General features: G+C 37.0%; 99 protein-coding genes (1 of these 99 running past the window's edge). 39 read left to right on the forward strand and 60 right to left on the reverse strand.

Translation table 11 applies throughout. The features are described from left to right. The 8 genes from J0M15_05295 to J0M15_05330 all read left to right on the forward strand — a co-directional run. The coding region (locus J0M15_05295; protein MBN8536445.1) for a transposase at positions 1-287 on the forward strand (287 nt) is incomplete at its 5' end. A gap of 466 nt (positions 288-753) precedes the next feature. Next, on the forward strand, positions 754-2430 hold the full coding sequence (locus tag J0M15_05300; protein ID MBN8536446.1) for a hypothetical protein: 1677 nt from the start codon (positions 754-756) through the stop codon (positions 2428-2430). Between the two features lie 1071 nt (positions 2431-3501). Continuing rightward, positions 3502-3948, forward strand: coding sequence for a hypothetical protein (locus J0M15_05305; protein ID MBN8536447.1), 447 nt, complete (start codon positions 3502-3504; stop codon positions 3946-3948). An 852-nt stretch (positions 3949-4800) separates the two neighbouring features. After that, a complete protein-coding gene (locus tag J0M15_05310; protein MBN8536448.1) occupies positions 4801-5214 on the forward strand; it encodes a hypothetical protein in 414 nt (137 codons plus the stop codon). Between the two features lie 6 nt (positions 5215-5220). Beyond that, entirely contained in the window at positions 5221-5748 is a 528-nt protein-coding gene (locus J0M15_05315) for a hypothetical protein (protein ID MBN8536449.1), read from the forward strand. Positions 5749-6344: 596 nt separating this feature from the next. Beyond that, positions 6345-7211, forward strand: coding sequence for a hypothetical protein (locus tag J0M15_05320; protein ID MBN8536450.1), 867 nt, complete (start codon positions 6345-6347; stop codon positions 7209-7211). Between the two features lie 7 nt (positions 7212-7218). Beyond that, entirely contained in the window at positions 7219-8091 is an 873-nt protein-coding gene (locus J0M15_05325; protein ID MBN8536451.1) for a TIGR02147 family protein, read from the forward strand. After that, complete coding sequence (locus tag J0M15_05330) at positions 8081-8926, forward strand: hypothetical protein (protein MBN8536452.1); 846 nt, start codon at positions 8081-8083, stop codon at positions 8924-8926. Before J0M15_05325 ends, J0M15_05330 begins: the two co-directional genes overlap by 11 nt. A gap of 59 nt (positions 8927-8985) precedes the next feature. Here J0M15_05330 and J0M15_05335 read toward each other — a convergent pair whose 3' ends face one another. Then, complete coding sequence (locus J0M15_05335) at positions 8986-9411, reverse strand: hypothetical protein (protein MBN8536453.1); 426 nt, start codon at positions 9409-9411, stop codon at positions 8986-8988. Positions 9412-9543: 132 nt separating this feature from the next. Here J0M15_05335 and J0M15_05340 point away from each other — a divergent pair, with 132 nt between their 5' ends. Then, the gene (locus tag J0M15_05340) at positions 9544-10389 is read left to right on the forward strand and encodes a LysR family transcriptional regulator (protein MBN8536454.1); all 846 of its coding nucleotides are present in this window, start codon (positions 9544-9546) and stop codon (positions 10387-10389) included. A 114-nt stretch (positions 10390-10503) separates the two neighbouring features. Here J0M15_05340 and J0M15_05345 read toward each other — a convergent pair whose 3' ends face one another. The 8 genes from J0M15_05345 to J0M15_05380 form a co-directional block, all read right to left on the reverse strand. Next, on the reverse strand, positions 10504-11184 hold the full coding sequence (locus J0M15_05345; protein MBN8536455.1) for a response regulator: 681 nt from the start codon (positions 11182-11184) through the stop codon (positions 10504-10506). Further along, entirely contained in the window at positions 11177-13879 is a 2703-nt protein-coding gene (locus J0M15_05350) for a sensor histidine kinase KdpD (GenBank protein ID MBN8536456.1), read from the reverse strand. Before J0M15_05350 ends, J0M15_05345 begins: the two co-directional genes overlap by 8 nt. 19 nt (positions 13880-13898) lie before the next feature. Continuing rightward, positions 13899-14489: a potassium-transporting ATPase subunit KdpC gene (gene kdpC / locus J0M15_05355; protein ID MBN8536457.1), complete on the reverse strand. Its 591-nt coding sequence runs from the start codon at positions 14487-14489 to the stop codon at positions 13899-13901. 16 nt (positions 14490-14505) lie between these two features. Next, on the reverse strand, positions 14506-16593 hold the full coding sequence (kdpB, locus tag J0M15_05360) for a potassium-transporting ATPase subunit KdpB (protein ID MBN8536458.1): 2088 nt from the start codon (positions 16591-16593) through the stop codon (positions 14506-14508). Between the two features lie 10 nt (positions 16594-16603). Continuing rightward, positions 16604-18295, reverse strand: coding sequence for a potassium-transporting ATPase subunit KdpA (gene kdpA / locus J0M15_05365; protein MBN8536459.1), 1692 nt, complete (start codon positions 18293-18295; stop codon positions 16604-16606). A gap of 7 nt (positions 18296-18302) precedes the next feature. After that, a complete protein-coding gene (gene kdpF, locus J0M15_05370; protein ID MBN8536460.1) occupies positions 18303-18410 on the reverse strand; it encodes a K(+)-transporting ATPase subunit F in 108 nt (35 codons plus the stop codon). Between the two features lie 174 nt (positions 18411-18584). Beyond that, positions 18585-19337 (reverse strand): hypothetical protein, encoded by a 753-nt coding sequence (locus tag J0M15_05375; protein ID MBN8536461.1) that lies wholly within the window; start codon positions 19335-19337, stop codon positions 18585-18587. Between the two features lie 43 nt (positions 19338-19380). Beyond that, positions 19381-20295: a hypothetical protein gene (locus J0M15_05380; protein ID MBN8536462.1), complete on the reverse strand. Its 915-nt coding sequence runs from the start codon at positions 20293-20295 to the stop codon at positions 19381-19383. A 258-nt stretch (positions 20296-20553) separates the two neighbouring features. Between J0M15_05380 and J0M15_05385 the strand changes: the two genes are divergently transcribed. The 3 genes from J0M15_05385 to J0M15_05395 all read left to right on the forward strand — a co-directional run bounded on the left by J0M15_05385 (position 20554) and on the right by J0M15_05395 (position 24364). Then, positions 20554-21003 (forward strand): hypothetical protein, encoded by a 450-nt coding sequence (locus tag J0M15_05385; protein ID MBN8536463.1) that lies wholly within the window; start codon positions 20554-20556, stop codon positions 21001-21003. A 216-nt stretch (positions 21004-21219) separates the two neighbouring features. Next, complete coding sequence (locus tag J0M15_05390; GenBank protein ID MBN8536464.1) at positions 21220-22596, forward strand: hypothetical protein; 1377 nt, start codon at positions 21220-21222, stop codon at positions 22594-22596. Between the two features lie 4 nt (positions 22597-22600). After that, positions 22601-24364 (forward strand): DUF285 domain-containing protein, encoded by a 1764-nt coding sequence (locus tag J0M15_05395; protein MBN8536465.1) that lies wholly within the window; start codon positions 22601-22603, stop codon positions 24362-24364. 126 nt (positions 24365-24490) lie between these two features. Here J0M15_05395 and J0M15_05400 read toward each other — a convergent pair whose 3' ends face one another. Both J0M15_05400 and J0M15_05405 read right to left on the reverse strand, forming a co-directional pair. Further along, a complete protein-coding gene (locus J0M15_05400; GenBank protein ID MBN8536466.1) occupies positions 24491-25039 on the reverse strand; it encodes a hypothetical protein in 549 nt (182 codons plus the stop codon). After that, complete coding sequence (locus tag J0M15_05405) at positions 25011-27824, reverse strand: hypothetical protein (GenBank protein ID MBN8536467.1); 2814 nt, start codon at positions 27822-27824, stop codon at positions 25011-25013. Before J0M15_05405 ends, J0M15_05400 begins: the two co-directional genes overlap by 29 nt. Before the next feature lie 55 nt (positions 27825-27879). Here J0M15_05405 and J0M15_05410 point away from each other — a divergent pair, with 55 nt between their 5' ends. Next, positions 27880-28053, forward strand: a complete 174-nt coding sequence (locus J0M15_05410; GenBank protein ID MBN8536468.1) for a hypothetical protein — start codon at positions 27880-27882, stop codon at positions 28051-28053. On the opposite strand, the gene J0M15_05415 is transcribed toward J0M15_05410, so the two are convergent. Together J0M15_05415 and J0M15_05420 are read right to left on the reverse strand one after the other, a co-directional pair. Continuing rightward, complete coding sequence (locus J0M15_05415; GenBank protein MBN8536469.1) at positions 28034-29476, reverse strand: FAD-binding protein; 1443 nt, start codon at positions 29474-29476, stop codon at positions 28034-28036. The two genes, J0M15_05410 and J0M15_05415, sit on opposite strands and share 20 nt — an antisense overlap. A gap of 23 nt (positions 29477-29499) precedes the next feature. Beyond that, positions 29500-30105 carry a TauD/TfdA family dioxygenase gene (locus J0M15_05420; protein MBN8536470.1) on the reverse strand — a complete coding sequence of 202 codons (606 nt, stop codon included), beginning with the start codon at positions 30103-30105 and terminating at the stop codon, positions 29500-29502. Positions 30106-30133: 28 nt separating this feature from the next. On the opposite strand from J0M15_05420, the gene J0M15_05425 reads away from it, so the two are divergent. From J0M15_05425 to J0M15_05455, 7 genes are all read left to right on the forward strand, one after another. After that, entirely contained in the window at positions 30134-30661 is a 528-nt protein-coding gene (locus J0M15_05425; GenBank protein MBN8536471.1) for a LysR family transcriptional regulator substrate-binding protein, read from the forward strand. A 90-nt stretch (positions 30662-30751) separates the two neighbouring features. Next, the gene (locus tag J0M15_05430) at positions 30752-32185 is read left to right on the forward strand and encodes a radical SAM protein (GenBank protein ID MBN8536472.1); all 1434 of its coding nucleotides are present in this window, start codon (positions 30752-30754) and stop codon (positions 32183-32185) included. Then, entirely contained in the window at positions 32182-33528 is a 1347-nt protein-coding gene (locus J0M15_05435) for a B12-binding domain-containing radical SAM protein (GenBank protein MBN8536473.1), read from the forward strand. The genes J0M15_05430 and J0M15_05435 overlap by 4 nt, the downstream gene beginning before the upstream one ends. Before the next feature lie 7 nt (positions 33529-33535). After that, complete coding sequence (locus J0M15_05440) at positions 33536-34471, forward strand: Rieske 2Fe-2S domain-containing protein (protein ID MBN8536474.1); 936 nt, start codon at positions 33536-33538, stop codon at positions 34469-34471. After that, positions 34464-35300: a fatty acid desaturase gene (locus J0M15_05445; GenBank protein ID MBN8536475.1), complete on the forward strand. Its 837-nt coding sequence runs from the start codon at positions 34464-34466 to the stop codon at positions 35298-35300. Before J0M15_05440 ends, J0M15_05445 begins: the two co-directional genes overlap by 8 nt. Further along, positions 35293-36846, forward strand: coding sequence for a GH3 auxin-responsive promoter family protein (locus J0M15_05450; protein ID MBN8536476.1), 1554 nt, complete (start codon positions 35293-35295; stop codon positions 36844-36846). The genes J0M15_05445 and J0M15_05450 overlap by 8 nt, the downstream gene beginning before the upstream one ends. Then, complete coding sequence (locus J0M15_05455) at positions 36827-37717, forward strand: sulfite exporter TauE/SafE family protein (protein MBN8536477.1); 891 nt, start codon at positions 36827-36829, stop codon at positions 37715-37717. Before J0M15_05450 ends, J0M15_05455 begins: the two co-directional genes overlap by 20 nt. 4 nt (positions 37718-37721) lie before the next feature. Here J0M15_05455 and J0M15_05460 read toward each other — a convergent pair whose 3' ends face one another. From J0M15_05460 to J0M15_05480, 5 genes are read right to left on the reverse strand one after another with little or no spacing between them, the layout of a single operon-like run. Beyond that, positions 37722-38876: a hypothetical protein gene (locus J0M15_05460; GenBank protein MBN8536478.1), complete on the reverse strand. Its 1155-nt coding sequence runs from the start codon at positions 38874-38876 to the stop codon at positions 37722-37724. Continuing rightward, positions 38867-39925 carry an aromatic ring-hydroxylating dioxygenase subunit alpha gene (locus J0M15_05465; protein MBN8536479.1) on the reverse strand — a complete coding sequence of 353 codons (1059 nt, stop codon included), beginning with the start codon at positions 39923-39925 and terminating at the stop codon, positions 38867-38869. Before J0M15_05465 ends, J0M15_05460 begins: the two co-directional genes overlap by 10 nt. A 10-nt stretch (positions 39926-39935) precedes the next feature. Then, positions 39936-42716 (reverse strand): VCBS repeat-containing protein, encoded by a 2781-nt coding sequence (locus J0M15_05470; protein ID MBN8536480.1) that lies wholly within the window; start codon positions 42714-42716, stop codon positions 39936-39938. Next, positions 42704-43417: a hypothetical protein gene (locus tag J0M15_05475; protein MBN8536481.1), complete on the reverse strand. Its 714-nt coding sequence runs from the start codon at positions 43415-43417 to the stop codon at positions 42704-42706. The genes J0M15_05470 and J0M15_05475 overlap by 13 nt, the downstream gene beginning before the upstream one ends. Continuing rightward, positions 43407-44087, reverse strand: a complete 681-nt coding sequence (locus J0M15_05480) for a hypothetical protein (GenBank protein ID MBN8536482.1) — start codon at positions 44085-44087, stop codon at positions 43407-43409. Before J0M15_05480 ends, J0M15_05475 begins: the two co-directional genes overlap by 11 nt. Before the next feature lie 149 nt (positions 44088-44236). On the opposite strand from J0M15_05480, the gene J0M15_05485 reads away from it, so the two are divergent. After that, a complete protein-coding gene (locus J0M15_05485; GenBank protein MBN8536483.1) occupies positions 44237-45895 on the forward strand; it encodes a hypothetical protein in 1659 nt (552 codons plus the stop codon). Here J0M15_05485 and J0M15_05490 read toward each other — a convergent pair whose 3' ends face one another. Both J0M15_05490 and J0M15_05495 read right to left on the reverse strand, forming a co-directional pair. Continuing rightward, complete coding sequence (locus J0M15_05490; GenBank protein ID MBN8536484.1) at positions 45896-48070, reverse strand: hypothetical protein; 2175 nt, start codon at positions 48068-48070, stop codon at positions 45896-45898. Positions 48071-48158: 88 nt separating this feature from the next. Next, complete coding sequence (locus tag J0M15_05495) at positions 48159-49340, reverse strand: MFS transporter (GenBank protein ID MBN8536485.1); 1182 nt, start codon at positions 49338-49340, stop codon at positions 48159-48161. A gap of 134 nt (positions 49341-49474) precedes the next feature. Here J0M15_05495 and J0M15_05500 point away from each other — a divergent pair, with 134 nt between their 5' ends. Beyond that, entirely contained in the window at positions 49475-50377 is a 903-nt protein-coding gene (locus J0M15_05500; GenBank protein MBN8536486.1) for a sterol desaturase family protein, read from the forward strand. 235 nt (positions 50378-50612) lie between these two features. On the opposite strand, the gene J0M15_05505 is transcribed toward J0M15_05500, so the two are convergent. Both J0M15_05505 and J0M15_05510 read right to left on the reverse strand, forming a co-directional pair. Next, entirely contained in the window at positions 50613-51941 is a 1329-nt protein-coding gene (locus J0M15_05505; GenBank protein ID MBN8536487.1) for a hypothetical protein, read from the reverse strand. A gap of 38 nt (positions 51942-51979) precedes the next feature. Next, positions 51980-52153: a hypothetical protein gene (locus J0M15_05510; protein ID MBN8536488.1), complete on the reverse strand. Its 174-nt coding sequence runs from the start codon at positions 52151-52153 to the stop codon at positions 51980-51982. Positions 52154-52400: 247 nt separating this feature from the next. Between J0M15_05510 and J0M15_05515 the strand changes: the two genes are divergently transcribed. Continuing rightward, a complete protein-coding gene (locus tag J0M15_05515) occupies positions 52401-54485 on the forward strand; it encodes a hypothetical protein (protein ID MBN8536489.1) in 2085 nt (694 codons plus the stop codon). Positions 54486-54588: 103 nt separating this feature from the next. Here J0M15_05515 and J0M15_05520 read toward each other — a convergent pair whose 3' ends face one another. Next, the gene (locus tag J0M15_05520) at positions 54589-58371 is read right to left on the reverse strand and encodes a DNA topoisomerase 3 (protein ID MBN8536490.1); all 3783 of its coding nucleotides are present in this window, start codon (positions 58369-58371) and stop codon (positions 54589-54591) included. A gap of 200 nt (positions 58372-58571) precedes the next feature. Here J0M15_05520 and J0M15_05525 point away from each other — a divergent pair, with 200 nt between their 5' ends. Next, a complete protein-coding gene (locus J0M15_05525; protein ID MBN8536491.1) occupies positions 58572-59603 on the forward strand; it encodes a hypothetical protein in 1032 nt (343 codons plus the stop codon). 118 nt (positions 59604-59721) lie between these two features. Here the strand turns inward: J0M15_05525 and J0M15_05530 are convergent, their stop codons facing one another. Both J0M15_05530 and J0M15_05535 read right to left on the reverse strand, forming a co-directional pair. After that, complete coding sequence (locus tag J0M15_05530; protein ID MBN8536492.1) at positions 59722-61374, reverse strand: MCP four helix bundle domain-containing protein; 1653 nt, start codon at positions 61372-61374, stop codon at positions 59722-59724. Between the two features lie 181 nt (positions 61375-61555). Then, positions 61556-61891 carry a hypothetical protein gene (locus J0M15_05535; protein MBN8536493.1) on the reverse strand — a complete coding sequence of 112 codons (336 nt, stop codon included), beginning with the start codon at positions 61889-61891 and terminating at the stop codon, positions 61556-61558. 310 nt (positions 61892-62201) lie between these two features. Here J0M15_05535 and J0M15_05540 point away from each other — a divergent pair, with 310 nt between their 5' ends. Both J0M15_05540 and J0M15_05545 read left to right on the forward strand, forming a co-directional pair. Further along, complete coding sequence (locus J0M15_05540; GenBank protein ID MBN8536494.1) at positions 62202-63056, forward strand: hypothetical protein; 855 nt, start codon at positions 62202-62204, stop codon at positions 63054-63056. 167 nt (positions 63057-63223) lie between these two features. Beyond that, positions 63224-65062, forward strand: coding sequence for a potassium transporter Kup (locus tag J0M15_05545; protein MBN8536495.1), 1839 nt, complete (start codon positions 63224-63226; stop codon positions 65060-65062). Between the two features lie 38 nt (positions 65063-65100). Here the strand turns inward: J0M15_05545 and J0M15_05550 are convergent, their stop codons facing one another. From J0M15_05550 to J0M15_05560, 3 genes are read right to left on the reverse strand one after another with little or no spacing between them, the layout of a single operon-like run. Next, positions 65101-65670: a methyltransferase domain-containing protein gene (locus J0M15_05550; protein MBN8536496.1), complete on the reverse strand. Its 570-nt coding sequence runs from the start codon at positions 65668-65670 to the stop codon at positions 65101-65103. 3 nt (positions 65671-65673) lie between these two features. Further along, on the reverse strand, positions 65674-66861 hold the full coding sequence (locus J0M15_05555; protein ID MBN8536497.1) for a hypothetical protein: 1188 nt from the start codon (positions 66859-66861) through the stop codon (positions 65674-65676). A 43-nt stretch (positions 66862-66904) separates the two neighbouring features. Further along, positions 66905-67903 carry a hypothetical protein gene (locus tag J0M15_05560; GenBank protein ID MBN8536498.1) on the reverse strand — a complete coding sequence of 333 codons (999 nt, stop codon included), beginning with the start codon at positions 67901-67903 and terminating at the stop codon, positions 66905-66907. A 166-nt stretch (positions 67904-68069) separates the two neighbouring features. Between J0M15_05560 and J0M15_05565 the strand changes: the two genes are divergently transcribed. Continuing rightward, on the forward strand, positions 68070-69245 hold the full coding sequence (locus tag J0M15_05565; GenBank protein ID MBN8536499.1) for a thiolase family protein: 1176 nt from the start codon (positions 68070-68072) through the stop codon (positions 69243-69245). Here the strand turns inward: J0M15_05565 and J0M15_05570 are convergent. From J0M15_05570 to J0M15_05595, 6 genes are all read right to left on the reverse strand, one after another. Beyond that, positions 69186-69965 carry a 1-acyl-sn-glycerol-3-phosphate acyltransferase gene (locus tag J0M15_05570; protein ID MBN8536500.1) on the reverse strand — a complete coding sequence of 260 codons (780 nt, stop codon included), beginning with the start codon at positions 69963-69965 and terminating at the stop codon, positions 69186-69188. The genes J0M15_05565 and J0M15_05570 overlap by 60 nt on opposite strands. A gap of 7 nt (positions 69966-69972) precedes the next feature. Beyond that, positions 69973-71073 carry a TIGR04552 family protein gene (locus tag J0M15_05575; protein MBN8536501.1) on the reverse strand — a complete coding sequence of 367 codons (1101 nt, stop codon included), beginning with the start codon at positions 71071-71073 and terminating at the stop codon, positions 69973-69975. 101 nt (positions 71074-71174) lie between these two features. Further along, positions 71175-71855, reverse strand: coding sequence for a hypothetical protein (locus J0M15_05580; GenBank protein MBN8536502.1), 681 nt, complete (start codon positions 71853-71855; stop codon positions 71175-71177). A gap of 232 nt (positions 71856-72087) precedes the next feature. Beyond that, positions 72088-72624, reverse strand: coding sequence for a DUF1003 domain-containing protein (locus J0M15_05585; protein ID MBN8536503.1), 537 nt, complete (start codon positions 72622-72624; stop codon positions 72088-72090). Between the two features lie 13 nt (positions 72625-72637). Then, positions 72638-73963, reverse strand: coding sequence for a hypothetical protein (locus J0M15_05590; protein ID MBN8536504.1), 1326 nt, complete (start codon positions 73961-73963; stop codon positions 72638-72640). Next, entirely contained in the window at positions 73951-74961 is a 1011-nt protein-coding gene (locus J0M15_05595) for a glycosyltransferase family 9 protein (protein ID MBN8536505.1), read from the reverse strand. Before J0M15_05595 ends, J0M15_05590 begins: the two co-directional genes overlap by 13 nt. Before the next feature lie 33 nt (positions 74962-74994). On the opposite strand from J0M15_05595, the gene J0M15_05600 reads away from it, so the two are divergent. Both J0M15_05600 and J0M15_05605 read left to right on the forward strand, forming a co-directional pair. Next, positions 74995-76125, forward strand: coding sequence for an MFS transporter (locus J0M15_05600; protein ID MBN8536506.1), 1131 nt, complete (start codon positions 74995-74997; stop codon positions 76123-76125). Then, positions 76118-77209 (forward strand): hypothetical protein, encoded by a 1092-nt coding sequence (locus J0M15_05605; protein MBN8536507.1) that lies wholly within the window; start codon positions 76118-76120, stop codon positions 77207-77209. Before J0M15_05600 ends, J0M15_05605 begins: the two co-directional genes overlap by 8 nt. 32 nt (positions 77210-77241) lie before the next feature. Here the strand turns inward: J0M15_05605 and J0M15_05610 are convergent, their stop codons facing one another. From J0M15_05610 to J0M15_05620, 3 genes are all read right to left on the reverse strand, one after another. Continuing rightward, complete coding sequence (locus J0M15_05610) at positions 77242-77958, reverse strand: hypothetical protein (protein MBN8536508.1); 717 nt, start codon at positions 77956-77958, stop codon at positions 77242-77244. Between the two features lie 75 nt (positions 77959-78033). Next, positions 78034-78186: a hypothetical protein gene (locus J0M15_05615; GenBank protein MBN8536509.1), complete on the reverse strand. Its 153-nt coding sequence runs from the start codon at positions 78184-78186 to the stop codon at positions 78034-78036. Between the two features lie 170 nt (positions 78187-78356). Then, positions 78357-78818 (reverse strand): hypothetical protein, encoded by a 462-nt coding sequence (locus J0M15_05620; GenBank protein MBN8536510.1) that lies wholly within the window; start codon positions 78816-78818, stop codon positions 78357-78359. A gap of 190 nt (positions 78819-79008) precedes the next feature. Here J0M15_05620 and J0M15_05625 point away from each other — a divergent pair, with 190 nt between their 5' ends. After that, positions 79009-79596, forward strand: coding sequence for a TetR/AcrR family transcriptional regulator (locus J0M15_05625; GenBank protein ID MBN8536511.1), 588 nt, complete (start codon positions 79009-79011; stop codon positions 79594-79596). Here the strand turns inward: J0M15_05625 and J0M15_05630 are convergent, their stop codons facing one another. The 4 genes from J0M15_05630 to J0M15_05645 form a co-directional block, all read right to left on the reverse strand. Next, the gene (locus J0M15_05630; protein MBN8536512.1) at positions 79597-80349 is read right to left on the reverse strand and encodes a hypothetical protein; all 753 of its coding nucleotides are present in this window, start codon (positions 80347-80349) and stop codon (positions 79597-79599) included. A gap of 231 nt (positions 80350-80580) precedes the next feature. Then, positions 80581-80739 carry a hypothetical protein gene (locus J0M15_05635; GenBank protein ID MBN8536513.1) on the reverse strand — a complete coding sequence of 53 codons (159 nt, stop codon included), beginning with the start codon at positions 80737-80739 and terminating at the stop codon, positions 80581-80583. Continuing rightward, positions 80729-81241, reverse strand: coding sequence for a hypothetical protein (locus tag J0M15_05640; GenBank protein ID MBN8536514.1), 513 nt, complete (start codon positions 81239-81241; stop codon positions 80729-80731). Before J0M15_05640 ends, J0M15_05635 begins: the two co-directional genes overlap by 11 nt. 261 nt (positions 81242-81502) lie before the next feature. Further along, positions 81503-82519: a hypothetical protein gene (locus J0M15_05645; protein ID MBN8536515.1), complete on the reverse strand. Its 1017-nt coding sequence runs from the start codon at positions 82517-82519 to the stop codon at positions 81503-81505. 256 nt (positions 82520-82775) lie between these two features. On the opposite strand from J0M15_05645, the gene J0M15_05650 reads away from it, so the two are divergent. Further along, a complete protein-coding gene (locus J0M15_05650) occupies positions 82776-84383 on the forward strand; it encodes a hypothetical protein (protein MBN8536516.1) in 1608 nt (535 codons plus the stop codon). A 39-nt stretch (positions 84384-84422) separates the two neighbouring features. Here the strand turns inward: J0M15_05650 and J0M15_05655 are convergent, their stop codons facing one another. Then, entirely contained in the window at positions 84423-85505 is a 1083-nt protein-coding gene (locus J0M15_05655) for a S1/P1 nuclease (protein MBN8536517.1), read from the reverse strand. Between the two features lie 148 nt (positions 85506-85653). Beyond that, the gene (locus tag J0M15_05660) at positions 85654-85878 is read right to left on the reverse strand and encodes a hypothetical protein (protein MBN8536518.1); all 225 of its coding nucleotides are present in this window, start codon (positions 85876-85878) and stop codon (positions 85654-85656) included. Positions 85879-86027: 149 nt separating this feature from the next. Here J0M15_05660 and J0M15_05665 point away from each other — a divergent pair, with 149 nt between their 5' ends. Beyond that, entirely contained in the window at positions 86028-87200 is a 1173-nt protein-coding gene (locus J0M15_05665) for a hypothetical protein (GenBank protein ID MBN8536519.1), read from the forward strand. Next, positions 87187-90468, forward strand: coding sequence for a hypothetical protein (locus J0M15_05670; protein ID MBN8536520.1), 3282 nt, complete (start codon positions 87187-87189; stop codon positions 90466-90468). The genes J0M15_05665 and J0M15_05670 overlap by 14 nt, the downstream gene beginning before the upstream one ends. A gap of 86 nt (positions 90469-90554) precedes the next feature. Here the strand turns inward: J0M15_05670 and J0M15_05675 are convergent, their stop codons facing one another. The 3 genes from J0M15_05675 to pyrF form a co-directional block, all read right to left on the reverse strand. Further along, positions 90555-91640, reverse strand: a complete 1086-nt coding sequence (locus J0M15_05675) for a glycosyltransferase family 9 protein (protein MBN8536521.1) — start codon at positions 91638-91640, stop codon at positions 90555-90557. A 109-nt stretch (positions 91641-91749) separates the two neighbouring features. Next, entirely contained in the window at positions 91750-92958 is a 1209-nt protein-coding gene (locus tag J0M15_05680; protein MBN8536522.1) for a glycosyltransferase family 9 protein, read from the reverse strand. A gap of 29 nt (positions 92959-92987) precedes the next feature. After that, a complete protein-coding gene (gene pyrF, locus J0M15_05685) occupies positions 92988-93806 on the reverse strand; it encodes an orotidine-5'-phosphate decarboxylase (protein MBN8536523.1) in 819 nt (272 codons plus the stop codon). Between the two features lie 52 nt (positions 93807-93858). Between pyrF and J0M15_05690 the strand changes: the two genes are divergently transcribed. Beyond that, the gene (locus tag J0M15_05690) at positions 93859-95343 is read left to right on the forward strand and encodes an NAD-binding protein (GenBank protein MBN8536524.1); all 1485 of its coding nucleotides are present in this window, start codon (positions 93859-93861) and stop codon (positions 95341-95343) included. Between the two features lie 27 nt (positions 95344-95370). On the opposite strand, the gene trxA is transcribed toward J0M15_05690, so the two are convergent. Both trxA and J0M15_05700 read right to left on the reverse strand, forming a co-directional pair. Then, positions 95371-95697 (reverse strand): thioredoxin, encoded by a 327-nt coding sequence (trxA, locus tag J0M15_05695; protein ID MBN8536525.1) that lies wholly within the window; start codon positions 95695-95697, stop codon positions 95371-95373. 54 nt (positions 95698-95751) lie between these two features. Further along, positions 95752-96678: a hypothetical protein gene (locus J0M15_05700; protein MBN8536526.1), complete on the reverse strand. Its 927-nt coding sequence runs from the start codon at positions 96676-96678 to the stop codon at positions 95752-95754. A gap of 91 nt (positions 96679-96769) precedes the next feature. Here J0M15_05700 and lptF point away from each other — a divergent pair, with 91 nt between their 5' ends. Continuing rightward, the gene (gene lptF, locus J0M15_05705) at positions 96770-97873 is read left to right on the forward strand and encodes an LPS export ABC transporter permease LptF (GenBank protein ID MBN8536527.1); all 1104 of its coding nucleotides are present in this window, start codon (positions 96770-96772) and stop codon (positions 97871-97873) included. Between the two features lie 169 nt (positions 97874-98042). Here the strand turns inward: lptF and J0M15_05710 are convergent, their stop codons facing one another. The 3 genes from J0M15_05710 to J0M15_05720 form a co-directional block, all read right to left on the reverse strand. Continuing rightward, positions 98043-98891: a DNA-protecting protein DprA gene (locus J0M15_05710; GenBank protein ID MBN8536528.1), complete on the reverse strand. Its 849-nt coding sequence runs from the start codon at positions 98889-98891 to the stop codon at positions 98043-98045. Between the two features lie 117 nt (positions 98892-99008). After that, on the reverse strand, positions 99009-100556 hold the full coding sequence (locus J0M15_05715; GenBank protein ID MBN8536529.1) for a LysM peptidoglycan-binding domain-containing protein: 1548 nt from the start codon (positions 100554-100556) through the stop codon (positions 99009-99011). Further along, positions 100556-101062: a tetratricopeptide repeat protein gene (locus J0M15_05720; protein ID MBN8536530.1), complete on the reverse strand. Its 507-nt coding sequence runs from the start codon at positions 101060-101062 to the stop codon at positions 100556-100558. The genes J0M15_05715 and J0M15_05720 overlap by 1 nt, the downstream gene beginning before the upstream one ends. A 260-nt stretch (positions 101063-101322) precedes the next feature. On the opposite strand from J0M15_05720, the gene J0M15_05725 reads away from it, so the two are divergent. After that, complete coding sequence (locus J0M15_05725) at positions 101323-102243, forward strand: ComEC/Rec2 family competence protein (GenBank protein MBN8536531.1); 921 nt, start codon at positions 101323-101325, stop codon at positions 102241-102243. 243 nt (positions 102244-102486) lie between these two features. Here J0M15_05725 and ald read toward each other — a convergent pair whose 3' ends face one another. Continuing rightward, a complete protein-coding gene (ald, locus tag J0M15_05730; protein MBN8536532.1) occupies positions 102487-103599 on the reverse strand; it encodes an alanine dehydrogenase in 1113 nt (370 codons plus the stop codon). Positions 103600-103614: 15 nt separating this feature from the next. Beyond that, positions 103615-103767 (reverse strand): hypothetical protein, encoded by a 153-nt coding sequence (locus J0M15_05735; protein ID MBN8536533.1) that lies wholly within the window; start codon positions 103765-103767, stop codon positions 103615-103617. 119 nt (positions 103768-103886) lie between these two features. Between J0M15_05735 and J0M15_05740 the strand changes: the two genes are divergently transcribed. After that, entirely contained in the window at positions 103887-104846 is a 960-nt protein-coding gene (locus tag J0M15_05740; GenBank protein ID MBN8536534.1) for an aldo/keto reductase, read from the forward strand. A gap of 28 nt (positions 104847-104874) precedes the next feature. Here the strand turns inward: J0M15_05740 and J0M15_05745 are convergent, their stop codons facing one another. Beyond that, positions 104875-106368, reverse strand: coding sequence for a hypothetical protein (locus J0M15_05745; protein ID MBN8536535.1), 1494 nt, complete (start codon positions 106366-106368; stop codon positions 104875-104877). Between the two features lie 221 nt (positions 106369-106589). Here J0M15_05745 and J0M15_05750 point away from each other — a divergent pair, with 221 nt between their 5' ends. Continuing rightward, positions 106590-107705 carry a competence/damage-inducible protein A gene (locus J0M15_05750; GenBank protein MBN8536536.1) on the forward strand — a complete coding sequence of 372 codons (1116 nt, stop codon included), beginning with the start codon at positions 106590-106592 and terminating at the stop codon, positions 107703-107705. Positions 107706-107752: 47 nt separating this feature from the next. On the opposite strand, the gene J0M15_05755 is transcribed toward J0M15_05750, so the two are convergent. From J0M15_05755 to ruvC, 4 genes are read right to left on the reverse strand one after another with little or no spacing between them, the layout of a single operon-like run. After that, positions 107753-108655, reverse strand: a complete 903-nt coding sequence (locus tag J0M15_05755; GenBank protein ID MBN8536537.1) for a UDP-3-O-acyl-N-acetylglucosamine deacetylase — start codon at positions 108653-108655, stop codon at positions 107753-107755. A gap of 2 nt (positions 108656-108657) precedes the next feature. After that, positions 108658-109644: a Holliday junction branch migration DNA helicase RuvB gene (gene ruvB / locus J0M15_05760; protein MBN8536538.1), complete on the reverse strand. Its 987-nt coding sequence runs from the start codon at positions 109642-109644 to the stop codon at positions 108658-108660. Positions 109645-109672: 28 nt separating this feature from the next. After that, the gene (gene ruvA / locus J0M15_05765; protein MBN8536539.1) at positions 109673-110254 is read right to left on the reverse strand and encodes a Holliday junction branch migration protein RuvA; all 582 of its coding nucleotides are present in this window, start codon (positions 110252-110254) and stop codon (positions 109673-109675) included. Next, complete coding sequence (ruvC, locus tag J0M15_05770) at positions 110251-110751, reverse strand: crossover junction endodeoxyribonuclease RuvC (protein MBN8536540.1); 501 nt, start codon at positions 110749-110751, stop codon at positions 110251-110253. Before ruvC ends, ruvA begins: the two co-directional genes overlap by 4 nt. Before the next feature lie 81 nt (positions 110752-110832). Between ruvC and J0M15_05775 the strand changes: the two genes are divergently transcribed. Continuing rightward, positions 110833-111675, forward strand: a complete 843-nt coding sequence (locus J0M15_05775) for a hypothetical protein (protein ID MBN8536541.1) — start codon at positions 110833-110835, stop codon at positions 111673-111675. Between the two features lie 26 nt (positions 111676-111701). On the opposite strand, the gene J0M15_05780 is transcribed toward J0M15_05775, so the two are convergent. Further along, complete coding sequence (locus J0M15_05780) at positions 111702-114539, reverse strand: BamA/TamA family outer membrane protein (protein MBN8536542.1); 2838 nt, start codon at positions 114537-114539, stop codon at positions 111702-111704. After that, positions 114536-115343 carry the 3' portion of a translocation/assembly module TamB domain-containing protein gene (locus tag J0M15_05785; protein ID MBN8536543.1) on the reverse strand. Its footprint extends 3149 nt past the window's final position, so 808 of the gene's 3957 nt are visible here — the last part of the coding sequence; the start codon falls outside the window, past its right edge; the stop codon is at positions 114536-114538. Before J0M15_05785 ends, J0M15_05780 begins: the two co-directional genes overlap by 4 nt.

Here is a 115343-nt window from a genome sequence, read left to right on the forward strand (position 1 = left end):
TTAACGATATTGATCATACAAAAACAAAAGCAGCCCACCCACAAACAAATGGAATATGTGAGAGATTTCATAAAACAATTTTAAATGAATTTTATCAAATAGCTTTTAGAAAAAAAATATTCAATACAATTGAAGAATTACAGGAAGATCTAGATCAGTGGCTCAGAGAATACAATGAAAGGAGGACTCATCAGGGAAAAAATTGCAATGGCAAAACGCCAATGGAAACTTTTCTTGACGGATTAAGAATAGCAAGAGAAAAAACCATCAATCAAAACTTAAACTGACAGTACAGATTTTTTTAAAAAAGTTAAAAATAAATTGATGAACAAAAGGGCAACTGTCAGATTAAATCCCAACTTCTACAAGCCATTTGGAGTCGATTACAATCGGCATATTTTATGATCCCATTTAAAATAAATGGATATCATGAATTATTAAAAATAATTTTAATCCTCCAGAAGACCTATAAGAGTAATTTATACAACAAAATTTAGTGTCATAATAAATGACGTCAGGTGTGACTTTTTGCCTGAATAAACTGGTCCACAAAAAACTAAAAAAAGTGATTTTAAAATCTAAAAACCAAGTCAAAATTTTAAGTATTTTCATAGTTTTAACTCTGACCGGGAACTGCTGTAAAGAATCTATTGATAACTAATTGGTTACAATCTTGCTTAAAGTACTAATATGATATCAATTCAATTTAAACATTCTTTATATTTAATATTATCTAGCTTCATATGCAGCTGTATGCCAATTTTTGCTCTGGCTAATAATGTTTCATGTAACCAGCATTATTTTCCAAACGACTCTGTTATTTATACGACAGTCAAAGATCAAGTGTTGAGTTCAAGTATATTTAAAATTGGTGATAAAACCTTTAATGGATATCAAACGGCAAATTCTTCATCCTTAGTTGATAACCTAAAAAAGAGAGCTTTTGAATATCAGCTTTATACAGTCATTTTCAAATCCTTGAATTTGGATTTTTCTCAAGAATGTAGAATTTTAACAAATAAGGATAGGACCCATCAAAGACTTTACATTAAAGAAAATGAATCATCAAAGAAGTATAGCCCTGATGATGATGAAGTTGAAAGCGATTCAGCATTGAGAAAAGCGTTAATTGCTGCAAAAGTTATTAAATTATTTTTAAATGATACATATAATAGTGATTTGAGTGTCTCAAAAGAAGATAAAAAATATACTGTAGTTTCATATTCAATAAATATAGAAGATAAAACTTTCAATCAGGAATTTAACTTAAATCAATTTTTGGGAAAGCTAGATCCATACGAACTAGGTATTGATAGCTTACTTCATGCTCGAAAAGTTTTAGCTGAGTTACCATTTGCCCAAATTAAAAATTTAATACATGTTTTGGGTTTACCCAATTCCATATTAGCAGGATTGAAAAAAAGACAAATTTCATTAATAAATGCATTGGACGCTGAAATCGAAATTTTATTTGGTGACAGTAGTGCTAATCTGAAGAAAATAAAATATTCTAACCGTCAATTGCAAAACAAAAAAAATGCCAGAATAATTCTCCGGCTTCGTAAATCTTTAAAAGAACGTCTTGAAAAAGATTTTAAAACGCATACAGACTTTGAAAGTTTTGATGAATATAAAAAGTATGTCATGCAATTTCCAGAGTATAGAGAAATAATTGAAAATTTTCAAAAAAATGCCCTACTTAAGCTTTCAAGGCATAATATCCGCAGAACTTCAATTTTAAAAAATGGATTTAAAAATATTTTTGAAACAGGAACTAGTTCTATTCTTGATTCGAATCAATATAAAGATATCAGAGTTGCATTTGAAGCTGGAAGTTTAGGATTTAGTCAATCAACATATGAATCATTAATTTCTCCGGAAATACGTCCTAAGTCTGCTTATGTAAAAAATCGTAATACTTTAATTTTTTTTGAAACACGGTATGGAAATGATCACTACTTATTTGATATTAATGAACTTTTAACTAAGTCTGAAAACACTTTGGTTACATTTACTTTAGGAGACTCCTTAGATCATAGCCATATATGGTATAGCCGGCCCTTACTTGCAGAAGATTTTCCATATTTAGCGGCTCCATTTATTCATGATTATCAGAAAAAACTAAATTCCAGTGAATTTGCTGTTATAGATTATAGAATGAAAATTCCAGGAAGCCAGCTGCCTGCCGTTTTACCCGAGTTTTTAGGTAATTTGGATAAAAGATTACGTGTGCAAATTAGAAATGATTATGGCGGCCTAGAACCAACGGGTCCTAGTGTTGATTATATTGAATCACAAGTGTTTGGGCACTTAGGTATCGATTCTGCAAAAAAAATCGCTATTCCCGAGAACGAAGCTCCCACACAACAATTAAATGAATTATATAGTCATCTTGGGATTGAAATTATAAAATACAAAAAAGGTGAATAAAAACTAAACTCATGTTCTTTATAAATTTAATCTTCACATCGCGAATACATTTTATCGGCCTCATCAGGAAAAGTGCTGATCTTTTTCTTTAATACTTCTAAATCCATAATATACCTCCTTGTATTGTTGTGAAATCAATTTACTAGATTTAGATTACTTTTAAAATGTGAGAAGGTTTGTTGATGTACCCGCCTTTTATTTAAAAAAACGCATTATGTTTTTGAAATTTCTGTTAAAAAATTTCGTGGTCCAACTTTGGCACCGTAACCACTAGACATTTTTTACGACGACAACAAAATGATATTAGATAGAACAGGGCTTATGCAAAAAAATTGTAACTTCTTTTATCCAAATGCCTGCCCTGGACGTTATAGAAGGAGGTGCAAAAATGAGTTCGTCAGGTATCCCGCTAAATCCTTTGCCGTGATCCACGGCAAAATAGATCAGTCATTTAAACTTTCACAATCTAGCTTGAAGCTTGCGGACTTTTTTTGATGGCTTCTGCTTATTGGAGAGGGATAAGACAGATGATCTTCAATTTGAATTTATGGGCTTTAACTCAGATGACGAAATGAGAAACTTTGCTTCAAGGTTCGCAGAAGCACTTCATCACGAAGCGACTAGCGAATTTAAAGTGAGGCTCGTGATTGAAAAACGTAAGAACGCCGTTTGTGCTTCCTGCCGAATTGCTTCTTAAAGAAGGGAGGGTTTTATAAATTTAGATGGCGCAAGAATTTATAATGAGGGAGTCAGGTTTGGCCACGACAATGAAGAAAAAATTCGGCACATCGTAAGCGACGTGAACTCCGTCTTTCCAATTTCAGAAGTTAGCATGAGATTCGTTAAGACCGGTCATGATTACGAGGGCTTACTTTGGGGCAAGGGAAATGCAGGTTAAGTTTCAGGCGGAATTTATGGAACTGAAATCAAAAAAGACTTTGGATAGTACAAAGAAGATTTCACATCCACGTGTGAAACTAGGACAGCGAAATTTCAGAATATCAGCTGTCGACACAGGGATGACTTAATTAAATTATTACCCGCATTAGCGGTACTGGAGAGGAGGACAAAATGTTTACTGAATCAATTCAACAAATACAACAAACATATTTTAAAGCCGATACGACTCACTTCAATCATAACAGCGAAACGATTCATGATATTTTTCAGCGCTGCCTGAACAATAGTCATCACTCTAGTTCTCCCAAGATTGAAGTAACGTGTTTTCTCGTTCCGTTTGGTGGAGTTTTCGCCGGTCGATCATACAAATTTAAGCTCGAATCTAACTCAAAGGAATACACACTGGACCTGAATAAAACCCATGAAGGTGTTGCAAAAAAAATTGAATGGGAAGAAGTCACCGTCAAAGGTTGGCTGGCTTTGGTTAAAGAGCTTTCTCGGTCTGGAAAATTTCATTTGATTGCAACGGCAAAGGGATCTTCGCTTGCAAGATTCGGTGATGCAGGAATTACGGAGGATGAAAATCTTTGGATAAGACCACTCAATGTGCTTCTTTAAACAGAGCGGGATGCCGTTATAGAAGAAGCCAATGAAGAATTGGGCGGAATTGATGTTCTTATAAACAATGCTGGCTATTGTCTGCGTGGAGTTGTTGAGCAAGTCAACGAAACTGAAAGACTCAAGCAGATAGGAGAATCTCTCCATCGACGCCAGAAAAAATTGCTAGAAAAATCATTAGGGTCATTAACAGTAAAAACCCACCGTTGCAGGTTACTGTGACTGTGGATTCCTACTTCTTTGGTCTAATCAGAAAGCTGTTATCTAGAAAGCTCTATCACGAAATTATGTATTGCTCATTACCCAAGGTTTTTCGTTGGGGTGAAGATGAGCACTACTTTATGGATACGGAATATGAGCGACGTGAACCTGAAAAAGAGCTAACTGAGCAGAAGTTTCCCTTGCCAGATCCGAACTCAATTAGGAGGCCGTCTAAATCGGAGAGGTCAGGTAAGAACGATTTAACTATTTTGAATGGTATGGGGTCGTTTCACAGCAATAAAGGCGCCTAGCAAACTTTAGCCATAAAATGCTACTTTATCTGGAGAACTAGAATATCTCCTGTGCGGGTAAAAATCTCAGAAAGACCTACCGAATGGATCCTGTTTTTTAACCTCACTGTATGATGTGGCTAGATTCAGTGCGAACATTTACAGTTGTTAAACTCATAGGATTTGTAAAATTCTTTGACATTTCAAAAATAGATTCATAAAAACAAGACTTTATCTAAATTTTCTGATTTAATTTTGCCTTAACAAATAGTTTATTTTTCTTGGTTGCCTCTAGCTTGGAGTTGGCTCAGTGTTTTTATTGGCTTAGCTTTTGTATCGTGTATCGATTACAGGGGGTTTCATGAACTACAATCTTATTCGATCTTTTTTAATCCTATTTGCCACGGCAAATCTATTTCATCAAGCGAAGGCGGCTGGTACCATCTTTGATGCATCAAGTGTCGACTATGGAGCAAAAAAAAATTTGTATTTCCTATCTGGACGCCTACAATTTCTTAAACATAGTAAAACTCTCGTCACGATAGAATCAAAAAATCAGGAGGAGCTCACATGGCAAAAAAAGTCTCTCGCCAATTGCACTCAGTTGGCAATCACTATAGCCCAATTAAACAGGAAAAGTAGTCCCAAAGAGCCCTACGAAGCGGGAATTTCTGCTAGCGTGATCACTAAAAAAACCGGATTCGGTTATTTCAATTGCACCGTGGTTAAATCCCTCAAACCAGTCGGGAAAATAGTTGGAAAAGGAAAGAGCTAAGATTTTATGAGAATACTTTTTATACTTTTTTCTATTTCGACTCTATTAATTGTCTCCCTAACGGGTAAAAAAGAAAAAAATAGAAATAATAAAGAGGTAATCCAAACTAAAATAAAACAATCTACCATGCCTTTTCAAGAAAAAGGCATGGGGATTGCCAGCGACCTCCATATAAAAGATTCCCATACAAGTGAAGCTCATCAAAAAGGTAAAGGTTATCTAAAAACTATACCTCCTAAGACTTTACCCTTGTCTGCTGCTCAAACGCCTTCGACAAATACTGTTACAACCTCTACGACTGAAGGAAATAATCACCTTGATTACGAGTATTCAGAACTAATTGGAAATAGGCTTGATGAAATCATTAAAAGACAAAACTCTGATGATGATCCAGAGTCTATACAAAATCAACTTGATTTCCTCGTTTATCAATGTTCTTCCTATGAAGAGCGGTTAGGATATCAGGAAAAAATAGATAAAATTTCTGAAGATATTGAATATTTAGATTCAAAGGATTCATTTACCTATGAATAATTTTTAGGTAAAAAATTATTTAAGGGCTAGTGAGGATAAAAGCTATTTCGGCTTACCTTCCTAAGTATTCCCCGGCGGGTCCTTGCTCCTGAATTAACAAGCAATTAAAATAATGGAACTTCGTAGCTGGTTTGATGAGATATCAAATCAACATGTAGACGATTCAAATAACGCAGAGCAAACGTCAAGACTGTTGCTGTTAGATTTGAATTTTTTTCCAATTCAGAAAAACTCATAATAGTTTTTCCGATGAATGAAGGTTGAAAATATAAACAAATGTCTCAAAAATAGAAATCAATCACAACTCAAGCCAAAATTCTTAAAAAAAATCGACATAGTAGTGTTAACTAATTTAAATATAAAACTTACTTTATCATTTTAATACTCATATAACATATTAATTATATTAGGTATTAGTAGGTTATATAAATATCTTTGTTCACAAATGTTAATTTTATATTAAATTTTTGAAGTATTTGGCATTCTGTACTTGGATCTAAATTAGAGGAACAAGAGGATGTGTTCAAAGTTTAGAACAGGGACTTCTCGAGAGTTAGAAATTAAACTTTAAAAATGCGAAAGCAAAGGAAAATTTTATGAATAACAAAAATATATTATTAAAAAAATTAACATTAACTACGGCAGGCATTGCACTCACTTTAAGTCAAATTGGCTGTAACAAAAAAGCAGAAACAGCAGCGGCTTCGGTTTCAACTTCCTTTAACATGACGGCTTCTAATAAAGCGGCAACGGTTGCCATGAAGCCTTCACTACTTAATTTGTTAGTTCCAAAAGCTTTGGCTTTAGTTCCAGCAAATATAACTGATTCATCAGGACTAAGTATGGCTCTAACTAAATCATGGGTTGTTATTAAAGAAGTTGAGTTTAAAACTTCCGAAACTACTTCTTCTGAAGAGTCATCAAGTTCAGAAGTTTCATTCAAAGGGCCATACTATGTTGATCTATTATCAAACGCTCCTCCAGCGTTAGATGTTAAAACAATACCAGCAACGCCTTTTCAGAGAATAAAAATGAAACTAGAAAAAACTGGAACGACCCTACCTAGTGGCGCGCCAAACGAATTAGCTTCAAATAGTATCTTTATCGCCGGGACAATTGGCTCCGGAGGATCTGCTGTTAGTTTTACTTTTGCTTCTGACGATGGTAGCGAATACCAAATCAGCGGCCCCAAAGCAGTGACTCCAAAAGAGGGAACGCAAATATTGGTTGAGATCAACTTTTCCAATATTTTTAAACAAATCAACATGTCCACAGTCACAAATGGAGAAGCTATTAGTTCCAGCAACAGACACGCAGGCACACATCTTTGTGATAACATAGACACAAGTGCAAATGATATTTATACTTGTATCAGAAAAGGATTAGAAAAGCATGCCGACGTAGGTGAAGACTCTGACAAAAGCGGAGACTTAGAATCTGATGAATCAGGAGTAAAACGGTAGTACGATAATGGGTAAAAATCAATTAACACAACCTACGCTTAAATCCACTCCCAACGTCTTCGAATTCGAAGACGTTGGGTCTTTTCTAAAAGAATGGTTACTTCATATTAAAACACAATACAAACTAAGCCTTCGTGATATCACCAAAGAGTCAGAGCTGTCCGTTGGCTACCTTTCCATGGTGTTAAATGGAAAGCGACGACTCAGTGAAAAAGCTCTACAAAAATTACTTATCCATCTTAAATTAAATCCTACAGAAAGAAAATTTTTAACACTACTTCATACCGTTGGCGAAACTGAATCCGCACTTCTTCGCGTAGAAGCCTTAAGTGAAATGGCAAAAATTGCTTCTTTTAAAAAATCAAATCAAAAAGAATTTGATACCCATAGGTATTTAACTAAATGGTTTTTTGTCGCCATCAGAGAAATGGTTTTGCTTCCTGATTTTTGCAATGATCCGATATGGATACAAGAACGACTACGCGGACGCATCAGCTTAAAAGAAGCTGCCGAGGCGATGGAATTTCTAGAGGAAAGAAAATTAATCGTTAAAGATCAGAATGGAAAATATGTATTACCGTCCGTCGACTTAAGTTGTAAAGAAGGCGTTTACAAAATAAGCTTAGGCGAATTTCACAGGCAAGTTCTTGAAATGGCTCACCGATCAATACATGAAGTTCCAAGAGACAAAAGATATATCCTGGGACGAACTGTTGCTATATCTAAAAAAGAATTTTTAAAAGCTAAAGAAATTTTCGATGAAGCTTTAAAACAAATTGAACAATTAGGAAAAACTTCTGATAACAATCAAGAAGTCTATCATTTTGAATTAGTAACATTCCCAATGACTGAAAAAAAGGAAGATGACAATGAAAAATAATTTCAACTTAATACTACTCGCCCTTATCTCAATACTGATTTCTTGTGCCAAAAAAGATCCCGGAACATCTACGGGAAATCCCTTAGTTAATCTTTCCATGACTTCATCTAATAGCGTTGCAACAGTTGCAACCAATTTCTATAATAAGTTATTTTCACTATTGATCCCAACAACACAAGCTAAACTTCCACCTAGCCTGATGTCAGACAGCCAAGCCAATTCCATCACAATAAGTAGCTTCTGGGTCTCACTTGGCGAAATCGAATTAAAAGCCAATGAAGCTGCAGAGGCTAGTGAATCTGAAAACGCAGAAACATCATTTGCAGGACCCTACAATATCGATATGCTAAGCGATACTCCTTCAAACTTTACAACAGGCCGCATCCCCTTATCTTCATTTAGACGCTTAAAGTATAAATTTAAAAAAATACTTTCACTACCAGACTCTGCCCCAACAGGTGCTTTAAATAAGGCTGTCTATATATCAGGTTCTGTCAATGGAAAACCTTTTATATTTTCTTCAAGTTCTGAAATAGAAATGTCAATTGCTGGATCTAATGCTGTCGTGGCTGAAGATTCAACAACAATATTGATTCAAGTGCAAATTGCTAATTTAATTAGAAAGATTAATTTTTCAGCTGTTACTGCTGTTACAACTACTGATATTAATGAAGGTAATCGCCTAACAAGTGGCACGGTTATCTGTCCACAGATAGATACCTCTTTAACTGATGTCTATAACTGTGTATTAAAAGGACTTTCAACAGAAGCTAATCTTGGCAAGGATGTAAACAAAGATGGCTCCCTTGATAACGATGAGCCATCAGTTAAATAATCGTCTCTGAATTTTCTTGGGTTTGGTAACTCAGACTCTTGTTCCGATCCTAAAGCGTTTCAAGGACGATTAATTGTAAATTGAAAGTTTTGACCAAAGTTTGAGTAGTAGCCCCCTTTGGAATTTTCAATATAAATTTCAAATTGACCCGAAAAATTACGTCCCAAAGGAATTGTCGATAGATATCCCGCTCGAGCCTCACTAAGTATGCTTCTACCAATTTCATGGCCGTTAGCTATTGCGATAGCCCATAGCGAACCGTAAGATCCGTGTCCGAGATTGATCTGGGCATTGCCTGGGATCATGATACTAACATAGACCCCTTGATAATCCTCGAAGTAGCTTGCGCAAACCTCTTTGAAACAATCAATTTTAGGATATTTTGGGACTGACACCGCTGCGCGAGCCATAGGACCCGCCAACATAAACATTCCCATAACAAGAACTGATAATAATTTCTTTGAAGACACCATATTTTCTGACATTTTGAACTCCTTTTTTTTCTTTTTGAAATATCTAACAGCATTTAAGATTTCATAATATTACTTTTATTATTCGATATATTAATGTAAATATTAATATATTAAAGCTTAACCCTTCCAGATGGAAATGCCGGAATGAATTTTAAACTGATTTCTTACTTTATAGATATTGCCCAAAAAAAAAGTTTTAGCGAAGCCTCTCTTCGCAACCATATCAGTCTTCCGGCCATGAGCCAGGCCATCAAAAGGTTGGAACAAGACCTTGGATTCCCATTATTCCAGCATGGAAAAAATAAATTTGCGCTTTCTCCAGAAGGGGAAATTTTTTTACCCCAGGCCGATCAAATCCTCAAATCCTGGAAGGAGATTAAGAAAATAAATTCGAAGTCGCCAAAATCGACCGAAAATCAGGAAATTATTTCATTAGCGGCGCCCTCAAGTCTCTATAGCTCAATTTTTATTGAAGAATTGAGCCGACTCTGTGTTGCGCAAGAGTTTCAACTCCGATTGTTTACTGGGAACAGCCGAGAGATTAGACATCTTCTAGAGTCCCGTACCTGTGATTTTGCAATCTGTCTTGATGATCCCTTCCTGAAAAATTTTACCTCCCAGTCGCTCTACAAGGGGTATTTTGGGCTTTTTCAAAGCCTTAATTACAGTAAGGGAGAGGCTTTGATTGTTGGTGATTTTGGACTTGAAGTGAAAAATCTGATGGCTTTCTATCAAATGAAATTCAAGAGACCCTTACCTATAGTTGCAGAAGTAGCGAGCTGGGATTTAATAGCCCAACTTGTCGAGCTAAAAACGGGGCAGGGGCTTTTACCCGATTTTCATAAGATCACACGAAGCAAAAACGTCATCCAGGTCTTAAAAAAATACCCGCAGACAAGTTATGAGATTAAAATTTACGCCCATTCCAACAGTTCAAATAGGCTCTTTAACTTTCTTGCCGACAAATTTAAAAATCGCCTGGTGAAATAACTTGAATGGGATTGGCTCGTCTAAATAAGGATTTCAAGGCGTAAGTATAGATGACATTGTTGCAAAAACAAAATTGGACTTGGGATAGGCCCTGGTTGATGAAGTCATCAAACCTCAAATAAGTCGGTAGCCAACACCAGGCTCGGTCAAAAGGTGTTTTGGTTCAGAAGGATTTTTTTCTATCTTTTTTCTCAGTTGATTAACGTAAATCCGCAAGTAGTGGCTCTGGTCCTCGGCAAGACTGCCCCAAATTTGTTTCAATAACTGGGTTTGTGGAACAACTTTACCATGATCCCTGACAAGTCTGGAAAGAACTTCGTATTCTGTTGCCGTCAATTTTATTTCTTTGCCAGATACAATTACTTTTTTTTGTGACAAATCAACTTCTAAATCATCCGAGATGAAAATTGGAGTTGCCTCTATCAATCCAATATTTCTAAGTGCTACGCGGACACGAGCAAGCAGCTCCTTGGCCCCAAATGGCTTTGTTAGGTAGTCATCTGCCCCGGCATCGAGAAGTTGAACTTTAACTTGCTCTCCATCCATCACCGTCAAAATAATTATTGGGACTCTCGTCCATTTTCTCAAAGTCTTTAGCACTTCTAGACCATTCATGTCTGGCAACCCTAAATCAAGAAGCACAAGATGAGGATGAAACTCAGATACCTTTTCCATACCTGACTTGCCGTCAACAGCCTCAGCTATTTTATACCCATTTCCCTCAAGACTCATCTTGACGATGTTTCGAATCGCCTGTTCATCATCAATCAGAAGAATACGAACATCATTACTCATTTGCAGATTCTCCTGGGATTTTCGGCTGAGCCTCCAGAGGCAATTCGACGATAAAACAAGCCCCGTGCGGATTCACATTATGAATACTGACGCGGCCTTTGTGTAACTCAATAATGCTTTTCACTATTGAAAGTCCCAAACCTGTTCCACCTGTGGGACTTCCTGGAACACGATAAAATTTATCAAAAACTTTATCCATTGATTCTTCCGGAATACCAGGCCCCTGATCTTCAATTTCTAATACAAAATGTGAGTCAGCACGTCTCTGAGTGATTTTAATTTGTGTTCCTGTCGGAGAATACATTGCTGCGTTTAGAATTATATTTGAGAGGGCATGTTCCATAAGTCTATAGTCCATCTTTACCAAATGAATTTCATCAATGAAATTTATTTGAATCTTATGTTGGGATAGTGACTTTTCAAGTTTTTTTAATACGACACTCAGCAGATCGCTGAAGTCATGCCACTCTAATTTCAAAGACAATACTCCCGAATTAAGTCGGCTCATATCCAAAAGATTTTCAATAACTCGGTTTAAACGGTCACCTGCCTCATTTAATCCTAAAGCAATCTCTTTTACATATCTATTTCCACCTGTAAGCTCATCACTTTCTAATGCCGATGCAGCACCTAAAATGGCAGTGAGTGGCGTTCTCATTTCATGAGAAATGGAGCTTAGCAAGGTCTGATGAAGTTCTTCAGAATCCTTCAAACGTTGAGTTTCAGCAAAACGTTTTGTCAAAAAGTGTTTTTCAATTGAAGCCCCAAGCTGTCGAACAATAGAAAGAAGAAGGCTCTCCTTCTCAAGATCAAGTTTCCGAGCTTTCTTTGTTGGTTGAAACACAAAAACTCCGACAGTTTCAGAAGTTCCCTTAAGAGGAACAAATAACGCGCGTGACTGTGCAAGAGTGTCAGTAGACCAGCCAGCAGATTTCTTATTTTCAAAGCACCACTGAGCAACAGCCTGATCTTTTTCGTTGAGTCTAACAGAATAAGATTTTGCCTCTTCAAACTCAAGTTTACCCTGACTCGATTTCAAAACAACTCCACATGAAGCATCTAGCAAAGCGCCAACTCTCTTAGTAACTTTACTTAAAAAATCTGATTTCTCTGTCGCATTTGCTATGTCTTTAAGGACCTCATAAAGAACATTAGTTCGTTCCTCACGCTCGCGCATCACTTTCTCATGAAAACGAATTCGATTGGTCAAAAATCCAGTGATCAAAGCGACGACAAAGAACGCAATACACATTAAAAAATCTTCAGTATTGTTAATTGCGAATGTCATCTTTGGTTGTATAAAAAAATAGTCCCAAATAAGAGTGCTCATGCTTGCCGCAAATACCACAGCTCCGATAGAGCCAAACATTCCAACAATAATTGTCGCCAAAAGAAAGATAAAGCCAACTGCTCTATATCCAATGTAACCATCTAGAGCTGCACCCAAAAAACTAACTCCAACAATTGAACAAAAAGTGTTCCAATATTTTACAATACCCGTTTTTGATCGATAATAGGAGAGTTCATCGATGAGACTTGGTTTAATTAACGAGACTCCCTCTTGTCTAATAATATGTACATCAACTTCAAGACTTTCGCGAACAAGTCTCTCTAAAAGATTTCCCCTTTCAATAACATCCCGAAACCATCTACGGGTTGGTCGACCTACAATAACCTGAGTCACATTTTTAACTCTACAAATTCTTCGCACCGCTGAAGGTACGTCCACCTCCGTGGTGGTGATCACTTCTGCCTTAAGTTCTCGTGCAAGATTGAGGTTTTTTACCAGTTGGGCTTGATCGGTATCATTTAATGAAATTCCAGTATCGACATGCAATGCGATCCAAGGCGCCTCAAGATTATAGGATAGCCGCCGAGTTGCACGGATCAGTTTTTCAGAATAAGGGCTATGGCTAACCGCCGCCAGCAACCTTTCATTTGTCTGCCATGGGCTTCCTTCAGCTCTGACACTGACAAATCTCTGTAAATCCTGATCAACACGCTCTGCCGTCATTCTTAGGGCAATTTCACGAAGTGCTGTTAGCTTGTCTTCTTTAAAAAAGTTCTGCGCCGCTCGATCCGCTTTATCGCCAAGATAGACTTTTCCCTCTTTCAATCTCTTGAGAAGTTCAGTCGGTGCAATGTCCACAAGTTCAACTTGACTGGCGCGTTCCAAAATACTGTCTGGCACTGTTTCGCGAATGGGAATACCCGTAATGGCTTCGACTGAGTCTTTGCGACTTTCAAGATGTTGAACATTGAAAGCGGTGAATACATCAATGTGAGCATCCAGGATTTCTAAGACGTCTTGATATCTCTTTTCATGTCGAGATCCAGGAGCGTTAGAATGTGCCAACTCATCAACAACAACAAGCTCAGGTCGCCTACGAAGAATTTCTTCAAGATCCATTTCTTCGAGAGTAGCACCACGATATTTGACTTTCTTTTTCTGAATAACAGGAAGACCCTCTGTAAGAGCCACTGTCTCAGATCTTCCGTGCGTCTCAACAATCCCTACGACGACGTCAGCTCCCTCTTTTAATTTTTGATGGGCTGCCCGAAGCATGGCACAGGTTTTTCCTACGCCTGCCGACATGCCCAAAAAAATTCGGAGCTTTCCTTGTTTTTGTTTTTTTTCTTCCTCTTCCATGGCACTCAAGAGCGCATCTGGATCAGGTCGGTTATCAGAATTCAATTGAATCTCCTATTGCATACTATTTTGTCTTCAGCGGCGCTGACTCAATGCCTTGAGCCGTATCAAGGGCCATATTGAGGACGAGAACATTCACCCTCGCCTCCCCAAGAATTCCGAACTGTCGACCTTCGCTTGCTTGTTCTATGAGGCTTTGTACTTTCTCATTCGTGATATTCCTTGCTTTTGCCACCCGTTGTAATTGGTACTGTGCGGCCGCTGGACTTATATGAGGGTCCAAACCGCTGCCTGAGGCAAAAAGTAAGTCGTGCGGAGGCTCCACCGTTTGTTCTGGATGAGCTGCCTTCAGTTTGGTTTTCCTCTCATCAACGATTTTCTTTAAATCGGCACTTGCCAGTCCAAGATTTGATCCACCTGATGGAAGCGGATTGTAGTCAACTGCCGATGGTCTTGACCAAAAATACTCAGATTTCTCAAACTTCTGAGCAATCAATCGAGATCCAACGACTTGACCACCTCGAGTTAAAAAATCTCCGCTTGCTTGGCGTTGAAATATGGCTTGAGAAATTCCCGTCATGACAAAGGGGTAAAGAAAACCAAGTAAAACTATCATAAACAGTTTAAATCGAATTGCAGGCATTACATATTTCATAAAAACTCCCTTTGGTCTAAACCAAACCAATAGACGTGATTAGGATATCAATCAGCTTAATTCCAATAAATGGAATGATAATGCCGCCAATACCGTAAATTAATAAATTTCTTCTCAGAACTGCCGATGATCCTTCTGCAAGATAAGGTACCCCTTTAAGAGCCAGTGGAATCAATGCCACAATGACAAGTGCATTAAAAATAACTGCGCTTAAAATTGCACTTTGTGGAGACACTAGCCGCATGACGTTCAACACAGCCAATGGCCCTTCTTTTGTTCCCTGAATAATATAAAGTGTACTAAAAAGGGCCGGAAGAATCGCAAAATACTTAGCCACATCATTGGCAATACTAAATGTAGTCAGTGAACCCCTGGTCATTAAAAGCTGTTTGCCAATTTCAACAATTTCAATCAGCTTCGTAGGGTTGCTATCAAGATCCACCATATTTCCTGCCTCACGTGCGGCCTGCGTTCCCGAATTCATTGCCACACCGACATCAGCTTGGGCTAATGCAGGGGCATCGTTGGTACCATCACCGGTCATCGCGACGAGATGACCCATGGCCTGCTCATCCCGAATGCGCTTCAATTTTGTTTCAGGAGTTGCTTGCGCCATGAAATCATCGACACCAGCCTCAGCAGCAATAGCAGCGGCGGTTAGAGCATTATCACCCGTAATCATAACAGTCCTAATTCCCATTTTCCTGAGCTCAGAAAAGCGCTCTTTAATCCCACCTTTCACGATGTCCTTCAGTTGCACAACACCAAGAATCTCCTTGCCATCTGCAACAACCAAAGGAGTCCCTCCTTTTTTGGCAACTCCATCAATAATTCCATCCAAATCTTGAGGAATGCTTCCTCCAAGACCTCTTACATATTCCTTTACAGCGTCACCTGCGCCTTTGCGAATATTTCTTCTTCCTGCTAAGTTTTGAAAATCAATTCCACTCATTCGTGTGTTAGCAGAAAATGGAATGAATTGGGCCTGAGCAGGCTGAACACCTTCAGCCCTTATGGAAAACTTTTCTTTTGCTAGAACTACAATAGATCGTCCCTCTGCTGTTTCATCTGCAAGAGACGCCAGTTGAGAAGCCTCAGCAAGCCTTTCCTGCGTTACACCCTTTACAGAAAGAAAGGCCGTTGCCATGCGATTTCCCAAAGTAATTGTCCCGGTTTTATCTAGTAAAAGAACATCAATATCTCCGGCAGCTTCAACCGCACGACCGCTTGTTGCAATAACATTTCTTCGGATAAGCCGATCCATTCCGCTAATACCGATGGCACTTAATAATCCTCCAATTGTTGTCGGAATAAGGCAAACTAAAAGAGCAATCAGGACAGGCACCGTAACGATGGCACCTAAATCTTGGCCTGCCGCTGAAGCACTGTAGTCGGCAATTGGCTTCAAAGTCATCACTGCAAGCACAAATATAATTGTGAGTCCTGCTAGCACGATACTTAGGGCAATCTCATTCGGAGTTTTTTGCCTTTTAGCCCCCTCAACCAATGTAATCATTCGATCTAAAAAGCTGTGTCCAGGTTCTGCGGTAATACGAATGAGGATTCGGTCGCTAATAACTCGCGTTCCGCCCGTGACAGCACTGCGATCACCACCGGATTCACGAATAACAGGAGCTGACTCTCCAGTGATAGCTGATTCATCAACACTGGCAATCCCCTCGATGACTTCGCCATCCCCTGGAACAATATCTCCTGCCTCACAAACAACCACCATACCCTTCTTTATGTCAGCGGCACTGATTCTCGATTCTGTTTTGCCTTTCATGAGCCGAGCCACCGTTTGAGTTCGAGTTTTCTTCAAACTTTCTGCCTGGGCTTTACCTCGCCCTTCAGCGATGGCCTCAGCAAAATTGGCAAAAAGGACCGTAAACCAAAGCCAAATCGAAATTTGAAATTCAAAAAATTTCGATCCAAGACCCATGTTGAAAATAACATAGACCGTTGTCATGATGGCTCCGATAAGCGTGACAAACATGACAGGATTTTTCATTTGTATTCGTGGGTCCAACTTTAAAAATGATTCCTTTAAAGCTGACACAACAAGTTTTGTGTCGAACAATGGGTTTTGATTAACTTCTGACATATATCACCTCTTAAAAAGTTTGACCCTTGATCATCATAAGATGCTCAACGATGGGTCCTAATGAAAGACTAGGCAAGAAAGTCAATGCTCCTACTATAAGAATCACTCCCACCAATAAAACTGCAAACGGACCTGAATCTGTTTCAAAAGTACCAGATGTTGGAGGTGAATATTTCTTTTGTGCCAGACTTCCTGCAACTGCAAGTATTGGGACGATGATTGCAAAGCGACCAATAAACATCGCAACGGCCAACATCAAATTATAGTACAAAGTATTTGCATTCAAACCTGCAAAGGCACTTCCGTTATTCGCTGCCGCTGAAGTAAAGGCATAAAGCATTTCAGAAAAACCATGAGGCCCTTTATTCGCAAGACTTGAAAGTGCTGCTGGAGATAAAGCAGAAATTGCAGTTCCAATTAGAATTGAAGCACATGGAGCCAAAATCGCGAGAATGACCATCATCATTTCATTCGCCTCAATCTTTTTACCCATGTATTCGGGAGTTCTTCCAACCATCAATCCGGCTATAAACACGGTCAGCAAGACAAAAAGAAGCATTCCGTAAAGACCTGCTCCAACACCACCGAAAATGATTTCACCAAGCATCATGTTGACCATGGCAATAGCACCTGACAGTGGCGAAAGAGATGAGTGCATCGCATTCACGGCGCCGCAAGAAGCAGAAGTCGTGATTGCAGAGAAAAAGACACTGTTGAATACGCCGAATCGTGTTTCTTTCCCTTCCATAATACCAGCTTGGTTGAAAACAGGATTCAATGTAAATTCTGATGCTAAAGAAAATGCCGTAAATGTGATAAACATTGCCAGCATTGTTCCAAAAATAACCCGGCCATGCTTTCGAGACTTGGTCATTATTCCGTAGGTATATGTTAGTGCCCCACCAATTGAAAAGATGGAAAGCATTTGCAAAAAATTAGATAGCGGCGTCCAATTTTCAAAAGGATGTGCAGCATTTGCATTAAAAAATCCACCGCCGTTAGTTCCAAGCATTTTTATAGCCACTTGCGAAGCTACTGGTCCCAAGGCAATTGTCTGCTTCAAGCCCTCAAGGGTCATAACATCAACATAAGCTGCAAAAGTTTGGACTATACCTTGACCAACCAAGATAAGAGTCAAGATTACACAAATTGGTAAAAGAATATAGACAATGGCCCGTGTGGTATCAACCCAAAAATTTCCAATGGTCGCTGACGACCTTCGAACTATTCCACGGGTCAAGGCGATGGCGATGGCAATGCCACAGGCTGCACTTAAGAAGTTCTGAACAGCAAGAGCCGCCATTTGCGTTAAATAACTCATTGTCACTTCACCAGAATATCCTTGCCAGTTTGTGTTAGTGATAAAACTTACAGAAGTATTCAAAGCCGAGTGCCAAGAAACATTTGGCAGAGCTTGCGGATTAAGAGGTAACCAGGCCTGTGTCATTTGGAAGGCCATCAGAACTAAAATTCCAACCAGATGGAAAATCATAAAGGCCGCAGCATACGCCCTCCAGCTCATCTCTTCAGATGGATCAATTCCCGAAGTCCTATAAGTCAGATTTTCCAACCACCACAAAGGTTTGTGCAGCCAAGTTTTTTCTCCCTGAAACACCTTGGCCATAAATCGACCCAAGGGAGGAGTGATTGCTATGAGTAAAGCAACATAGATAATAAACTGTATGTAATCGTTGATTCCCATATCAACCTCAAAACTTTTCTGGGTTAAACAAGGCGTAAATTAAGTAAACCAGAACGGTGCATCCAATCACCCCTGCGACGACAAAATCCATAGATTCCTCCAATTTTACTTTCAATCATTTCAAACTAACTCTGACCGGCGTAAAAAAGATGTAAAAATCTCGACTTGATTCAATGCCCCGACTCTGTGAAAGAACAAGGTCTAGGCCTTGACTTAAAATGAGTACAAGATTGTCATTTTTTCGCAGAAAATATTTCAAAAGGAGTGAGGGTCACTCCCTTTGCCGAAGTTAAGGCTTTTTAGGACCAATAGGAGGATTTAAAATCATCGTCATTTTTGCGGGATCAAAGTCATTGAAGTTCAAAGTAAGCTCGCCATTCTTAAAGCTCGTAGGTCCGTTTTTACGAGTGACCGTAATGAGCGTTAATTTGGATTTTTGAATCAATACCTCGTTCAAATCATTAGTGAGCCAGCCTTTCAAGCTCTTAAGATCTTCAAGAGCAGATGCTGAAATATCCTCGTCACTAAAAGTCAGTTGAAGGTTAAACTTAACGGCAGTCTCAGAAATGGCAACTTTCAAAAGGAAAGCCTCATTAGCAAGAAGTTCCCGCTGGAGGAATTCTAGACCCGCATCAGCCACAGGAGCTTGAAGAAATAACACCTTAGACCCATAAACGAAGCGGGTTTCACGTGAATTGAACTGTAAAATTGAAACTTTCAATTTTTTAAGAATCTCAATAAAGGAATCCTTTGTAACCAATCCCATAGAATTTTTCAATGCTTCAAGCGAAGAAGGATTTTTTGGCATATCAACCACAACGGCATTCAAAGTGAATCCTTTCTCTGCGATGGTCCCGGAAATAGAGCTAGCAATGGGATCAAAACTAAGTTCTTGAGACTCAACAGACAAGGATTTCAATTTTTCTTTAATCTCCGTCGAGCTGGCTGAAAAATTTATTAGAATCGTGTTGTTGCTAAGATTGAAATCCCAGCGCTTACCGATGATGACAGTCGTAAATTTGCCAAGGTGAGTTTTGATCAATACATGGAAAGCTTCGGTCTAATTTTTTTCGTGAGCGGCTCGGCTAAAATTGTAATTTCAAACATTTATCGGGGTCTTCAACTGATTTTATAATTTTGTCAATAAGCACAGTGCTATTTTCAAGGTAAGCGTCGTCATTTTTAGATTTAATTAGTTCTTGAGTATTTAATGTTATTTTTATTTTTGCCTTTGGGCATGATTCCAGTTTTATTTCATAAACAACTGCATCCAAATCGATACGTAGATGCTTGCCAAAAATTATGATATCCTTTCGATTCATTACTAGTTTTAAATAATTATATATCGCTTTGTCCGATGGCAGTATGGTAACCAAAGAGTTTTCTAAAGTGTACAACTGCAATTCAATTTTAAAACCATCGAATTTAAGTTTTTGCCAAAGTTGACCTAAGTTCTTACCATAAAATATTTCTGCTTGTGATAGCTCTTCGGAAGTAAGCCCAGTATAGGGCCTTAAAAAGTTCCATCCGTATCCCCATCTGAATGAGTTTGGTAAAAAATTGACACCACCCATCTGAACACCAAAAAAATAAGTTTGAGCCACAGTGGCAGAAATATCATTGTTGAATGTTGAATTTAATTTACTTTGAATACAAGCTTTTAGCTGCACATCTGATTTATCCTTTTCATCTTTAGAGCCACCAAGCCAGTAGGCAACATCATGTTCAACACAACACTCGGTAAAATCAACTTCGAAAAATGAATTTGGGCTTAAGCTACAGCCATCAGATGTAAAAGGACGAAGAATCGGCTTGCTAATCGGGACTGTATCTTTACCGACCACCATGCCAAATAGCGCATTTGTTCTTTTAAACTGTGCAGATAGATTTGAACGTATATTCAGATTATACATTTCAGAAACTTTGGCACAAAAAACGTCACTACAAAACAATATTGCAATTAAATATAAATTGGTTTGTCTTAAAGAAAAAAGTCTCACAATTACTCCATTAAGTTTAATTAATTTCAAAAATGGGACCAAGATGTTTCAAATGGAAAAAACTAAACAAAAACACCTCTCAGAATCAATAATTTTGAATCTGAATATTCGGCCATGTCTTTTTTTCTGTACAAAATCTATCCACTACAAAAATTTCAAGTTTTACTTTATGATATCTGGGAATTAACGACCTCGTTTCTAAGTGTTAACCTGGGAAATTAATCCCAGCGCCTTTTTTGTTGAGAATAAGGACAGTTTATGACCAATCGTTTTCTAAAAATTATTATATCGTCACTTGTAGTTTCCATGTTTGCTTTTTCACAATCAGATAGGATTAAATATGAGTTTTGTTACTTTCAAAATAAAGTTACTTTTAAAAATAAAGTGAAGTCGACTCTGATATTAGATTTTTCAAATCATACCTTAGAATTTAGTTCTCCGTCGGCAATAAATGCTACTGATGTTTTTATGTACAATGTTAGATCTACACGAATACCAGTTTCCAGAGGAGCAATCTCTTTTCAAGGATCCAATTTCTTTAGCGGGCCACTTGAAAATAATGTAAATTCAGTTGTTCGTTATGAAGGTTCTGGTGGCATTAGATCGACTTACTATTTGATTACTTATTATAATGGAGATACCGGCCTCTATATCTATGATCTTGGTGCAGCTTCTTTTGTTGGAAGGGCTTCATCGTGCTATAATTAACTTCTACTCAGCGATGCCGAAGAAAATAAAGGTGCGGAATCTCAAAACGCAGACTTGTTGAAAAATCTATTGATGAATTAGCGATCACACCTAAACTAGATTTCTTGAAATGAGAAAAATGTCTCAAATTATTTTCCAAAATTTGACTTATTGGCCTGCTCCATGCCATCATTAGTTAGTATTATTTTATACTTGAATTGATGTTGGAGTCTAATTTTGAGGCGATTATACTTTGTAAATTACAAGATTGGCCAAACTCTAGTTGGTACACTTGTAGCTGCCGGAGTTGCAGCCGTGGTTATGGGTTTAATTATCGATGCTTTGATTCAACAAAATGTTTCTCAAAAATTTCTATCTCAGAAATTGGAAATGAATGACCTGACCGCAAATTTGTTAGCCACATTTTTGAAAGCCAACAATTGCTCTTGTCAGTTTAAAAATGATGTGAACGTAAATCCAAATTTTGAGAATTACTCAAGATTAGCGTTTGATTCGACTCAGCCGCCCAGGAGCCAGAAGATTTCCGTTAGAACCCTTTATTCTGGATGTAAAAGTGGGGCCTTTGTACCACCAATATTGGCCAAAGATGGCGAACTTATTCCAGGCTCATCTTTTAGTTTACTTGTTGATAAAGTTGAATTGGCGGAATTGGAACAAGTAGGGGCCTTACCTGATGAGTGGCAAGGACAGTGGCGTATCAGCTTTCAGACTGGGAGAAATGCACTTATCAGATCAGTCAAGCCAATTAGAGTGACCCAAAAAGTCAAACTTGACTTAACTGTTCCTGAAGCGGCAAGAATTCTTGGTTGCACTGGAATTTCAACAGGAACGGGAACTCCTGGGTTTTTAGCTAAATGGAGTCTGGTTCCTGGGATTTTGGATACCAGTGGAATATTTGAAGATTCAGTTTCTGGAAGAGTTGGAATAAAGACAAATGACATGATACCGACAAAGCTTCTTGGAATCGGTGGAAATTTTGCTGAGACAATAGGAATGGAACGTGGAGTATTCGGCACAGGTAGTGGTAAGAATTTTACCATCTCGGGTGGAGGTGCAGAGGCAGGTTTTCTTGATGGGGATGGAGGCAACCTTATCTTAGCCTCAGGAATAGCAACAGGTACTGGATCTTCAAGCATTCACTTTCAAACAGCCTCTTCAGGAGTTTCTGGTGGAGGTGACCGTGTACCTTCGACTAAAATGACCTTGCTTGGCAACGGGAATGTTGGAATTGGAACAGTGACTCCCGGAACAGGTTCAAAGCTGACTGTTGCTGGCCAAATCTCAGCAAAATCCTATTCCGGCGCAGCTGGAGCTATTAATTGGGCCAATGGAAATGCACAATCAACTAGTTTTGATTGTTCAACACCACTGACCTTTGAGAATCTCAGGGATGGAGGCTCTTATACCCTTGCTGTAACAAGTAATAACACCCTTCGCTGCGACTTTGCCACGGCAGTTACCGGTGATGATTCTGCGACTGTTGGTTACAGGTTTCAACCAGCAAATGGGGTTCGCCCAGTTAATACTCACACGATTTACTCTTTTCAACGAATTAACGATCAAGTCTATGTTTCATGGATGGTTGGTTTCTAATATTATGAACAAAAAAGTTTTTTCCTTTTTGATTTCAACTACTATTTTGGCGCTCGGAATCCTTTTTATGAGCTCAAAAGCCCATGCCTTCCGCACAACTATTGGCTTTTGGAAATCATCTCAGGCTACAAGTATGATTATGTCTTGGAATACCGCGAATATAACTTTAGGATCATCTCTAGCTAACCAAGTGAACCTCCCTTTAATTTTGGGCCCGATTTATAATTTTACTGTAGATTGGGGTGATGGTAACACAAATGTCATCAACATATGGAGTGACCCGAATCGGGTTCATACCTATGCAGCTCCTGGCATCTACACAATCAAACTGACAGGCCGCTTTGATCGCCTAATGTTCAATGGCGGTGGCGATCGCAATAAAATATTAAATGTTACCGCCTGGGGAAATAACGTTTGGACTTCAATGACACGTATGTTTAGAGGTTGTGAAAATTTGGTTATTTTGGCCGCCGATTCACCGAAATTGTCTTCTGTGACGGACATGTCATTTATGTTTAGTGATACCCTCTCAGCCACACAAAATATTAGTGCGTGGAATACATCGACTGTGACGAATATGTCTTATATGTTTTCGAATGCTACGGCATTCAATCAAGATATTAGCGCGTGGAATACATCAGCAGTGACGACTATGTCATATATGTTTCAAGGAGCTCATGCGTTCAACCAACCCATCGGTACATGGAATACCTCATCAGTTACAGTTATGTCGTATATGTTCGCCGACGCAACAGTTTTCAATCACGATATTAGCGCGTGGAATACATCAGCAGTGACAACTATGAAATATATGTTTTCGGACGCAACGGCATTCAATCAACCCATTGGCATATGGAATACGTCAGCAGTCACGGATATGTCGGCTATGTTTTTCGGCGCAAGAGTTTTCAATCAACCCATCGGTTCGTGGAATACGGCAGCAGTAAGGGATATGTCATACATGTTTTCAAATACCAACGTGTTTAATCAACCCATCGGTTGGTGGAATACGGCAGCAGTTACGAACATGGCACATATGTTTGCAGCTGCCAAATCATTTAACCAACCCATCGGTGCCTGGATTACGTCAGCAGTTACGAATATGTCATACATGTTTCAACATGCTCTTGTGTTTAACCAACCCATCGGAGCCTGGAATACGGCAGCAGTTACGGATATGTCATTCATGTTTCAACAAGCCTTCGTGTTTAATCAACCCAACGGTGCCTGGAATACATCAGCAGTTAGGAACATGGCACATATGTTTCGAGAGACCAACGCCTTCAATCAGCCCATTGGAGCCTGGAATACGGCAGCAGTTACGAATATGTCATCCATGTTTCAAAAAGCTAATGTGTTTAATCAACCAATTGGCACCTGGAATACGTCAGCAGTTAGGAATATGTCATTCATGTTTGACCAGGCCCGTTTCTTCAATCAACCAATTGGCCCTTGGAACACGGCAGCTGTCACCGACTTGTCATTCATGTTTCAACAAGCCTTCTCGTTTAACCAACCAATTGGTACCTGTAACACGTCGGCAGTAACGAAAATGGAATCTATGTTTATTTTTGCCAGTGTCTTCAACCAACCCATCGGGGCATGGAATACGGAAGCAGTCACGAATATGACCCGTATGTTTCAATCAGCTAGCACATTCAATCAAGATTTAAGTGGGTGGAATGTAACTGCAGTCGGGACAAACTATGTTGATTACAGGTTATTAGCGACTGCTTGGATTTTACCTAAACCAATAGGCTTTCCATAATGATGCAATGACAGGAGGTTGCTATCGATCATCCGTGTTGCAAATTCTGAATAAGCGGTACTTGAGAATCCGCCGATACTTTATCAACCTACGAAGCGCCTTTCAAGCGACTCTTGGGGTGACCAATCAGTACAGCCTGAGATCATCAAACGTCGTTCCAGAGCAAGTATTCAACGCTGTCATTGAAATAGAAAGTCTGTGAATCCCGCTATAAGATACTACGGCAGTATAGTTCCCTGGGCCGCCCGTTCCACCAGAATCAATAATTGTTGTCCCATCAACTTTCAATATGAGATGGGAGAAGCAGGGGCCAATATTTGAAATTGTGGTCAATTCAATACTCACAGTTCCAACACCTGTAAAATTGATATCTCGATAAAGCTCCCCATGACCTTCATCAGCAACAGAATAAGAAAGACTGACTGCGTTTGCCCCTTCAGAATAATTGACAGTGTTTTGTGCAACATTTCGTCTTACTCTCGTCCAGCCATTCGGCACCCCACCAGTAAATCCAGACTCGAAGCCGTCTCCAAAAATCAAAGGTGGAGCTGATGCCTTAAAGAACCCGAAAGGAATTTGGGAACGACCATAGACTGCCTTTGATAAACCTATACATAATCCAACGAAAACAAGAATAACTTTGATTTTACTGAAACCCTTTAATCCATGAAACATAGACATCATTTCCTATTCTTTGAAAACTATAGACAGTTCTTTGACCTGAGGTTCTAGCCCCATTTGCAGGCGAGAAATAGAAGGTTAACCCTGCTTGTGAAAACACACAAGTTGAGGTGCCCGTTTCAGTCACGGCCAAAATGTAAGTCCCTGCGTCGAGCATATTTGTAAAAGTTGTCGTTGCGCAATCAACCGATAAAGTCTGAGCATTCCCATTGTTCCAGTCAATTGCGGCCGTGCCATTTGTCTGCGAGGCTCCTGTGGGGTTCACGCTTCTGGTTTGACCTGCTACCTCGAGGCTAGCCTGTGGATTCGTAATTCCAATGCCAACGTTGTTAGTTAAACTATATAGAGAACCCCCTGATTTCGACCACTGAGACTCCCCGCCACCCTTGAGACTTAATTCGTCAATATAAAAGTTGTTTCCACCGGATATGGAAGCCTGTTGAAATCGAAGTGCGACCGTCCCAGAATAGGAAGAAATGTCAACTTCGATCACCGTTGAAGAAAGGGCACCAGTTTGCTTCCAAATATTGGTTCCATTGATCGCAATTGTGGCGATCGAGTTACCAACAACTACGGTGGCTTTCAAAATTTTGTATCCAGTGATATCAATTGAAGTTTCGATATAAGAGCCTGACCCTGTTAGTTGGACAGAATAGCTACCGTTGACGACATTTGAAGTCGATTGTTGTGTCGCTCCTCCGCCTCCACGTGTCCAGCCCACCGGAAAATTCGTTGGGTTAGTTCCGCCCCAGGTTTCAAAATTTTCGGTATAAGGTGCTGGCCCACCAGTCGAGGGCACTGCCCAGCTCGCAACACCGTTCGAATCGGAAGTTAGGACCCTACCATTGGCTTGATTGCCGTCGACGATTTTTAATGTTGTTCCGGACGGTCCAACAAGGTGGAGGTTCGCTGCTGGCGCCGCATTTCCTATCCCCACATTCCCATTGGCCAGCACCGTTAGCCCTGACCCCGAGGTGGAGTTGGATTGCAACCTAGCTAGGACGCCGCTGGTGGAGGCTCCCGTATTGGCCACGTTTAGCAAGCCATTGGTGGAATTGAGCGAGCCGTTAGAGGTGCTCACGCTCAAAAGACTTCCTGTGGTCAAAGCATTGGCTGTCAATACCATCGGGTTCTCAGTGGTGGCCGTGGACCAATTCCATGTCTGGGCGTAATTTGTGTTATCGATGCTGTTCGTGCTGGCTGCGGCAGTCAGGGCTGAAATCGCGCCACCCCCTGCGGCAGCTTGCCATGAGGGCGCGGTGCCTGCTCCGTTGCTGGTGAGCACATAACCGCTGGTACTTGCTGGCAATCGCGAAAGTGCCGAGCTAGTCGAAGCATAGAGCAGATCTCCGATCGTGTAGCTGGATTGCCCCGTTCCTCCATTAGCTGCGGGAACAGCGGCGGTCCAGCTCAGCAGGCCTCCGGTTGTGGAAGTAAGTACGGAGCCTGCTGTGGAGGCCACACTTCCCGGCCAGGTGATCCCGTAGCTTGTTCCTACGGATACCGATTGGGTCAAATTCGTAGCCACGTTATTTAAAATCATTCCTGCAAAGGTGGGTGATGCGGTCGTGCGGATATCCTGCACGGTTCCCAGCGAAATCGGTCCTGTGCCCGTAATGGTGACTCCCTGATTCGCTGCTTGAGTTAAACTCACTGATCCCGGTGAGCCCCAAGATAAATTCCCCGCCCCATCAGAACGCAGGTACTGCGTCCCTGTCGAGTCTCCTGGGGGAAGAATAAAATTCGTAATTCCTGAAAGAGTGGGTGAGGTGAATTGCAAGTAATTGGCTCCATTATAAACTCGCAACTGAGTTGCTGACAGCGTTTGCCCACTCACAGTTCCCGTGGTCACTAAATTTCCCGTGGTGTTGATCGCTGCATTTCCACCGACAGTTCCGGTGTTGATCGCCGATCCACTGACCTTCCCTGCGGTGCTCAGGGTGGGGATGTCGGCTTCCACCAGCGCGGCTCCTGAGGTCACACGGCCCTTGGCGTCTGTTGTGACTTTCCCATAGGTTCCTGGAGTTCCCACATCGGGTAAACCCGCAGCAACTTGAGCATCCACATAGGTTTTGTTTACCAAGTCTGTCCCCACACTCGGAGTTCCGCTCCATGACGGAGCCGCCGTAAAAGTCGCAGAACCCGGAGTCACATACTGAGAAGAACTCCCTGCGAGCAAGGCCTGCAGGTTGGTCCATTTCGTGGCATCTAATTCAGACCCAGTTGTTGAAACACCGTCAGCTAATTTCAGCAACTGTTCTTTTTTGTATCCGCCCACCTGCATGGCTTCAATAGCTGAAGGAATAAAATTAATGGCCATCGCAGGACTCGGTTCCCACTCTCCAGCGGGGATGGTGCCATCGTTAAAATAAACTTGTAACTTCCTGCCATCGGAAGGATTTGGAGCATAACTATTTCCTGAAGCACAATAATTTGTAGGGAACGAAAAAGTACCTCGATTGGCAAAGATCTGATCTAATCCATAGGCGGCAGAATCAAGTCGAGTGCCCGAACCGTCATTGATAGTTAAAGTGAAAACCCCATCAGAGCCACTCATGTCTTTAACTTGCACTTCCTCGTACATCAGACAGTTCTCATTTCCAATGGTACGAATTTGCAGTTTAAATTGAACGCTATTTCCTTGAACAGGATCTCCGTTGGGATTGAGAATGCGACCGTTGTAGGTAATCCCTGCACCTGTCGCGAACACTTGCGATGAAGTTAAGAAGAAAAATGAAAATATAAAAAAGATAAACTTTAGTGTTTTTATATTGGTCATATTAGAAGATAAATCGGGATATTTTGAAAAAACAAGAGACTCATTTTGAGATGAAGTGAAAAAAAATCCCAAAATTTTCAACATACATGCAAAGTCTTGGGATGGAACTTCAAATACGACCCAAAAAAGCGAAAAAGTCGAAAGCTTCGTAAGAAGTGAATTAGCGAATCATGGGGACAAGGGATCGACGATCACCACTGGTTTTTTCATCATGGCTCAAACTCCTTAAACAGGCACTTGATTCGATCCAAGGATGTCGATGACTCGATATAAGAATCAGGTCGCACCAGCACCGCCTGATTCTTGTAGGGAGAGTTTTCCGCCCAATATCCTTCCCCAACTTTTTGGGGATAAATTTGAATGACGTTAACAAATTCAGGCAAGTTGAGCTCAACTCGACAGTCACCAAAAATAAGTAAGGTAAATTGAGTATAGTCTAAAAGGGAGTAAAGCCGAGTTTTGATGGCAGCATGATAAACTTCGAAATCAAATAGTCTTGAACCGGAGAGTCCCTGCTCGCCATAGCGAATTCCCATTCCGGTGATATTTCCAGCGCGTTTTTGAACGATCTTGATGTAATCCAGAGCGTGGGTACCGCTCTGTGAATACTTCGTCGAGCGGACCAATTCTCCTGAGGCCTCAATCACACTTTCGGCTATCGGTTTGCGCTCGCTTTCATAACTTAGCAAAAGATCTTTGGAAGCCCCCTGATTCATCACCCTATTTATCTTCCACATGAGATTAAAAGCGTCGGCAATACCAGTGTTAAGTCCTTGTCCTCCATTAACTGAGTGGATATGACAGGCATCTCCTGCAAGAAAAATACGATCTTGCACAAAAAAGTTTTCAGCAACCGATTCCTTAACAGAAAACTGAGAGTACCATGAAACCTCTTTAAAACTTAAAGAATGAGGCTTTATCGCCCGATTGATTTTTTCAACCGCATCTGCGAAGGTAAAATCCTTATGCTCCATTCTAACGTAAAATCTATCTATTTTTCCTTCTCTAGGAATCCAGGCCACATCAGATGTTTCTGCCTGAAAAACGATGATTTCAGGTACCTTTGGGAAATCTGTTTCTATAGTCCCATCAATCACGGCCCATACCATTTGTGGCCTCACCATTTCAAAAGGTATTTTAAAGTGCTCACGAACGAAAGAGCGAGAGCCGTCGGCCCCAATTACATAACTGGATTGAATCCTTTCACCACTGGAGAGAGTCGTGAAACATTTAATTCCTTTTATTTCAATGTCCTTGACTGCTGTTGATCGCGTCACGGCCGATCCCATTTTCTTAAGTTTTTCATCTAATAAATTTTCTACATAGGACTGCCCGAGCATCAGAAAGTGTTTATGCAAGCACCCCTCAAGATCTTCCCACCATGAAGATTGACGTGAAATAAACTTTCCCTCTGACCACACGGAACTCGTGTTACATATTTTTCCTAAGGGATAGAGTTCATCAAATAAATCAACGACCTTAAAAAGTTGCAAGGTGCGAGCATTCAGAGCATCCGCCCTGCCCACTTGCAAAGGCCCGTCAGACTTGTCAATGATGACCGTTTTCAAACCACAAAGCTGGCCCAAATAGCCACACATGAGTCCTACTGGCCCTGCACCGATAATAACGACGTCAACGATTTGCGTGCTCATTCTGCTCATCCTGCTTATTCTGCTCATAGGTAGGACACTAACCGCGGGTTGTTCAGAGGCGGCTGACTGAGTACATGAACTCGCCTGAGGTGGCGAGGGGCCTTGGTTTCAAAGCCTTCCCGTCCGTGTAAAAGCGAGAAGTTGTTGGCCACGACAAGATCCCCCTGACACCATTCGTGAGCATAATAACAGCTTGACGAATAGAGCGCTTCCCGCAGGCTTCGATGAAACTCCACAAGCTCGACTTCATTGACACCGGTAAACTCAAGAACGGGCGGATTAACGAAGTGCCCATACCCTGCAAGGGGTGGCTCGTTGTACCGGATAACAGAATAACCCTGGTGTGGATGGGAATCAATGACTGGAGAAACCGTCTTGCTATCATAAAATTCCATTTTGCGCTGGTAGTGACCTGTGACTTTCCCCCACAAAGAACGCAGATGAACCGGTGCTTGTTCTAAAGCGAGTATGGTATTCGAAAAAGTGGTCCGCCCGCCTTGACCTAAACGTGGCGCCTGAACACAATGAAAGAGCTGAAACTCAGGAACCTGCGGTCGGTACATCCCATCCCAATGCAAGGGGACGTAGTTATTGTCGAAGATATGATCTTCCGGATGAGGACGCTCCACAAGCTCAAGAACCTTTCCGAAAGGCTATGTGCTTCCGAAGTTTCTAGATAATCTGCACGTCCAGGCCCCAGGAATTGAAGTCGAATTGATCCACGACTTTTCTCGAAAAATTACAGAAGGTGTTGTGTCCTTTTACGTAGACATCGGTTTTGTCGTGAACCCTATACGGCATCCAGACCTGGTGTTGAAAAAGCTAGGAGATGATCGCGTCCTTTTTTGGAAAAAGCGCGGTGGCGGAACTCTTCCAAAGCGGATCTTTGCAGATAGGAATTTAATTCAAATGCAAGAGATACTTGGAAAAACTCACACCAAAGATTTTAAAGAGTGGAATCTTATCAGCACGACAAGCTTAGAGTTGATCCGAACTCTCACGCTGAGCGGTCAGGGAATTGGAATCCTGCCTGAACGGGTAGCCAAAGCGGACGGCGCTGACTTGGTTCCCTATAATTCAAGCTTGCCCTTCTATGAAGACAAGATTTTTCTTGCTTTTCGAAAAGATGTTTTGTCTAGCAAAGCTGGACGAGAGCTCATCCGATTAGCTACCTTCGAATTGTAACAACTTTTAAAGCAATAATTATTATACTTAAAAAACGGGATTTCATATATTTGCTTGAAATACATTGAATCATTCATATAATCATCTTTAATGAAAATTACATTTATTAGACCTAACATTGGTGATAGGCCTTCTCTTGATGCAATGACTCCACTAGTTTTTGCTTATTTGTCGGCAATGACTCCTATTGATGTTGACCGAGTCCTTTATGATGATCGTATTGAATCAATTCCATTTGATGAACCTACAGATTTAGTTGCTATCACCGTTGAAACCTACACTGCGAGAAGAGCCTACTGGATTGCTAATCAATTTAGACTGCGAGGAGTTCCAGTTGTGATGGGTGGCTATCACCCAACCTTTATGCCACATGAGGCATTAAGGTATGCCGATTCCGTGGCCATCGGTGATGCTGAAGGGATTTGGAACGAAATTTTAAACGATTTTAAAAATAATGAATTAAAACCAGTCTACCGGCAAAATGCCTTAAGGCCTCTAAAATACATTAAACCTGACAGATCTATTTTTTCAGGGAAAAGGTACGCGCCTATTCCTCTTGTACAGTACGCGCGAGGATGTAAGTATGCTTGCGAATTTTGTTCAATCAGTGCATTTTATGGAAAAAATCTTCGCCAAAGAAATATATCGGAAGTCATCGAAGAAATTGAAACTCTAAACAGAAAACATATATTTATTGTTGACGACAATATTTTTGTTGATGAACGTAAGGCTGAGCTCTTTTTTGAAGCATTAATTCCCCTAAAAATTAAATGGAGTAGTCAAGTAAGTATTGATGTGGCATTAAATCCAAAGCTTTTGAATTTAATGAAAAAAAGCGGCTGCTTGAGTGTCGTTGTTGGGTTTGAGAGTTTAAGTTTTAAAAACCTTGCACAAATGAAAAAAGGTTGGAATTTAAAACAAAACTATGAAACGGCGATTGAGAGATTGCGAGACATCGGGGTCATGATCTATGGCACTTTTGTGCATGGCTACGATAATGATACAAAAGATACTTTTGAAGAAACCGTTAACTTTGCAATTAAAAATAAATTTTTTTTGGCTAACTTCAATCCGTTAACTCCAACTCCCGGAGCTAAACTTTATACGCGCCTTAAAAAAGAAGGTAAACTCTTAAATGATCCTTGGTGGTTAGATCCCAATTATGCTTATGGCAAAGCAACCTTTACTCCCAAAGGAATGACTCCGACAGAACTCGAAGAAGGCTGTTTTTGGGCAAGAAAAGAATTCAATAAATTTCAAAATATAGTGTATCGATCTAATGATTTTAAGGCCAACATGGGATCTCCCTATTCATCTCTTGTTTTTTGGGGAGCAAATCTAGTTTCGAAGTATGAAATCTTAAGAAAACAAGGTTCACCTTTAGGAATTGCTCAATCTGAAATTCCAGTTCTTAAGACTGATTTCAATTTCAATAAACCTATTTTTGATACAACAGGAAAGATAGTGAAAAATGTTGAGGAAGGTGATCCGCCTATTTATGGGTATGGAGTTGGAGAAGTATGAAAGTTACCTTTATTAAACCTAGAATTGGAACTGGCATAGATAGCTTGTATATTGAGGAAGGACGAATGGAGCCATTAACTATAGCTGTCTTGGCATCCTTAACTCCAGACGATTTTGAGATTAAATTTTATGATGATCGCATTGAGGAAATTCCCTATGATGAAGCAACGGATCTTGTTGCGATAACGGTCGAAACTTGGACGGCAAGACGATCCTATCAAATTTCTAACGAATTTCGAAAACGAGGCGTAAAGGTAATTATGGGGGGATTTCATCCTACTCTTGCTCCTAATGAAGTTGCACAATATTGTGACTCGGTTTTTACTGGTGATGCCGAATGGAAGTGGCATGAGGTCTTAGAAGATTTAAAAAACAAGAACTTAAAATCCATCTACCATTCAAAGCCTGGAATTGCACAAAAAAGTAGAATTCTGCCCCGCAGAGACATTTTTGAAAATAAAAATTACCTACCTATTACTCTGATGCAGTTTAGCCGAGGCTGCCATTTCTCTTGTAATTTTTGCGCGATCAGTAAATTTTTTGATAAAAAACAGTTTCACCGAGAAATTGATGATGTTTTGTTAGAGCTTGAAAAAAGAAAACATAAACTTGTTTTTTTTGTAGATGATAATTTTTGTGCTAATAGGAAATTAGCAAAAGAAATGTGCCAAGCCATGATCCCATTAAAATTAAAGTGGGTAAGCCAGGCAAGTATTGATATGACCCTTGACAAAGATTTGATGAGCTCCATGGCAAAAAGTGGATGCATGGGTCATGTCATTGGATTTGAAAGTATTTCTGAATTCGAATTAATAAAAATGAAAAAATCACACCCGAATCTTTCAAAATATAATAATCCAACATACCAAGATCAAATCGAAATACTTAGAGACTATGGATTGCAGACTTGGGCTTCTTTTACTTTTGGATATGATTCAGATACCCTTGATACAATAAAAAGAACGGTTGATTTTGCGATAGCTAATAAATTTTGTTTTGGTGCTTTTAATATTTTGAAGCCGTATCCAAATACGGCATTATATAATTCATTAAATGAACAACACAGACTCTTATGGGATGGAAAATGGTGGAATCATCCAAACTATCAATTTAACCATTCAACGTTTATTCCCAAACAAATGAGTCCTGATGAATTAACTGTTGCTTTGGATGAGGCTAGAAAACTATGGAGCAGTCCTTTGGTAATGATAAAACGTTACTTGGATCCGAAAACGCACATGAGCTCCTTGTTTAGATCGATAATATATTGGACCTACAATCCAATATATGGCCGGGAAAATCGAAGGAAACAGGGTATTAAATTTGGGTTAAAGGAACAATGACAAATTTATGAAGAAATATCCCTTTTCTTGGTATCCCATCGGAACATCCTCTATGATTAAACTGGGACAAGTAAAGTCCATCTGTTTATTTGATCAAGAGTGGATTCTTTTTCGAGGCTTTAGCGGAAAACTAGGCCTAGTTCAGAGCCACTGTGAGCATATGGGAACACATTTAAAAAAAGGAAAAGTCATTGCTGATGAAATTCAATGTCCTTTTCATTTATTTAGATACAATACTTACGGAATTTGTAAGGTAAGTTGCAAGACGGAACAGTATACTTTAGGAAAGAAAAATTTTACAGTGAAAGAAAAATATAATGTTATTTTTATTTTTCCTGGAGAAAAAGAAAAGTTCGATTTTTCTGAAATAATTGATATAAAAAATGAAGCCTTAAGTTACGTATTTACCAAAAAATTAAACACTCCCTTTGAATCATTAATTTTTAATGGATTTGATCCTCACCATTTAAGCAAAATTCACAATAGAGAAATTGATGGCGATTTGAAGTTTACATCAAAAAATAAATTTCATTTAAGGGCGCAATTCTCGTTAAAAAATTTAAATAAAAATTTTTATGATAAGTTCGTTAATCTTTTGGGATCTAAAAATCAATTTTTTTATCTTGAATGCTGGGGTGGAAACACCGCCGTTATAAGCAATCACAGGCTAAATTTTAATGTTGTTATTTCTTCCGTCCCTATAAAAGAAAATTTGAGTCAAATATTTATTTTTTCTCTCATCGAGAAAAAGAACGGATTTTTTCGAAATTTACGGGCTACCTTATTGATTCATTTGGTTAATTTTTTAGCTGTTCGTTTTTTAGACCCAGACGTTCGCATCGTTGAGAACATGAAACCTGAAATTAAAACATTAATTCCTGAATTTGATGCCCCAGTAAAAACATTTTGGAATTATTGGGATCATCTCGAAAAATATGAATAAACTTTTAAGAAATAAATCAGATCTGCAAAGTCTATTATTTATGTTAATTTTAAGTGTTTTATATATTGTTCCTTTTGTCTTTAGGCTGAGCTTATCATCTAAAATATTCATTTTACCTTTTTCAATCATCCTCAGCATGTCAGTGAATCAAATCAATCACAATCATTGTCATGTCTCTATTTTCACTGTTCCCTTTCTAAATCGATTCGTTGACTTTTGGATCAGCATTCTAAGAGGGGGTCCCTGCAGTTTGATCGTCTATATTCACAATATGAATCATCACCTATTTTTACCTTCAAAAAAGGATGTTTTTCATATTTCAAACTCAAGAAGAAAAAATCGGTTGGTGAACTTGTTGTCTTACACTTATGTCACCATGTTACGTTTCAAAAAAAAATGGAAAAAAAACAAATTGTTATTACCTGCTAAGCTGGTTAAAAATGTTCAAAATGAAATGATAGTTTCTTATTCAACTTTGATATTCGTTTTTATCTATGACCCTTTAAATGCCATTATTTTTATACTTTTTCCAATGATGGCAGGAAACACTTTTTTAGTCTTTTCGAACTTAATTCAGCATGAAAATTGCGACTTAAAAAGTAAGTATAATTTTTCTAGAAATTTTGTTTCGAAAATTGAAAATTTCTTATTTTTCAACGGTGGATTTCATACGGCCCACCATTTAGCTCCGACAATTCATTGGTCGGAGCTACCTATGAAGCATAGAAAAATTAAGGAAAATATAGATAACAACTTGCTTCAGAATTCTTTTTTTGGATACACATTTAATAGTTTTTTCCGTAAGAATTCGGGGCAAAAAAATGATTAATTCTAGATTAGGACACACATTAATTAAGCTTTCAGCTAAGTCTGATTACATCTTATTTAAGGCTAACTCTCTTTCTTTAAAGGAAAGCCAACTTGCCATTTTAGGGAAAGTGCTCGGTTGTAAAAAATCTGGGTTGATTTCCTATAGTGATTTTCAATCCAAATACCCGGTAACCACTTATTCTGATTATTTAACAAAAATTGATAATCACAAACAGGCGTTATCAATTGAGTTCAAGAATTTTCTAAGATTTCAGCCTACCAGTGGGTCCACAGAAAAAATCAAATGGATTCCTTACACCAAGGAGTTTATCAATGAATTCAATCGGGCTTTAAATCCATGGATCTACGACCTATATTCAAGATATCCAGAAATAAAAAATGGGAAACACTATTGGGCCTTATCATGGCTTCCTAATGAGTTTCGAAATAAAAACATCGTTTTGGATGATTCCGAGTTGTTTTCATTTTGGAAAAAGCATTTACTTAAATCAACCTTTGCGATTAACCAAAGGGTAGATTTGGCGCTTTCTTTAGAGGACAGCCTGCTGGCCACTTTAGTTTATTTAGTAAATGCCAGGGATTTATGCTTACTGTCTGTTTGGAGTCCAATCTTTCTGACTGAACTTATTGAGTTTTTAACCCTCCACAAAGAGACAGTATCAAAAATTCTATCCAAAGGGAGGTGGGAAGAACTTAATTTTCATAAAAAAGTGAAATGTCCTTTCAACCCGAAACAAGGAAAAATATTAAAAGAAATTTTTAGTTCAGATTTGAAGAATAATTTGTCCAAACTCTGGCCAAACCTAAAATTAATTAGCTGTTGGACAACTGGAAGTAGTAAAAAATTGTTTCCAAAATTAACGACTCTATTTCCAACGACCACTATTCAAGGTAAAGGACTCTGGGCGACAGAAGGGGTGGTAACAATTCCTTTTGAAAACAAATATCCTTTAGCCTACCTAAGTCACTTCTATGAGTTTAGAGAACTTGATTCCGACAACATTTTACCCTCCTGGGATCTTAAAAAAGGACAAATCGTGGAACCCATTTTGACCTCTAGCAATTCATTCTATAGATACAAACTGGGCGATATCTTAAAAGTGGTAGATAGCTATAACTCAGTTCCATGCTTCGAATTTATTGAAAGGTTTAAAACGATTGATTTGGTTGGCGAAAAATTAAGTTTTCAAATCTTAAAAGAAATTATTGAGAACATAGAATCTGATTTTGGAATTGCAAATTCTTTTTTTTCGATAAAACAGGAAGCCAATGAATATCAATACGTCTATTTTTTTGAAAGCCCAAAGGTTCAAGGAAACTCAAATGACCTACTAGAAAAAAAAATTGAAGATATGCTAAGTGAGAATTATCATTATGCGTTGGCTCGACAGTTGTTCCAATTAAAAAGATTAAAGACAATTAAGATTGATAATATCGTCAATAAATTAGTTAAAATTAGAAAAAGTAATGTGTTACTTGGAAATCTAAAACTAGAACCATACATATCTTTAAATGAGGTCGAATTTGAAAAAATTTGTTTCTGAATACTATTCCAACTGGTTACTTGTTTTCGTATTATCCTGGCTCACTGTTTACGTTTCAATGATCACTGAACCCTTATCTTTGGCTCGTCAAAATTGGATTTTTATTTTTGTAGGTTTTTTCTCAGCAATTATTGGAAATATCACAGCCATTGGGGGCGGAATTGTCTTCATTCCCGTAATGATTTTTATATTTCATTTGAGTCCCCTAGTCGCACTCAAAGTAGCTATAGTAAGCCAATGTTTTGGTATGACCTCGGGAGCCATTGCTTGGACAAAAAAACAAAAAATTCCCAAATTATTGTTTTATTATACGATTCCTGGATTGATTTTGGGCACTTTAGTGAGTTCCTTGATATTTAAACCAAAACCATTACTTATTAAAGGCTTGTTTGGACCTGTTTCAATTTTTTTAGGATTCCTTATATTGTTGCATGCATTAAAACAAAACAATAGTCCTAACCTTGAAAAAGGCTACATTGAAAAATTGGCCACCAACCTAAAATCAAAGTTCATTTTACTTTCGGTTTCCTTTTTAGGAGGACTCATTACTGGGTGGATTGCTATCGGCGAGGGCGAAATTGTTGCCAGTTACTTGATGTATTTTCAAGGGCTATCGGCACACCTTTCCATCGCTTTTGGAGTTGTTCTTCTCTCGATCAACTCTTTAGTCTTATGTTTAATACATGTGTTGTTTCTTGATGGAATTCCCTGGGAAATTGGCTTGTTTACTGGGTTGGGATGTGTTTTTGGAGCCAGATTGGCTCCTTTAATTGCAACGAAAATAAATACAAAATGGATCAAAATCGTATTTTCGTTTATCGCCATTGCCGATGGATTGATATTTATTTATCAGTTTATGATAACCCCATGATTAATTAAACCAATGCCATTTCAAAACCGATTCCATTTTTCAGATCTTCTTGTGAAAATCTATTTTCGGAAATATGAGATGGTCGCACCGTAAAAAGATTAACCTTGGTTTTTTGAATAAAAAATTTCTTTTTAAAATTTGACTTCAAGTCCATTAGACCAAACTCATCAGCAAAAGAAATCATATGAAATTTGAATTTTTTCTTATTAGTTAAAATATACTCAACATAGGATTCTAAAATTGCCAACCTTTCCTTTTTGGGTAATTCAGAATAAAAAGCTAAATGTGTTAAATACAATGTATTTATAACTTCTTTATTTAATGGTAAGCTAAACCCAAGCAAATTAACGACTCTTATTGCAAACTTTAAAAAGAAAGAAAGGTTGTCAATTCTCATTCTTTTGAAATCTCCGGGACTCCATGGAAAACACAAACTTAATATTTTACCATTTTTGTCTTCGACGACTATAAACCCTTCGATGCTATAATTTGCCCACGTAGATTTTCTAAGATTCCATTCAAAGTCTTTAAAGCAAAATCCAAATAGTTTTTTCCTGTTAGTTTCTTCAAGAAATTCAAGTATTTTTTCTTCATCCAATTTTAATGCCGATTTTGGATTCCACTTTGATATACCTTTTTTAAAGTAGTATGGTTTCCTTCCAAAAACATTCACCATATTTAAAGTAATAACTTGGTCATACTTAAAACCCCTATCCTTCTTGGGATGAATTAAGTTGCTGTTGGCATCTCTGTTATCGGATAAGACCGCAGTAAAATTAAACTTGTTTCCCATTAATAATGATTCATTAATAAAGTCCGCATAAAATTTCCTCCATAATAATGGACCGTTTCTTGATGTTATCGTACGCATATCGCAAATATAACATATATTAACTTTTTCTCCATTACGGTATCTTGTTGTTGGAATGAACGAACAGACTACCAACAATTTCCCCTTCTCATTCAAAACGAGAGTAAAAGATTTTTCTGATTGGGCCTTAAGAAGATTATCAAAATCTGGAGTTCGATCATAAAAAAGATCAAAATATTTTAGCCTCATCGGAGACAAATTCATTAGTTTAAAAATTTGATGCTGATCCATTTCTTTTTGAAATGACCGCACATTTGGATGTCGTTCTAAAAATTGTGTTAAATCCAAAATTCTCTTTCTTTTTTGTAATTAATTTTCATTATGGAATCTTTATCTTCTTTTCCCTGTGATCTTAACTTCTCAATGGCAATGTGTAGTTCGTCAGCTGAAGTATTTCTATAATTTGAAAGATTAAAAAAACTTGGCTCTTTTTTTAAGTTAACTCCATGATTTTCCATAATTTCAACGTCTTGGGTAATTACTTTTCTTGTGTAATATTGCATAAAAGGCTTAAGTAAAAAACCAATAAACCCAAGATGATAACAAATCCAAGTGTACACCCGAGTTCTACCCTTGCTAATAGGTGTACATTGAGAATTAATAATAAAATGTTGGTTCCCAAAAAGATAATCGACACGAGTAATATTAGGAAAAATAAACTCGTCGGTATGAATCATTGGGTTATTTTTTGGATTTAAAATAAAACCAACGAAACCAATAGAATCTTTTGATTGGACATATTTTACTAAAACCCTTCCCGAATCAACAGTTATTTCAATTGGAACTTTCATTAGTTTTCGATTCCTAAACCATTTTGAATGAACGAACACCGTATGCGGTACATCCATAAAATTCTGCACCAGATGATTCACTTCATTTTCAAAATCGGTTACCATAAAATAGCTAGTCCAATTTTTTGCACCATAATAAGGAAACGTCCATGATGGAGTCTCCGTCACTTTGTTTTTATCTCCGGTCCAAATCCAAATAGCACCTGACTTTTCAATTACGGGAAAGGTAATACCACAAAGATTTTTTAAATTTGGATTCTTCTCTGAAGGAATTTCTGTAACCTGACCATTTACTCCGTATTTCCACCCGTGGTATGGACAAACGATCTCCCCCTTTTCTGATCTTCCTTTGGAAAGTTGAACACCTCTATGTATACATCGATCAATGAGAACAACAGGTTTTTCATTAACATCTCGATAAACAACAAAATCTTGATCATAAACGGTCCGCTTTAGAATTGAATTCATTTTTAATTCTTGACTCAAACAAATTATGTACCAATTATTTACAATATCACCATCTTCAATTTTTAAGTTTGACCCCATCGATAAACCTCTATTTACCCAAAAATAATTTGTAAATTTTATTTTTATTCAAGTTTATTTTTTTTTCGACTTTAAGACCATAACACCAATTTATTTCAGCTTCGACTTCATAGGCTTGTTCTCCTAAACCAAAATGTAACCGAGAATCAGATTGGGAAGAAAAACCGCTGGCTAATTGTTTTTCTGATTTTATAGAAAACCGAGTCCCATCTCTATTTTTAACCATCAATTTAACCGTACTACCAATGGCATCGCGATTACATTGGCTATTTAATGATTCCAAATCAAATGTGATCCAGTCCATTGCTTTCTGGGAGCTTAATACCCTATTTTGATAAAGCGTTGGGCTTGCAAATTGGTGAGTAAACAGAAGATCTAATCGTCCTGAATTATTTAAGTCTGCACTAGCAACTCCTCTTGAGTTGGTTTCTTCGGTCACCTCAAGTGACTCTGCAGCATCGTAAAACTGGGGTCTGGAATTTAATCCTAAGTTTAAATACACTCGGTTTTTTTCTTTTCCATAAATACAAAATCCCCTGATATCACCCCAATAATTCGCATATCTATGTATACTTGGTGGTGATCTCGCAATTTTTTCATTTACATACCAATAGTCTGGGCATTCTTCTTCTTTCTTGTCCCAAGTGTCGTCCACCATTCCGTTTGCCTGCGCTATATCGACCCATCCATTATTATCAAAATCCCCAGCTGCGGCTCCCCATCCAAAACGGTCTTCGTTTAACACACCCTTTCTTGATGCTAACTCTGTAATTTCAGGTCTAGAATTATTCTCTTTATTTTTTATTTTCCAGAATAGGGAACCTTCCGCTTGAAATGCATGATGTACGTTTGAAACATACACCGCATAGCTATCATCCCTATCAAAATCGGCAATACTCACGTTCATTCCTTTATAGGTATCCTTCCCAATGGTTCCAAAAAAAGTTCCTTTTATGTTTTCAAACTTTAATCCCTGTTGATTAAAATACAGATCATCAGGACCAAAATCGTTTGCCACATAAATATCTGGCCAGTTATCCTGGTTAAAATCACTAATTCCAACCGCCAAAGACCATCTCGTTTCTGGTAAACCGAAAGCATCCGAATCTTGCATCTTAAACTCATGTTTTGAATTTTGGAAAAAAATTAAATTTTTTCCTCCGTTGTTTGCCAGATTCCAGCTAGCATGCATAAAATTAAACATTCTAAAATCATTTTCATACTCGGGCTCAGGCAATGAGAATAAATTTAATCTCTTAGGAGACGAATAATCTGGCAGAAACTCTGGCCATACATTTAAAATTATTAAATCTAAGAGGCCATCTTTATTAAAATCAGAAAAACTAGCAGAAACTGAATTGGTGTACAAATCTCTTGGCAGCACTGTATTTGTCACGTCAACAAATTCCCGTTGGTTATTTTTCCCCTCCACATTTTTTAACAAAATAGGCGATCCAAAGGCTTTTGTAAGAAATAAAGATGGGAAACCAGAATTATTGTAATCAACAAAAATAGCATTGGTAATCAATCCATATTTGGCTGGATCACCGACTATCAATTCTAAAGCAGGTATTTCTATTTTCGTAAATTGATAATTGCCAAGATTTTTATAAAGAGAGGCTCTGACATTTTTACTTTTTAACACATTTGTTAAAAACACATCTTGCAATCCGTCTTTATCAAAATCACCAATGGAAACGGCATCACCCACACTCAATATCCATTTACTAATATGTTGAATTCTCTTATCAACCAATGAATAAATTTGGCCATTTTCGGAGCCTTGCAAATGAGACTGTGATTCGGGAATTTTTTTAAAGCTCCAATTTAGTTGATTCCTTTTAAGATTTGGATGGATAAATTGAGTGTAGGCCATATTTCCAATTAAGAATAAGAACAGAAACACTATCGGACGTAAATAAAATCTAGTTTTCACAAATTGCCTAAATGAATTAATTATTCCTGTAGAAAAGATATTTTTAATATGAAAATAAAGAAATCTTGAAGACTGCAAAATGAAAGCCGCATAAAAAAAAGTATAATAACTTTGCCTTAAGTGCAAAAGTAAATCCAGAAGAGCAATCGAAAAACCAATAACAATTTGAGTTTTTTTATCCTTAGGGGAAGTTGGCGGATCGGTGATCATAAAAAAAGTGAAAATGAGAAAGGAAGGCGAGGAAAGCGTACCTAAAAATAATGTTTCAAATGGTAAATGATGTCTCATGATAAAGGCTCGAAGAGCTGTTTGAAGTGTATAAAAAAATAAAAAACTCAAAACCAACCAATGCCTATTTACCTTTGGTATGACGAAAAACAGTCCCATTAACAACACAAAAATCGACATGGAAGCAATCCCGTTCCATTGATAAGCAGGACTAGCTGTAATAAGGTTCTCACTTAACAGCAACGACATGGATACACCGAAAAGTGCAGGATTAAAAAAATGCTTATTATTAAGTCTAAATAGAAATTTAGAACCTATGGACAAAAAAACTGGAATGAAAACCAAAAAAAAATCATGACTGTAATTTAGCAAAAATGACAAAGAGAAACTAGTTATTAAAGCACTTAAATTCCAACGCCAACGCTTTTCAAAGATCAAACTTAAAATACCTTCGAACACGAGACAAGAACTACTTGTGGCAAGTATTTGAAGCGGACTTCTATTAAATCCCAATACAGTTAAACCTAAGACCAAATAGGAAAACAATATAAAAGCAATGGGTATTCTTGGATCCATTTCTAAATAGTTTTTTAATATTGTGTCTTTTAAACTTTTTACTTTATCCATTTTAAGATCCTTTTAAAAGCATATCGAATGGGAACCCAAAGCGTTACGATTGCGATACAAGCCAACTCATCTCCGCTTTGCCACTTTGGATTTTTTAAAGAAAAAAAATGAATCTTTGGGTTTTTTAAAAGTTGAAGATCAATATCTGCAACTGAAATTTTCAAATGTCCCGAATTGTCTACAGAAGTTATAATTCCTCTTTCTTTACTATACCTATCAGGAAACTTGTTTGAATAATATGAATCCAATTTAGCCTGAATAGATTCTGGGGTTGGTTGATCAGGTCGCGGATAGTGAATTTGGAAATTGTTTGCCATTATTAGATAGGTTTTGTATCCCTTTGACATTAAAAACCAATAGACCTCCTTAAATGGATTTCTTAATTTAGTTAAAACTAAAACCTTTCCAAAGGCCGAAGCTAAAGCTCCATTTCCCCAGAATTCCTTTTCTAAAACGGTGTCACCACTAAATAAGTGCAAACTTTTTGATCCATTTGGTTCTCGATTTTCAGCAATTTCTATCGTTGAAAACCCAGCTAGTTTTCCGGTTTCCTTTAGCAATAAAATGATCAACTGTTTCGTTTTTAGATCTTGAAAAAACTGTTCCTTCGAAAATCCCTCATAATATTTTTCCATAAGAATCAACATATCAAGCTTATTTTGGCTGCTTAATAATGAAGGATTAAGAATTTTAGACTTCATCGTTCAATGTCATTTCACTTACGTAGGATTTTAAACCAGAAGATTTATACTTTAATTGGTGAAACCAGATATAACCTATGGTGGGAATAAGACAAATAAACAAAAGAGACAGAATAAAAAAAATTGTTAAACTGACAGGAGTTCTAAAATTAAATACTTCATAAATCTTTATTGAAATACCCAATGAAAATCCAAAGAGTCCAAAAATGACCGGAGCAAAGTCGAATGCAATCTCATGCGCGCTTTTTTTTTCAAATGCAGATTTTGTGTAATGAACCAGAAACCCACATTTTATTGCATAAATATCATAAATCCAGCTCCAAAAAGCCAAAAAGGAACCCAACACCAACGCATATCTCAGACTGTCAATAACGACGTAATCACTTCGGTTCGGGAAATAGCTGAGCCAAGCCGAAATATTTCCCCAAGTACCTAATACAAAACCATGCTGAGGCCTGACGCCACTTATTTTATATTTCGTATTTATTTTCCACAATTTAAGTTTGTCTATACCTAAGGCAGGCATTATATACGAAAATAAAATTGGCAATAAAATGAGAAGTGCTGTGATTAAATAATCATTATTGTAATGACCTAGCCATAGGTAAAAGCTTATGGGAAAAAAAATAAGAGGAATTACTAATTGATAATATTTTAGAAATCGAATCACCCTTACCAGCCTAATTTAAATTTCATTGTTTGCCAAATTAAAATTCTCGGACTCAAATTTAAAACATGAGAAACGGAAGGATTTTTGCCTTGTCTTGATCTGGAATTAAAGCATATACTTTCCAAATATTAACTTATCGAGGGGGCTGTTTGAAAAAAATAATATCTGTTTGCATTTATGTTTTCCTACTTTTAACAACCAGTGCGATGTCGCATGAAAAAATCAAAGATAGCACATCAACTTCGGCGTCAGAGAAGCTGAAAGCTGAATTCACCGAGTCAGAGAACTATGTTTTAAAACACTCCCCTTTTCTAAAAGATTTCGATAAATCAATTTTAAATACTGATTTAAATGACCTAGCGACCAGACTCGTAAAACAAGAAACAACAAGAAAGCCCAGTGGCTCAGATGTGAAAATCGATTTAAGTCAGATGAGTTCGGAATTAAAAACATTTTATGATGACTTTTTAAAAATAAAAAGTGGTGATGACTTGATCCATTTCATAAATCAACAGGACGAACAGTACGACAAATATAAAAATGACGATGTAAGGTATGCTGTCGCCAATATTTGCCTTCTGCGCCCATTCCAAGGGATTGTTTGGAGACTGATAAAAATATTAGATAAATCCAAAGCTCTTCATAGCTTCGTATTGACTTTAGCCAAAAGAATGGCTTCTGGTGTCAGTGTTTATTTACCAACGAATCAATGGGAAGCTGGTTTTCAATATGTTAGTCAACCCTATATAATTAAAAACTACGATAGCAAAAGAAAAAATTGGAACAAAGAAAAATTGTTAACTCAGTTTAATACTGAGGAAGAGATTCAAGTATTTTTCGCAAATACAGTTTTAAGTGAATTAAGAGTTGCCATCGAACGCATCTCCAACCTTAATTTTAGTCAACGGCTTATGCTCTTCGATAATCAACTGATTTATGGAAAAAAGAGCTTTGAAATGCATACTATAGAAACAGACCGATATCGTCAAATTGGCGAATTAGAGCGAATTACTTTATTGGCTTCCCTTCATTTGGCTGTCTCTCGTATTTCTGCAATGAGAATGTACAGTGTAACTAATGGGTTATCTGTATCAAAGTCCTTGGGTAATTTATATGGATGGGATGGCTTTTCAGTTTTTGATACCTCTACGGAATCAAATCAATCTGAAGTTTCAGGTGTAACTGCAAAAAATATTTTTGATGTCTATGCGAAGTATCCTAATTTTGGCAAGTTGTTACGCGATGCCGAGACCTGGGCGGATAGCTCTTTTCAAAATTTAAAAAGGGCTGAATTTTACATTACCAATGCCTGGAGCATTGTAAAAAAGCGTCCTCAAAGTGAAGCATGGCTTTTCAATACCGCCATTTTAAGTTCTAATCAGAGAATTAATGACGAAAGGCTTAGAAATTTCCAAAAACTGGCGTCGGGAAAAGAAGAGGAAATTTATGATCATACCTATAATGAAAAAGTGCTTGTTAATTATTCGCAGTTATTTAAAAAACCACTCGTTGAAAATTTAAGAGAGTTTTTAGCGACTAAGTATGAAAATAATAATTCTAAAAGGACAGAATGGCTTGAAAAGGAATTGACCGTAGATGGAAAAAAAATAAAGACAAGGTATAGAAACTTTTTCAATGGAAGAGGAGAAGAGTGGAAATACGATGTCTACGAGAGGTTTTTTCCCTCAATTAAAAACTTAAATAATCCTGTTGATAAAAAGAATGAATTGAAACGATCTGCAAGAGTGTTAAGTCAGTCTTGGGGGACATGGCTGATTTCAGTTCCTTTGATGGAAGCGTTTCGATAATTACATTCCTTCTTTTTTTTTGAAAGTTGATTTTATAGAGTCTGACAAATAGATCGTCCCTTTCAACAACCAAAGATCACCAAATAATGATAATAAAAGGGCAATAAACAGTAAGGCACCTAAGTGCCTTACTGGTAAAAAATAAGATCCAAGTAAAATCAGTGAACATACAGCCATGACCATTGAACAATGTATCGACGACAACCCCATCGAAATAATTCCTGTTTGAATCTTAGAATTTTTGCTGGCAAATAAATATTGAATGGCGTTGTCACCAGTGAGTCCAACGATTATTGATAAAATAACGGAGCTCACAATATTTATAGAAATGTCCGATATTGAAATTAATCCTAATAAGCAGAGCGGACCCCAAATCGTTGAAATGATAATTTCAATTGTATTTTTATTTTCAAGCTTGATACTAATATAAATTAAAATGAGTCCTACCAAAAAAACACTGACAATTAAACTTTCGAAAAGCGTCCTTAATATTTGTTTTGAAAAATCGGAGAAAGCAACTAACTCTCCGCTGAGATGACAGTCATCATGATTTTTACAAATTTCTTTAATTTTAGAATTTAATTTGTTGATACTTTCAACATCTAATTTATTAATGTATAAAATAGCTCTAGTTTTATCTTCATTAGTCCTATACCTTTTCCAGAAATTAGTATCTTTTATTTCGGAATAAATCATATCTTTAGTTAGATTGGTCGATTTAGCAGTTAATTGTTTGAAAATAAGATGAGGTGATTCAATCCTTGAAACAAGATCGATATTTTTAACTTTTCCTAAAACTGATAGTATTTTCTCCTCGGAGAGCTTCGATGAAAAAACCAAGCTTACTTCTGAAACCCATGAAAAGTGATTATTAATTTCTTGTGAAAAAACTCTCAAAGGATGATCCTTTGGAAACATATCCAATGGCGAATAATTAAGTTGAATTCTTGAACCATAAAAAATACAAATCGGAATCAATAATAATAGTCCGACAGTCGTTTTGACGGAAATTTTTCGTGTAACCAACGTGTTTTTATGAAAAAGTTTGAAACTTGATCTTATGTTAATCCAATTGCTGAAATAAGGAAATACTTTAATAAAACTAGGCAATATAAAAAACACAACAAACCATTCAGTTATTGCCCCGACACTTGTCCAAATCCCAAAATGTCTAATCACTTCTAATTCTGATACCACCAATGAGAAAAAGCCAATAAACGTCGTCAATGAGGTAAAGAAGCCAGGGAAGAGATTTTTTCTAAATCCATATCTCCATCTATGGGGCGAAACTTCTTTACTCATGTTTTCAATGTTTTTTCCTGAAATAAAAATAAAATCCTCTAAAGAAGAAATCAAAACGAGAAAAAAGATTCCTGCTGTCAGCGGATTTATATCATGTTTGAAAAGTCCCATTAATCCATGAACAATAGCATTTGAAAAAACTATCGTTAAAATGAATAGAAAGCCTGATTTCCAAGTTCCGTAAATTACCCTAAGAATAATTAATATAAATAGGATGGATAAAAGATTCAAAATTTGAGTCCTTTTTATTCCATTTAAAAAATATGAATTAAAAGTCAATTCTCCGGCCCAAAAAGTATTAAATTTTTCATTCTTTAATTTCAAATCCCTTAAAATATTATAAGAGTTAACATCGGCTTCGCCGAACTTACCTGGAGGGTTTAATGGAAACAAAGAAATGTTAGCTACGATTCGCTTAAACGATAAATCAGTCAATATTCCATTCCAAGGAGTCTGAGCAAAGTTTACAAGTGTATTATTTTTAAAATTGACATCCTCATTTTGAAAATCGAAATGAGAGTCCGAATAATCTGTATAACGACAGGGTTCAAAAATATTAGGGAAATATAACTTCTTCTCGCTATCCAAAGGAACTCTCACGTCGAATGATGAAAAAATACTACTTATTTCCTTTGTATCGTTATAGACTCGAATGAGTTGAGTTTTTAAATTGCAAAAATCTTCATTTCCTAAATTAAATTTAGGCTCAAAAATAACAAGGGCGCTTGGTTTTAAATTGAAATCCTTTTTTAATTGCAAGAGATCTTGTGATGATTCAAGTCGTGGATCGATTAAATCGGAGGATGAAATCTTATAATGTAAATTTTTAAGTTGTAATGCACAAAATAAAAGTAAAGAAAAACTCAAAATCAAAAATACCTTCGGATACGTTTGACTCATCCTTAAAGTATTGATTAAAAAAAATCTTAATAGATTAAATTTTTTTTGAAAATTCATTACACTAGGCATTCCGATTTTTATCAAAAATTTTATTTTTATTAAAAAAAATCAATAAGAAAGAAAAAAAGGCGCACATTGAACTCATATAAAAAACAACTGTTATATGGCTCCTTTCAATGATGTAACCAGACAACATGATACCTAATAACCGTGCAAATCCTGAAACCGACTCGGTAATGCTCGAAGTAAAATTCTTCTCTTCTTGTCTACTATTAACACCTATTTCTGTACTCAAAATAGGAAAGCATGTGAACAAAAGAAGCGAAAAGATGATTATACATACTCCCGTATATACTCCAGAAATGGGAAGACTTAAAAAGTAAAAAATGGTTGAAAGTAACAAGGAATTAAATAGCAAAATATTTGAAGATGAAAAAAGTAATTTCAATTTCGTCAATGCCAATGTCTGCCCTATCCCTCCAAAAAGTGCAAGCAAAGCAAAATAAATTGAGGATTCAAAACTCTTAAAAGAATAATTTTTAAAGATAAACAATGGTAAGCTAATAAATAGCAAAGAAAATGACATATAAAGGAAAAAAAACACTGCAAAAATAGAAACCAAATATCTATTTTTTGAAAGATCCCTACACGATCTGAAAATTTTTAAAAATTCAAAATCAAATTTTTGTTTGTTTGCCTGCTGTTTCTTTGAAAAGAAAACAAAAATGGCCATGAGTAATGAAAATAAAGATGCCAAAAAAATTGGAAGTCGATTTGATATTGGAATAAGAACTGAACCTATAATTGGTCCTGCCAATACCCCGATCCCTTGAAATGCTCCGAACAACTGAAAATTCTTTTGTGTTTCGGAATAGTCTGAAATATTAGTCAATTCACCTCGAACAATTCCTAACGATGCTGAAAAAACACCTGCAAGTGCCCTTGAAGCAATCAGGTATTTGAAATCATGACTCATTGCAAATATTAAAAATGAAATGGAATTACCAATCAGACTCAAGGATAGAATTTTTTTTGAATCTGTAAGGTCAGAAAGTTTCCCAAGAATCGGAGAAAAAAAAATCTGAAAAAGGGGAAAAATTGACGCCAATACTGAAATTTGAATTGGCGTCGCTCTACATTCAAGAGCAATAAATGGCATAATTGGAAGCAAAAGTCCAAACCCCAACAAGTCGACAAATGTAATTCCCAAAAGAATATTTCGGTAATTCAATTGATTATACATAGACACAGTTTAAATGGTTAATTTAAAGTTTCAATAAATTTAGATTGTTTTTTAACTGATAATTCACTTATTATTTACTTAGAGCGTGTCTGAAAAGTCTCAGACCTATTTTCTGAAATGATTGCGTTAAATGCATGTTATCTTTTTTTTTGATTGTTTTATTTTTAGCACAATTATCAGTTCTTTTTATTGATTTGTTTGATGTTTATCTCGACAAAAAAAAATCAAATCCTTTTTTTTCAATTTTGAAAAAAGAATATTTTAATATGATATGGTTTATCGGTTTAGTGTGGCTGCTTTATTTTTTATTACAAATTTTGGGAACTTACTTCTTACCTATTTCATGGATGAAACAAAAAATCTGGAACTATTTACAACTTGAAACTCTTGAAAAATCTACCTGGAACTATAGAATTGTTTTCTCGTTGATTTTTACTTTTTTTGTTTTAAGTTTCTGGGACTATATAACTCACCGATGGATTTTGCACAAAAAAGCTTTTTGGATTCTACACGAATACCATCATTTAAGTAAAATAGTCATGAACGGAATTCCAGGCGTTCACTCGAGACCCTTTGGTTTTGTACCCACCGCACTTACCTATATACCCACTTCATTGACGATACTTGCTATTTTACCTCATTTCTTAAGTTCTCAAGAATGCAAATTATTTATTCTTGAAGGAATTCAACTTTTTTCAATGATTTTGATATTTATTCTTTGCCTTATTCATTCGTCTTTTTTACGGAAATTTAAAAGCGTACATAGGTTTTTTAGCATTTTATTAGTTACAAGCCCTCATGAACATTATCTTCACCACTCAAGCCAGAGAGAATGTAATTTTGGAAATTTTTCGACTCTGTGGGATAGACTATTTCGTAGCTACGTAAGCCCCTTAGATATCACGCTCTCTGACGAGAAAATGGGATTAAAATATGACCAAGACTACCTTGGAACACTTTGCTTAGGAAAATGGAAAATTTCCAAGGAAAATCGATTAAAATATAGACTCAATGAAACCCTAAATATAGATCTTTAAAATGAAATCTAGTTCTGTTGAGACTTGTCTGGAGTAAGCTGCAAACTCACAGGACAATTAAAGTTTACGCAACACCTCGGCGGCCAAAGTGCCTATTGCATTATTGAGCAATCGCAATTATTTCAACAAATGTCCTCTCTACATATTGTGTTGTCGAAGCGTGGACGCTGGTTAGAATCATTAATGTTCTTAACGACTAATCCTGTAGAAGAAAACAACCATAGAAAAAAATATTTTATTTTGGTTCGCGGCAATTTGCTATGGCTAGCTGTGATCCAATTTCATGTTGAGCGATGGTCCATTCCCATTCTGTTAACCAAAGTCTGAGTCTTTCCTTGGCTAATTTAAATTCAGCTTCATCCATAAAGAGCGGTTTCGGAAAACCTTTAAGCGAAGACTTAAAACTTGAATTTTCATTCACATCCGGTATTTTTTTGTACTTTTCAGTAAACACTAGGTCAGATAAATTAAAATTGGTGTAGGGCCGCGTAATTTGGTTTCCAATTTTTTCTCCAGTAAACCAATTTTCCATTAATTTTGAAGCCAGCAAATCCACCTTTTCACTCTCATTTAATTCTTGATGTTCATTCTCTCTTCTAAATAATTTCTTTAGATATAAATTCAATTTGACAGTTCGATATCCCCAAGCCGTCCATTTCTGCATCATCAGAGTTAAATTTGGACCCATCCCAGCAGATAACATTTCACAGCTCATGAATGCTGCTAATTGGACGTGGTAATACTTAGCATACAGTGTTACTGCGTTAATGTTCGTTTTGATTTTTTGTTTCAAATCATCAGAAATGTCCGCATTCGCTCCTAAATTTTTTGGAAGAATTAATATTTTATTTTTAGAAAATTGAACATGAGCATTTTTATTTCTTTCGCTCATTTTAATGTTCATTTGATCATAAATCTTGTTCATTTTTTCCCTTATTTCCATGAAGTCTTTTCCCCCGGAAGGCATCATCATTAAATCCTCTTTTAATTTTTTTAAATTCGTTTTTTGCGAATCTGTTAGAAAATACTCCATCGGCATTGACAAATCTAAGGAACCATTTGGATCAGCCAGCGTGGCTGCTAAAATTTGCATTGCTTCTCGTGGAGATTGATGGCCCAGCTTCAGCAATTCTGTCCACAAGAAACCTGGTTTAAAATTTACAAAATTTCCTTTGCCCGTTTCTTCGTCCAGATGGACATCCTCTTCACTCACCGTATATTTTTCATCTTGCCTTTGGAGCCAGAGATAGAGGTCATACAATTGTTGTTTAAACTGATTGTCTTCTTTTAGTTTCGTCTCAACATAACTTTTTATACCAGGAAGGCCCGTCTCCATTTCTTTTTCAGATGAATACTTGTTTATCCCTACTAAATTAAACCAAACCTCTAATCCCTTCATATTCCCAGAGTCCCTCGGCAACTTCTTCACATGATCCCAAAGAACTGAAAAACCAGGATAAATTTTATTAATTTCAGATAGCCGATTTTCAATCCTCTCTTCAGCAAACACAACCAAAGGAAAAAACATGAGAAACACGGATATTATTTTAAATTTTTTAATCATCTTTTCACTCATTTAAATAGGATCTTATAAATAGGATCTTAACTCATAATCTTCTTATACTCTTCAGCAAAAACTGAACCATCTAAATAAAAATCCATAACTGCCGCCAATTTTTGGCTTGCTGATGTCTCATTAAACAACATTCTTATCAACAGTGAAAATGAAAAATCTTTTAACGAAATCTCTGAACCAATATGAAGTGGCAGAATCAAATTATTGAACCTTAGTATCGAGCTATGTCTTTTTTACAATACAAAACAAAGACACTATAAAAACCTCAAGTTTTACTTTAAGATCTCCAGAAACTAACAATATCGTTTCAATGTGTTCATCAATGCGTTCATCCAGGGAAATTAATCCCTACACATTTGAAACTGTATCAGATAATGCTTTACTGGAAAATGATTTATTGGATTTTTTTAAGATTTCGTCAAAAAAAAGCAAAAAAAAGGAAACACTATGAACCTTGCAAATTATATAAGTTTATCCTATCTCGTTTTAGTCGCCATCCTCGGCGCTAACCAAACCCACGCCAAAGACAGTGGCAATTATGGCTATGGCTCTGGTGGTTACAAGGCAACTTACACGGCTCCAACCACAAGTTACAGTTCTAAACAGTCCACCGGAGGTTATGGTGGAGCTAGCAGTTATAAAATGGAGACTCCAACTTACGGCGGTTCTAAGTATACTTCATCTAAAGCACCGGCTACTGGCGGTTACAGCGGTTACACTGGGAGTGGTGGTTATGATCAAAAGCAGACGGTAACATTTGGTGCAACAAAACCTTATAAACCGGATGCAAGCCCTAAAACTTCTAAACCAGCAGATTATGACTTTAAAGGAAAAGATTATAAATACACAGCTCCCGTTGTTACCACCAAGCCAACGGAAAAGTATAAACCCGAAACTGGGAATGGATACCCTTCATGGAATCCTTCAAAAACTGATGTTAAAACTGATATTAAACCTGATACAAAACCGGCTTCAACGAAAAAACCTGATTATGATTTTAAAAATGATGGATATAAATATGAAGCTCCTAGTGTTACTTTCGGTACTACCAAAAAATATAATCCCAATGCAGAAATGGATAATGGAAAAAAATTTGACAGCCAGAACGCTAAATCTTCAGGTAAAGATTATTTCCCTGGAAATACAGCTAGCCCAACCAAAGGAAAAGACAAGCATGGAGACTACGAAGCTTTTCAAGACAATTCAGGTAAAATTCCAAAAGGATTCATTGCTAGAAAATATGAAAATGGTGTTGTCCGTGCCACAGGTACAGACTCAAAAGGTCGCGATGTAGCCATAACCACTAATCCAGATGGATCTACTGCCAAAACTGTGCAACACAAAGGCGGAGGAGGGAAAACTACATTTTTTACAGATAAAAACGGGAGACCTACCCGCGAACAAATTGTACATACAAGGCCGGATGGAACAAAAGCGGTGACTCAAATTTCCAAAGATGCTCAAGGTGTTGTTACCACAAGACATGCCAATGGTGGATTGTCCATAAAAAATGGAGATGGTTCCTTTGTCCATACGAAACCAAATGGTTTTAAAATTGAAGGCGATAAATTTGGAAACAAGAGATATTTTGAAAATGGTAGGTTAGCCTACCAAGATCAATATTACAAAAATAGTTACGGTTTTAACCGACAAAGAACTGTTTATATTGATAACAGAACTTATATCAATCACTATCATGGATATAATTATGGTGGTTACTATTACAATGCTTATCGTCCGTTATTTTGGTACCCAACTCCCTATTATGCCTATCTTTATAACCCATGGACACCCTTTGCTTATACTTGGAATCCCTATGCTTACTCTTGGTATTACACTCCCTATCCTGTCTACGCTGGACCTTCTTATTGGCTAGCCGATCATATCATATTATCTTACCTAGTAGCTGATGCTGTCGAACAAAGAAGAACACAGCAAATGAGTGAAGCTGTGGCTGTAGCCAATGCAACCAGCAGGTTAGATTTAAAACCTGGAGAAACTGGCCACTGCGAAAAAGTAAGCAAAGGATGGTTGATGGGAACTACAGAGGTTTGCACCAAAACAGCCGCTGCAGCACCTGTTCAGCCCGAGTCACCTGCTAAAACCGGCAAACCTGTTGATGATGCCACCAAGACACAAATAAGAATGCAAGTGGAAGAAGCTATCAAATCCCACGAAAGTAAAACCTCACTCACCTTACAAACAGCGTTGAAAAACAATAAATATATTTTTAATGTGGATGAAGAGTTAACTGTGGCGCAAGAAGATGGAGGAAAATGTAACTTAACTATGGGTGATATGATTAGCCCCATAGAAGAAAGGCAAGGAATGTCCCTGCTGAGAGTTGTGGCTTCAAAAGGCGAAGGTTGCGATATTGGAGATAAGGTGCTTGTTAAAAACGATGACTTGCAAGATATGCAAAATGCTTTTATGGAAAAGCTTGAAAAAGGGATGCAGGAAATGCAAAAAGATTCAAAGCTTAATGCACCTCAAGACAAGCCGAGCATCGTAGCAGAAGAAAAGAAAGAATAGAACGCGTAATTCGGAAATAGTTTAAATCTAAGTTTATTTATAGCAGCAAAGGCAGTTGATTGAAATCCTCTGCCTTTGCAGTTTTTGAGCCCCTGTACCGTATTTAATTACGTCTTTTTGATTTTCGTCTTTTCTTACTCGGTTTTTTTGTTGCGGATGGAGCTGAGGTTATTTCTAGAGTCTCTAGCTCCTGAGCTGTGAATTTATTAAGTGATCTTTTTAATTCTAGCCTTCTGTAGGAAATGGTTTGTCCCCCTTTTTCGAAACTCGCTTCCGTTGTCCATAGCCAACCTTGAATTTCTAACAAGGTCACGATTTTTTCAAACTCACTTCGGGATAGGGAAATTTTTAAATCTTCTAGCTTTTGAAAAATTCTACCTGTTGCCTGGCTTCCTTCCCTGTCCAAAACGGAAACAATTCCCATAATGGCTTTTTTTTCTGAAGGTGAAAGGGACCGTTTTCTCATCAGAGCACCTCTTTGCTCGGGTCTGCAAATATCGCAAATACCGCAGGGTTTTCCTGAATCATTTTGGTCCCCAAAATGGTTTACCAAAGAAATCATGCGACAACGCCCCGAGGTCGCATAGGCAAGCATTTGCTTCAACTGTTTCTGCTTTAAATCTCTTTGTAATTGATAAGATTTTTCCCAGTCGGGAGCCCCTTGAATTACATTTTCTTCACTGTCGATGAGAACCCCACGGTGAACCCAAAGCTGTTCAAGGCTGCGCTCAAAAGTTTCTGAATCCATTCTGGAAACTTCCTGCCGAAGCATATCTTTTGATAGACTTTCTTTTGATAGTTTTTCCTTTGATAGCTTTTCCTTTGGAAATTTTCCTTTTGATAGCCTTTCTGTAGTTAGAAATTCCTTTGATACGTTTTTATTTGCAAGCCGATCAAACAGCAACCTTAAATTAGCCACATCTGGATAATTCAAGTCGAAGAAAAATTCGTGGGTTTTTTGATCAGCAAAGGAATGCAGTAAATAGGCTCGGCTTTCTAAACCGTCTCGACCGGCACGACCTATTTCTTGATAGTACCCTTCCACACTTCCAGGCATCGCTGCATGAATCACGGTTCTGATATTTGGCTTATCAATCCCCATTCCAAAGGCAATGGTTGCAACCATGATGTCCATCTCGTTAGCTAAAAATTGGGATTGGATCTTGTCTCTTGCTGCAGCTGACATTCCCGCATGGTAAGATCCAACGCGAAAAGAGCCCGAAAGAAATTCAGTTAATTCTTCGGTTTTCTTTCTGGTTGGAGCATAGACAATTGCTGGCAATCTTTCTGAATTTTTTAAAATAGAAGAAATCACATGGGGTCTTTCACTCGGCGCGATTTCGGCAACCTCAATCGCGATATTGGTGCGACGAAATCCTTGAATGATTCTGGCCTCTTTGGCAAATCCTAACTGTCTGCAAATATCTTCTTGAACCACAGGCGTGGCCGTGGCTGTCAGAGCCATCACGGGCGTCGGCCTGAAGTCTTTGAGGCGATCTCCCAGCAAACGGTAATCCGGCCTGAAATCATGGCCCCATTGGGAAATGCAGTGGGCTTCATCAATAGCGATTAAGGTCGGCAAGTGCCTTCGTAAAAATTCGGGAAAACCAGGCACTGACAATCGTTCTGGAGCAATAAATAAAAAATCCAATTGTCCCGCTAGATACTTTTGGCAAACAGTTCTGGAATCCTCACGGCTTCGTCCAGAGTGAATTCGTTCTGCGGCTATGTTCAATGCTTGAAGCTTAGCCACTTGATCTTCGATTAAAGCCACCAGTGGACTAATCACCAAGGTAGTACCTCCTCGAGCCAATCCTGGAACCTGATAACAAATAGATTTTCCAGCGCCTGTGGGCATCACCAGCAAGACATCTTTTCCTTCTGTCACTTGACGGCAAACATTTTCTTGACTCGTGCGGAAGGAATGAAATCCAAAATAATCTTTTAGAAGTTTAGAAAGCTGATCCGATGAGGATGGCTGACGGATCGAAGTAACCAGAGGTGTTTCCGTTGTCGAAGAGGCCGCTTGAGAATTCCCAATACGAGGTCCACGCGGTGAGGCGACAATTTCAGCGATTCTTGCTGAAATTTCCACTTCGAGCTTGGCCATGAAATCTTTCAATGTGCTTTTTTTATTTTGAATTTCACTCAGCAGCTTTTCCCATTTTGCGGTAAGCTCGGGACTTTTCACACTGGGATGAACTGTCGCGATTAACTTGTGGCCAAGGGGTGTGGCAATCAAAGATTTGGCTTTTCTTTCAATATAACCGCGAGAAATAAGAGTTTCGATGATTCCTGCCCGTGTTGCCGGAGTTCCTAAACCTGAATCCTGCATGAACTCGGCTAATTCTCGATCTTCCAAATTTCTGCCGGCTGTTTCCATTCCCGTAAGAAGAGAAGATTCTGTCAGGTGAGGCGGTGGTTCCGTCGACTTCTGCCGAGATTCTATCGACAGAATCTGAATCAAAGCCCCGACCACAAGACCTGGTGGAAGTTCAGGCTCAAAAGATTTAACTCTGCCTCTCACCTCCAAGGCTTTCCACCCCTCCTCCAAAACCATCGTTCCTTGGGATTTAAATAAATCACGTTCAGCCACTTCGGTAATCGCGGTAGTGACAGCGGTGACAAAATCTTTTTGCCAAGCCATCAATAACCGACGGCAAATCAAATCATAAACTTTTTGTTCCTCACCAGTGAGCTTTAATTTTCCAGGTGGGGTGACCGTGGGAATAATCGCATGATGGTCTGTCACCTTGCTGTCGTCGACATGACGAAGAGTCAATGGGACCACTCCCGTCGTTTTCTCTAATGACTCTTCATAGGGAGTACGAATTACTTTCACAATTTCTGGTAAGGTCTCTGCTACAGATTCAGATAGATACCGGCTCCCCGTTCTCGGGTAACTGATGAGCTTATGAACTTCATAAAGACTTTGTGCCAGACTTAAAGTTTGTGTGGCTGAAAACCCATAGAGCCGATGGCAATGCCGCTGCAACTCGGTCAAATCATAAAGAAGTGGTGAGGCTTGTTTCACTGTTTTTCCATCAACAACGGCGAGTGTTGCTAACTTGCTTTCTTGAATTCGACGAAGAACCATCAAAACGTCTTGCGAGTTTGTTGCCTTATTAACAGTAAAACGTTTTTCCTTTGCCGTGATCGCATTTTTCACTTCCGATTTCTCACCAATATAGAGGCCTTGATAATCCCCTGTAGCCGATTGAAACTTTCCTTCAATAATATGGTAATCTTCAGAAATAAAATTTTGAATTTTCAAATCTCGTTCAGTGACTAAGGCCAAAGTGGGCGTTTGCACGCGACCAACAAAAAGCTGTTCCTGGGTCGTTAAAGCATAGGCCCGAGACAAATTCATTCCATAGAGCCAGTCCGCTCGACTTCGTGCCCTAGCCGCATCTGCCAGAGGATCATACTCCGAAGAGGGGCGAAGGGCTCGCAAACCTGCCTTGATTGAATCCGGAGTCAAAGAAGAAATCCAAAGCCGCTGCACGGGACGCTTGCATTTTGCTAATTCATAAATATAGCGAAAGATCAACTCACCTTCCCTGCCTGCATCCGTAGCGCAAATAATTTCATGACATTCAGAAAGGGCCTGCTTAACAACTTCAAATTGATGCTGAGTTTTTTCCACAGCTACCAAAGGCCACTCCTTTGGGAGCATTGGCAAATGGCTCAAATTCCAAAACTTCCAAATCGGATTGATCTGATGAGGTTCCGGCAAAGTGACCAAATGACCAACAGCCCAAGTCACTGTGTATCCACCACCGTGAAGGACACCATCACCTTGTTTAAAGGCACCCACAACTCGAGCCAAATCACGCGCTACGGATGGTTTTTCTGTGATGATAAGTGTGTTTTCAAATCTCGCCATAATTTTATTAATTCTTTATAAATACCAAAGCAAAATTCATTTCAAGTTTTAAAAAGGTGTTGTTTTATTACGCACTTTAATGACATTCGACGTCAGGAAATGCTTGGACTATTGACTGTATCAATTTCACAGCACAGACTATTTGAAAATAATAAATGAGAAAATAAAAATATTTTTTCAACAATAACAATGGAGAAACTATGAAAAAACTTTTGATCGTGATGGCAGCTATCGCTGCAGCAAGTACTTCCTTCGCAGGAAAACTTAATCTAGATGCACGCGTCGATTCAGACAGTGCTACCTACAACACAGATGCTGGACTTCCTGGATATCAGAAATACTATCTTCAAACAGGTAGAATTGATTGGAATGGAACAGCTAATGAAGATCTCTCTTACAGAGTGAGATTGAGATTTAACAAAACCCAAGGTGCCGTGAATACAAGAGATAGTTTAAACGACACTGTGGATATGGCTTATTTTGCTAACAAAATGAGCGATCTTACATTAACACTTGGTAAGTTTGAAATTGATACTGCTGGTTTTGAAGGGGCGACTACAGGTGCTGATCTTTATTTCACTTCTCAGGCCTATAATGATACAACTGTATCAAATACAAGATATGCAACAGGCTTAAAAGGTACCTACAACTTTGGTGATCATACTTTAGCTTTAGGACACACAAATCCAAGAAGTGATGAAACTCAAGGTAGTAGTTTTGCTCAATCAAATAGCGTGGCTTTCTTGGTATACAAAGGTGCATTACTAGAAAAATCACTTAAATTAAATGCTTCTTATCACCAATCTCATAAGGCTTATGATAAAGATGCAACAAACAGCCAAATGAATTTAGGTGTGAAATATGAACAAGCTGCTTGGTTTGCTAGCTTAGATCTTAATATGCATGCTGCTAAAAACTACACTACAGCTGATAAAACTGATACTTTAAGTTCTTATGTTTTAAACGGTGGATACAATATCAACGATTCAATGGCTGTTAAAGCAAAGTATGAAATGTCTAATAAGTTGGTTAACACTAACGCAACTACTGAGACAAAAACAGCTTATACTGGTATGGGTTTAGCTTTCGAATACAAGCCAGTTGCTGATACTAACTTCCGTTATCATGTTGCTTACACTTCTCTTGGTTCAAAAGTTGATGGCGCAACTGCTAGTCCTAATGAATCACACGTTGTTCTTGGTGCAAGACTTCTTGCTGACTTCTTAAAATAATTAGTTCAAACAACTAGTTAATAGTAAAAAAAAGACCAACATTAGTTGGTCTTTTTTTTTGAGAAGTTATTAAGGTGAGTTCACCTAATTAACTAAATCTACCTAATTAAATAATTCACTAGCTAGCTCGAGCCATTGGTTTTGAGTTATGAGCCTCTTCTCTTCTTGATTCATTATTGCTGTGTCTATTGTCATTGGAAACAGAACCAGCTCCAGTCAGTAAAGATGTCAAATCACTGACCACATCCACAAGTTCCACAACGGTTTGATCGAATACCAAGGTGGTTTCAGATATCTGTTTTGCAAGGGATGAATTCTCTTGAGCGGTAGTTTCAATCAAAGCCACGGCTTTGTTGATTTCTCCCACGCCCGTTGATTGCTCGCTGGCAGCTTGTGAAACGGAGCCAACCTGAGTTTGAATTTGCCCCATGATATTTTGAATAGATTTAAATACCTCTTCACAAGTGTCGGCCTTTTCTTTTCCTTCTTGAATTCGGTCTTCTCCTGAATCTAACTGAGTTCCAATTCTTGTTTGCATGTCATTAAAAATTTGAACGATTCGAACAGCACTTCTGTCAATCAGAGTGTTGATTTCTGCAGCAGCATCGCCTGACATTTTAGCTAAGCCACCGACTTCTTCAGCAACCACCGCAAAACCTTTACCTTGCTCACCAGCTCTGGCAGCTTCAACTGAAGCATTGAAACTTAACAACTTAGTTTGAAACACAATTTCATTAATCACTGAAGTTTTCGTTTTAATTTCGTTAATCAAACTAGAAACTTCTTGCACACCTTTATGACTTTCAGCCACCTCGGACTTGATTGACGAGAAGCTTTGTACAATCTTATCAATTGAATTCGAGAGATCGATAATGGATTTTGTACCTTGGGTAACGAAATCTTGAGATTCTGTTGTTTTTTTACTTGATATACCAGCTGCTTCAGATGTCTTTTCAACCATGGCTGTCACTTCGGAACAGGCGACCATGGTTTCTTGAACTGCCGAAGCTTGGTGCCCCAACTTTCCCTCTAGGGAAACAATATTTTCGCTGACTTGTGCTGAAGATACTTTGATAGACTCAGCCTCATGTTTTAGACTCTCTTGAATTCGCGACAAGGCGGTTGCAATTCTTCTTGAAAAAACCACTCCAAACACCAAGGAGATTAGGAAAACAATACCCACACTGAAAAAAGAAGTTTTTATCATTTTCTCGGCCGAAGCTTCACTTGCAACTGCTAATTGATCTGCCATTTTTTGTTGAAAAACCGAAAGCTTGCCAAGCGCTTCATCCAATTCAATTCTTGAAGAATCAACTTCATCCGTAATAAAAGTAGCCAGTTCTTCATTCCTAGCTGTTAGGTTAGCTTTTTTGGCCATCTCAAATGATTTCTCTACTAGATCATGGTACTTTGTCCATTTTGACTCAAAATTCTTTTTTATATCAGATTCATTTTCAGCCAATGGCAAAGCATCATAGAGCTTTTTAGTTTCACCAAATTTAACTGTTTTACTTTCAAATTCGCCTTTGAGCTCTTCGGCTTGATTTTTAGATGTTGCTGATCCTAATGCCAGCGCTGGAAGAGAAGAGTCTTTGGCATGGCTAAGCAAGGATCCTAATAACGCCATCTTTTTCAAGTTAACATCCAAAATAACCTGATAATCTATTTCTACTTTTTTTATTGAATAGGACCCAAGAAGACCAATAAACACCAACATCACACAAATAAAAATATAAGATAAAAGCATTTTGACTTTTAAACCCATTGCCACAATCAACCTCCCTTTAGGTAATTTAGTTACCCCCAAAGTTTCGGCAGGATTTAATTTTAAACAACAGAGCTAACGTCTAGTTTTTTTTCGCGCCTAATAAAAAAAAAAAAAGCAGCCTTTAGAGACTGCGTTTTTCTTTTTCTTAATAAAATCTAGACTAACGGTCAGATTAAAATCTTAATTATTTTTTGCAACCATTAAAATCAGATCTGTCGGCAGCACAAAAATTCTTACCACCTTCAACCGGTGTTGCTTTTTCTCCAAAAGTAGCTGTGATCGTCTTAGTTTTTGTTACTTCAACACGAGCATTTTCACACTCTTTAGTTGCTTTTTTAGCGCATTCCTTTTCTGTCTTTGCTTCTACTTCTTTAGGCTTGCAGACCGCATTTCCATCACACTTTGCATAACTTTCTTTCTCTTGCCCAGGACAAGCTTCTCTGGTTACAGAAATCATGCATTTCTCAGCAAAAGCGTTTGCAGAAATAAAAACAACTGCAGCTATAAATAATTTTACCATATAACAAAACCTCCATTTTATGTTTATGTAAATGATAGATTATTTTAATCTGATGGCAATAGAAATTTTTAAAACAAAACCATTTTTTAAAAAATAGACTTTAGGTGGGATGAAAACTTTTGGCCTTTAAATTTTTTGGACTAAATCATATACTACAATCTAATACTTTTATTTAAATTAATTATTCTAACAAATTTAAATTTTGGAGTTTTTAATGAAGTTATTCCATTACACTAAATTAGGTTTTATTTTAATTATTCTGGCCTCACCTTCATTCAGCACAGAATGGACCTGCAATCCAGATGGCATATTGAATAAAATTAATAAATCCCAGTTAAAATCAAAAGATGTATCTCAATTTAATAAAAAATTTGTTGAGATAAAACGTGATACAGACCTAAAAATTAGCAATTTAGAAAAAACATGGAAAAAAAAAGATACAGTCTCTGGTGAACAACACAAATCGGAAGTATTCAATTACTATTCTAATCATGAGTTTGGAAATGCTAAAATTCCACTAGGAAAAATAAAAGACAAAAATGGAAATTTGGTAACCTATTCAGAAAAACTTAAAAATGATTTTAAATCAAATTTTGTTAATGCCTATCTAGCACCATTCGGAGACCAGTCTGATTTTGAAATGAGTAGAGAAACGGAACCATTTGATCAGATTTCATTAGTTAATGACGAGTCAGCCAAAAACCCTAGACCTAATGATAAAGCGTATCATTTTGATCAGGAAATTGATGGATCCACCTTTTATTTTTCAAAAGGAAGACTTGTAGCTACCTTTATTGCTACTATAACACGTAATGAATCATCTGGCGGAGTCGATATTAAACGTATTCTTACTAGGTACGATAACAATTGCATGCCAAAAGAGATATTAAGAACAGAAACAAAGTCTGATAACCTAAAAACCGAAAGCATACTTTGGCGAGTGAATTTAAATTTGTGTACTCAGTATCTAAAAGAGAAAAAACCTATAAATAAAGATTCTCAATTTTTAAAAAACAAGGAATATAATTTTCAAATTGACCTGAGTGATGAAGATACTGAAGAAAATCTCAAAGATTTAATAAAAGACCTAACCGAAGCTTGTAAAAAGTTTCCAAGTGAAAAACCATCGTCGGCATCATCAAAAGGACATGAAACTGTTAAATAAATAGAAATAGCCTTTCATTCTTGAAATAAGTGTGTTTCCAATAGCTGCGATGCTAGTGATAAAAACCCATGACATCAGCCTTTATTCATTCTAGACTGGACTTTCTTTCTGGAGGATGAATAGAAAACCGAGCTCTGACACATGAAAAATCATCGATTTATGCATTAATGCTCGGGGCCCTTGGGGTTGTTTTTGGGGATATCGGGACCTCCCCTCTCTATGCCCTCCGAGAGTGCTTCACCCATAACCATCAAATTGCTATCAATCATAATAATGTAATGGGAATCCTATCTTTAATTCTATGGTCACTTTTAATTGGAATCAGTTTCAAATACATGACTATTGTTTTACGAGCAGACAACAAAGGTGAAGGTGGAATTTTATCCCTGATGAGCCTTGCCTCCTCTGTGGTTGAAAAAGGATCAAAAAGAAACATTGTTATTTTAACTTTGGGATTATTTGGAGCCTCTCTTCTCTACGGTGATGGGATCATCACTCCTGCGATTTCTGTGCTTTCTGCTGTTGAAGGCCTACAAGTGGTCTTTCCTGAATCTCAGAACTGGGTGGTCCCTATTACCTGCGCCATCCTCGCTGTCTTATTTGTGTTCCAGTCCTTGGGAACAACAAGAATCGGATTCTTCTTTGGACCTTTAATACTCATTTGGTTTTTAGTTATTGGAATCATGGGAGCTGTTCAAATTATGGCTCATCCTGAAATTTTAATGGCCATAAATCCTGCCTATGCATTTAATTTCTTTAAAGACAACCCCACGTTTGGCTATCTAGTGTTAGGAAGCGTTGTCCTCGTGATTACAGGAGGGGAGGCTCTGTATGCTGATATGGGCCATTTCGGCAGTAGACCCATTAGACTTTGTTGGTTTTATATCGCACTTCCAGCTTTGGTTTTAAATTATTTTGGCCAAGGCTCATTGCTTTTAAATTCTCCCGAATCCATCAGCAATCCTTTTTACCTATTGGCTCCAGGCTGGGCCCAGGTTCCTTTAATTATCCTTTCAACTTTGGCTACGACTATTGCTTCCCAGGCACTTATTTCTGGAGTTTTTTCTATCACCCGTCAGGCCGTGCAGCTGGGATTTTGTCCGCGGATCAATGTTATTCACACTTCAGTTCGCGAGATTGGTCAAATCTATGTGCCTTTTGTAAATTGGGCTTTATTTCTTGGTGTGATTTGGCTTGTTTTAAATTTCAAATCTTCAAGTCATTTAGCCGCGGCTTACGGGATTGCCGTATCTGGAACCATGCTAATCACAACCATTCTCGCTTTTTATGTGGCAATCAAAAAGTGGAAGTGGCCTATTTTACCGTCCTCAATTTTATTTTTAATTATTCTCTTATTTGATGTGAGTTTCTTTTTCCCGAATCTCTTGAAAATCACCCACGGAGGCTGGGTTCCCCTTGTTCTTGGGGGAACCGTCTATATTCTGATGACCACTTGGCAAAAAGGCAGACGCATTCTTGCTGAAGCCTTGAAGACAAAATCAATTCCTGTCACTGAGCTCATCAAAAAAATTGAGATAGAAAAGCCCTACCGGGTCCAAGGTACAGCTATTTATATGTCTTCTGACCCTTGGGGTGTTCCCATTCCTTTGCTTCATAACCTGCGGCATAATAAAGTACTTCACGAAAGAGTTATTTTCTTAACTATTTCCACCAAAGAAATTCCTTTTGTAAACAAAAGCGAAAGGGTTCAACTAGAATGCTTTGGGCAAAATGTTTATCGAATCGTGGCTTCTTTTGGGTTTATGGAAACACCCAAAATTAAACATATTCTGGAGGCCTGCCGCTTGAAAGATTTTAATATCTTACTGAATGAGACCACTTTTGTTCTTGGAAGAGAAACCATTCTGCCCTCTTCCATGCTTGGTATGGCTCTTTGGCGTGAGTGGCTTTTTGCGGTCATGGCAAAAAATGCTGCCCGACCCACAGCCTTTTTCCGTATCCCTCCCAATTCTGTTATTGAAGTAGGAATTCAAATTGAAATTTAATATTTAGAAGCTATTTTAAAAAATCTTCGACCAGGTTTTTAAGTTTTGAGGCGGCATTCAAAGATTTTTGCTGGAGGGATGTTTAATACTTCCCAATGTGATGTTACTTCAAATTTTTCTTTTAATAAATTCTGAAATCGAGCACCAGAGTTGGTTAAAACCGCATTGCAAGCAAGATAGGTTTTAAAATACCCACCTTTTTCAAGATGCAATTTAACCTGCTCAATAATGTTCTGTTGAATTTGCCGATCAAACAATGACCAAGGGAGGGTCGAAACGATCAGATCAAATTTCCGTTTTTCACTGTAATCAGAAATGGCTTCCGCAGAACTACAAATAAATTTAAAACCTTTATATCTATTTGAAACAAACTTATAAAGATCTTCATTTATTTCAATACCAATATATTTATCCTTATCACTCATGTTTTTAAAAATTTTTTCAGTGACAGCACCAGCCCCTACTCCCAACTCTAAAACAGAACAATGGGGATCAACCTGTAATGGCGAAATTAATGCCTTCACTACGGAAGATGATGTTTGAAACAATGTTGAAATCTGTAATGGTTCTTTTATAGCCGCCTTAAAAAAATGAAAAGAAGATGTCATAGATTATTCAAACTCTTCATCGATACTAGCGCCTTCATTAATCCCCCGAACTTCATCAATAAAAGTCTGGGTATCTTCTTCAAATTCATTTTCCAAATTGGATTCATCAATTTCCAACTCTTGAATGGCAGACAAGAAATCTTTTTCCGTTCTTAAATCCCTGCGGATCATCTCTAGAAATTTATCAGGATATCTAGAGGTTAATTCTTCGACATACCGTTCAAGTTTTCCATCCGTCAAAATCTTCTTACGCACCTGAATTTTCTTCCAATAAAGCAAATAATGATAACGGCAATAACCATCAACACCGGCTACCTGGTCACAGTCGCGAGCCCGGCAAAGTAAATTTCCCTCGGCATCGGTTAAATTAATCTCTTCAAAGTTTTTTTCTTTAACTTCGGCTTCAAAAAGCAACGAGTCATCAATTTCAAGGTCAGCTTCTTCGACAGCTTTTAAATCCTCTGCATACTCTTCGATTTCATTCCCATTATCATCATCCAAAAAAACATCATCTAAAGCATCCGTCTCTTTGTTGTCCTTGAGATCTTTTGTTTTTTGAGGTTTTTGCTTTTTTAGCTCCTTTTGACTTTGATTTTTAGCTTCAACCTTATTAGATTTTGAACCCTCTCCTGACAACTCAACTGTTTTTGAAGAAGCTCCATGTTTTTTATCAGTTATTTTTTTGTCGAAAACTTTTTTGTCAAATTCTTTTTTATCAGCGAACTTTTTACTCTTATTTTGATCTTCTTGAAGTTTTTTATTTTTTAGCTCTAAGCTTTTCTCGTGCTCTCTTTTTTTTAATTCTAACTTTTTAAGATGTTCTTTTTTAAAAGAGGTAACTTCAATTTTTATTTCTTTTTTATGCCCTTTAATTGGTAATTTTGAGAATTCCGTTCTTTTTGAATCAACACCCTTTAGTTCTGGTTTGTTGTATTTTTTATTAAACTCAACTTCTTTTTTGGCTCCCTTAAAATGGCTTTTGTTCGGAGCGTTATATTTAAGACTCGATTTAGGCATTTCTTTAGAGAAAGTTTTAACGCCTGCTTTTTCAGCACTTTTACTTATCATTTTTTTTGACTTATTTTTGTCACTGCCTTTAGAGCCAATATGCTTAGAATTATTGGATTTTTGATTTTTTCCAGAAGGTGTTTTTGCTTTGTGTGTCATTTTCATCTTGATGTTTTTTCCCATGCCCTAGCCTTTATTTAATACGCCAACGAAGTCAACTTAAAATTTACTTAATAATGATCGGCGCGTTGATAGATTTGACCTCAATGCGGGTCAAGGTTTTGTCCCCTGGAGTTCTGCCCTTAAAGGTGCTTTCTTGCTTATTTTTATATGACTTTAAAGACCCAGGTAAATAAATATCACCCTCATCACTCTTCAAATTTAACCCTATTCCCGAAACATTGTTGGTATTAACAAAAATCCTACCCGTCTTCGCCTTCAGGATAAGTTCGTTATCCTTACTCAATCGAACCTGAGTGTTCACATCATCCAAGTTTGCCTCAAAGCGCCCTTGGTTTGTAAAAGCACCCAAAGTTCCTTTAGTCATTTCAAGAAAAAAAGAACCTGAATTTTGATTTAAACTGACCTGACCATTGTAGGCGTAAATTTGTTGATTACCCTGTGTTTTATCTAAAGACAATTTAAGATTTTGCACTTTAAATTCGCCATCACTCAAAGAATTTTGCACATTCAATTTAAGTTGCTCTCCATCAAAAATCATTTTCCCTGTATGAGTTTCGACAGCGATATCTCCATTAACCAAAGAAACTTGAAGTTCTCCAGTGGTTTTAATAAACTTTAAGATTCCAAAAGAGCTGGTCACTTTGATTTCTTTCTTCATATTTTCAACTAACAAATCAACTTTATAACCAGAAACTTGAATGGGAATACTAGGAGTTTGGATGAGTATTTTTTGTTTTGGAGAATTGAGCTCGGACATGAGATCTTTTTTATTTTCCTTTAAAATCTCTTCAATCAGAAGTCCCTTACCATTTGAATTTTTTAACACCCAACGATTTTTGTCGGACACTCCCACTATCTTGATAGTGGCACCCGGGGACTCCGAGATTTTAACATCTAGATTCTGTCCCTTCAATATCAACGCCGGGTAGTCCCGCACCGAAAGCTCAATCGCCTGACCAAACACCTGGCTGCAACGAAAAAAGCTCAACGCCATAAAAACTAAATAAGAAGTCGATTTTCTAAACAAGGATTTTCTAAACATAGACGAGTATTTCAAAGTGAATCTGCATCCGTGTCAACTTCAAGTTTCCCTCGTTAATGGAATGACATCCTGTGCATGAAGAGAACTTACTTGACCCCTCTGAAGTGCAGGTAAAAACTCGAGGTGATCAATTAAACATCACTCAAAAAAAATAGAGGGGAAAATTATGAACAGAGTCGTGATTGTCAGTTCGCTCAGAACTCCTGTCGGAAGATTTCAAGGAAGTTTAGGTGCCCTTCCTGCTCCTAAATTAGGAGCCATCGTGATTAAAGAAACTATGAAAAGATTTTCACTATCAGCCGAGGCAATTGATGAAGTGATCATGGGTGAAGTTTTAGCCGCAGGGGTTGGGCAAGCACCCGCCAGACAAGCCGCCATCTTTGGTGGACTCAGCAACAAGACTCCTTGTTTAACCATTAACAAAGTTTGTGGATCTGGTCTTAAAGCCGTCATGCTAGGCGCCGATGCGATCACCCTAGGGCACAGCCATGTTGTCCTTGCCGGTGGCCAAGAAAATATGACCCTGGCCCCTCACCTCCTCGAAAACTCAAGATCGGGATTCCGAATGGGACCAGCCATGGTAGCTGACTCTATGCTCAAAGATGGGCTCTGGGATCCCTATGGAAATTCCCATATGGGTTCCTTTGGGGATCTTTGCGCAAGAGAAAATCACTTTACAAGAGAAATGCAGGATCAGTTTGCCATTGAATCCTATCAATTTGCCCAGAATGCCATGACTCAGAATTATTTCAAAAATGAAATTGTTCCGGTAATCATAGAAAACAAAAAAGGCAATATCCTTGTGGATAAAGACGAAGAACCCTTTAACACTCAATTTGATAAAATTCCCACCTTAAAGCCCGCCTTCGAAAAAGAAGGCACCGTGACGGCCGCGAATGCTTCCAAAATTAATGATGGAGCCGCTGTTCATTTGTTAATGTCAGAGACCCAGGCTCAAAAAAGTGGATTAAAACCCCTAGCACGCATTGTAGCTTATGCAACCAATGCCCATGATCCAAGTTATTTCACCACGGCTCCTGTCGGGGCCATTAAAAAAGTACTCAACTTAGCCAATCTCAAAGTTTCTGATATTGATCGCTGGGAAATCAATGAGGCCTTTAGCGTGGTCACCCTGTTTGCTATTAAAGAATTAGAACTTACAAGGGCCAAGGTCAATTCCCACGGTGGTGCCATTGCCATTGGTCATCCCATTGGAGCCAGTGGCGCTAGAATTTTGGCCACTCTGGTACATGGTCTACATACTCATCAACAAAAATATGGTTTAGCGACCTTGTGTATCGGTGGAGGCGAAGCTGTTGCCATGATTATCGAAAGAGTTTAAAACATGGTTCATTTTTTCATGAACCATGTTCATTAATTTCTTTTTATCATCGATCACAAAATCTGTTGTTTCAATAGAATCCATCACTTCAAGAGTGATGGTGTCTTGCCAGTGGTAAAAATTCGGAATAAAACTTTTTTTAGACATCACCCGGTTGGCATTTCGAATGATCACAGGAACAATGGGCGCTTGGCATTGGATTGCAAAGACAAATGGTCCCGACTTAAATTTTCCCAGACGCGGCTCCAGCTGCCTTCCTCCTTCGGGGCTCAAAGCAAATCTTTCGCCCTTTTGCATCCTGATTTTTGCCTTCTCATAAACTCTAAAAACAGATTCTTTACGGTCTCTGTTGATAGGAAGAACTCCCACCCTTGCGATGGCCTTCCCAAAAAAAGGAATCTTAAATAATTCAATTTTGGCCCCAAAACGAAATGAAGGAAGAGCTGCTGACATCGCCCAGACATCAAAATAACTGGTGTGATTAAAGAGGTACAAACAACCCCCATTTTTGGGAATTTTCTCGCGATGGATCACTTTCACTTTCACATTAAACATCCGACAAGTATTGCGGGCCCACCATTTAATAACCCTATTATCTATTTTTCGGTCATTAAAAATCAAATTTAAAACTATCGTTACCACAGAGGCTATCAAAGTAAAAAAGGGGTATATCAAAACCATCACTATGGATCTTAGTGGTGCTAAGGAATCTAACATCATAAGCCTCCTAGTTCCCTGGGAACAATCTATTTCTGGCGGCTTTTATTTGTCGCTCTTTATAAGAATCATGGTTGGAAGGTCCTGAGATCATATTCGTATAGGATTTTTCATCCATGATTTGAACCTCATAGGGAAAGAAAAAACTAAATAACCTTTTATCTTCTTTATCAATATGAATAAGTTTCCGCGTGATAAATTTAATAAACTTAAAATCATTATGGGTCTGTTTATTGCTTTTACGAAAAAGATCGGTCTCTTTTAAGTTTTCCTCTAGGTACTTTTCCATATAGGAGTGAAAATCAGTTCGCGAAATTTTTTCCTGTTTGGCAAGCTCTAAAGCTTTACGAAAATGACTTACAGGATAAAGATTATTTGAAGACTGATCCGGCATTGTATGAGGAAAGCTAATCATTTGATGCTCTAACAAAAATCGTAATACGGTAAAAACATCAAATAAATCTTTAGTTACAAATCGAATCCCCAACTTATCAAATATTTTCATTGCCAAAGCATCTGGACGAGCTAACAGCTTAATCACAGCACTGGATGAGGTTTTGAACGGTTTGGATTGAAAGTGGACCAACTCAATTTTAGATTCATGGGGCAAGTAACCTTTTGAATCACCAACCGTTAAATAGGTTTTATGAGTTTGGCCATCATGATAAATAAACTTCTGAAAATCAGACAATACTTGCTTTTGAATCTCTTCCGAATAACTCGTAAATAGATCATTCTCCGTGTGAACAAATACATGAATACACCTTAATATTGCACATGACCATATCTGGTATTCTTTTGAAAAACTATTTTTAGGGGTCGCGTAGAAAAGAAGCTTTGTGATATCCACTAGACTTTTTCGATCTCGCAAGACTTCTGGGATTTCATCAAGGGCGTATCCCAAGCGTTCCGTCATTAAAACGACACTCCGGCGATGATAGTACCAGAGTTTTTCGATATCTCTGGGATTTTTGGAATCAAAACCATAGGACTTTAAAAACAAATGAGCTTTATTTTCTGTGTCGATTTCAAGTCCTGGAATATCTAAAGCGGATTTGCCACCAGCAATCGTATCCATGATCGACCAATTAAAATCAAAATCTGTTTTCATCACCATCATAAACCTGTTCGGAAACTATTTTTTCCTGACAGATCCTATGATTTAATAAGCTCAGAGTCTAGCATTTTCCGAAAGCTTACCTAAAAGGTTAATTAAAGGAATAATCCACAAGATTTCATAACAAAGACTCCCAAGAATCCAGATTTTGGTGTCTCTTTATTAAAATGAGTTGTATTAATAAAACTAACCTTGCCTCTGGCCTCTGTCCCATTGAAGGTTCCCTCAACAATTACGGATCCATAGCTATCTTTAAAAACTAATTTAAAATTTCCAGTATTTCCAACTAGGTTTGAAATTTCTCCGGAGTCTGCTTTTACAAAATTTATCATGATATTTTTTAAAAGCTCACCATCTGTTCCTTTTTCCCCAACTTTCCCATCTTTTATTTCCAAAGAAAACTTGGATTCAGACAAATTTAGTTGGTTATTTGTTACCTTTAGTTTTAGCTCCATACTCACCCAGGTTTCTGTTGAGGCCGCCGAACCGTCCAAGGCTCCAAGATATGCAGGGTCCATGGATCCAGATAAAAAATTAGCAAACGAATCTCTAAAATTATTTCCTGGAACTGAGCCATCATCCCATAACCTTCCCCAGGTAGAGGATCCATCAGTGCATTTTTGAGTGCTTAAATTATTAACTCCATTTACTGGATCTGTTCCCCTCAGGGCCGCGCCAGACCTGCTTGAAGAGGTGTTCTTTTTTGCACATGATGATAAAATTAAAAAAGAACTTAAAAATGCAAATAAAATTGATTTCAAAATGGCTTTTTTCATAAAAAATTCTCCTGTCCTTTGAACATGTTTAAAATTCTTCAAACACGCTCTTACCTACTTACTAAGGCAAAGAAGATGCCAAAGACTAAGAAACCCAAATCATCTAAAAATGATTCCATCTGGAAGTTATGGAAATATGAAGCTAAATTGTGATTCATTTTGAGACAACTTACGATCTTGTCAATTTTGGCCCTCACTCGAACAAGGAGGATACAGATCCAGGCCCCTTTGATTAGTTTTTTTTCAAGGTATCATTAATTTTAAGAAGAAGATCGATCTGTGACTGCTGAATTTTAAATAAAGATTTCATTTGTTCACTAATGAGTAGGTCCATTTTCCCATGGAGACTCCTCACTTCCATTTCGGCTTTTAGGTTGATCATAAAGTCACTGCGGGCTCGTCGACGGTCTTTATCTTCTCTTCGGTTTTGGCTCATCATGATGATAGGGGCCTGAATAGCAGCGATGCAGGAAAGAACAAGGTTAAGTAAAATAAAGGGATAAGGATCAAAAGGCTTTTCTCCTAAAAAGAATATATTGAGTACTATCCATGATGCTAAAATAAAAAAGAATCCTATAATGAAAAACCAGCTCCCTCCGAACTCAGCCACTTTATCGGCCAGGGATTGACCTAGGGAAAGCTCAGAGTCTCTTTCTAGCTCGAGCAGTTTCTCTGATAGTAGTTGTTCCTCAGCAATGGATTCTTTAACTAAATCGCCCAATCTTTGCAATTGTAAGTTTTCTTCTTCGATCAGTTCTTTTAAATCCATAGGATTCGACCTTTCATGATTTATTAAAGATAAATGTGTAGACCCGGTCTGTGGCATTTCTTTTTAAAGTCATGGTATCATTTATTTTTGAAAAATCTTTAAGTTTACTTTCAGGAGTTAGACCATCAATGAGCGATAGAATATTTTCTAAATTTTGGCCATGATTAATAACTTGAACCATATTCAAGTTAGAGGGTAATTTCATTTTTGAAAACTCGAGAGCTTCTCTATTATTGAGAATTTTAGGCCCCACGGTAACATACTTGTTATAGGCTAAGGGCTCCATCACAGAATGAACTTTATCTTTAAAAGAACCTCCGACAAAGGAAATATCAGCATATTGATAAAGATAAAATAAAAGTCCGAATTGATCGACAATTAAAATATCCCAATCGGTATTTTCATCAAAATCGGAATAAAATTGCAACTTGGCCTTAGGGAATTCTTTCGTGATCCTATTTTTAATAGAATCTAGGTGAGATTTATTGACTTCGTGGGGGGCCACAATCCATTTCCAATTGTGGAAATTTTTAAATACAGGAAAAAGAATACGTTCATCCTCTTCCCAGGTAGAACCAGCAACAAAAATTTTCTTAGAACAAAAGGCATGATCGTTATTTTGAGTCAAATCCTCTTGTTGGGAATTAATAGGGAAAAGATTTTTTAAAATGGGAACGGATTTTTTTTTGAGTTCAATTTGATCAAATCGAGTATCCCCTAAAATTTCAATAGGAACTTTTATACCTATTTTCATTAAGTTTATTTTATCTTCAGAACCGACAGTATAAATGGCTGTCAATCGATTGAAACAAAATTTTGTTAACCCTTGACTGACTAAGCCCACTTTTGAGCTTTTCTCTGAAAGGGTGCAAGAAAACAAATAAGAAGGTATTTTTCGTGATGATAATTGATAGCTAAACTCAGGCCATACATCTGTTCTTGAAAACAAAACGTATTTTGGGCTCCATAAAAAAAGAAAGCGTCGAATAGAAAAAAAGGTATCAATAGGTGCGGGGCCAAAAGCATCTATATCATTTGAATTTTTTAATGCATAGAGGACCGAAGGTGACGAAAGAGTGACCAAAATATTGTATTGAGGTTGCAATTCTTTAATTTTTCTGATGAGAGGGTAGGCGTATTCGATTTCGCCACTAGCCGCATGAACACAAATGGTAGGATGAGATTGATTAAACGTAGGCTTGATTGTAAAGGGATGATGAATTCTAAAAAAGAGGGTTTGTTTTAGTTTCCCTTTAGATAAAACGAAATAACCAATTCTCAAAACAAATGAGACAACCAAAAACAAACATCGGTAACTATAAAAAATCAAAGTTTCCATTTTCTTACCCTACTCGCTACAGTTTCAGGTTTTATGTCTACTAAACATTGATGATATTTTGCATTGGTGCATGGGCCCTGTCCATGCTTGCTACAAGGACGACAGGTTAAATCAATTTCAAAAATATGAGTTGTAGCTCTGGATGGAAATCCAAAGGGTGCTGGCCCCATTAAAGCGATGCAAGAATGGCCTAACTGTTCAGCGACATGCATCAGTCCCGTGTCATTGCTGATTAAAAGTTCTGATTTTGAAATAATTGCTGTATTGACGCTCAGATCACATTTCCCAGCCAGATTGAGGCACCGATGAGGAGCCGCCTTCTCAATATCTTCGATGAAGCGGTCTTCTGGACCTCCGAGAATAACAAAATTTTTTTCAGGAAGTAGTTCTATAAGCTTAATCCAATAACTTTTTGGCCATCTTTTTAAGAAATAAGCAGCCGAAGGAGCCAAAGTGATAAATGATTTAGCAAAGGATTGAAGTAACTCCCGGGCTTTGGTTTCATCAAGTTCTGATGGAAAAATTTGGGGAGGAGGAGGGAGAGATCTGCTGATTCCCCATTTTTCTAAGGGTTCGATGAGGTCTCTTTGTCCAGAAAAGGGCATTTCATATTTGTTGATTCTAAAAGAAAATAAAAGTATCCGCTTTATTCTGTAGGTGGGTCTTCGTAGAATTTCTAACTTTTTAGAAAAACCGATGATAAGACATATTAACCGAGAACGAAAATTATTGTGAACATCATAAATTTTCAAATAGTTTTCCTGTCTCAATTTAAGCCCTAAATCAAAAAGACCCTTGATACCTAATTTACGATCTAACGACCAAACTTTTTCAACGAGGGGATGGGGTTCAATGATCCCTTTAAATTCTTTACGCGTGATAAAATGGATTTGAGCTTGAGGGAATTTTTCTTTTATTTTTGCAGGAAGACTTAGGGATTGAGTGATATCCCCGAAACTGGAAAACCTAATTAACAGAATTTTAAAATTAAATTGCATTAACAGAAGTTTACTCGGATATTAGAAAAAGTCATGAATTATTTAATTGTGGTATCCTATGTGAGCTTATTTATCCTTGGTTTCTCAGATAATCTGAGGGGTCCCCTGTTTCCAGAGATTATTAAATACTTTCATGTTAATGACACCCTAGGAGCTGCCTATTTTGCAGTGACTTCCTTAGTTTCATTTTTTGCAAGTTATTATATTCGAAAACGAAAAGACACCTACTTTTTGCTACAAGTTTTAAATTTGGGTGTTCTTGCTATTGGTGTTTCCTTTTTAATTCAAAGTTTTTCTCAAAATTTTTTGGTCCTTATTCTTGGGGTTTTCTTCTTAGGAATCAGTTTTGGCTTTTTAGGCGTTAGTCAAAACAACTTGGTTATCCAGGGTTCAAAACCCCATAGCCGCTCACGGATGTTGACCGGCTTGCATTCGATGTATGGGATCTCTTCCTTGTTATCCCCCTTGTTTGTTGCCAGTTTTGGCTTTTTAGGATGGAAAAATATTTTGCTCATTTCTTCACTGCTTTCTTTTTTATTTTTCGTGATTGTTTATTATCTTAATTCAAAAAGAAAAAAAATGTTTCGAGAAGGGCAGGCTCAAAATAATAAAGAAATTCATCCTCATTTGCAATGGAAAGAGAAAACCATTTGTTTTGTCATTTCCCTCTATGTGGTTGCTGAAATCATGCTAGGGACACGATTAGCCTTGTTTATGCGTCGCTATTTTGATTCTTCGCTTGAGGAATCCAGTTTTTACGTAACCTTGATGTTTGTTTTTATGATGATAGGACGACTTATCGTTTCATTTTATCCGCCCAAATGGCCTTTAAAAATTCAATTAGTTGGGTCGTTAATTTCTTCGATTTCATTTTTAATCCTGGGTATGTATTTAAATCCCTTTTTTATGGTGCTCTGTGGGTTCACCATGGCTCCGTTTTATCCTCTAGCGCTGTCCTATATTTCAGAACTTAATCCCCAGAAGTCATCAGAAATTGTTTCGACAACTATTGCTATACAAGCCCTATTCGTTGTACTGATGCATCTTGGAGTTGGGAGTATTGCAGATTTAACTAGTTTAAAAATAGCTTTTTGGATAGGACCCATTTGCATGATGGCTTCGTTAATTTTACTTTTTAAAACTAAAAAAGAGGTTTATGAATAATTTTTTTATTATTACAGCTCTTGGTTTCGAGGCTGAAACGGAAAAGGAAATTCACTTTTGGCTCTCCTTACAAAATTGTGAATATAAAACAAAAATTGCCAAAGGGGGCGTTGAGCTTAGCTGTCCTTTGATGGCGGGGTTTGAACTCAACTCCCGCTTAAAACTTGCCACTCGAATTCTATTAAGGTTGGAAGAGTTTCCTGTTTATTTTTTTAATGAATTAGAAAAGAAAATAAAAAAAATCCAATTTAAAAAATATTATCCTGAAGGCGTTCCTATACTCATTAAAGTCGATGCAAAGAAATCAAAACTAGGTCAAGAAAAAAAAATTTTCGAAGTGTTTAAAGAGGTATTTAAAAAGAATAAGGTTTTTGCTAAACCCACAGAAGCTCCGCCAGAGGCTCTCGTTTTGTACGTAGATATTTTTAGGGATATATGCAAGTTAAGTTTTGATAGCTCGGGCGAGCCTCTTTACAAACGATCTTCCACTAAATTAAATTCCGAAGCCCCGATGCGAGAAACCATCGCCCATTGGGGTCTACTTCGCATGCTGGAATTGGCCTCACCCTGGGAAAAACCATTATCCTTTGTCGATCCCTTTTGTGGTTCTGGAACTCTTCTGCTCGAAACCCTTAACTTTTTTGAAACCAATAAACGAGCCTTTGATTTTGAATCCGTGCATCCAAAAATAACAGTTGCCCCCCTCAAAGAACAGCAATTTCCCTTTCTGAACTATCATGCTATTGATGTTTCGGGCGAAGCTTTAGCTATTTGTAAGGCCAACTTAAAAAAATCTCCTCAATTTGAAAAAATTCATTTTTATAACGAGGATTCTTGTAAAATTAAAATGAAAACTCTCAATGGGAGTCAAGTTAGCTGGATTTATTCGAATTTACCCTACGGTAAACGGCTTGAAAATCAAATTCCCAAAAACTTAATTGAAATTCTCTATCAGAATTATCAACCCAAAATTATCGGACTTTTTCACCCAGAAAAATGGACCCATGAGAAAGCCATTAAAACAGAACATCTGAAAATTGAAAATGGAGGTTTGAAATTATATTTTTCAATCCTCCGTTTTTAACCATCAGCCCTTCAGACTTTTTAAACACGCTCCTACTGGCAAGTTGCAGAGGACGTCGATTCACCCGTAATTTTTTTAATTTCTTTGGTTTCCTTTTCAGCAAGAACTTGTGTTAATTTCATGCTTTTAGGGTCACCTTCTTTTGCTGCATCATAAACCGCGCAAATTAAAACTATTTGTATTTTTTTGGGAACAAGGGTCACCGTTTTCTTACCAATGCAAACAGGGGTTTCTGTTGTTTCAATGGTGTTTTTATCCTTAACAGCAAAAGACTGACACTTGTCTTTTTTTAGGCACTCTTGTTTTTCCTTTACTTCTTGTTTTACCGAGTCTTTTACATCAATGGTTTTCTCATAACAAGTTATAGAGTAATCTTGACCATTATCTTTAGCCTCTCCCCGATAGCGTACTTTTAAATCATTTACTTCTTTATCATCTATTTTTTTAGATAGTGGAGGACCAAAAACTTGCGTCGTCTTGAAGACAATTTTTTTCTCGCCATTATCACCCACCGCCAACACAATATCAAAAGAATTAGGATTTCCAAGAAGCAGTCTATCGAGTTCACCTGAGACTTGATATTTAAGTTCCATCTTTAAACTTTTATAATTTTTATCTGTGACCTCTACTTCGCCTTTATCAGATTTAAATTTAAAATTTCCAGTCATATTTTCAGCAACAACCGCAGGAGCTGAAAATGAAATAGGAGTTAAAGATAAGAGAAGACCTAAGATGAGTTTTAGTTTCATACATACCTCGAGTGATTAATTACATAGATTAGGAATTCAATTTACGAGCCAGTATTTTGCTAATGAGCTGTCCTTTTATGATTCCAGGACCAGGGAAAAACAAATTTTGTAGTCGAACTGTCTTTTAAAATGACAGCTCAACGCCTCTCCAGTGCAAGCTATAAGGGCTACTCCATGGAAATTTTGATCATCGACATCAAGTCCAACATAAATTACTTTTTCGCTCATAGACGGCCGTCTATATCTTCTATCTACCGGATTTTATGCCGTAGCTTTTTGTAGTGATTCTATTTTTCTAAACAGCGCATATTCATAAAATGCAAAAAGTCGTCCCGTCTTTTGTACTTGTGTTCCAGTGACTCGCTTTCATTTCGCTGAGAAAAATTTTCACGATATCTTTATCTTCTTGCAAACGAACATCCCCTAAAAATGTATACCACCTTCGGCCGTTCCCAATCATTTTGAGGAAACGTTCGATATTCGAAAGTGACCGTTCCTCCAAAATGAATATCCTCATAAATAGAAAATCCAAAACCGCCGTGATGTTCAAACTGAATTTGCGATGTCAGTTCATTTGATCGATCACGGTACATGAGCACGTGAGCTCGAGTTTCAGGATAATACCAAAACAACAGTGGTAGTTGACCAAAGAGGCCTTGCATAGACCCGGCAACACGGGAATCGTAGGTGACGAGCTGGATAGTTTTACCGGTGTTCTGATCCAAATCGATGATCACCTTCCCTCCTTCGCAAACGTACAATGGTCGCCAATTTGGAGAATTAGCCGAGACGGTGAACGGTACTAGAACTAGACTGAGCGCAATTAAAATTTTTGATGCCTTTGTTGATAAATATTTCATGAGGCTCCTTTTTGTTAAAGAAGATTTTCATCTTCGTTGTTGTTGAGCTCATTTATAATACGTCGCATTACGCTTATCAAGATAAAAGTGTTAAATCGTCACAAAAAAGAGATATATCATTACTTTTTTGTGTAATTACCTAAAAAAACTGGGTAATATAAGGTATGTATAAATTTCAGGGAATTACAAAATGACACCTAAAGGTCAAAAAACACGCATTCGAATCATCACCGAGGCCACGGAACTTTTTTTTACTGAAGGTCTTTATAATGTAACCTTTCAGCAGATCGCCCAGCATACTCGGTTATCAACTGCTGCAATTTATCGTCACTTTAAAGATATGGATGAACTCATCCTAGAAGCCTGTAAGCATTGGCTTGGGCTTTTTAATGCTGAATCAGAACATGAGCTTGAAAGTGTGAAACGGGCAGACACACAAATTAAATTCTATATCCAAGATCACATCGTTTACGCCTCTAAAAATAGATCCCATGATGCGCTACTTTTTGGTCTTTACTATTATTCGATGCGCACTGCCGAAATGCTAAATTTATATCAGCAGATTAAAGAAAGAGCCTTAAATAAAGTTAGGCGTATTATTCTTTTAGGAAATTTAGATAAAAGTTGGAATATTTCCGACGTGCAAGATGTGGCCGAAAATATTCACAGCCTGATTGTTGGCGAAGTGATTAAAACTTTGATTGAGCCAAAGGCCGAAATTCAAATGCACCGAACTGACCGGATCTATGCTGCCGTCTCAAAATTATTAGGATTATAATTAGTTTAAAATAATTTTTTGAAGACGCTCAAGCAATATTTTTTGATCAACGACAAGAATCGAATCGGGAGACTTTAGCGCGGGCATAAATAGATCAATACTTAACTCGCGGGCGCCAAACAAAATCCGATAAGCTCTCGCCGTAACTTTGCTTCCTACATCAATAACAAATACCACCTTGTCCGAAGCTGTAGATCCTGAGATTAAATAATTTTTTATGAGCCACTTAAAAAGCTCGTTACGCACAAACTTTAATTGATTAGGGCTCAAATCAGGATCTATATAATACTTACCCAGTTCAAAAATTTGGTACCCTTGAGAGCGGTAATCATCAAACACTTGTGTTTTAATGCCTTTTACAGCCAGCAAACTTTCGCTTGGCATTTCAAAGGACGATTCTGTCTGAGCTGTATCGATACCCAGCTTTCGGTAATCTGTTCCATCATGTACGCGAAGAAAACCTTTTAAATCATTTTTAGTTTCTTGTTGCATTTGATAGTCATTAAGTTTTTGTGGTTCAGACTTAACTGAAATATAACCCAAACGATGTGAGTTTAAGGCCTCACTAAGGTTTTTCCAGTCTCCTGCGATGACAGCTTTAAGCTCTGCTTCCGTCAATCTCCCTGCATAGCGCTGATGTATAGTCCCAAGGCCCAATTGATACCCGGAGGCCACTTCGTGATAGCGTTTTAAAGCTATCATATCCGATGCAGTTGGTAAAAAGCCATCGCCATCCGGTAACGTGTCTACCATGACGAATTCCCTCTGCGAACCCAATCTTATATTCTTCTCAATGTATAAAACCGAATAGGGCTGTAAATTGTGCGGACTTTGAACACGGCCAGAAACAATCAAAGCCGCTGTTTCATTTTGAGACGAGTACAGTTCAATGCATTTTTGCTGGCCATATGACCAAGAGCTGAACATGCAAAGTGCAATTAGGTGTAGAATTACTTGAGCGATTCGAAGCATACTTATTCATTTTCAATATCCAAGCCACTCGCTTTGGTTCGAAGAAGCAAGTCTAGCTTTTGATCTGTAGAACCAGTATATTTTTTCATTCACTGGAATTTTAATGGAATACTCTTCATCTAACAGATCTGTAACTATAGAAAGTTGAATTGTTTGTTTATCAATAGGCATCTAAAGGTTTCAATTCGCATCCTAATTCTTGAAGAGAATAAACCTTAAACGGACTAGAATAAAAATTTGGATATTTGAAACTGCAGCCCACGGAAAATTTTGAATTTTGGTAATCCGAAAACTTGATTACCAAAACATCATCTCGATTAAAGAATCTGGAGTCAGGACTCAAATTCAGGTTAAAATTAATTCCTAGGAAAGAATGGTTCCAGTTTGTCATTTTCCAATTTTTCCCGGATACTAAGTGAACTAATTCGACACGTCGGTACCCTTTTACTGGCGGATTAGCATTATCTACTAGCGAATAGAGTCTTGTCTCATCAGAGGAGAACCTGCCGATTATTATTCGACTCAAATCAACCCTATATTTGGATTCCAAATCATAAGCCGGTTCCCTTTCTGGACGCGTCGTTGAAGACTTAAGATCAACGGCAGCCATTTGGATTGAAAGAATGAAGCACAATATAAGATCAAAAATATTCATCGATTTTGAAATAGACATTTCCATACCTCATCGGGACTGGTTCACAATTTTAGATATCGTTCTAAAAATCAGGGGTATTATTTGCCGTTATTCAATCAGAACGATCATTCATGATTCTTATAGTGCGAAGAGCATGCCGAGTCTTAAAACGAGTTTGTTTTGAATTAAAAACAAAACCGATGTCTTAGAACTTTACAAAGAGCCGTAAAGTATCGCCGAAATGGATTCTTTATTACACCAGGCAATCGAATGAAAAAGGGCCGGAATTTTTTTTTAATCCTATTTAGGCGCTGATACAGAGCTCTCAATACTACTAAAACTTAAGTTGGTATTTATATTTGACTTGGCCATTTCAACCTGAGTCCCATCAAACTCAGTAAATTCCGAGCTAAAACTAGAAGTCGAGAGTGCTGAACAAGTTGAACTTGTGGTGGTAACGCTTGCAGTAGTAAAACACTTACTTGAATCAAAAACATATCCAATAGAAGTCTGACAGACTCCTGATGAATTTGTCTCTCCAGCCTTTCCTGCAACCAGTAGTTCCGTACCATTTGAAATCATGCGCGTATTGCATCCAAGAGCTGGGAACATCGGTCCTGCGCTGAACCCAGATCCAGCCATTGCCAATTGAAAGGATTTTGTGGTTGGATCACCTTTTACTTTATAAACTGTTGTGCGTGAATAAGAAGGCGAATATTCCATAAAAAGTAAATTTACTGATTTAGAAGTTTTATTATAAGTTGCAAAGTATCCAAATTTATCGGTACCATTTGATTGAAAAAGGATAAGCGCTATATAGTAGTAATTTTCATCCTTTCCCCAGGCAAGGCCACTGCCGACTCCAGATAAATCACCATTAGTTTGGCTGAACTTACTTAGACATGATATCTTTAGATCAATTGAATAGTTAACAGGTGATCCTGTTGATATTGTCCAAGTTGTGGGTGTAGCGCTTACACACTCAGGCTCCTTTTCAAATTGTCCATTTAATTGGGTGATACGAGAATCCAAATCACCTATAGAGGCATTGAGAAAACCTTTCGCACTAGTACCACTAATCCCTGAGTAAGTTGAATTAAAAAAGTTAACAAGAGCCTCTTCCTTTGTTGCAGGAGAAGAAAGAAGGTTAAGTGAAGACGTCGATGTTGTGGAAGGGCTAACTGCTTTTAATGATGTAGAAAGGGTGGGTAGTAGTTCAACTTTAGTGGTAGTGGCTTCCGATTCTTCTTTTTTCTTTGAACATCCAGAAAATGAAAGTGAAAATACTATGAGTAATTTTATAACAATTCTAACCACGTTAGATCCTCCTCTAGAGTGAATTTCAATAAAACCCTCCGCGCATTGGAAGGCAATTTTTCCATTTAGTTAGATTAGGATAAATATCCTTTCATAAATTACAAGATCAATTACTTTTTTTAATGTCAAATTGGCATAAGGTCCGACCTAAAAAGCATTTTGATTTTCCCAATTTTTTTAAATGTTATTCCTTAATCCCGACTTTAGTATCGGGGTTAAACACTTAAGAAAGAAACACCAGAACCGATGAAAAAGTGTGAACACATTGATTGTCTTAACCTTAGCAATTATTTTTATTTTCGGAATAAAAAATGATGCCACTGCGGAAGCAAGTTCCTGGGATAGTTCTTATCCTGAAGTTCAATCGTCGAATCCAATTTTTTCAAAAAAAACATCAGGTCCAGGTTGCTTGGGAATGTTAAGACAATGGTCTTTAGATGAGAAGAAAAATTTATCCTTAGGGTTAGCACCCTCTCAAGTTCGAAACTGTAACTCTTCTATGGACGCAATTCAAAAAATATTTAAAGACTCTAAGGGCTTTGCAAGTTTTATTTTTGAAAAAAATCAAGATCAATTGGGACTTCCGGAGTGGAAGAACTACGAATCTTGCCCATGGAACAAAACCGAGCCCCATGAGCTGGCTTCAAAAATGGTTTATTTTCTAAAAAGATTGAAGGAAGGTCAGCTGTTTCAGTTAAAACAGCTTTCATATTTGAATACAGTACTCGGAGAACCCTCTGGTAATGAATTAGAAAATTCCTCAGATACAATGAAAACGATCGTGTCGCAGTGTTCTCAATCAAAGATAAAAGAAATCGCAAAGGTTTGTTCTAGGATTTCAAAGTGTGATAAAAATCCAAATAAAATAAATCGAGTTGTTGAATTGACCATGAATGTAAATCGAATCATTAAAATATTGTCACTAGTGATTCAAGAAATAGAAAAGGACATTCAAGAAACTAATAATTCTTCAGAGGATTCAAACCAAATAGAAGAACGCATTAAAAAATTGAAATCAAATACTGAAAATATAAAATTAGCGATAAAAACTTTAGAATCCTTAATCCCTTGGACCCAAGGTGAAAAATATAATGAAATTTTGAAAATTAAGTTAGCGCAACCAGGCTCATCAAAAAGCGAATTCCCTTATAGAGAAGCTATCGAGGGTCAGTTCAAGCAAGATCGAAAATTGATTTTGAGTCACATGAATGCTCTTCTGAAAACTGAAGCCTGTGTTCGAGGTGAAAAGTCAAATTTTGAGTGCAGCGATGTGAAACCTTCACAAATTTCAGCACTCACTCCTGAGTTAATACGAGAACCTATTAGTCAGAATGTCGATTTAATGATTATGGAAAATGAATTAGACTCACAACAATGTCGTTTTGACATGAAAATGAGTCAGGAACAACTTTCTGATACTATGAATAGTGTCCTGTTTGATGGTACCATGCTTTCAGCTTCGCTTGTTTTGGGAGGCTCTCCAATTCTCATCAGAATGTTGGCAGCGAAAAACTCTTGGTCGACCCAAAGATTAAATAAGATTTTAAACACCGTGACTAGTTGGCATAAAGCACTAGACTATTCAAGCTTAGCAATCAGTGTTGTCGACGCCATACAGGATTGTTCAAGAAGGAAAAATGTAAACGAAAACCTTAGAGTCGAATTAATTAATAAGGATTGTCCCGTTGGTGATCTTGAGCAGGCATATTTTGCAAATTACAATAATTCTATCTGCGCCGTATCCAGCATTTTGAGTGCCATAGATATTGTAAAACTATTGCTTTCAAAAAAGATTAGAAGAAAAGTAAGTGCTCTTACTAATGACGACATTGATTTTTTGCTCAAATACGCTGTTAAGAAATAGTTGGGCGATTGGGATATTCATTTTTTTACCTATTTGATTTTAATTTTTAAATGCTTCTAGAATGCCATTCAATTCATTGATTTTTTGAACATGAAAATCTGAAGAATCTTCCGCAGATTCACGTTCTGCCATAGAATTAATTAAATGCGCTAATCTCATACCAGCTTTCATAATCTGAGACTTAACTATTTCAGTTGAGGCTTGAACATATTCGGTGGTTATCTTAGCCGAACTTGTGGCTTCAACAACTAAATCAACACCTCGCGAGTCTTTCTGAACTTCGCCATTTATATTTTTAAGAACACGCATACAATAGGTACGATCTGCAGGATTAACTGGCGAAGAATCGATGTAGACTTTTTTATGGAGTGCCTGAGATTCCTTATACCATTCTAATATTGGAGTCCTTTTGATTTCTGTCGTGTTTAATAAACGTTGGTCTTTAAGGATTAAGTCGGCCAGTCCTTTGAAGTCTTTAGCTGTAAAAGTACGATCCTTTTTTTTTGATTTTTGTTGTGTTTGTGAAGAAACAATTCTCTCTACTAAAGTGGTATCCCAAAATGAATGTAAATTTGAAGTGATTATGGAAGTACTGCCATTTTCAACAACAGAATAGTCGATGTGGCACCAATTGCCTCCGTGATCGTAGCCATTTCCCACGTGCAAAGGCTGATGAACATCGCCAACCAAGTGAACCAGATAGCGCATCAGATCTATCTTTTGTCGCCATGAAAATTTTGGAGTATTTAAAATTTTTTCAAAAAGTTTCTCTGGAATTCCACTGATCATGGTATGGGCATCATGATCAGGTCTTAAAGATTCTGGTATTTTGGAATAGTCACCTCCAAAGCGTGGATCCATTTCAATAAAATGAAAATTTGAAAACTCTTTATATTCCGAATCTGGCCGAACTAAATCAGGATAAATTGCAGCCACTGCCAACGATTCAAAACCTAAGATTTCATGCACCAGTTGCTTGCCTTTCTCCGTGAGATTTCGCTGGGCAATTTCGCCGACAGTTTGGTGCCCTAAGGCCCCCCAAGCGAAAGCAAATGAGCTTACAGACATCGTTGCCATGAAAACATAAAACATGGTTATAAAAAATTTATTAGTGTACGGCATTCTCGGATAATAACAGAAATGAAGATTCAGACTCAACTGTAGAGATTTGGACACCCAGGCAAATGTTGTCACCTAGTGAGCCATTTTTCAATAGTTTTAAAATCAACACTTAATTCTTGGGATAAATTTTTTCTTGATAGAATGGAGCCTATTCGATTAACTTTTCAGACCGTGAGAACTCACCTTTAGTTATTTTAACTCGATCTTCGATATTATCCCATTTTAAATATCCTGGATGGTCATCGGCAGAACGATTTAAAAGAAATTTTGAAAAAGTTGTCTTGCCAACCTGGCGAGGCCCCCCAATGAATACCATCTTTTCTTTAAGATCTTTCTTAATCTGCTCCTGCAAGTATCTTTTTAAAGTAGACATGACTCCACTTTACTCGCTATTTAAGTGGAGTCATGTCCATTTTATGTCTCCATTATAAAGCCGTTGCCTGTTGGCCAAAAATGTCACTTTTTTGTCAATAACGAAATAATTGGGTTTCAAAGGGTATCTAGATTGCAAAAGTTAAAGCTATGAGTTCAGTTTTAAGGAATCTGTTTTATATCATGATGAGCTTATTTATGACCTTGCCAATGAGCTTTGCTTCGACTTCTTTAGGAGATGTCGCAGCGACCTCTTCTGTGAGTCAGTTAAAAAAGAATAGCCCCCCTCATTTTTTAAGCAATTTAGAGCTTTCTTTTAGAGGACTTATGAATGAGAATCATTTCTCTAAAGCTAATACTTTTGATTTAACAATTAACTATTTCTTAACCTACAATGTAAATCCCTATATCTTTTTTAAACTCAATCCATTAGCACAAATGCAATCTGGTCATGTTCAAAGTATTGATGCGAATGAGAAGTTAGAAAATAAAATATCTATTTTAAATGCAGCCGTTTACACCACTTGGATGAAAGAAAGTTATTTTGCCCTTGGCATCTTAAACTCATCGCAAACTTATTCTCCCTTGCTGGTATCAGAAAAAGGTTTCTTTTCTACACAGGTTTACCAATCACTCTATTTTGATCTATGGCAATTGAGTGCGCAAATTCAAGCAGCAATTCCCAATTCAGAATCGAGCGTGAGTGATCAGAACCAAAAGGAATCGACTCCTTTTCTCTCTTCGGTAGGTTTTTCTTCAAACTGGCATCGAAGTTCCAAAAACTTTGCCTACTTAGCGCTTAACTATTTTAAATACTCGTCAATTCCCACCAGTATCTCGACAGTGAGTGTAGAATCAGGAAATACAGGTGATACTTTTAAAATCTCAGAAACAGAAAGGTCCTTTAAATATGATTATGAAGGGATCGACAGCCAATTTAAATTTACAAGAGAAGTCTTGAGCAACCTTTACCTTCTTGGTTCTGGGGGTTTTATCGTGAACGAAAAGGCCCCCGATGAAATGAACAAAGCGACCCTCATCGGTGGTGGCCTGGGATACAAAATAGGAAGAAACTTAGAATTAGAAGCGGAATCTAGCTATTACAAAATCGAACCCGATGCCGTGTTAGCCTACTATGCTAACTCAAGGTTTTTTAGAACGAACCACCAAGGCATTGAGCTTAGCACTTCTTTATTGTTGAAAAAAGAAAAATTTAAGATCTCCTTTTATTATAATGACTCCAAATTAGTTTATGAAAATCCAAATCAGTCTGATGAAAAATTGTACTTTATCAAATTCGAGGTCCTGCATGTGGCCATTTAAAATACTCTTCTTAGTTTCCGCTTCTTTATTCTTGACCCATTGCAATCTCCCTGGAACACAAAAAAAAGGTGACTCTGAAACAACTGTTAGCTCTTTTTATGTGGAGTCTTTAAGTGGCGTCTATATTTCTGAATCATTTCTAGAAGAAATTTCGATACCAAAAGAAAGAACCTACACTTTTAAAGCCTGCCTCAAAGATTTGAAAAAAAGTAAGCCGGTGGTGAATCACCCTTTTCGTATTGAAGAAATTAATCAAGAAATTAAAACTGATTCTTCGGGGTGTTTAAATTGGACCGAAGCTATTACCTTTGAATTTTTATCTATGCCTACTTTCCTTAAAATGGATAGGAGCCTGACTTCCAAGGGTCTCCATACGGGAACAGAAGTTGTCAGTTTTGCCATCAATCCTTGGGATATTGAATCTTATAAAGCGATTGTTGATTTATCCAAAAACAAAATGCCCTCGGTTGTTGAAGGAGAGGCTGTTAATGCCAAATTAAAAGGATTAAGTGAAAAAAATCTCTTTGATCTATGGGTTGAGGACGGCAGAATCTTTGTCAATGAAGAAAAATTAGGTGAAAGCGTCCAGTTGAAATATAATTTATCTTTGCAACCCTTTATTAAATATAAAAAAACCTCTGGAGAAAACTCCAATTACAACCTTCAGTATGGAACTTTTAATGGAAAAATAGAGGTGATACTCCGATACCATAACGGCGATTCGGATTCGAACGATTATAAAACGATTGCCTCAAAAAATATTCAGCAAGCTAAAATGGACAAGGGAATTCTCTCTTTTAGCGAGCTAATGGAATACTCTGCTCCCTTGTCTCGGGGTGATTTATTTATCCGCTTAAGCCTAAATACCCTTAAGAAGATCAATAATCTCAACGGCTTTGTCGGAATTTATCCTATTGGTGACTTTAGATCCTTAAGGAATAATCAATTTCTTAAGGTGAGCAATAGCCCTGATGTTATCAATGAAATCAATGCCAAGATTCCTTTATCAACTCCCATCCATCAGGGATCCCACAACGAACCCTTATCCTCCTCCGACAAGGATGCCAGCGCCAAGAATGCATCAAATGATAAGCAAACAGAAGCCGATGGAATCATCACCATGGATGTTTTAAACATTACGCCGCTGAATGCCAGCCAACATCCTGTATTTGAACGAGTTCGTAAATATAAAGTCACAGCCTGTTTTTCGAATAACTTAATTTCTTCGCCAGTCACTTTTCAAAAATTTAAAGTCTATGGATTTAGCACCGATGAAAATAAGCTGGGGGACCTAAAAGAACCAAGCCAAAGCACTCAGAGAGGATGTATCTATTGGACGGATTCTGTGCAATACGATATGTATGAATGTCATCATTTTTTTAAGGGCTATGTTCAAATTGAAAACCCTCATTTTAATTTTAAATTAAAAAGATACTATTATGTCAATCCTTGGGATTGGTACTTAATTGGAACCGATGAAAAAGAAATTGATAACCCCAGCGTATTGGATACCTCTTGCGATAAAAAGAATCCCAAAAAATCTGAAATCATTTTAGATTCGGTTACTTTTACCCATCGAGGACAAACAAATGAAGATAAAATAAATAGTCATTTAGAAATGGAAATTAGCCGCCATTTTAACATGACACTCAACCCTAAAGTTTCTGTACCTAGTGATCTTCAAGAAGACTACAATGCCCACTCCAGCCCCCTTGCTAATGGGTTATACCTGCTAAGAATTGCTGTATTTAGCAATTTAAAGACTTCGGGAAAAGTTGAACTGATTGCCCATAAGGATATTCCTGTCTTCAACAAGTCTGGCGTGATCAATACGAGCTTTGACTACTTCGTAAAAAACAAAAGGCTCCTTTACACAAACAATTCTGTTTTCTTACAATTATTTCCTGTAAAACAAGATTTTTTTATCGCTCGAAATGATTACACCATTGAGCTTAAAGACCCCAATCAAAACCTAGAAGATACCATTGACTTAACTTCCCACCTTTTGAGCCCCGTATACACCCAGGAAATCCCCCTAGAGGACGGTACGAAATCAGCTCTCTTAAAAAGTTTTTCTGGATCAGAGCTTATTAAACATCTAGGGGTTTCCTATAAAGACGAGAATAAAAATTTCAACCTGAATCAATATGTAAAAGATTTCAAAAATAAAAATGCCGAAGAACAGAATAAATTAAAAATCACGAAACCCACTCCCGAACAAGTTGCTAGTTCCAGCGGATTGACTTTATTAACTTCACAAAGCAATCAAGACCTTCGCTTTATACAGGCTCTTTCAACCTCCATGGATAATCAAAAAATTTCTATTGATGAAACTTCAGCACGACAAATTTGTGACTATTGGTTTGATCACTTTTGGAAAGATAAATTTTCTTTAGGAGAAAGTATTTTAAAACTTGCCTGCCAAGATGCCGCCAAAAATAATATCAGATCCTTTTTTGATTTTGAGTATTTATTTATTATTAAAAATATCCGAGAATCAAGATACCTAGGTCCAGGAATCGAAAAAAATATTTCTCTCGCCTCTAGCTTTAGTTATTCAACTACGGTATCCAAATCAGCAACCACAACGGCTTTCCTGGCTGGAAAAGTGAGTGCGAGTGCTGGAATGGGGATTTTAAACGACTCCATCAGAGTCGGAGGTGGCATCGAAGGTGGAGGGCAGTTCTCCGTTGCCACCACCAGTTCAAATTCTACGGATAACAGTACGAGCTTATCGGAATCTACCAGTCTCAAGGTAACCGAAAGTCAGTACAAAATTACTTCTGATGATTATCAAAATTGCATTTCCATAAAACCAAATGTGGCTCTATTTTATAAATCAAATAAAAATTTTCTGTTGAAGCTATGGGATGGGGATCTGGACTATCGAACCTACCTGACCTCATTTTTCAAGTCTGGAATTTCTGAAGATGAAAAAACTAAAATTGCTACTTCTGGAATTTTGGTTTGCCAGGATGAAAAGAAAACTAAACCCGTCACTTTTGTCGAACAATATTTCTGGATTGAGCCAGCCCTCTCCACTAATGAAATGCAAGACGCCAAGGATGAACGGACTCGCATCTTTTCTGTCATGGTCCGGGGCCTTCAAGAATATTCCCGACTATTCTTTTTTCTAACAAACAAATGGACCTATCCAGCCAGCGAAAGCTTAGAAAAAGCTCAAAATGAGAAATTGTTTAATAATTTGCTTTACCTAAACTCTTTTAAATCCTCGACCCCAGGGGTCTATATCTACAGGTCTCAATAAGTTTTCATATTAACATAATCCGCAACGAGTTGCGGATTATGTGTATTTATTTGCAACTAGCTGCGGATTATGTTGGCATGCGTTTTTTACAATATTTTTTCCACCAAATCTAAAACCGATTCAACAGAAATACTTTTCATACATTCATGGGTTCCAAGGGGGCACTCTTTATGCCCGTGGGGACCGCAAGGACGACATTTTAGATTTTCATTTTCCATGACATACACTTCATCTCCCCAAGGCCTGTATCCAAATTCCAACACCGTCGGTCCGAAAAAAGCAATGAGTTTGCGCTGGCAAACAGAAGCTAAATGAGAGGACGCACTGTCATTCCCGATGACCAGATCCGATTGGGAAATAATCAGTGCCGATTCATACACCGTCGTTTTCCCAGAGAGATTAAATACATTTGTTGTTTCCCTCAACTTTAAAAAAATGGAGTCACAAAGTCCTTCTTCTCCTGGAGCTCCCATAAGAAAAACAAAATATTTTTCTTTTAGCTTATTAATTAACAAATGATAGTTTTCTTTACGCCATTTTTTGGTCTCCCAAACACTTCCTGGAAATACGCAAATCCATTTTTTAGTTTTGTCAGGAATTTCTAATTTCTTTTTTAAACTGAAATAGCTAAAACTATCCGCCTTTATCGTTGCTGACAAATCTGAACTCGCCCAGGCTGGAATTTGAGATAATTTTTTTTCATTTTTTAAATAAAATTGATTTCTCTTTAATTCTTGATTAATTTTTTCACCTAATTCTTTAGATAAAGGTGTTAACAATTGAAGCAACCGTAAGGGCTCCGGAAGAAGTTTGTTCCATGTAACCCTGTATTTATAAAAAAAGACATTATACCACTTTCTATACCCAATTTTTATTTTTGATTTGATCTTTAAAGAAAAAAAGAAACTTCTCAGGGATTGATGAGGACATATTAGCAAATCATAATTTTGATTTACTAATATTTTTTCTACCTCTTGGTAGGAACGAGCGTCACCTTTTTTTATTTCATAAAATTTATCTATCAGCTTTGTTTTAAAAAAGAAATCCCCAATATGATTCCGACAAATCAAACTTATTTCTGAGTTGGGATAACGTTTTTTAATATTTAGCAAAAAAGGAATAGAAAGAAGCAAGTCTCCTAAAAATGCGGTGTGAAGAATCAATATTTTCATAGCTTAGATGGATGTACCATAATTATTTAATTGTCTCAAAGTGATAAAAAATTTAATTCAAGTTTTATAACAAACTACAGCCTTCATCAATGTCGCGCTGAGTGAATTCTTAAATAAAGTCCTTCAAATTAATCTGGCTTTGAATCATCTCGATTGGAACGGTTGAATTAAATGAAATCCCCTTTTCCAAAGCTTGAGTAAAATCCGAAATATTGACATGATCAAAACACATTCTTTCATGATCACATGATCTCCTCCAGCATGGAGAGCAAGATAAATAAGTCTTTATTTTAGAACCCTTTTGAAAGAGGTCAATTTCATGATCACAGGTTGGACCGAACCATGCAATGGTGTACTTGCTAAGAGCAATCGCCAAGTGCATCCCCAAAGAATCTCCAGAAATAACGATATCACAAGCTTGCACGCTGAGGATCCCATCTCTTAATCCCTTTGTTGATTCCGAAATAATGACATTCTTAGTTTGCGACAGCAACCGTAGCTTTTCATTTCTTTCTGTATCTTCAGCTCCTCCAAGAAGAACTACTTGAACTTCGCTTCTTTCGAAATTTTCCTCGATGGCTCTAATTAATTCCACGTGCTTTTCAACTGAAAGCTTTTTATAAGGAATTGTAGGGCTACAGCCCGTGTTGATACCAACGATTATTTTTTTATTGTTTTTCAGCTTCCAAGAAGATTTTCTTGCCTTCGCTATTTCCAATTCTTCTTCTGTCAGGTGCAGCCAATAGGGTTCTTGTTGATATTCAAAGCCCAATGATTCAAAAACAAGCTGCAACTCTGTTTTTTTATTTTCAAAAAACTTTTTATGGTTTGAAATTCCTATTTCCCAAATCTCTTGCGCTTCTGCATCCATGGGCAAGATCGCACCATTCAGTGGATTTGCCTTATATCCATGAATTCTTTTGGCATTTAATTGAGCAACGACGCCTGTCGCCTCCAGGGATTTATCAATGACGTAAATGTCATCGAAAATGTAACTTTGGAGTTTTAAAAAATTTATAAAGTTTAAACTGAGCAAACTATCAATCGCTGGATGCCCTTGCAAGATAGGCAATACCGCCTCTGAGGTTAACCATATCAGATAGGAATCAGGTTCCTGTTTTTTTAGTTTTCTTAATAAAGCGGAGGATCTTACAACGCTTCCCAAGGCCCCTAAATGAACGATGAGAATATTTTTATTAATAATATTTTTTTCAGAACAAGAGTCGTCACAACGAGATATTTCATTATTTGAGTTTTTGGTACTTTGGGATCTTTTTCCGCAGGGTTTATAGCCATTAAAAAAACGACAATTTATCAACGCCATGAAGACATTGTATAAGCCGATTTTTAATTACCAAAATACTTTCTCATAACTTGGACCATGGACTCAGCAACTAGCCTCGACTTCAGCTGGAAATCAAGGCCTTGGCCTGCGTAAAGGATGGCTCTTGATGAATTAATCACCAAACCTCGCTGCTTCGAATTTAACCCCTGACTCAGAACCTGCTCGAGGTCTCCCCCTTGGGTTCCCACTCCAGGAACTAAAAATGGGACCTCGTCACTGAGCGCCCTTATTTTTCCCAATACTTGAGGAGCCGTGGCACCCATAACAAGACCTAAATTATGATTTTCATTCCACTCGGTGACCGCTTTTTCAGCGACCCAATGATATAACGGCTTTCCATCCATAATCCTATTTTGAAAATCTTCACTACTTTTGTTAGAGGTTTTACACAAAACAAAGACCCCTTTATCGTGAAATTGTAAAAAAGGACGTATCGTATCACTTCCCATATAAGGGTTTACGGTCACCGCATCCGCTTGATACCTCACAAAACTTTCTTTAGCATAGTGAGTGGCCGTGGCATCAATATCACCGCGTTTGGAATCGAGAATCACTTGGATGTCTTTATAATTTTCTTTTATATAATTAATAGTCATTTCTAACTGATCTTCTGCACCCTGTGAAGCATAGTAGGCAATTTGTGGTTTATAGGCACAAACCAAATCCTGGGTGGCATCAATAATCTCTTTATTAAAAGTAAAGAGCGCCTGTTTTTTCACTCTTAAAAAGGGAGGAATTTTTTCCAAATCAGTATCTAATCCAAGACACAAATAAGTTCTGTTTTTTTCAACAACTTTTTCTAAGTTTTTATAAAACAACATCGACCACTTCCTTCTTTACAAAGACTGTAGAATAAAGTCTAATTTTATTCAAATGTCATTTCATCCTAACACGTCTTTAAAACAAATAGTTATCATTTGCGGCTTTGGTCATATTGGCAAAAGTGTTTTAGATTTGTTGAAGCAATTTCATTTTGATATTTACGTTGTGACTATCACACCTATTGATCCCGATTTTATGAACGAGCATTCGAAAAATGTAAAATTCATTCTGGGGGATGCTCGAAATGATGAGACTTTAAAGAAAGCCTGTGTTCAAGACGCCTTTGCCATCTTTGCTTTAACAGACAAAGACTTAGTTAATCTATCCATAGCCATCGATGCCAAAAAACTAAACGATAAAATTCATATCGCGATACGAATGTTTGATTACGAGTTAGGCGAAAGTTTAAAAAAAGATTTAGGAATTCAAGAAATATTTTCGGCCACTCACTTAGCTGCCCCACACTTTATTCCAAATTCATACCCTCTACCTCGATTAGGCGAATTAGAGTTAAATGAGAAGACCTATTCGATCCTCCATGATTCTGGGAAATTAGTCTTCCAAGAAAATATCAAGACCCGCTCACCCCATTCATGGCTAAATCTTTTTACTTTTTTTCACTACAGAACGACTTTTTCTTTTAAATTGATTTGGCTATTTTTTGTCTTCGTCTTATTTTTTAGCACCTACTTAATTCACCAAAAAATGAATCTCAATCTATTAGATGCTTTCTATTTTACTGTGACCACCATCACCACCGTTGGCTATGGGGACTATAGCTTTGCGAAGGCCTCGAACTGGATGAAACTCTATGGCGTCTTTATGATGTTTTTTGGGACAGCCTTGCTTGCCTCTGTTTTTAGTTTGATCACAGATTTTATTCTTACTGAAAAATTTAAGAATATTTTTGGTTTTTATGTTATTCCAAAGAAAATGCACCATGTCCTTATTGGTGCGGGTAATATTGGAACACGGATTGCTGAGATTTTAATTAAAAACGCAGAGCCCACTGTTGTTATCGAAAGTGATAAAACAGGTAAATTTTCGGAAGACATACGAAGGCAATTGGCCGTTGTCGAAGGGAATCCCAAAAACTTTGAAACCTTACTTCAAGCCAATGTTCAAAAAGCCAAATCAATTATTTGTGTTACTGATAATGATGTGGACAATCTCAGCATCATTCAAAAATCAAAATCAATGAATTCCCAAATACTGACAGAGGTCAGTATCTTCGATAAGGAAATGGCTATTAAATTAAAGAACTCTTTAAATGAGGACTCCATTATTTCATCCCCTTTAATTGCAGCTAATTACTTTGTTGCCTCTTTATTATTTGAGGGTGTTTTATTCGCCTCTACGTTTGAAAATTCAAACAAAAATTCAAATAATCATTCATTTATTATAATCTGCGATAAAGCCAAATTAAAAGAAAAGGTCCAATCAAATACCGGTCTTCTGAGCAAACGTTCCGATCTCAAACTCAATAATAGAGACCTCCTTGTTATTGAGATCCCGATTGAGATCCCATTACCGTGACGTCTCCTATTCTAGGCCATCCAGAGTCTAGATATTCTTTTTCAAAAAATCTAAAATAGCTTCTTTTGGTTGATTACCTACTAGTTGACCTACCTCAGTACCTGCTTTGAATAAAACCATAGCCGGGATCCCTCGCACCCCATATCGCGAAGGCGTACTTTGATTCTCATCCACATTTACTTTTACAATTCTGACTTTTCCAGTCAACTCTGTCGCAATTTCTTCTAACTTAGGAGCCAGGGCTCGACAAGGACCACACCACTCTGCCCAGAAATCTACCAACACAGGAGTGTTAGATTTTAAGACTTCACCTTCAAAATTAGAATCTGTAACTGCTGATGTTCCTACTCCCATACAACTCTCCTTTTTTTGAATAATATTTCCTAAAATAAGACGAAATTCAAGTATTCATTTTTTCTTAAACAAAGCTTTTACAAATTCGATCCGATAGTTATCTTGTCTCGCGAGGTCCTCTTTATCCCAGTTTTTTTTAATCTCCTTGAATAATTTCTTAACTTTGACTTTTTTGATCATCGATTGCGGGTAAAGGCTGGTAGTTACCGTTATTTGAGCATATTGTTTTAATCTATCGCCAAGTTTAAGGTTATGCTCTTCTACTTGCTTTTTTATCTTTTCCCTTTCCTCATCTGTTAACTCTACACTGTTTGATGGCTCTGCAGCCCTCTCCTTAGCCTCCAAGGTATTCTTTTCAAAAGGTTCCCCAGACAGCTCCTGCATCAATTCTTGAAAGGGGTCACTATATCTTTTCTTAATTGCTCCTTCTGGCCCTGAACTATTAGATTCTGGCTGGCGCTCCTCTGTGGTTTTGGGCGACTCTATCTTTATAGAGGGTTCACTCATCTTAGTGACTGGGTTAGGTTTTTCTTTTGCTTTCTGAATATTAGAAACATTTACTAGCTCTGATTTTTCACTGACAAAGGAATTAACCAACTTATCTATAACAGACTGCTCATCAAGTCCTGATAATTTTGAAATTATTTGAATGATTCGGGTTAGTGGAACAGGTGCTTCCAGCATCATATCCATTCTGATTTTTACAATTTCGTCTGGAGGAATATCATATTCAGCTGGAAATATTAAGATTGTTTTACCCTGCCAACGTGTCATCTCTTTGAGTTTTTTTCCAACACTCAGGCTTGAGACCCGACTTGAGTTCCCAAAACAGATTAAAATCTCTGGATTAAAGGAAATAATTTGATCTTTAATAGTAAATTCATTGGTCAATCCAACCACATCAAAGCCCACTTTTTTTAACGAAGAATCCAGGGCTGTTAGTTCTGCAAAATCATCATAGACAAGTAATATTTTACTCATTAGTTTAATGTTAAGCATCTAATTTGGACTTAACAAGATGTTAACGACTCATGAATTTAAGGCTAGTCTATTGCCTAGGAAATGACATAGAATGAAGTTTTTTAGAGGAAAAAAAGCGTTTCTTTATATCTTTTTCGAAACTCTACCAAGTTTTATTCTTGGCCTATTAGTTTTTATTTTTATTATTTTAATGTTCCAAGTTCTACGCCTTACTGAGTTTGCTCTCGTTCATGGAGTTGAATGGCAAACCCTTAGCGAGATCATTATTTATATTTGCATTTCGATGTTACCCATTTTATTCCCTATGAGTTTGCTATTTTGCATCTTACTCACCTATGGTAGATTGAGCCAGGATTCTGAAATCGTCGCTTTAAAGGCTTGTGGTTTATCCATGAAAACCATTTTAGCACCGGCTCTCTCTCTTGCCTTCGTTATATCAATTATTTCTGCAGAAACCTCCTTTGAATTGGCACCTTGGGGCAACCGTCAATTTGAAGTGTTGTTTACCAAACTAGGAAACACCAAAGCGGCGGCAACGATCAAAGCAGGCACCTTTTCCGAAGGTTTTTTTGATCTGGTTGTTTACGCGAACGAAGTCAATAGCGACTCAGGCGAGCTCAAAAATGTATTCATTTACAACGAAAGAAATACAGACTCCCCCATTACAATTATAGCCAAAAATGGAAAACTCATGCCTGATCCAATGAATCCAGGTCACAAAGTTTTACTGCGACTCATTGATGGAGATATCCATCGTCGAAGCGAGAATCATACAAAAATTAAATTTTCTACTTATGACTTACAGCTTATTGATCCCATTAAAAATGAAATCAAAGAAAAATCACCGCAATCCATGACTCTCTCTGATTTAAAATCTTTAAAAGACGACCAAAGTCTTCCACCTGAAGACCAAAGGATTTATATTGTTGAATATCATAAACGTTGGGCTATTTCTGTTTTATGCTTTATTTTTGGAATGGTGGGCGTTGGACTTGGCATTGATAATAATAGAAGAGAGCAAAAAACAAGCGGTTTTGTCCTTTCAATCCTAGTTATTATTACTTATTGGATTCTGTATGTGACCTTCGAAGGCTTTGCCAGGTCTGGAACCTTTTCCCCTATCCTAGCTATTTGGACGCCTAATATTTTATTTGGAATCTATGGACTTAAGCAACTCAGAAAACAATGGTCCTAAAACTTATTCCCATAAATAGAGCGATGCAGTAGCTTCCTTACCACCATAGTCTTCCTTGACTACATCGCCCCTCCCTTAGAGATATGTTAAGCCCCTTTCATTATTTATTTCAAAGACTTTTTTCATTTATTTTCATTTTTATTTAAGCCATCGCGTAAAAACTTAGCAATTAAATAAAATCATAAAAATCTTGATAACAAGTAATGACAATTCCACCTAGTTTAATTAAATCATGACTCCCTTTAAAGTTAGAATCCAAAGGGTGTCCAGGCAAAACAAATAATTTTTTTCCCATCTCTAAAATGAAATTTCCAGTGATTAAACTTCCACTTTTTTCTTTGGCCTCAATGACTAAGCATATCTGATTCAAGGCGGCAATTAGCCTATTTCTGTACTTAAAGTGAAATTTTCTCATTTCCTCAAAAGGGTAAAATTCACTTATGAGGCAGCCTCCATTTTCAATTATTATAGCAGCTATTTTTTTAATTGATAAGGGGTACATATCCCCCAATCCAGAAGGAAGAATCGCAATGGTTTTCTTTCTTGAATTAATGCTCATTTGATGAACCCATTGGTCTACTCCTATGGCACCCCCACTCACGGTTACCCAATCAGATTGAATAATCATTTTTTTTAATTCCAAGCTCATCCAATGAAGGCTCTTCTCAGTGGGATTTCTTGAACCAACAACCGTGACCTTGTAAGAATCCTTCCAACAAGGAGAACCCATATAGCTAAAGATCAAAGGGGGGTCTGTTAAAAAATAAAACTCGGGGGGATAGTCCTCATCACCATAAACAACATACTGACAAGGAACTTTACTTTCTAATAAATCATTGAATTCACTCTTAGAAAAGATATCATTAAGAATTTCCGCGTTCAAAATATTTATAATTTCCTTTGTTTGTTGAAAACTCCTTCTTGGGTTCTGTTTTAAAAATTCAAGAAATTCATTTTGAAAGATAAAATATTTTTTTTGACGTCCTAAACAGAAAAGTAAAGCAGATAATTCATTCATGAACTTTGAGACTTCAATTATGAAACCGGCTTCTTCTTTGTCTTTTTTTATAATGGCGATCAATTCTTGTTCGAGAAACGAACTCCAGATAAGATCGGAACTAATGCATTCTCAATATCATTTTTCAACTGGAGCTTCTTCTGGCCCAAACTCATTATCTGGATTTGCATTTGGATTTGCATTTGGAATATTTTCATTTGAAATGACCTCCTCACCAGACAAAGAACTACTTGCAGCGACTGAATCTTCCAATAGATTTGAACCAACAAAGTCCTTAACAAAAACCTGTTGATAAATTTTTAGTACATAACCTACAGAATAGTTTTCTGTGGAATCTACTATAAGTATTTTTCCAATTTTTTCCTGGTTTTCAGTAATAAAAGAATTATTATTCCGCGAATTTGTATTAGCGAATATAGGTACTATCTTGCCCGTAGTATATCCAGATTGAGCTCCTTGATTTAAAACGACAAAAGAGCTCTGCCCGACAAGTTTATTGTCATTTAAATTGCCAAATATTTTCCCTTGGGATGCAGAGGTTTCTTCGCCGTCCTTATCGATGAAATCTTTCATGTCTCCAGCCATAAGCAAGGATCCCTTTGAAACAAAAGTCCTAGCTTTTTTTACGATCGCTCGGTATATACCAAGTTCTGAATTGACTACATTTAAAACTTCAACTTCCCCTTCTATTTCATATAAAAAAATTTTTCCTAAACCTTGATTGGCATCACTCATTTGTTTAGGTTTTCTTAAAACCGTAAATTTCTTAGTCTCTGCATTGTCTAGCTTTACATAAACATTTTGATAAACGGAGGCACCCTTTTTTCCAACTTCCATTTCAGCTACCGTTCCCATTGAAACTATTGGCTCTTCACTTAAAACAAATTCCAAATTCACAACAGGTTTCTTTTCTGCGATAACCCTTTCGCTTAACTCGATTGATTTTTCAGAACTAAAATACTTTTCTGGAAAATCAGGAAATGACTTGGGAATTTTATTTGCCGATAAACCTTCTTTTCGATCCGCTGGCGACTCCTCTGACCGAGTCATTTTTGTCGATGACTTCTCTGGTTCTGGATCTGAATTTTCTTCGCTTTTCTCTTCTTTCTCTGCAATAGCTAATGAAGGAACTTCCCCCTTGGAGCCAGGGAAAAACAGAATCTTCATTTTGGGATCGATCTCGTGTGGATTAAAAATAGTTTGTTTATTAAGTGCCCATAGCTTTGGCCAAAAAAATGGATCGCCAAAAAGAGTTTTTGAAATGTCCCATAACGTGTCGCCTTTTTGTACCAAATATGTCTCTGATTTTCTTTTTCCTACGACTTTTTCCCAGCTCTCAAGTGGCATCGTGGTCTTATTATAGTCTTCATAAATTTTGTGAAATTTTTCTTCCAAATTCACATTCGGGTCAGAACCAGAAGAACGAGGCGTTTCAGATAACTGAGGTACTTTCAAATTTTCTGGTATAACTGGCGCCGTCAGCTCTTTAGGAGGTGTTGTTACCACTGCCGGCGACATGAGCTCGTTAACAGGAACCTCGATACTCACAGGCTCCTTGGCGGGTAAGGCTTCTGAGGGTTTAGATACGTTTTCTAAATCTAAGGAGAGTTCCTCTTCCGCCTTAAGTGTTAAAGCTATAATTAATATAAAAATTATTTTTTTCATTATTTATTAATTAACTTCATTTCCATCTCTGCCCTATAATATTCAGGAGACAGCGGGTATTTCTTTCTAACTTCCGTAAACACTTCCGTAGCCTGCTCGGCCAAATTCATTTTTTTATAAGCCATTGCCTTGCCAAACTTAGCAGCAACTACCTTATTACTTAGAGGGTAGCTGGTGATTATTCTCTGGAAATGTTTTAAAGAATCTGTATATTTTTTTTCTTCTAAAGCTAATTTTCCAGCAAGGTATATAGCATTATCCAGATAAGAGCTCAGAGGGAATTTTTTAATAAAGGAATTAAGCCTGATATTTAAGACTTTATATTTTCCGGCTTGATAATCAGAAATTATTTCTGAATAAAACTGAATATCCGTCTTAGAATCTTTTACTCCTTCAAGCTCTTTTATAAGATCATTATAATTGCTTTGCGCTATATTTGTTTGCTTAGCCGCGAATAAAGGAGTTGAGATGCATAAAAATAAAGCAATATATGTTTTAATTTTCATTTATAACCTCCATAAAATTATGACACATATTCTTTTTTTTCAGCAAGTAAAGTTATCCACAAAAAATGTTATAAACTATATCTTCTAGACCTTAGACTATAGTTATTTCAAGGGTTTCACCTCTTTGCTGAGTATTTCATCATTTCCTTTAACCCTTACAAAGTGCCTTTTTTTTAAGATCCGAAAAGCAAAAATTATTCATATAATTTCATTTTTTATCTACTTTTAAACATGGACCATATTTTGATTAACTATCTAGAATGCCAATAATTTTATTAATTTTATTAATTTTTAGCCACCATCTTAATTTTAATCTGAATAAATACTTTACAAATTTTTCGAAAATTGCAAACTTACAATGTAATGAAACAATAAGTTCAACCAGTCACTATTCTGGACTTTTTCAAAGTTTCTTATGTGGAAATAAACTTGATAAATCCTTACCTAAAGAAACGCTTATCAAAGCAGGAGTTTATCATCTTATTGTTGTTTCAGGTGGACACTTTTTGTTTTTAGATTTCATATTAAATTTTCTTAAAATCCCACTTTTTCTTCGTTGTTTGTTTTTATTTATTTATTACTTAGCCACAGGGTTACAGGCGCCTGGCTTTCGCGCCTTGATTCACATTTTATTTTCAATACTCATTTCTTTCAGCTCTGTAAGTACTTCTAGATTAAACAAGCTTGTATTTTCTGGAATCATTTGTTTGATTTTAAACAACTCCTACTGGCGCTCATTAAGTTTTTGGCTTAGTTTTTCTGTGTGCTTGGCTCTGACAACCACCAAAACTCTTTTCTTTAACGAAAAGCCCATTAATAAGTTTATTATTGAAAATATCACCATTTATATTTTTTTAATGCCCTTTTTAATCACGCTCAGTTACAGCCATCCACTGACCCTATTTATTGGAAGCATCTTGGTGACACCCTCCTTCTATTTTTTAACTATAAGTACCCTTCTAATTTTTATTTTTAAGGTTTTACATCTTAACCTTTGGATTTACGAATATGATAAAATCATAAAATTTTATTTTGATTTTTTAGATCAAGTGGGAAGTTTTTCATCTTATAAAAATAACTTGCCTTGGAGTTGGTCGTGGTTTTGGACTTATCTTTTTATTTTATTTATTATGGGCCACTTCATCAAAGTCATACTCGAAAGAAAATCAACCCATGTTTAGAACAGGGATCATTATATTTTTTCTCGTATTTTCCACAATTGAGGCTGGAGTAGGAACAAAAGAATTTAAAACTTCAGCCCATAACTCCAGCAGAAAATCCAACAGCGAAAATACTGTCCATAAGTTCCATAATTACCATGGGTTCCATAATTTCCATAAAAAGAAATCAAAAAAAATTAGAAAAAAATCAGATCTATCTAAATAGTCTCTAAGTTTTTATCAATGGATTGGCGAACCCCTTTTTTAGTGCTTTGGTTTGTAAGCTCTAAACTCCATGTGAAGATCATGAGCCACGGGTTCATAACAAACGTACCCATTGTACACATTTATTCCTTTTAATAAAGCTGCGTCTTTGGCCACTGCATCTTCCACGCCCATTGCGGCAATCATTGAGCCGTACTTTAAAGTCATATTTGTTAAGGCATAAGTAGATGTCCTTGGTACAACTCCAGGCATGTTTGGAACGCAATAATGAATGACCCCATCGACTTCATAGGTCGGTTGCTGGTGCGAGGTTGGCCTGCAGGTTTCAATACATCCCCCCTGATCCACGGCCACATCCACGACGACAGAACCCTTTGACATGCTCGAAACAAGTTCCTTACTTACGAGGGTTGGAGCTTTCTGACCTGTGATAAGGACCCCGCCAATCAGTAAATCACAATCTCTTACAGCTTCCTCAATATTCTTTGTATTTGAATACAAGGTCATCAGACGTCCTTGGAAAATATCATCTAGATATTCTAATCTTGCCGTATTTAAATCTAATACAGTCACATTAGCACCAAGTCCCATGGCCATTTTGGCAGCATTAGTTCCTACAACGCCCCCACCTATAATCGTCACTTTGGCAGGTCGAACACCTGTAACTCCACCCAGTAAAATCCCTTTACCACCGTGATCTTTTTGTAAATAAAACGCACCGATTTGGGTTGCCATTCTTCCTGCTACTTCACTCATAGGTTTTAATAAAGGCAAAGATCCATCTGGTAATTGAATGGTTTCATAGGCAATAGCTTTTACCTTTCTTTCACAAAGCACCTTTGTTAATTTTGGTTCTGCAGCTAAGTGTAGGTAGGTGTACAAAATTTGATTTTCTCTTAATAATTCATACTCATCAGAAAGCGGTTCTTTCACCTTCATGATCATATCTGCTTTTTTATAAACTTCAGCTTTGGTATCTAAAATCTTAGCACCCATTTTTACGTACTGCTCATTTGTAATCTGAGATCCCAGCCCTGCATCTTTTTCAATATAAACAGTATTGCCTTCTTTAACTAATTGCTTAACACCCGCCTCGGTTATGCCAACACGGTTTTCACTGATCTTAATTTCTTTTGGTACCCCAATAATCATTTTGAACTCCTTTACTTATTTCTCTTTTTTAGCTGCAACTTTAGTTTTTTTCTCTTCATTATTTTTAGAGGTTTTGGCGCTTGATTTTTTGGTTGCCTCATAGGCTTCCTTTGAACTCTTGCCTTGTTTCACTAAATTAGCAATTTCTTCTTTTCTTTTCTTATTCATAAAAATACCTTCCTTTTATTTAAAAAAAACATGATGATGTTTTTATAAAATTGAAAAGCAAAGGTTACAATCAATTTAAAATTTTAGGACCTTTATAGAAGCAAAGCGAAAGGGTTTTTATGCAACACAACAGACTGGGAAAAGCTGGCCTTAAGATTTCTGAACTTTCCTTTGGCTCCTGGGTCACTTTCCACAATCAGCTTTCTATAAAGGAAGTCATGGATACCATGTCTATTGCTTACGATCATGGAGTCAACTTTTTTGATAATGCTGAAGTCTATGCCCATGGAAAGTCAGAAGAAATAATGGGGGAAGCCCTTAAGAAGCTGGCTTGGCCCCGAATGAAGTATATGGTTTCAACCAAGTTTTTTTGGGGAATTTCAGATGGCCCAAATGAAAAAAATACCCTCAACAGAAAATACCTCCTTCATGCCATGGAATGCAGTCTGAAAAGATTTTCTTTAGAATATGTTGATATCGTTTACTGCCATCGTCCAGATCCCCATACTCCTCTAGAAGAAACCGTCTGGGCCATGCATGACATTATTTCTAAAGGACAAGCCCTTTATTGGGGCACAAGTGAATGGAGCGCTGATGAAATAAGAGCGGCCTATCTGATAGCGGAAAAACATCATCTTCACAAACCTATTGTCGAGCAACCTCAATATAACTTATTTCACCGAGCCAAAGTGGAACATGAGTTTTCTCGCCTCTATGAAGACTTTGGCGTAGGGCTTACTACTTGGTCTCCCCTCAGCAGTGGTCTATTGAGCGGTAAATATCTAGATAAAATTCCCAACAACTCCCGAGCTCAGATGAAATCCATGTCCTGGCTTCGAGAAGAAATTGATAATGAAAAGAAAAAAAATCAAATAAAGCAGTTTTGTATTTTAGCTTCTGATCTGAGCATGAAACCTTCTCAATTAGCCATTTCCTGGTGTTTAACAAATCCCCATGTCTCAAGTGTTATTTTAGGAGCTAGCTCTAATGATCAGCTCATTGAAAACCTGAAATCAACAGAATATAAAAAGCTGTTAACTCCTGAGATTGTTTTGAAACTGAATACGATATTTTGCTAAGAAAAACTATCTTTTTAACTAATACATTTTATTCTTTTTTAGGTAAAATGGATCGATAGAGTTCCGAATTTTCTCCAAAACCATTTTTTATAAACTCTATAAATTTTGGATCCATTTCCTCGTACGAAAGTAATATGTTTGAAATTATTTTTTCAACTGTCATATCATGCGATGATTCCCACATTAAAAATTCCATTCTCGCAACTTGTAAACGTATTGCCTTAAAAACCTCGTCTCTGGGGTTGGCTTTAAGTTCATCATATTTAATGTCAAATTTTCCCTGTCTTGATTCGTCTAAAAAGTATTTTTGTAGGAATGGATCTTTAAAATAATCTTCAGTCATTAAGGAATCCAAAAATGATTCGTTGCGAGCATTAGAAAGATCAATCAAGGCTCTGAGAGTCCATGCGGAAAAAGACATGCTATCATGCCAAGATCTTGAATTATCATAGGATTTATTAAAATCAATTGGCTTATAAAACTTATTCAAAAAAGTCAGTCCACTTGAATAATATAACTTAAAAATCCTTTTTTCTATCAAAGATGTTGAAGCTCCTCCGAAATCTAAAAGTAACTGATTGTACCCTCTCCATAGGGACCTTGCATGATCTAATAATTCTGATTCTGATAAAGATTTAAAGTACCGAGTGAATTTTTCAAACTCAATGTGCGTGTCACCTCTTTCTAACTTTGGAACAGAAAGTAATTTAAAAATTTCCTCCTTTTTGGAAGGATTTGCTAAAGTTAAAACTTCATTTATGTGAACAATTCGATACCGAGCTTCACTTGATAATCTAGAGGGATCTAGGGTTTTAAAAACTTTTCTTAACTCCATCATGTAGTTTGGATGCAATAAATACCCAATAAAATGAAATAAATCATGGGTTGCCATTAGTAAGGGGAATCGACCATGCATCATTTCTCTAATAACAACTTCCTCCGGCAAATTGAATCCACCATCTTCATCTACTTTGTATATTTTAAAACCTGATTCTGTTGGCCATGGATCAACTCCAGGTACGATAAATTTATACTCCACTTGATTTTCAATTTCCCTTTTTTTAAAAAATACTATTGATGGTAATATTCTTAAATCGTGCGGTATCTTCATTAAATCAAGTGCTCTGATAAATCTCTTAGTCACTTCTTCATGGGTCGGCAGAGGACTATCTATTTCTTTAACTTTAAATCTTAATATGGACAAGATTCTAAGTTTTCTTTCCTTTTCAGTCACTTCTTCCAATATTTTATTCAGTTCACCAATACCATTCCACATATCCTCGATACGCCATCCTCGATTTAAAGACGGGTTTCTGGCTGGATCTAAAAGTTTACTTTTATCGTTAAACAATTTGTAGGCATTTAAATATCCATTTTGAGTTTCAGAAAGCCCAGAGCTATTCTCAATGTAAAATAGATGACAATTATCCTTGGCAATTGAAAAATTGAATATAAATACAAATAGTATTAAAATAACTATATTCAAAGTAACTGAAAGTTTCAGAGTTGTGATATGCCTCATATGAAGACTTGTTTTCCATAATCATGCCAAAAAGATCCAAATTAATGTCTCCTAGGAATCAATACGTCTTACTATATCACTTAAAATCCAATCGTTGATCTTGGTATATTTGATTATAGACATTTTTTGTCAAATTATCTGAATTCATAGATTTAAACTTATTTTAGACACTTTTTTGTTTCCTAATGACATTTTTCTTTAAAATCGATTAAATTGGAGCCATGTCATCAAATTCAAAGAGTATAACTGCAAGCCATATCGCTGTTGGGTCTGAACTTACTTCAGGACAAACTGTGAATACAAACTCTCACTTTATGGCAGGATACCTACAAAAACGAGGAGTGCTAAATAATTATCATCTCATTGTTCCAGATAATAAATCATTGATAGTTAGAGCCTTAGACCTTTGTACTCCTGATTCGAATTGGATTTTTATTTACGGTGGGTTAGGACCAACAACAGATGATTTTACCCGAGTTGTTGTTTCTGAGTGGGCAAATTTAAGTTTGGAATTTCATGAACCAACTTGGAAATATATTAAAGACAATTTAGCTAGTAGAAATTATCCTGTCCGCGAATTCCAAAGTCAACAGGCCTACTTCCCCAAAGGGGCCTTGATCATGCCAAATTCAAAAGGAACAGCTCATGGTTTTTGTTTTTCTTGGAATCAAAAAATGTTCTTTCTTTTGCCTGGTCCTCCTAAAGAAATTCTTTCAATATGTGAAAATTTTCTATTTGAATACATTGATCGACATACAAAAAACTTAAATCAATGGTTGACCTTCACATGGAATACTCTTGGGCAAGGTGAAAGCGAAATTGCAAACCAAGTTGAACAGGAATTAATCAATTTCCCAGTTGAGGTGGGTTATCGAGTGAACCAACCTTATGTAGAGGTTAAGATTTCTTTTTTTAAAGAGGACTTAATTAAGAACAAACCCTTACTTGAAACCATTGATTCTCTTCTTGAACCTATACTTGCCTATAAACAAGAAGCCCCTTACAAAGATTTTTTCTTAAGAAAACTCGCTTCAATTAAAGAGTTGGAAATTCAAGATAATTATACCTTCGGACTTATTTATGAAGATTTAAAAAACTGGGGTATTAAATTAAGCGAGATGAATTTTATCATCTCCTCACAAATTCGTGAAATTCAATTAAGGAATTATTTTATCATTAATAAAATGGACTCTGAAACGGTATCTATTAAAATAGCAATCGAAAATAAAATCTTAGATTTCGAATTGAAAACAACGACAATTATCACTTGGTCAACAGAAAGAAAAGCCTTGTATATTAAAGAAAAAATTTATTTGTATTTGATTAAACATCTTTAAAAGAATTAGAGTATTTTTCTCACAATTTGTGACTGGATACTTTTTTCTTAAAGTGCCCAAGAGCTAAATTTTTTGATTTCTTCGGAAAGGTCTATTCCCAGCTCAACGTGCCGGTATTTACTTTGAGAATCTTTTATCAATTGTACTAGCTTATTCATCAAATCATGACCTGCTTTGTATAAAACAACATGTCCCATAAGAGGCATTTCAAGATTAACGAGATCCCCCAAAGCATCTAGGCATTTATGCCTTACGAATTCATCTTGAAACCGAAGTCCCGTTGGATTTAAAATTTTTGTTTCATCTAAAACGATGGCATTTTCTAGACTTCCACCTTTGGCAAGCCCTCTAGCCTGCAGAGCTTCCACATCCTTAAGAAATCCAAAGGTACGGGCCGGAGCAATTTCTCGAGCAAAAGAAGATTCATTGATATCAATATCAATTTTTTGTTTGCCAATTTGCGAATGGGGAAAGTCTATTGTCACCGTCAATCTTAACCCATGATAAGGAAGAACATAGGCCTGCTTATCACCTTCCGTCAGGTAGATAGGCTCTGTGATATAACAATATTGTCGAGGCTGATCCTGCTCTATGACTCCGGCTTTTTGAATGGCTTCATAAAAAATTTTGGCACTTCCATCACCAATGGGAATTTCAGGGCCATCAAGTTCAATAATCAAATTATCAATTCGCAAGGCCGATAAAGCTGCCAGACAGTGCTCAATCGTAGCCACTGTAAAATGAGGTCCCCCAATAGAAGTCTGATAGGCAGTGGCCTGAACATTTTCACTTTTAACTTTTAAATAAGGAAGGCCCGGCAAATCAGAACGAACAAAATAAACCCCTGTGTTGGTGGGTGCTGGCCTGAAGGTTAGGGTGCAGGGATCTCCAGAATGAATGCCAATACCTTCTACCAAAGCTTTGTGTTTGATTGTTTTTTGCAGAAACATAGTTAAACTCCAAATAAAATCTTTTTAGCAAAATCAGTTAAGATTCTTCCGCGTTGAGTCTTTTGCAACAAACCTTCTTGAATCAGATAAGGCTCGTACACTTCCTCCAGAGTATCTCTTTCTTCGCTCAGGGCGGCCGAGAGAGTTTCAATTCCGACGGGACCGTCATTATACTTTTCATGAATTAAAGTTAAAATGTTTCTGTCCATGATATCCAAGCCCAGCTTATCCACACCTAAGCGATCCAAGGCATCCACAGCAACCTTTTCATTCACTCTCCCATCTCCTAAAATATCTGCAAAGTCCCTAACTCTTTTTAAAAGTCGATTGGCAATTCTGGGAGTTCCTCGGCTTCTTCTTGCAATTTCACCAGCGCCAAATTGATCGATTTTTACACCTAACAGGTCTGCATTTCGAGTCAAAATAGTCGTCAGGGATTCCCGATCATAGAATTGTAATCTTTCTACAATTCCAAATCGGTCACGAAAGGGAGCATTCAAAAGCCCTGCCCTGGTTGTCGCCCCCACCAAAGTAAAGGGGCTTAATTGAAATTTCATGGATCGAGAACCCAGTCCGTCGCCCGTTATAATGTCAATATAATAATCCTCCATCGCAGTGTAAAGATACTCTTCGATCGTGCGATTCAACCGGTGAATTTCATCAATAAAAAGAACAGAAAAGGGTTTAAGAGACGTCAGCAAAGCGGCCACATCTCCTTTTTTTTCTATCGCAGGTGCAGCCGTCATCTTGCATTCGACATTCATCTCGTTAGCAATAATCTTGGCGAGTGTGGTTTTCCCTAAGCCTGGAGGGCCACAAAAAAGCACATGATCCAAAGGTTCTTTTCTGAGTTTGGCCGCTTGAACGAAAATTTTTAATTTATCTTTGATATCATTTTGGCCGGGGAAATGAGAAAAGTCTTGAGGTCGTAATTCATTTTCCCATTTCTTTTCTTGTTCCAAATGAGTTGATTCAAATATTCTTTCCATGTTTTCCTTTATCTCAATGTGACTGAAATTATAATTGACTGAGCTGAGTCAAGGCCTTGCGAATTCCCTCTTCCACAGGAGTCGACTCTGACATATCTGAAAGATACTCCTCGATAATCTGTGATTTAAAGCCTAAATTTATCAGCGCTGAGGCTATCTGACTGTGATTAGACGAGGCTTCCTTGATTTTCTTTTTATCTTGAACCCTCACTAATTTTCCTTGCAATGAAAGAATGATTTGTTCGGCTGTTTTCTTGCCGATTTTTGGCAAAAGTGACAAGCCCTTCGCATCGCCAGAATCAATCATCTCAACGAGTTGGTTATAGGAAGCTCCAGACAAAATACTTAATGCCGATTTAGGACCAACCCCATTTACTTTTAACAAAGACAGGAAAAGATTTTTTTCTTCCTTTGATAAAAATCCAAATAATTGGAGTTGATCTTCCCGAACATGGGTGTAAACCCAAAAAACACATGGCTCAGCTGGTCTTGTAGAAAGTTCAGCTAGAGTACTTAAAGAACAATAAACCTCATACCCCACCCCATGGACATCAACGACAACGGATTCTGAATCAAGACTTAAACAAAATCCTTTTAAGTAACCAATCATACCAACTCCTGCCATTTCCTGTTTATCTCCATACGCGTAGAATGATGAAATGCAAGGGCTAACGCATCGGAAGCATCCAAATAATCAATATTTTTAATTCCTAAAAGGTGCTTTAAAACCTCATTGACCTGGTACTTATCATTTCCACCTGATCCAGTAATTCCCTTTTTTACTTCTCTGGTAGAGTACTCAAAAATCTCCGTTTTATATTCCATGGCTTTTTGAATACAAACTCCCCGAGCATGACCTAATTTAAAAGCCGAATCGGGATTCTTTCCTAAAAAGATTTTTTCAATGGAAACCATGTGAGGTTGGTATTTTAAAAACAGGATGTCCAAACTTTGGGAAAGTAAAAAAATTCTTTCATTGAATTTTTCCGTTTCTTTTTTTAACTGTATAATCCCATGGGTTAACACTTTCCTGTTATTATTTTCCACCTCAAGAATTCCAAAACCAGTTACCTGTGACCCAGGATCAATTCCCAATATTTTAACCATGAGATGATTCAAACATTTCATAAATAAGTAAGCAAGACATTATCCCTTGAATTATTCAATTCAGAATGTCACTATAAAAAAATGGCAGGATATTCCGTTGAGGTCATTGAAAAATATAGAACCGCATTAAAAAAAAATCCAAATTCCCAAGTCTTCGCTCCCCTTGCTGATGCCTATCGAGAAATGGGTCAATTAGATCTAGCAGAAAAAATATGCAATCAAGGAATATCAATCCACCCAGACTTCCCTGGTGGGTGGGTGGTTCTTGGAAAAATTTTAAAAGACAAAAATCTTCCTGAGAAGGCTATCATGGCCCTGGAACGAACGATTCAACTTTCTGGTGATAATATTTTAGCTCACACTTTATTGGGTGAAATTTATTTAGAAAAAAGGGAAGCCGTTAAAGCCATTAAATCTTTTAAAATGGTGCTCTTTTTTAATCCTCAACATGCAAAAGTAAAGAAAATTTTGGAAAAAATTGAAGCTTTGACTGCAAAAGATTTTAGTGAAGAGGTCTTTCAATTTAAAAAACTGACATTACCCGAAGACAGCAATCCTTACATTCCAGAGACAACAGCTTTGACCTTAGATCCTAAATCTCCAGAAAGAAGAGCTGAACACTCTCACCGCTCCCTCTTAAGAATCCTTTCTCTTGTTGATGCATTTATAGCCCGAAATGACTTAAAGAAATCCCTTGAACTTTTAACTCAAGCAGAAAAAGAATTTCCAAATGAAAAAGAAATTGCACATCGAATTAAAATTTTAAAGTCAAAAAATCAATTTTCATTTATAAGTTCCGAAAATCTAGCTTCTCCAGAAATGATAAAAACCCTCAATTCTTCTAAACAAAATCAAATCAAGCAGAAAAAATTAGAAATACTCACAAAGTTACTTCAGTCTATCGAAAGTGAAAAACCCCTTTAATCCTCTACCCTTCAGAGGGTAAAGAGCTAAAAGGTTCCGAAGGATAGATGATATCGAATATCCGATTCATTTTCCTTACGATCCAATTTTTTTCCTATTTCCATATTGAGAGCTCCAACTGGGGTATTATACCTTAAGCCGACGCCAACAGAATCTCTATAGTTATCCTTAAAAGGAAGATCTTTAATATAAACAGAACCACCATCATAGAAAACCCCTCCATGGAAATTTCCATAGACTGGAAATCGAATCTCTGATTTAAACAAAAACTGAGAAGCGTTGGTTTTCAAATTATATACATCCGTATCGCTCACAATTCCTAAATCTTCTTTATTTGGCACTACCTCTTCCGTACCAGATTCAAAACCCCTAATCGTAGACCTCCCTCCCAGAATAAATCCTTTTTTACTGAAAGGAACACCTCCATCTTCATGTTTACTTAAATTCTCTAAGTAACCTAGTCTCACGTTATGAGCCCAAACCCAATTTTTCTCAATGGGCCAATAATGCGAAACGCTCCCCGTGGCTCTTAAGTATTCAATGGTATCAGAACTTCCCAATGGAGGAGACGCGTACTCGACATTAAACCGAGCAAATACGCCTCTTGTTGGCAAAAAGGGATTATCGCGATAGTCAATATCCAAAGTAGGTCCCGCCGAAGCAATATTAAGTTCCTGAGTGGTTTCACTTGTAGAGAGCAAAAAGTCTCGGAACGTCTCCAGATTGTAGACTTCAAAAATACCTGTCACGTGGGTTGTAAAATCTTTTTCGATTGCATAAATATATTGATTACTTTCAGTCACTTTTTTATCACTAAAATCACTGACATACCTTGATCTTGAAACATTAATCCGTCCTCTGAGCCTCGTAAAAAATAAGTAGGGCTCAACATAACCCAAAATAACTTTTAACTCAGGGTATTTAATATCGGCAATATTGTATTTTCCTTCAAGTCTAGCAGAAACACCTCTGCCTGTGCCCAAGATATTTCTATAACCAATCCCCGTATATCCCCTTAAAGTTCCATTTCTTTCATTGGTGGCTCCTATGCCCATAGCAAAAAGTCCTGGCTCACGCTCGGTCACTTTAACTAAAACCGTTCGATCAGAAATACTGGTGCGTTGCTCAAGAGTTTTAATATCGATAGCATTAAAAAATCCTGTTTTCTGAAGACGAGAAATAGACTCCTCTATTTTACTTGGAGTGAGGATATCCCCTTTTTTAAATTCCAATTCAATTAAGATAATATTATCTTTGGTGTGCTGATTCCCCTCAATCGCAATGGAATTGACACTCACCTGAGGTCCCTCATTAATGATAAAACTGAGTTTTGCCTTGGTATTAGATATGTCGTAGGCAACCAAACTCTCTTTTTCATTCAATATGGAAACTTCTAAGTAGCCTTCCTCCTGATATTTATTTTTAATGATGGATATTGATTTCTCTAGTTTATTTAATTCCAAGGGATCCCCTGGCGACAATCCAATAAGCTGCATCAACACTTTGTCGTTGATACTTTTGTTCCCTTCAAAATAAACCGTATCAACGACGGTTAAGGGCCCCTCATCAAAGTTTATATAGATAATGACCTTATCCTTTGCTGAAGAATACACAGTCCTAATGTTTTGAATTTGAATCATCAGAAAACCTTGATTTTGTAATTCCAATTTAAAATTAGCAACAGATTCATCGATTTGCGTTTTGTTATAATATCGACTCTTTGTAAGATCTGAAGCCCCATTTAAAAAAATCTCCTCATAATATTTTTCTGACCTTGAATAAGTACCTTGAAAAATAATCTGATTAATAATGATTTTAGGACCTTCTTGAATATTAAATATGACTTTTTTATCAAAAGCCGTTGTCCCTACTTCTTCACTTCTAACATCGACACGCGCAAAACCTTTTTCTAAATAATAATTTTTAATTTTTGAGGACATTTCCGAAGCTACGTTTGGATTTGTTGAATTATAATTTTCTGTATCTAATAATTTCATTAGTTTAATTCTTGAAACTTGATTGTAACCTGAAAAGTCGAAAGTATATTTTTGAACATTATGAAGAGAAAAAATTAACTCTACTGATGTCTCACCTTCATTGAAAAGTTTTTGGCTCAGATTCACTTCTCCTTGAATGATTCCATTTATTTTAAAATACTCCTTAACTTGCTGTTGTATTTCTTGAATCATCGTTTCTGTAAAAAATTTATGATCATACTTATTCAATAACTTTGAGATTTTTTTATTTAAATCTGAACTTTCAGAAGTGATGGAAATTTTATTTACTCTTGTTGGCACGCCCTCCTCAATATCTAAGTGTGCTTCCAAGTTATTTTTACTTGCCTCTGGCAGATCCACATGTACCCTTGCATTCAGGAATCCAGACTCATTGTAATATTTTCTAATTCTTTCAGCGCCATCTAATACCTGATTTGAATCTAAAATGTCTCCTTCATTAACTCCCAAAATATTTCTTAATTCACTCACCGGTACAAAGGTTGAACCGCTAAAATGAATTTTTGAAATCCTCTTTGAATTAATAATTTCAACGATGTACTTTCCATTCAATTTTTTATAAATAACCATATCATAATTTATTTTTGTATGAATATAACGAATCATGTCATCTAAAACAGGGAGGATATCTTCATTTTTCCACTGTGAACTGAATTTTGTGGAAACATCTTTAATTAATTCTGGAGAGATATTTTCAAATTCTACAACTTCTCCCAGAACAACATTGAAGAGCATGAAAAAACTTAGGAAAAAAACTTTTAGCTCGACGCAGGTAAGCCAGAGGTAACACCTAGGAATCAAATCAAGATGGTAAGAGGAAGGCGACTTATTAGGGTTGAGTGCTTTCATCTAAATTCTTTCTTGAATTCCAAGTCTAATCCAAAAACACTCTGACTTTCTTTTTCATTTGATTTGATATTCTCAGCCTCTTTACCTTCCCAATTGCCAACGGCAGAAATATTTTGATTAAATAAATATTGAATTTTGACTTCCGAATTGGCCTCATTTCCAAGGGATCTACTCGCTGTCGCTTGAATTTTATTTGTGACCTTTTTGGAAACTGTTGCTTTTAAAACACTGATGTTTTTAGTCGAATCAAATTGATTAACGAACTGAATATCTAAACCCAAACGATTACGTAAATTCTTAGTAATGGAGGATTGCGAAAGTACCGCTGCACCAATTTCGTACCCTGTCTGAGCCGCTTGATCTTTTGACTGGACATTTTGATCCAGCTTCGTGGAAGTTACACCTAATGCCAACAAAGAAATTATTTCCGTTTCCGCTAGTGGAGGAATGCTTGTCATTTTAATAACAGATGTTTTGGCTGGCCCTTGAAGAATTAAATTAATATCATACTCATTTACTCTCGAAGTCGCAGAAATATATAAATCTGGATTGATTTCATTGGGATTTACAAAATTTATTAAACCCGTTTGTAAATCAAATATTTTATCCTTAAAAAACAATTTTGTTCCCTTTTCCATCTGTAACTTGCCAATCAACAAAGCAGAAGTCGGTGCTCCTTTCAATTGCAAGCTCCCGGTAACATACCCCTCTATCTGTGAGTTTTTAACAAGATACTTATTATCTAAATTTAATAAAATATCTAAGTTAAAAACATTTGCTTTTGTTTCCTTTAAAATCTGCGGA

It is taken from the genome of Deltaproteobacteria bacterium, assembly GCA_017302835.1.
Taxonomy (GTDB): Bacteria; Bdellovibrionota; Bdellovibrionia; order Bdellovibrionales; family Bdellovibrionaceae; genus UBA2316.

Bases quoted from the DNA above. Each gene is read 5' to 3' on its own strand.
- J0M15_05300 (MBN8536446.1), top strand. From the start codon at position 754: ATGCCAATTTTTGCTCTGGCTAATAATGTTTCATGTAACCAGCATTAT.
- J0M15_05305 (MBN8536447.1), top strand. From the start codon at position 3,502: ATGTTTACTGAATCAATTCAACAAATACAACAAACATATTTTAAAGCC.
- J0M15_05310 (MBN8536448.1), top strand. From the start codon at position 4,801: ATGAACTACAATCTTATTCGATCTTTTTTAATCCTATTTGCCACGGCA.
- J0M15_05315 (MBN8536449.1), top strand. From the start codon at position 5,221: ATGAGAATACTTTTTATACTTTTTTCTATTTCGACTCTATTAATTGTC.
- J0M15_05320 (MBN8536450.1), top strand. From the start codon at position 6,345: ATGAATAACAAAAATATATTATTAAAAAAATTAACATTAACTACGGCA.
- J0M15_05325 (MBN8536451.1), top strand. From the start codon at position 7,219: ATGGGTAAAAATCAATTAACACAACCTACGCTTAAATCCACTCCCAAC.
- J0M15_05330 (MBN8536452.1), top strand. From the start codon at position 8,081: ATGAAAAATAATTTCAACTTAATACTACTCGCCCTTATCTCAATACTG.
- J0M15_05335 (MBN8536453.1), bottom strand. From the start codon at position 9,411: ATGTCAGAAAATATGGTGTCTTCAAAGAAATTATTATCAGTTCTTGTT.
- J0M15_05340 (MBN8536454.1), top strand. From the start codon at position 9,544: ATGAATTTTAAACTGATTTCTTACTTTATAGATATTGCCCAAAAAAAA.
- J0M15_05345 (MBN8536455.1), bottom strand. From the start codon at position 11,184: ATGAGTAATGATGTTCGTATTCTTCTGATTGATGATGAACAGGCGATT.
- kdpC (MBN8536457.1), bottom strand. From the start codon at position 14,489: ATGAAATATGTAATGCCTGCAATTCGATTTAAACTGTTTATGATAGTT.
- kdpB (MBN8536458.1), bottom strand. From the start codon at position 16,593: ATGTCAGAAGTTAATCAAAACCCATTGTTCGACACAAAACTTGTTGTG.
- kdpA (MBN8536459.1), bottom strand. From the start codon at position 18,295: ATGGGAATCAACGATTACATACAGTTTATTATCTATGTTGCTTTACTC.
- J0M15_05385 (MBN8536463.1), top strand. From the start codon at position 20,554: ATGACCAATCGTTTTCTAAAAATTATTATATCGTCACTTGTAGTTTCC.
- J0M15_05395 (MBN8536465.1), top strand. From the start codon at position 22,601: ATGAACAAAAAAGTTTTTTCCTTTTTGATTTCAACTACTATTTTGGCG.
- J0M15_05400 (MBN8536466.1), bottom strand. From the start codon at position 25,039: ATGTTTCATGGATTAAAGGGTTTCAGTAAAATCAAAGTTATTCTTGTT.
- J0M15_05405 (MBN8536467.1), bottom strand. From the start codon at position 27,824: ATGACCAATATAAAAACACTAAAGTTTATCTTTTTTATATTTTCATTT.
- J0M15_05415 (MBN8536469.1), bottom strand. From the start codon at position 29,476: ATGAGCACGCAAATCGTTGACGTCGTTATTATCGGTGCAGGGCCAGTA.
- J0M15_05430 (MBN8536472.1), top strand. From the start codon at position 30,752: ATGAAAATTACATTTATTAGACCTAACATTGGTGATAGGCCTTCTCTT.
- J0M15_05435 (MBN8536473.1), top strand. From the start codon at position 32,182: ATGAAAGTTACCTTTATTAAACCTAGAATTGGAACTGGCATAGATAGC.
- J0M15_05440 (MBN8536474.1), top strand. From the start codon at position 33,536: ATGAAGAAATATCCCTTTTCTTGGTATCCCATCGGAACATCCTCTATG.
- J0M15_05445 (MBN8536475.1), top strand. From the start codon at position 34,464: ATGAATAAACTTTTAAGAAATAAATCAGATCTGCAAAGTCTATTATTT.
- J0M15_05450 (MBN8536476.1), top strand. From the start codon at position 35,293: ATGATTAATTCTAGATTAGGACACACATTAATTAAGCTTTCAGCTAAG.
- J0M15_05465 (MBN8536479.1), bottom strand. From the start codon at position 39,925: ATGGGGTCAAACTTAAAAATTGAAGATGGTGATATTGTAAATAATTGG.
- J0M15_05470 (MBN8536480.1), bottom strand. From the start codon at position 42,716: ATGGATAAAGTAAAAAGTTTAAAAGACACAATATTAAAAAACTATTTA.
- J0M15_05475 (MBN8536481.1), bottom strand. From the start codon at position 43,417: ATGAAGTCTAAAATTCTTAATCCTTCATTATTAAGCAGCCAAAATAAG.
- J0M15_05495 (MBN8536485.1), bottom strand. From the start codon at position 49,340: ATGTATAATCAATTGAATTACCGAAATATTCTTTTGGGAATTACATTT.
- J0M15_05500 (MBN8536486.1), top strand. From the start codon at position 49,475: ATGTTATCTTTTTTTTTGATTGTTTTATTTTTAGCACAATTATCAGTT.
- J0M15_05505 (MBN8536487.1), bottom strand. From the start codon at position 51,941: ATGATTAAAAAATTTAAAATAATATCCGTGTTTCTCATGTTTTTTCCT.
- J0M15_05515 (MBN8536489.1), top strand. From the start codon at position 52,401: ATGAACCTTGCAAATTATATAAGTTTATCCTATCTCGTTTTAGTCGCC.
- J0M15_05520 (MBN8536490.1), bottom strand. From the start codon at position 58,371: ATGGCGAGATTTGAAAACACACTTATCATCACAGAAAAACCATCCGTA.
- J0M15_05525 (MBN8536491.1), top strand. From the start codon at position 58,572: ATGAAAAAACTTTTGATCGTGATGGCAGCTATCGCTGCAGCAAGTACT.
- J0M15_05535 (MBN8536493.1), bottom strand. From the start codon at position 61,891: ATGGTAAAATTATTTATAGCTGCAGTTGTTTTTATTTCTGCAAACGCT.
- J0M15_05545 (MBN8536495.1), top strand. From the start codon at position 63,224: ATGCTCGGGGCCCTTGGGGTTGTTTTTGGGGATATCGGGACCTCCCCT.
- J0M15_05550 (MBN8536496.1), bottom strand. From the start codon at position 65,670: ATGACATCTTCTTTTCATTTTTTTAAGGCGGCTATAAAAGAACCATTA.
- J0M15_05555 (MBN8536497.1), bottom strand. From the start codon at position 66,861: ATGGGAAAAAACATCAAGATGAAAATGACACACAAAGCAAAAACACCT.
- J0M15_05560 (MBN8536498.1), bottom strand. From the start codon at position 67,903: ATGTTTAGAAAATCCTTGTTTAGAAAATCGACTTCTTATTTAGTTTTT.
- J0M15_05565 (MBN8536499.1), top strand. From the start codon at position 68,070: ATGAACAGAGTCGTGATTGTCAGTTCGCTCAGAACTCCTGTCGGAAGA.
- J0M15_05570 (MBN8536500.1), bottom strand. From the start codon at position 69,965: ATGATGTTAGATTCCTTAGCACCACTAAGATCCATAGTGATGGTTTTG.
- J0M15_05575 (MBN8536501.1), bottom strand. From the start codon at position 71,073: ATGAAAACAGATTTTGATTTTAATTGGTCGATCATGGATACGATTGCT.
- J0M15_05580 (MBN8536502.1), bottom strand. From the start codon at position 71,855: ATGAAAAAAGCCATTTTGAAATCAATTTTATTTGCATTTTTAAGTTCT.
- J0M15_05585 (MBN8536503.1), bottom strand. From the start codon at position 72,624: ATGGATTTAAAAGAACTGATCGAAGAAGAAAACTTACAATTGCAAAGA.
- J0M15_05590 (MBN8536504.1), bottom strand. From the start codon at position 73,963: ATGGAAACTTTGATTTTTTATAGTTACCGATGTTTGTTTTTGGTTGTC.
- J0M15_05595 (MBN8536505.1), bottom strand. From the start codon at position 74,961: ATGCAATTTAATTTTAAAATTCTGTTAATTAGGTTTTCCAGTTTCGGG.
- J0M15_05600 (MBN8536506.1), top strand. From the start codon at position 74,995: ATGAATTATTTAATTGTGGTATCCTATGTGAGCTTATTTATCCTTGGT.
- J0M15_05605 (MBN8536507.1), top strand. From the start codon at position 76,118: ATGAATAATTTTTTTATTATTACAGCTCTTGGTTTCGAGGCTGAAACG.
- J0M15_05610 (MBN8536508.1), bottom strand. From the start codon at position 77,958: ATGAAACTAAAACTCATCTTAGGTCTTCTCTTATCTTTAACTCCTATT.
- J0M15_05615 (MBN8536509.1), bottom strand. From the start codon at position 78,186: ATGAGCGAAAAAGTAATTTATGTTGGACTTGATGTCGATGATCAAAAT.
- J0M15_05620 (MBN8536510.1), bottom strand. From the start codon at position 78,818: ATGAAATATTTATCAACAAAGGCATCAAAAATTTTAATTGCGCTCAGT.
- J0M15_05625 (MBN8536511.1), top strand. From the start codon at position 79,009: ATGACACCTAAAGGTCAAAAAACACGCATTCGAATCATCACCGAGGCC.
- J0M15_05630 (MBN8536512.1), bottom strand. From the start codon at position 80,349: ATGGTAGACACGTTACCGGATGGCGATGGCTTTTTACCAACTGCATCG.
- J0M15_05635 (MBN8536513.1), bottom strand. From the start codon at position 80,739: ATGCCTATTGATAAACAAACAATTCAACTTTCTATAGTTACAGATCTG.
- J0M15_05640 (MBN8536514.1), bottom strand. From the start codon at position 81,241: ATGTCTATTTCAAAATCGATGAATATTTTTGATCTTATATTGTGCTTC.
- J0M15_05655 (MBN8536517.1), bottom strand. From the start codon at position 85,505: ATGCCGTACACTAATAAATTTTTTATAACCATGTTTTATGTTTTCATG.
- J0M15_05660 (MBN8536518.1), bottom strand. From the start codon at position 85,878: ATGTCTACTTTAAAAAGATACTTGCAGGAGCAGATTAAGAAAGATCTT.
- J0M15_05665 (MBN8536519.1), top strand. From the start codon at position 86,028: ATGAGTTCAGTTTTAAGGAATCTGTTTTATATCATGATGAGCTTATTT.
- J0M15_05670 (MBN8536520.1), top strand. From the start codon at position 87,187: ATGTGGCCATTTAAAATACTCTTCTTAGTTTCCGCTTCTTTATTCTTG.
- J0M15_05675 (MBN8536521.1), bottom strand. From the start codon at position 91,640: ATGAAAATATTGATTCTTCACACCGCATTTTTAGGAGACTTGCTTCTT.
- pyrF (MBN8536523.1), bottom strand. From the start codon at position 93,806: ATGTTGTTTTATAAAAACTTAGAAAAAGTTGTTGAAAAAAACAGAACT.
- J0M15_05690 (MBN8536524.1), top strand. From the start codon at position 93,859: ATGTCATTTCATCCTAACACGTCTTTAAAACAAATAGTTATCATTTGC.
- trxA (MBN8536525.1), bottom strand. From the start codon at position 95,697: ATGGGAGTAGGAACATCAGCAGTTACAGATTCTAATTTTGAAGGTGAA.
- J0M15_05700 (MBN8536526.1), bottom strand. From the start codon at position 96,678: ATGAGTAAAATATTACTTGTCTATGATGATTTTGCAGAACTAACAGCC.
- lptF (MBN8536527.1), top strand. From the start codon at position 96,770: ATGAAGTTTTTTAGAGGAAAAAAAGCGTTTCTTTATATCTTTTTCGAA.
- J0M15_05710 (MBN8536528.1), bottom strand. From the start codon at position 98,891: ATGAATGAATTATCTGCTTTACTTTTCTGTTTAGGACGTCAAAAAAAA.
- J0M15_05715 (MBN8536529.1), bottom strand. From the start codon at position 100,556: ATGAAAAAAATAATTTTTATATTAATTATAGCTTTAACACTTAAGGCG.
- J0M15_05720 (MBN8536530.1), bottom strand. From the start codon at position 101,062: ATGAAAATTAAAACATATATTGCTTTATTTTTATGCATCTCAACTCCT.
- J0M15_05725 (MBN8536531.1), top strand. From the start codon at position 101,323: ATGCCAATAATTTTATTAATTTTATTAATTTTTAGCCACCATCTTAAT.
- ald (MBN8536532.1), bottom strand. From the start codon at position 103,599: ATGATTATTGGGGTACCAAAAGAAATTAAGATCAGTGAAAACCGTGTT.
- J0M15_05735 (MBN8536533.1), bottom strand. From the start codon at position 103,767: ATGAATAAGAAAAGAAAAGAAGAAATTGCTAATTTAGTGAAACAAGGC.
- J0M15_05740 (MBN8536534.1), top strand. From the start codon at position 103,887: ATGCAACACAACAGACTGGGAAAAGCTGGCCTTAAGATTTCTGAACTT.
- J0M15_05745 (MBN8536535.1), bottom strand. From the start codon at position 106,368: ATGAGGCATATCACAACTCTGAAACTTTCAGTTACTTTGAATATAGTT.
- J0M15_05750 (MBN8536536.1), top strand. From the start codon at position 106,590: ATGTCATCAAATTCAAAGAGTATAACTGCAAGCCATATCGCTGTTGGG.
- J0M15_05755 (MBN8536537.1), bottom strand. From the start codon at position 108,655: ATGTTTCTGCAAAAAACAATCAAACACAAAGCTTTGGTAGAAGGTATT.
- ruvB (MBN8536538.1), bottom strand. From the start codon at position 109,644: ATGGAAAGAATATTTGAATCAACTCATTTGGAACAAGAAAAGAAATGG.
- ruvA (MBN8536539.1), bottom strand. From the start codon at position 110,254: ATGATTGGTTACTTAAAAGGATTTTGTTTAAGTCTTGATTCAGAATCC.
- ruvC (MBN8536540.1), bottom strand. From the start codon at position 110,751: ATGGTTAAAATATTGGGAATTGATCCTGGGTCACAGGTAACTGGTTTT.
- J0M15_05775 (MBN8536541.1), top strand. From the start codon at position 110,833: ATGGCAGGATATTCCGTTGAGGTCATTGAAAAATATAGAACCGCATTA.
- J0M15_05780 (MBN8536542.1), bottom strand. From the start codon at position 114,539: ATGAAAGCACTCAACCCTAATAAGTCGCCTTCCTCTTACCATCTTGAT.